Raw genomic sequence first — 103,995 nt, 5'->3', positions numbered from 1 at the left:
GGGTGGACGAAGTCCATCGCGTAGCGACGCCGAAGGCGCCCTTGACTTTGGAGGGGCGGCCCCGTACGCAAGCGCCACCCCACCACCCGAACACCTTTTCTCCGATAAACGAGCCCTCCCTATGCCCTTCTCGCATCTTCTTCAAGACTTTCGCGCCCCGCCCATCCGTCCGCTGCCTCATCGGCCAGTCGTTCACGGGCCGGGCGGGAGCCCTAGGCCCACCTCGTCCCGACGCCACAACCGCCGCCCCGTACCTCCCTCGCTTCGAGTGCAACCACCTCACGGAGTGCTGCCCTCACTTCGGGCGCCGTCTCCCGCACGCGCCCTCTCGCGCCGGGTGCTGTCTTGCCTGCGGTTTCGTCGGCTGAAGGCCGGTTGGTTGATCGTTCTCGAGCCGGGTAGCTACCCGGCCGTATGCGCGCGTCTGGGGGTGGGGTGGCGTGCGGCTGCGGCATCGGTCTCGGGGGGCGAGGGGTACGCATGGCATCGGCAACCGGGCCGCTGGGTTCGGACGACACGAACCCGCAGAGTAGCCCGCCCCCAAAGGCCAGCGCGCCTCCAAAGAACAGCACGACAAAGACCAGTGCGACCCCACCCGGCGGCGGGATGGCGCCGTTGCTGCCGGGTGGTGAGCCGATCGAGAAAGTGCTGCGCCAGGCGCAGTTCTTCGTCCCAGGGAAGCCTTCCGGTGATTATCGGCGGCTGCATCGGCACGGCGGACGGAATGCCGAAGAGTTCTATCGGGAGCGGTGTCGGCACGACCGGGAGGTCCGTTCGACTCATGGCGTGAACTGCACGGGATCGTGCTCGTGGAAGGTGTACGTCAAGGACGGCATCATCACGTGGGAGACGCAGCAGACCGACTATCCGTCGGTCGGCCCGGACTCTCCGGAGTACGAGCCGCGGGGCTGCCCGCGCGGCGCGTCGTTCTCCTGGTACACGTATTCGCCGTCGCGTGTCCGGTATCCGTACGTGCGAGGGCCGCTGTTGGAGATGTGGCGGGAGACGAGGCGGCGGCTCGGGGATCCGGTGGCGGCGTGGGCGGAGATCACGGGTGATCCGGCGCGGTCGGCGCTGTACAAGGGGGCGCGCGGCAAGGGCGGGTTCGTCCGGTCGACGTGGGCGGAGGTCACGGAGCTGATCGCGGCCGCGCACGTCCACACGGTGAAGGAGTACGGCCCGGACCGGGTGGTCGGGTTCTCGCCGATTCCGGCGATGTCGATGGTGTCGTACGCGGCGGGCACCCGTTTCCTGTCGATGATCGGCGGGACGATCCTGTCGTTCTACGACTGGTACGCGGATCTGCCGATCGCGTCGCCGCAGGTGTTCGGCGATCAGACGGACGTCCCGGAGTCGGGCGACTGGTGGAATTCGTCGTACCTGATCGTCTGGGGCACGAATCTGCCGATCACGCGGACGCCGGACGCGCATTTCATGACGGAGGCGCGGTACCGGGGCCAGAAGGTCGTGGTGGTGTCGCCGGACTTCTCCGACCACACGAAGTTCGCCGACGACTGGCTCGCGGCGGCGCCGGGCACGGACGGGGCGCTCGGAATGGCGATGGGCCATGTGGTGCTGACCGAGTTCTTCCGCGACCGGCAGGTGCCGTATTTCACGGAGTACACCAAGTCCTACACCGATCTGCCGTTCCTGGTGACGTTGGAGGAGCGCGGCGACGCGGTGGTCCCGGGACGTTTCCTCACGGCGGCCGAACTGGGCGACGAGGGGGAGGGCGCGGCGCACAAGCCGGTCCTGCTGGATTCGCGCACGGGCGAGGCGGTGGCGCCGAACGGGTCGCTGGGGTTCCGCTTCACCGAGTCGGGGATGGGCCGGTGGAATCTGGATCTCGGCGACGTCGACCCGCTGCTCACCCTGTACGGCCGGCACGAGGAGTCGCGGCCGATCGATCTGCCGCGCTTCGACGTAGGCGAGACGGAGGGCGGCGCGGTGGTCCGGCGCGGGGTGCCGGTGGCGCGGGTCGGCGGGCGGCTGGTGACGACGGTCCTCGATCTGCTGATGGCGCAGTACGCGGTGCGCCGCGACGGCCTGCCGGGGGAGTGGCCGGACGGCTACGGCGACGCGTCCCAGCCGGGCACTCCCGCCTGGCAGGAGGAGATCACCACGGTCCCCGCCGACGCGGCCGTCAGGGTGGCGCGGGAGTTCGCCCGCAACGCGGAGGTGTCGCGCGGCCGGTCGATGATCTGCATGGGCGGCGGGACGAACCACTGGTACCACTCCGACGAGATCTACCGGACGTTCCTGACGCTGGTGATGCTGTGCGGCTGCCAGGGCGTGAACGGCGGCGGCTGGGCGCACTACGTCGGGCAGGAGAAGGTGCGTCCGCTGACGGGCTGGCAGCAGACGGCGTTCGCGCTGGACTGGCAGCGCCCGACCCGGCACATGACGGGCACGTCGTTCTTCTATCTGCACACCGACCAGTGGCGGTACGAGACGTTCGGCCCGCAGGAGATGGCGACACCGCTCGGCCGCGGCCTGTTCCGGAACAGGACGTTCGCGGATTGCCTGGCGCAGGCGTCGCGGATGGGTTGGACGCCGAGCCATCCGGGGTTCGACCGCAACCCGCTCGATCTCGCCGACGAGGCCAAGGCGGCGGGACGTCCGGTGCCCGATCACGTCGTGGACGAGCTGAAGGCCGGCCGGCTGCGGTTCGCGGGCGAGGATCCGGACGCGCCGGAGAACTGGCCGCGGGTGATGACGATCTGGCGGGCGAACGTCCTGGGCTCGTCGGGCAAGGGCATGGAGTACTTCATGCGGCACCTGCTGGGGACGGACGACGCCGTCCGCGCGGAGGAGTCGCCGCCGGAGCTGCGCCCGGCGGAGGTGGTGTGGCGGGACGAGGCGCCGCGCGGCAAGCTCGACCTGCTGACCACGATCGACTTCCGGATGACGAGTTCGTGCACGTACGCGGACGTCGTGCTGCCGGCGGCGACCTGGTACGAGAAGCACGACCTGTCGAGCACGGACATGCATCCGTTCGTGCATTCGTTCAATCCGGCGATCGCGCCGCCGTGGGAGACCCGCACCGACTTCGACGCGTTCCGGCTGATCGCCGAGGACTTCTCCCGCCTCGCGGAAGACCACCTCGGTACCCGCACCGACGTGCTGCCGGTGCCGCTGATGCACGACACTCCGGACGAGCTGGCCCAGCCGGGCGGCCGGGTCCTGGACTGGAAGGCGGGCGAGTGCGCGCCCGTCCCGGGCGTGACGATGCCGAAGCTGGTGACGATCGAGCGCGACTTCACGGCGGTCGCGGCGAAGATGGCGGCGCTCGGCCCGCTGGTCGACTCGCTCGGCACGTCCGTGAAGGGCATGACGTGGGTGCCGGAGGGCGCCGTCGAGTACCTGCGGAAGTCCAACGGCACGGTCCGCGGCGGGGTGGCGGACGGCCGTCCCGCGCTGGCCCGTGACGTGCACGTGGCCGAGGCGATCCTCGCGCTGTCCGGGACGACGAACGGGCGCGTCGCCGTCCAGGCGTGGAAGGACCTGGAGAAACGCACGGGTATGCCGCTGGCGGACCTCGCCGAGGAGCGGGCCGGGGAGCACATCTCGTTCGGCGACACCGTGACGCAGCCGCGCGCCGTGATCACCAGCCCGGAGTGGAGCGGCAGCGAGTCGGGCGGCCGCAGGTACTCGCCGTTCACGGTGAACGTCGAGCGGAAACGGCCCTGGCACACGCTGACGGGCCGGATGCACTTCTTCCTCGACCACGACTGGATCCACGAGTACGGGGAGGCGCTGCCGGCGTACCGCCCGCCGCTGAACCACGTCCGCCACTTCGCCGGGGAGCTGGGGGCGCGCGAGGAGGGGCGTCCCGAGGTCACCGTCCGGTACCTCACGCCGCATTCGAAGTGGTCGATCCATTCGGAGTACGCGGACAACCTGCACATGCTGCGGCTGTTCCGCGGCGGCCCGACGATCTGGATGAGCCCGCAGGACGCCGCCCGGATCGACGTGAAGGACAACGACTGGATCGAGGCGTACAACCGCAACGGGGTGGTGGCCTGCCGCGCCGTCGTCACCCACCGGATGCCGCGCGGGACCGTCTTCATGTATCACGCGAAGGACCGGCATCTCATGACGCCGCGGTCGGAGATCTCCGGCTGGCACGGCGGCTCCGACAACTCGCTGACCCGCCTGGTGATCAAGCCGACCCACATGGTCGGCGGCTACGCGCAGCTCAGCTTCGCGTTCAACTACCACGGCCCGACCGGCAACCAGCGCGACGAGATCGCGGTGATCCGCAGGCGCGCCCAGGAGGTGCGGTTCCGATGAGGCCGATGGCGCAGGTCGCGATGGTGATGAACCTCGACAAGTGCATCGGCTGCCACACCTGCTCGGTGACGTGCAAGCAGACGTGGACGAACCGTCCGGGCACCGAGTACGTGTACTTCAACAACGTCGAGACGAAGCCGGGCGTCGGCTACCCGAGGCGGTACGAGGACCAGGACCGGTGGAACGGCGGCTGGAAGCTCGACCGCAGGGGACGCCTCCAGCTGAAGGCGGGCGGGCGCCTGCTGAAGCTGCTGTCGATCTTCTACAACCCGAACCTGCCGTCGATCGACGACTACGGCGACCCGTGGACCTACGACTACCAGACGGTGGTGAACGCGCCGCTCGGCACGCGGAACCCGAGCGTCCACTCGATCTCGGCGCTGACCGGCCGGGACATGACCCTGAGCTGGGGCAGCAACTGGGACGACGACCTGGCGGGCGCGCCCGAGACCGCGCCGTCCGACCCGAACCTCAAAGGCATCGAGGACCGGGTCAAGATGGAGTTCGAGCAGGTGTTCATGTTCTACCTGCCGCGGATCTGCGAGCACTGCCTGAACCCGTCGTGCGTCGCGTCGTGCCCGTCCGGCGCGATGTACAAGCGGTCCGAGGACGGGATCGTGCTGGTCGACCAGGACCGCTGCCGGGGCTGGCGGTTCTGCGTGTCGGGCTGCCCGTACAAGAAGGTGTACTTCAACCACCGCACCGGCAAGGCGGAGAAGTGCACGCTGTGCTTCCCGCGCATCGAGGAGGGGCAGCCGACGATCTGCTCGGAGACGTGCGTGGGTCGGCTCCGCTACCTCGGCCTGTTCCTGTACGACGCCGACAAGGTGACCGAGGCCGCCGCGACCCCCGATGAGCAGGATCTTTACGAGGCGCAGCTGTCGGTGTTCCTCGACCCGTCCGACCCGGAGGTGCAGGCGGAGGCCGCGAGGGCGGGCATCCCGGCGGACTGGGTGGACGCGGCGCGGCGGTCGCCGGTGTACGCGCTCGCCGTCCGGCACCGGGTGGCGCTGCCGCTGCATCCGGAGTACCGGACGCTGCCGATGGTCTGGTACATCCCGCCGCTGTCCCCGGTCGCGGACGTCGCGCACGCGGCCGGCTACGACCACGGCGACCCCGACCGGGTGTTCGCCACCATCGACGACCTGCGGATCCCCATCGAGTACCTGGCGAACCTGTTCACCGCCGGGAAGGCGGAGACGGTCCGGGACGTGCTGCGGAAGCTGGCCGCGGTCCGCGCCGTCATGCGGGCGGGGCAGCTCGGCCTCGACCTCGACGAGGACCTGCCCGCGTCGGTCGGCGCGACCCCCGACGACCTCGACGACCTGTACCGGCTGCTCGCCATCGGCAAGTACGAGGACCGCTACGTCGTCCCGAAGGCGCACGCGGAGGACGCGGGCCGGCTGATGGCCCAGCACGAGCAGCTGTTCTGCAGCCTGGACGGCGAGGGAGGCCCCGGCATGGGCGGGGACGGCCCGCCGAGCTTCGAGAGCTTCCATCCGGGCAGGTCCGCGAACGCCTCCGGCGGCGGGAGCACGTTCCGCGCCGGCGACGGCCGCACACACTTCAACCTGCTCGGCTGGAACGGGCGCGGCGACGCCCCGCACCTCTTCCCCGAGGCGGGCGAGCCGTGAGCCGCGCCCCGGTCGACCGCGGGGCCGACGGCAAGGTCGGCCCGTACAAGCTCGCCTCGGTGCTGCTCCAGTACCCGACCCAGGCGCTGTTCGACGGGCTCGGCCACCTCGACGCCGCCGCGGCGGCGACCGCGCCGCGCGCGACCCGGGACGGCTTCGCCCGCTTCCTGCGCTGGCTGCGCGCCACCCCGCCGACCGAGGTCGCGCAGCACTACGTCGAGACGTTCGACCTGCGCCGCCGCTGCGCGCTGTACCTCACGTACTACCGGTACGGCGACACCCGCAAGCGCGGGATGGCGATGCTCACCTTCAAGGCCGCGTACCGCGCGGCCGGGTTCGAGCCGTCGGAGGACGAGCTGCCCGACTACCTGCCGCTCGTCCTGGACTTCGCGGCGCTCACCCCGCGCGGGGAGAAGCTGCTGCGCGGGCACCGCGCCGACCTGGAACTGCTGCGCCGCGCGCTCGCCGACGCGGGGACCCCCTACGCGGACGTGGTGGCGGCCGTGTGCGCGCGGCTGCCGAAGCTGGGCCGCCGGGACCTGGCGCTGGTCGGCCGCGCATGGGAGCAGGGACCACCAGAGGAGGAGGTGGGGCTGGAGCCGTTCGCTCCGCCCGGGTACCTCGACGGCAGCGGAACGGGGGCACGGCGGTGAGCAGCTTCGAGTTGTGGTGGTGGGTGATCCTGCCCTACGCGGCGATGGTCGTGTTCGTCGTCGGGCACATCTGGCGCTGGCGCTACGACCAGTTCGGCTGGACGAGCCGGTCGACGCAGCTGCAGGAGCGGCGGCTGCTGAAGTGGGGCGCGCCGCTGTTCCACTACTCGGCGTTCGCGGCGATCGCCGGGCACGTCATCGGCATCCTGATCCCGCGGTCGTTCACCGAGTGGCTCGGCGTCCCGGAGCGGGCGTACACCCTGTTCTCCGGCATCGCCGGGTCCGTCGCGGCGATCGGGGTGCTGATCGGCGCGGGCATCCTGATCTTCCGCCGGATGGGGGTGCCGCGCGTCCGCGCCACCACCAGCGGCGTCGACTACCTCGCGCTGGTCCTGCTCGGCGTCATCAGCCTGCTCGGCATCTACCTGACGCTCGGCGTGCAGGAGTTCGGGAGCGGCTACGACTACCGGACGACCGTGTCGGTGTGGTTCCGCAGCCTGTTCGCCGGCGACCCGGACCACCGGGCGATCGGCGACGCGCCGGTGATGTACCAGGTGCACGCCACCGCCGCCTGGATGATCTTCGCGGTGTGGCCGTTCAGCCGGCTCGTCCACGCCTGGAGCTACCCGCTGTGGTACCTGTGGCGGCCCTACGTCGTCTACCGGGATCGGCGTGCGGGCCCGCCGCCCGAGCCGGGCACGGGCGGCCGGCGCTGGCGGAAGATCGGCGTGCCGTACTGACCGCTCACGCCTGGCCGGTCGCGCCTGACCGGTCACGCCCCGGTCCGCCGGTGCCAGGACGCGATGAGGGTGCGGTTGCCGACACCGAGCTTGTCGAGGATGTGCGAGATGTGGTTCTCCACGGTCCGCTCGGACAGGTGCAGGCGGCCGGCGATCTGGCGGTTGCTGAGCCCTTCGGCGATCAGCGCGGCGACCTGCAGTTCCCGCGACGACAGCGGCCCCGGCCCACCGGCGGAGGCGAGCGCGCGGGCCTTCTCCGCGAGCGGCGCCATGCCGAGGCGTTCGGCCAGGTCGCGGGCCGTCTCGCGGTGCGTCGCCGCGGCCCGGACGTCGCCGGGCCCCCGGCGCAGCGCGCACAGGCGGGCCAGCTCCAGGTGGGTCATGGCCTGGTACGGCGGCGAGCCGAGCGCCCCGCTCTCCGCCAGGGCGGCGGTGAGGTGGGCGCCGGCGGCCTCGGCGTCCTCCATGAGCAGGGCGAGCCGTCCGAGGTGCAGGCTGACGGGCCCGCCCCACGGCGTGTGCGCGGGGCCGACCGACTGGCGGCCCGCGAACGGCAGCAGCGTCGCGTAGACGGCGGGCGCCCCGGCCGTCTCGCCGAGCAGGCTCAGCAGCTCCGCGTGCCCCGCCGAGATGATCAGCCATTCGGCGGCGGGCGCGGGCACCCGGTCGAGGTGCGGGGCGACGCTCCGCCAGATCATGGCGGCCTCGTCCCGCCGCCCGAGATGGGCCAGCACGACCGCGAGCCAGGACCGGGCGAAGAACGGGCCGTGCTTGCTGAGCCGGCGGACCAGCGGCTCCACCTCGGCGAGGCCCTCGCCGGTGAGCATCGCGGCGTGCGCGGCGAAGACCAGGTCGAGGTGCTCGGCGCCGCCGTGCCGGCAGCGCCGGCCGAGCGCGAGGGCCTCCGCCGCGAGGGCGCGCCCGTCGGCGAAGCGGCCCTCGACGTGCGCGACGGCCGCCCGGAGCAGGAGCAGCCGCCACCGCCACAGCGGCTCGCCGGACCGTTCGACGTGCCCGGTGAACGCGGCGAGCTCCGCGTCGAAGTCGACGCGGCGTCCCAGCTCGGCGAACCCGTCCATCCGCCAGGTGTGCCCCCAGAGCGCGGCCTCCGGCAGCGTCCGGCCGAGGAGCGCGGCGCGCTCGCCCAGCGCCAGCCGGTCCTGGACGTGGCGCCCGTTGGCCAGCTCGGTCTGGCGGGCCTGCAGGGCCAGCAGCAGCACGTCGGGGTCGCCGGTGCCCTCCGCCGCCGCCAGCGCCCGCTCGCCGAGCGCGGGACCGGAGCCTGCGGCGGTGCTCGCCCACGGGTCCGCGGTGACCGCGAGCTGGGCGAGCAGCCGCGTCTCCCGGACCGGGTCGGCGCCGCCGAGCAGCGCCAGCGCGTCCCGGCACAGCGCGTGGACCTGCGCGGTCAGCGGGGAGAACGCGAGGTCGCGCGGCACCGTCGCGGCGTCGGCGACGACCCGCGCGTCGCCGGTCGCGCGGCCGAGGTCGGCGGCCTCGCGGCAGTGCCGCCAGCCCTCCTCCACCTCGCCGCTGCGGAACTCGCAGCGCGCCAGCTCCACCAGCAGCTCGGCGCGGACGGCGGCGGCTCCGGGCAGGGCGAGCGCCGCGCGGTACTGCGCGGCGGCGTGCTCGTGCGCGAGCCGCGAGACGGCCTGCCGGGCGGCTTCGAGGGTCGCCTCCAAAGCCCGGTCGGCGTCGCCGGCCTCGCGCAGGTGGTAGGCGAGCGCCTCGGCGGTGCCGTCCGCCCGGACGGCCTCGGCGGCCAGGGCGTGCAGCCGCTCCCGCTCCACCGTGCCGAGCCCGGAGTAGAGCGCCTCCTGGACGAGGGCGTGCGAGAACCGGGCCGTCCCGGCGGCGTCCACGCGGACGAGGCCCGCCGCGACCGCCTCGTCGAGCGCCTCGGGCGGCTCGCCGGTGACCGCGGTGAACACCGGCAGGGTGAACTCGCGGCCGAGGACGGCGGCGCGCCGCACCGCCGCCGCGGCGGCCGGGCCGAGCCGCCCGGCGCGCTGCTCGATCACGTCGCGGACACCGCTTGGCAGCCCCGCGGTGTCGCCGGTCGCCTTGCGCAGCCGCAGCAGCTCCAGCACGAACAGCGGGTTGCCGCCGGAGCGTTCGCGCAGGCCCGCGAGGTCGCGGTCGGCGAGCTCGTGGCCGAGCTCGTCCGCCGCCAGCCGCCCGGTCTCGCCCGGCGTCAGGCCGCCGAGGACCATGGGGGAGCAGGCGCGCCCGCGCAGGACGGGCCGCAGCGCCGCCGGAGCCTCCGGACCCCGGTACAGGCCGACGAGCAGCAGCCGCACGTCCGGCGCCTCGGCGGCCACGACCTGCAGCAGCGACAGCGAGGACGGGTCGGCCCAGTGCAGGTCGTCCAGGACCAGCAGCAGCCCCGGCCCGGCGGCGTCGCGGACCTGCCCGGCGACCTCGTCGAACAGCCGGGTCCTACTGCCGCCCGCCAGGTCGGGGGAAGGGAGGCCGAGGGCGCGGAAGACCTGCGTCCAGGGCCGGTAGGGCGCGGCGCCCTCGCCTTCGAGGCACGCGCCCCAGGCGGTGCGGACGCCGTCCGCGCGGGCGCGGCGCACCAGCGCGTGCGCCAGGGCGGTCTTGCCCGCGCCCGCGTCGCCTTCGACGAGCACCGCGCCGCCGTCACCGGCCAGCGCCTCGGTGAGCCGCCCGGACAGGAAGGCCATCTCGCGCTCGCGCCCGACGAACGTCGTCATTGAGTACCCCGATGAGTGGTTCCACAGATGTCCGTAGCGTGCCCGATTCCTAGCGTCGTCTCCATGGAGAACGCGGAGAAGCGGATGGCCACCGTGGGACGCTCCCCGGCCCCGGCCCCGGCCCCGGCCCCGGCCCCGGCAGCGGCTCCGGCCCCTGCTCCGCGTCCCGATCCGGCACGAAGGGAACCGTCATGAACCGCACCACCACCGGGCTCACGCTGTGCGCCCTGTCCGCGGCGTTCAACGTCGACGGCGTCATCGCGCTCGGCGAGTCGGACGCGCCGCCCGCGTTCGTCGGCATCCTGAGCGCGGTGCTCGGACTCGGCACGATCGCCGGCGTCCTGCTCGCCCTGCGCGGGCGGCGCGGCGGCGTGCCCCTCGCGATCGGCACCCGGCTCGCCTCGGCGGCCGTCCTCGACGTGCCGGCGTACTTCATCGGCGCGCCCGCCTGGGTGTACGTCACGGTCGGGGCCGGGATGGCGCTCGGCCTCAGCGGCGTCGGCGCGCTGTGGTCGGCGCGCGGGGCGAGGGCGGCGGCATGACCTCCGGCCCGGCGCCCGCGGCGTCCGGCCCGCCGCGCGCGGACTCGGGCCCGGTGCTCGCGGCGTCCGGCATCGGCAAGCGCTTCGGCCGCCGGGTCGTGCTGGACGGGGCGGACCTGTCCGCCCGGGCCGGCGAGATCGTCGCGGTCGTCGGCGAGAACGGCGCCGGCAAGACCACGCTGCTCCGCGTCTGCGCCGGGCTGCTGCGCCCGGACACCGGACGCGTCGTCCGGTCCGGGCGGGTCGGGTACTGCCCGCAGGAGCCGGTGCTGCTGGAGCGGCTGAGCGCCCGCGACCACCTCGTCCTGTTCGGCGGCGCGGCCGGCTGGGATCGGGAGCGGTCGCTGAGCACCGGGACGCGGCTGCTGGAGTCCCTCGGGTTCGCCGGGCGGTCCCGCGTCCCGGCGAGGCGGCTGTCCGGCGGGGGCCGGCAGAAGCTCAACCTCGTGCTGAGCCTGCTCGGCGATCCGGAGGTCCTGCTGCTGGACGAGCCGTACCAGGGTCTCGACCACGGCTCCTACGCGGGGTTCTGGGAGCTGGCGGGGACCTGGCGCGACGACGGGAAGGCCGTCGTCGTCGTGACGCACATGCTCGCCGAGCTGTGGCGGGCCGACCGGGTGATCGAGGTGGCGGCGTGAACCGGTGGCTGCTCCCGGCGGAGATGCAGGCGCGCGACCTCGCGGGCCGCTGGCCCGCGCTGGCGCTGCTGTTCGCGCTGCCCGCCACGTGGTACCTCGCGGAGCTGGCGTCCGGCCGGCCCTGGGCGATCGGCGCGGGGGCGCTCGCCATGGGCTGGACGAGCGGCGCCGCGGCGCTGTTCGCCGTGCTGGGCGCCCGGCGGGCCGACCCGCGCCTCGTCCAGGCCGGGTACCGGCCCGTCGACCTCGCGATCGGCCGGCTCGCCGTGCTGCTCGGCGTGGCGCTGGCGGTCGCCGCCGCGTTCGGCGTCCTCATCGTCGCCTGCTCGCGCCCGGACCGGCTCCGCGACCTGTTCCTCGGGCTCGTCCTCGGCGGCCTGGTGTCGGTGATGCTCGGCTGGGCGATCGCGGTGCTCGTCCCGCACGAGCTGGAGGCCACGCTGCTGCTGATCGGGTTCGCGGGCATCGCCCCGACCGCACCGGGCTCTCTGGGCGACTACCTGCCGTTCTACGCGCTGCTGCGGTTCACCGACGTGACGCGGCCTTCCCCGGCTCCGCTGCCGCTCGTCCTGCACGCCCTCGGCTACGCCATCGGCCTCGCCGCGGTCGCGCTGCTCGTCTGGCACCGCCGCGTGCGGCTCGTCGGGGAGCGCCGATCTCGCCGTGGCCCCGCCGGGGGCGGACGAGGACGGCCAGGGCGAGCACGAGCGCCACGAGCATGATCACCGCCATGGGCGCCGAGCTCGACTCGCCGAACAGCCCGACGAGCGGCGCGGCCGGCGCGCCGAACCCGAATCGCAGGCCGCCGAGCAGCGCGGACGCTGTGCGCGGCGGGCGCCGTCGTCGCCGCCGTGGGCGTCCGCCACCGGCTCGCGCACCGACCCGATCCGCCGGGTCCTAGGACGATCGGACCCGGCGGATTGGGTCCGGCGGCCGACGCGCGCCGGACGGCCCGCCGCCAGCATGAGATCCATGACCACGATCCACGAAGGCGGCGCCGTCCAGGCGGCGGACCGGCGGGCGGGCGGGACCCCGCCGTGGGCCGCGCTGCTCGCCGCGTCCATCGGCCAGTTCCTCGTCGTCCTCGACATCTCCGTCGTCAACGTCGCCCTGCCCGGCATGCGCGCCGGGCTCGGGCTCGGCGCCACGAGCCTGCAATGGGTCGTCAACGCCTACTCGCTGGCGTTCGCCGGTTTCCTGCTGCTGGGCGGGCGCGCCGCCGACCTGTTCGGCCGCAAGCGGGTGTTCATCACCGGCCTCGGGCTGTTCACCGCGGCCAGCCTCGCGGGCGGGCTCGCGCAGGACGCCGGGATGCTCATCGGCGCCCGCGCCGTCCAGGGCCTCGGCGCCGCGATCCTCGCGCCCGTCACGCTGTCGCTGATCACCGGGACGTTCCCGGAGGGGCCGGCGCGGACGAAGGCGATCGCGATGTGGACGGCCGTCGGCACCGCCGGCGGCGCCACCGGCGGGCTCGTCGGCGGGCTGCTCACCGACTACCTCAGCTGGCGCTGGGTGCTGCTGATCAACGTGCCGATCGGCGCCGCCGTCGCGGTGGTCGCGGCGCGGTGGCTGCGCGCGGAGGCCGCGGCCGCCGCCCGGCAGCGCCTCGACGTGCCCGGCGCGGTGCTCGTCACCGGCGGCGTCGGCCTGCTCGCCTTCGGCATCGGGCAGACCGAGCACCACGGCTGGACGTCGGCGGACTCGCTCGTCCCGCTGCTCGCCGGGCTCGTCCTGCTGGCGCTGTTCGTCGCCGTCGAGGCGCGGACGGCGCAGCCGCTCGTCCAGCTGCGGCTGTTCCGGCTGCGCAGCGTCGCGGTCGGCAACCTCGCCACCCTCGTCAGCACGATGGCGGGGTTCGCGCTCTGGTACTTCCTGTCGCTGTACATGCAGAACGTCCTGCACTACAGCGCCGTCCGGACCGGGGTGTCGTTCCTGCCGCACACCGCGGGCATCATCCTCGGCTCGAAGCTCGCGCCGACGCTGATGGCCCGGATGGACGCCCGGCTCCTCGCCGCCGGGGGCGGGCTGATGGCCGCCGCCGGGTTCGCGTGGCAGAGCGCCGTCCTCGACGCGGGCGGGACGTTCGCCGGGTCGATCCTCGGCCCCGGCATCGTGATGGCGACCGGGTTCGGCCTGCTGATGACGCCGCTGGTGGAGGCGTCGACGGCCGGGGCGGACCGGGCGGAGGCGGGCGCCGTCGCGGGCGTCGTCAACACCTCGCGGACGATCGGCGGCGCGATCGGCCTGACGATCCTCGCGACCGCGGCGGCCCGGTCGGGCGCCGACCTCGCGGACGGCTACGCCACCGCGTTCCTGATCGCCGCGGTCATCACGGCGGCGGGCACCGCGCTGGTCGCGTTCCTGCCCCGCACCCGGCGCTGACTCAGGCGGCGCTGACTCAGGCGGCGCTGACTCAGGCAGCGCTGACTCAGGCGGAGGTGCGGGAGGCCGCGGCATGGCGGACGGCCCCGACCGCGACGACCGCCCAGACGGCGAGCGCCGGCCACAGCAGCACGCGGCCGAGGACGTCCAGCCAGTGCAGGCCGGACACCGTCCCGGCCGTCATCGCGGCCGCCGCCGTCATGCCGAGGGGGAACACCGTCGACCAGCGGCGCCCGTCGTAGCCCGTCCGGGGCCGGGCGGCCTCCGCGCAGGCCAGCAGGACGTACCAGGCGAGCGCCGCGGCGAGGATCACGAGCATCAGCGCTTCCAGCGGCGGCGGCGCGGGCGTGCCGGCCGCCGCGGCGAGCTTCGCGCAGGCCAGCGCCGAGATGGACAGCGCGCCCGCGAGCACCCAATGGTCACCCGCCCCGTCCCGCACCTGGCCGAAGTCGAACCGGCTGAGCACGAACAGGTAGAGGACGAGGCCGAGGGCGAGCAGCACGCCCGCCGGCCACACCAGCCAGCGCGCCGGCGGCTGCTTCGCGAGCGTCGACGCCAGCACCACCAGCGACTGCGTCGACACCGTGACCAGGTACGCGGCGCCCGGCAGACGTCGCCGCAGGTGCCGCACCACCCGCGGCAACAGCAGCAGCCACGCGACCGCCATCAGCGCGAGCAGCGCCTCCGCCGCCACCTCGTACCGGAACAGCAGGAGGCCGACGCCGAGCACCCCGCTGCCCGCGACGGTGGTCAGGGAGACCGGCTCGCGCTCCGCCGCGCGCCGCCCCTCCTCGTCACCGCGCAGCCGCAGGAAGAACGTCACCGCCATCACGGCCCACAGCGCCGCCGTGACCGCGAGCAGCACGCGCGTCGCCCACGTGAACCCGGCGAGATCCAGCCCCACCGCGACGATGCCCGTGGCCATGACCATCGTGCCCCACGGCTGCGGACGTCTCGCACTCTCTCCACCGCGCACCGATCACTTGTACCGCCGCCCCCATCGGACGGGCGACCCGGCCCCCGGGCGAAGGGATGCGGTCCCCGTGGACGGGAGGCGGTCACCACGAGCGAGCAGCCTCGCGGACCGCGGCCGCGCGTCCGGCCGATCGCGGTCTCAGGAGGAGGTCGCCAGGACCGGGGGCTCGGCGGCCGTGGACGGGGCGCGGCGCGCGAGGCGGCGGCCGAGCCGCTGCGCGGGCGCCTCGATCCAGCGCTGCGACGCCCAGCCGGCGGCCAGCAGCACGACGACGAAGACGAGCAGGCCCGGCACGTTCACGGGCCCGGACGTGCCGAGGAACTGGGCGGCGACCATCAGCAGCAGCGGATGCAGCAGGTAGATCGAGAAGCTCGCGGTGCCGAGGCCCGTCGCCCAGCGCGGGAACCGGCGGTGCCGCAGCAGCCAGCCCGCCGCGAACGTCGCCGCCGCGGCGAGGACCGTCCCGGCCCAGACGAGCTGGGCGTGCCAGTAGCCGTGCATGTTCCAGACGCCCGCGACGAGCGAGCCGGCCGGCACCAGGACCGCGGCGGCGATGCCGGACCAGGCCGGTATCTGCCCGTGCTCGGCGCGGTACACGGCGGTCCCCGCGAACATCAGCGCCATCATCGCCAGGCCCTGCCAGGCGCCGACCCGGCCGTTCAGCAGCACCAGGACGGCCGCGAGCAGCCCGCCGAGGAGCCCGCCCGCGATCCGCGCCCCCGCGCGTCCCGACACCGCCGCCGCGATCGCCGCCACCAGCGCGGTGAAGCACGCCGCGACGACGACGCCGACGCCGGCCGTCCGGGACAGCAGCCCCGACAGCAGCCAGGTCGGCACCAGCCCGCCCACCACCAGCGCCGCCGCCGTCAGCCCGACGGAGACCGGCGCCGACCGGCGGTGCACGCCGACCACGAACAGCGCCACGACCAGCAGGTAGAAGGCCATCTCGTAGGACAGCGTCCACAGCACGTTCATCGCGTTCGGGACGGCGAGCAGGTCCTGCATCATCGTGACGTGCGCGAGGACCGCCGTCACCGGGTGGTACTGCTCCAGGCCCGCGCGCAGGCCCCGGACGCCCAGCAGGAACGGCAGGATCGCGAGCAGGCACGACACGGCGAGCAGCGGGTAGATGCGGAAGAACCGGCCGATCCAGAACCCGCGCACGCTCTCCCGCCGCTCCAGCGACGCGGGCACGATGTAGCCGCTGACCAGGAAGAACACGAGGACCCCGTAGGTGCCGGGGTCGAACCAGCCCTGCAGCGCGATCCGCACGTCGGGCAGGTACACGTAGCTCGCGTGGTGCAGGGCCACCACCAGTGCCGCCCACCCCCGCAGCACGTCCAGCCATCCGAGGCGCGCCGTTGGGGTGGAAACACCTAATGGCGGGATCATCCCGACAGGCTAGACCTAGTAGGAAGAAACGTCACCAATTTCGTCAACTTCTCCAGGAAACCCCAAGGTTCGCGCGCGGCCGAGGACGCCGAAGGTCGCGTCGCGCCAAGTTCTAGCGCTGCTAGCCGTCCCGGCCGCCGCGATGTCCCCGAATCGTCCAGATACGTTCCATATCGCCAGCAGGGGACGGCGGTTTTGCCTCCCCGGGATGACCTGCATAGATTTGGATGAGCAGCATCATTGACGTGCGCTGCGCCATACTGCTAGAAACAGGGCGCGGCAACATAGGTTACGTATCCACGGACGGGAGAGGCCTGTGAGCGAGGAGTCCCCCCGGCCTCCGGCAGCGGACCGCCAGGCCGAGGCGGCCGCCGAGAACCGCCGGCTGACCAGCCCGGACGCCCGCTACGGCGCCCGCCTGCGGCGGCAGTCCTCGGCGTCGGTGCTGCTGAACGCCGTCATCGAGGCCGACCGCGCCAACCTGGAGCGCACCATGGCCGCGCTCCAGGCCGACGGGACGCTGGAGCAGGCCGCCGGACGGGTCGTCGCGGCCCGGCGCCGGTTCGTCCTCGGCAGCGCCAAGAGCCGCGCGCACGCCACCCTCCTGCATCTGGAGCTGTCGGCCAGCCTCGCCGGCGTCACCCTGATCGACGAGGCCGCCGTCCGGGCCATCGACGTGCTCAGCGACGTGCGGCCGACCGACGTGCTCATCGCGTTCTCGTTCCGCCGGTACGCCCGCCCCACCATCGTCGTGGCGCGCGAGTTCGCCGCCGCCGGCGGGCACGTCGTGGCCATCACCGACGACGCCGGCAGCCCCCTCGCCGCCGCGGCGCACACCACCGTGGTGGTCGGCACCGGCAGCGCGTCGTTCGCCGACTCCCCGACCGCGATCTCCGCCGTCGTGCACGCGCTGGCCACGCTCACCGCGGCCAGCGCGAAGGGCGCGCGGCGGCGGCTGGCCCGGCGCGAGGGGCTCGCCCACGCGCTGGCGATCTACTCCGACGAATGAGGGGCGCGCACCGATGAGACACCCGGCGTACGAGACCGACGACGTCGTCATCACCGGCGGCCAGGTGCTGGACGGCACCGGCGCGCCGGCGCGGCGCGCCGACGTGGTGGTGCGCGAGGGCCGGATCCAGGACGTCGTCCCGCCCGGCAAGACGCACGAGGGCCCGGAGCTGGACGCCACCGGCCTGGTGGTCGCGCCCGGCTTCATCGACCTGCACTCGCACGCGGACTTCACCGTCCAGGAGCACCCGTCCGCCGACACGGCCGTCCACCAGGGCGTGACGACGCTGCTCGGCGGCAACTGCGGGTTCTCGCCGTTCCCGGTCGCCGCGGCGGAGGAGCTGCGCGGCGCCGCCGGGTTCCTGGCGTCCGGCGTCGACTTCCAGTGGACCGACCTCGACGGCTACGCCCGCGCCGTCGACGCGGACCGGCCCGCGATCAACCTGGCGACGCAGGTCGGGCACCAGGCGCTGCGCACCCTCGTGATGGGCCCGGACGAGCGGCCCGCCACCGACGACGAGCTCGCGGCGATGCGGTCGCTGCTGGCGGCCGCCGCCGAGCAGGGCGCGTTCGGCTTCTCCACCGGGCTGATCTACGCGCCCGGGTCGTACGCGCCGCCCGGCGAGGTCGCCGCGCTCGCCGCCGAGGCCGCGCGGCACGGGCTCCTCTACTCCACGCACATGCGCAACGAGAGCAACGAGCTGCTCGCGGCCGTCGACGAGGCGCTGGACGCGGCGCGCCGGTCGGGGGCGCGGCTGGAGATCTCGCACCTGAAGGCGATGGGCCCGGCCAACCACGGGACGGTCCGCGAGGCGCTCGCGAAGATCGAGGCGGCCCGCGCCGAGGGCGTCGACGTCACCGCCGACGTGTACCCCTACACCGCGTCGTCCACGACGCTGACGTCCCGGCTGCCGGGCTGGGCGATGGACGGCGGCGCCGCGCGGCTGCTCGAACGCTTGATGGAACGCTCCACCCGGACGCGCATCGCGACCGAGCTGCGCGCCCGCTTCGGCCGCGACATCGACCCCGCCGGCGTCGTCGTCGCCGAGCTGCCGGACGGCCCCTACTCCCGGTTCACCGGCCGCAGCCTCGCCGACATCGGCGCCGAGACCGGCATGGACCCGGCGGAGGCGGCGCTCGAGCTGCTGGCCGCGCACAACGCGACCGTCTCGATCGTCAACCACGCCATGTCCGCCGACGACGTGTCGGCCGTCCTCGCGCACCCGCTCGTCAGCGTGGCCAGCGACGGCTGGACCCTCGCCCCGTCCGGCGAGGGCCGCCCGCACCCGCGCAGCTTCGGCACGTTCGCCCGCGTCCTCGGCCGCTACGTGCGGGAGGACGGGCTGCTCACGCTGCCCGAGGCCGTCCGGAAGATGACCTCCCTCCCGGCCGCCCGGCTCGGGCTCGCCGACCGCGGCGAGATCCGCGCGGGCCGCGTCGCCGACATCGCGGTGTTCGACGCCGACGCGGTCACCGACACCTCCGACTTCGCAGACCCGTGGCGGCTCGCCACGGGTGTGCGGCACGTGCTCGTGCGCGGCGTTTCCGTGCTGCGCGACGGCACGGCCACCGGCGCGCGTCCCGGACGCGTGCTGCGCCGTGCCGGCTGAGCACGTCGTTTACCGGATCCCCCCGGATCCCCGTTGAACAGGAGCGCTTTTGAGCAGCGCCATCTCGCCCCCCGGACGGCTGGACCGCAGGCAGCTCACCTCGGTGGCCTGCTTCGCGGTCTGCGTCGTCGCGGGCATCGTGCTGGCCGTCGCAGGCGGCAAGGCCGGCATCTGGGGCCTCGTCCCCATCATCATGTACGCGGTGCTGGCCCTGCTCGGCGTGGACGTCGTACTGGCCACCATCGGCGCCGTCATCGTCGCCGCGATCATGACCAGGACCGCGCCCGTCCCCCTCGGCGAGCAGCTCGCCACCTCCATGGGCTCGCTGGTCGCGGTGATCGGCCTGATCATCCTGCTCGGCGCCGGCCTCGGCCACGTCGCGCAGGAGACCGGCGCCGCGCAGACCCTCGTCCGGACGGTGATGGGCCGCATCGGGCTCAGCACCCCCACCCGCGTCCAGCTCGGCGTCATGGTGTCGTCGCTGGTCATCGTGGGCGCGCTCGGCACCCTCGCGGGCGGCAACGCGATCATCGCGCCGATCGTCATCCCGATCGCGGCGCGGATGGGCTGGCGGCCCCCGGCCGTCGCGGCGATGTTCCACGCGGCGGGCGCGGCCGGGCTGATGCTCGGCCCGTTCACCCCGCCGGTCGTGACGATCACCGCCGCGGCGCGGCTGTCGTACGGCGACTACCTGCTGCACGCGGGCCTGCCGGTCGGCGCGATCACCATCGTGACCGGGTTCTTCATGGCCCGCTGGATCCAGAAGCACACCGACCAGGAGTACGCGCCCGAGGACGCCGCGAAGGACGACGACGACGCGGACGCCACGCCGAACAAGCGCGGGCAGTGGGCGGCGCTCGCCTTCATCGGCGTGCTCGTCGCGCTCGCCGTGTACGGCGTGTGGGTCAAGGCCGGATACTCGTACGCGCTGGTCGTCATGGTGGTCACCGCCGCCGCGACCGGCCTGGCCGGCGGCCTCGGCGCGAAGGGCACGGCGGAGGCCGTCTACGCGGGCGCGGCCCGGCTGATCTGGCTGTTCATGCTGTTCTGGCTGCTGGACCCGCTGCTGACCCTGGTGCAGAAGACCGGCGCGTTCGACACGATCTTCGATCACCTCAAGGGCGTCATGCCCGACGTCGGCCCGTACGTGTTCCTGCTGCTGGTGGTCCTGCTCGGGTACGTGCACGCGGTGCCCGGCGCGGCGGTCGCCCAGGTCGTCCTGATCAACAAGCTGTTCGGGCCGCTGGTGACGTCGCTCGGCGTGCCGCCCGCGGCGTGGGCGGTGTCGCTGCTCGGCACCGCGCAGATCGACCAGCTCGGCCCGTACCCGACCGCGGACATGATGGGGCAGATGGGCCTCGCCCGCTCCAGCGATCTGCGGATGATGCTGTTCAACGGCTGGGCCATCATGGTCGCGAACACGGCCGGATTCCTGGTCCTGTTCGCCATCCTGCTCTAGCTCCCGGAGGTCCGGCATGCGCGACGAACTCGACGAACTGGTGCGGCGGGCGTCCCGCCTGGGCGGGACGCTCGGCGTCGTCGCGCACGACCTCGGCTCCGGGGAGCGCGCGGAGGTGAACGCGGAGCGCCACTTCACGTCCGCGTCCGTGATCAAGATCGCGATCATGGCGACGGTGCTGGCGGAGGCCGAGGCCGGCGGCCGGTCCCTCGACAACCGGCTGCCGGCCCCGCCGGATGCCCGCGTCCCGGGCAGCGGCGTCATCAAGGATCTCGCGGACGCGGCGGAGTTCAGCGTCCGCGACCTGGTCACCCTGATGATCATCGTGAGCGACAACACCGCCACGAACCTGCTGATCGACCTGGTCGGGAGGGACGCGGTGAACGCCTGGTGCGCCCGCAAGGGGCTGCACGGCACCGTGCTGGCCCGCGTGATGATGGACGCGGCGGCCCGCGAGCGCGGCGAGGAGAACGTCACGACCCCGGCGGACGTCGCGGCCCTGCTGACCGGCCTGGTCAGGGGCGAGCTGCTGGGCGAGCGGGCCACCGCGTTCGCGCTCGACGTGCTGTCCCGCCAGCAGCTCAACGACCGCCTGCCCCGCCACCTCCCGCCGGGCGTGACGCTGGCGCACAAGACGGGCGAGCTGGCGGCCGTCTGCCACGACGCCGGGATCGTCCTCGCGAAGGGCCGCGAGCCGATCGTCCTCGTGGCCATGACGGAGGGCATCGACAGCGAATCCGAGGCCGCCACCCTGATCGCCGAAACCGGCCGAGCCGTCTACACCGCCCTCCTCTGACCCGGTCAGGTGTGGAAGGTGTCGGTCGCCTGGGCGCGGATCAGGGAGTCGTCGACGTCGTGACCCAGGCCGGGGGCGGCCGGGACGGGGACCATGCCGGCGGTCGCGCGGATGGGCGGCGCCACGATGTCGTGCGCGTAGTACTTGTCGGAGCCGGACACGTCGCTGGGCAGGTCGAAGCCCGGCAGGGACGCGATCGCGACGTTCGCGGCGCGGCCGACGCCGAACTCGTGCATGCCGCCGCACCACACCTTCCAGCCCGCCGCCACGGCGCGGTCGTGCGCGGTGCGGGCCGCCGTGAGGCCGCCCATCCGCGACACCTTGACGTTCAGGATGGACCCGGCGCCGAGCGCGATCGCCGTGTCGAGCTGGTCGAGGTCGTCCACCGACTCGTCCAGGCAGACGGGCGTGCCGATCGTGGCGGCGAGGCGGGCGTGCGCGGCGAGGGCGCCCGGCGCGAACGGCTGCTCGATGAGCAGCAGGCCGAGGTCGTCCAGCTCGCGCATGGTGGCGAGCGCTTCGAGCGTCTCGGGGTAGACGCCGTTGGCGTCGACCTGCACGGCGAGGTCCGGGTGGGCCTCCCGGACGGCCCGGGTCGGCGCGACGTCCCAGCCGGGCGCGATCTTCAGCTTGATGCGCCGGTAGCCGTCCGCGACGTGCCGCTCCACCTGCGCGAGCAGGTCGCCGACGGTCGGCTCGATGCCGAGGCTGACGCCGGCGGCGATGCGCTGCCGGGTGCCGCCGAGCGCGGCGGCGAGCGGGGTGCCGGACGCCCGCGTCCACAGGTCCCAGCAGGCGATGTCGAGCCCGGCCTTGGCGAAGTGGTGGCCGCGGATCCGCGCCCAGGCGCGGCCCGCCTCGGACGGGTGGTCCCATTCGGTGCCGACGAGCGCGGGCGCGAGGTAGCGGCGCAGCATCATCCAGCAGGTGTCGACGGTCTCCGGGCAGTAGTACGGATCGCTCGGCGAGGCGATCTCGCCCCAGCCGGACGCGCCGCCCGCATCGGTCACCCGGACGACGATGTGCTCCAGGTGCGACTTGCGGTGCGAGCTGGTCTGGAAGGTGTGGACGAGCGGCAGGCTCAGCCGGAACGCCTCGACGGCGGCGACGGCGGGCATCAGTGCTTCTCCTGCGGGTCGGGGACGAACCGGTAGACGGCGGTGTCGAGGGCGGCGGAGACCTCGCACGACACCGCGGCGTAGCCGTCGGCGACGAGGCGGCCCATGGTGCCGGCGACGCGTTCGCGGAGCGCGACGGAGGCGTCCCGGTCGGCGGCGACGTGCGCCTCCCAGTCGCTGGGCAGGCCGAACAGGACGGCGTCGCCGTCGCGGACGGTCTCGCCCCAGGCGACGGGCGGCGGCTTCGGCGCCCGGTCGCGGCCGGACGGGAGGGGGGCGGTCAGGTCCCATTCGACGATGAGCCGGTCGGTGCGCATGCCGCGGTCCCGGCCGACGTCCTCGACGCCGAGCAGGTTCGGCTCGAACCAGCGCGCGGCGGCGCCGAGGACGTCGAGGTTGAAGTGCGCGTTGCGGGTGCGGACGGGGTCGAACGACCAGCGCATCGCGGTGACGCCGGTGGCGAGCACCTGCTCGCGCTGCCCGAGCTTGAGGGCGCGGCCGACGCCGCGGCCCTGCTGGTCGTCGCGGACGGCGGCCATCTGCGAGTAGTGGTAGACGCGCCCGGCGGGGTCGACGCCGCCGAAGCCGTAGGCGAACCCGACGAGGTCGCCGCCGTCGAACGCGCCGACGACCGAGCCGCCGTTGTGCGTGAGGGAGATGAGCAGGCGGGGGCTGACCGCGGGGTCGGTCTCGCCGAGCCGGAAGACCTCGCGGTAGAGGGCGACCGCGGCGCGCATCTCCGCGGGCCCGGACAGGGGCCGCACGTGCACGGCCGGGGATCTCACAGGCATCGCATCGCTATCCGTCAGCACATGTCCTGACCTAGATATGTTGTAGATCTATGTCATCGTTGTAGCATCATGCCTTGTCAGCGTCAAATATCGCCAAGATCGTGACGGTTATACGATTCGTATGTTCGTCAACGATCTCCCGGGACCTGGAGGGACATGACCGCGCCCGACCCCGCCGTACTCGACCCCGGCGACGCCGCCCGCATCACCGAGGCCGCCGCCGCCCTGCTGGAGCCTGCCCGCGCGCGCCTGCGCGAATACGCCCTCGCCGAGTCGCCCAGCGGCGACGCGGCGGCCCTGGCCCGCTGCGCCGGCCTGGTCGAGGCCGGGCAGGCCGCCGCGGGCGGGCGGGTGCGGCGGGTGCCGTCCCCGAGCGGCGACCACCTGGTCACCTCCTGGGGGCCGGACGGCCCCGGGCACCTCCTCGTCGTCGGCCACTACGACACCGTCTGGCCGGTCGGCCGCCTCGACGGCATGCCCTACACCGACGACGGCACGACCATCGCCGGCCCCGGCGTCTTCGACATGAAGGGCGGCCTCGTCGCGCTGGAGACGGCCTTCCAGGCCCTCGACGCCGCCGGGGTCGCCGTGCCCGCGCCCGTCCGCGCGGTCGTCGTCGCCGACGAGGAGGTCGGCAGCCCCACCGGCCGCGACCTGGTCGAAGCCGAGATGGAGGGCGCTGCGGCGGTCATCGGGCTGGAGTCGCCGCATCCCGACGGCGCGCTGAAGTCCGCGCGGCGCGGCAGCACCCGGGTGGCGCTGCGCGTCCGGGGCCGCGAGGCGCACGCCGCGCTCGAGCCGGGCCGTGGCGTGTCGGCGATCGACGAGCTGCTCGACCAGCTCGCCGCCGTCCGCGCCGCCGTCCCGGACGACGGCACGACCCTGTGCAACATCGGCCGGATCGAGGGCGGCCGCCGCGCCAACGTGATCGCCGGGGACGCTTGGGCGGAGATCGGCCTCCGCTTTACCGACGCCGGAGCCGAGCGCCGGATGCTGGACGCGCTCCGCGGCGCCCGCCCGGTCCGGGACGGCGCGACGGTCGAGGCCGAGGTGCTGACGTCCCGGCCGACCTGGCAGGAGGACCCCGCGAACCCGCTGCTGGCGCACCTGGCGCAGGTGGGCGCCGCGCTCGGCCAGACCGTCCGGGGCCGTCCGGCGGCGGGCGCGGGCGACGCGAACCTGCCCGGCTCGCGCGGCCTGCCGACCCTCGACGGCCTCGGCCCGCGCGGGCGCGGCGCGCACGCCGCCGACGAGCACATCCACGCCGCCGACCTGTCCCGCTGCGCCGCGCTCCTCGCCGCCCTCTTCGCCGTCCCGTACCGGCCCTGAGCCCCGAACCACCCGAAACCGGGTCGACGGGACAAGGGCGGGGCGAGCAGAATCACCGGCGTGAAGGTTCGGCTCGCGGGCGGCGTGGTGGCGGCGGACCTGGCCGTGTGGACGGCCCGGCCGTCCGGCCCGGAGCGCGTTACCGGCGGCTCGTCCGCGCAGCCCGGCGCGGCCGTCGCGCTGGGCCCCGCCGATGCCGCCGATGAGGACGTCCGGCACGCGCTCGCGGAGCTGTCCGCGCTGGTCGAGGCGGGCGGGGTGGCCGCCGCCGGCGCGGGCGTCGACCTCGGCGCCGGGTTCCGGTCCGCCCGGCTGGACGGGGCGCGCGGCGACCAGCGCGACGCGGTCCTCGCCGCGCTGCGGGCGCTCGGCCTGGAGAACGCGGGACGGCTCGGGGACCGGGCCGGGTTCCTCGTCGCGCTGTTCGGTCCGGCGGTCACCAAGCGGGTCGGCGCGGCGGCGGCGAAGGCGGCCGCCGACGGCCGGTGGGCCGCGCTGCATCTGGCGTCCGCCGCGAGCGACGTCCTCGGACCCGAGCAGCTGGAGCGCGTCCTCGCCCTGGACGGCCCCGACAACGCCGTCCCCGGCGCGCCGTCCGTGCTCGCCGGATACCTGCGGCAGGCGTTCGACGGGGTGCCGCGCCCGCGCAGGCTCGACCTGCTCCTCGACCTGTGGGCGCTGGTCCTCGCCGGCCGCGACCGGTCCGGCCGCCGCGCCCGCCGCATGGCCACGCAGGGCCGCCGCGACCGCCTCTCCGACCTGCGCGAACGCCGCTCCCGCTGCGAGGACGAGCTGGTCGCCGGGTGGCTGAGGGGCGCGCTCGGCCGCGAGCCCACGCTCGCCGACGCGGCGCGGTGGACGCCGCCCGACGGCTACTGGCGCGACCAGCTCGCCCGGACGTTCCACGACGCGATCGCCGCCACCGCCCTGCTGCGCACGGCCGTCGCGGTCGCCGACCACGGCTACGAGGAGGGCCTGGCGCGCTCGGCCGCGCTTCTCGGCGCCGTCGTCCAGCAGTGCCCCGGGTGGGCCGGCGGGCGCGGCCGCAACGGCGGGCTGCCCGCGAGGCCCACCGTCCACGTGGGCGAGATCCACGGCAGGCTGTCCGCCGGGAAGCCGGTCGACGCCCGGCTGATCGGCTACGTGAAGCCGCGGCTGACCCGCGCCAGGGAGTTCGCCCTCCTCGTCATCGAGACCGTCGAGACGGTGATGGACCGGATGGTCGCGCACCGCGGCGACGTGCTGCGCGAGTGGGGCGCGGGCGACCTGCGCGACTGGCGCGCCGCCGCCGGGTACAGCGACGTGCGGCCGCCCGAGCGATGGGACGGCATCCCGCCGTGGACCGGCCCGCTCCTCGGCGACCGCGAACCGCTGCGCGACCGCGAGGAGCTCCTCGGCGACCTGCTCTGGTACGTCGACCTGATCGACGCGCTCGCCCAGCTGCACGGGCACGACGCGGCGCGCTCGGTGGACGGCACCGGCGCCCCCTGGTTCGACCACGACCCGCCGCCCGCGGACCCCGAACCGCTCACACCGCGGCTCGACTCGGTGACGCTCGCCGTGTCCGGCGCCGCGCAGCTCGTCGCGCTCGGCGGCGTCCCGCCGAAGGGCGCGCGCGGCTGGACCGCGTTCACCGCGGGGCTGAGCACAGGGACGGCGATCGCCGAAGCGCTGACCGGCGAGTTCGCGGTGCCGCCCCCGGTCGCCGCCGCCGACGGTGCGGCGGTGCCCGGCGCGAAGGTCCGCGTGAAGGTGGCCCGCAGCGCACGCGACCTCGCCGGATGGTCGGACTACATGGGCAACTGCATCGCCGGGCCGGTGTACATCGAGGACGCCCGCGCGGGACGCGTCGCGCTGCTCGGCCTCTACGACGACAAGGGCGTGCTCGTCGTCAACGCGGAGGTGAGCCCGCTGCGGCCGCAGTCGCGCGGCTGGCGGGTCTCGGAGATCGCGGCGCGGTTCAACGAGGCGCCCGGCGAGGAGCTGGAGCGTGCGTTCCGCGCGTGGGTGGACGCGCTTCCCGGCATCAGGCCGCCGGAGGAGCCGGTGCCGGACGAGCTCCCGCCCGCGCGGCCGGCGCGGCGGCGCGCGGCACCGCGCCTGGTCGAGGACGTGGGCCCGGCCCTCGGCGACCTCGCCCGGACGGCGTGGGACGCGTCCGGCGCCGCGGCCCTGGAGGTGTTCGCCGCGATCGCCGCGACCCCGCCGGACGGGGCGCTCACCCGGCTGCGCCGGCTCGGGTCCGCGCAGCTCACCGCGGCCGTCCGCCGCACGCTCGACACCAGGGCCGTCCCGCTCGTCCGGCTGTGGGACGCGACGGGGACGCGGCCGCTCGCCGAGGCGCTCGGCGGCCTCGACCCGGCGCTGCGCGACCGCTACGACCAGCTGCCCCTGCTGCTCGGCGAGCCGCCGCTGCCGAAGACGCTGCGCAGGCTCGTCAAGCTGCCCGCGATCGCCGACCCGTACGCGCTCGACCTCGCCGGGCGGCGGGTCCGCGCCGCCCTCGGGCGGCTCGCCGTGCAGGACGACCCGGCCGTCGCCCGCGCGGTCGCGCACCGGACGACCGCGCCGCCGCTGTGCGCGCTCGCCGTCCTGGTCACCTGCGCCGCGCCGGAGATCCCGCTCGCGACCGTCGTCCCGCCGCGCAAGATCCGCGTGCCCGGCTACCCCGCGACCACCCTCAAGGACGAGGATGGCCCGTGGCAGCGCGCGCTTCCCGACGCCGCCGAACTCGGCGCCGACACCGGGTCCTTCTGGGACGCGGCGGCCGGGCACGGGCTGCGCGTCCCCGCCTCGTGGCTCGGCGCGGGCGGCTGGACGGCCCTGTGGGCCCGCGCCCACGCGCACCACTGACGGCCGCCCCGGGAACCGCGGGCCCGCCGGTCCCCGGGACGGCCGTCCGTGACCTCCTACTTCTCGGCTTCGGCCGCCTCGATGTCGGCCTTCGCGGCGCGCGGGCTCCAGCGTCCGGCGAGCGGGAGCATCAGCGCGAAGAACAGCAGCTGCGCGGCGATGCACACCCACCACCAGTGCTGCCACTGGTGCGGGGCGTCCGCCGCCGCCTGCTTGATGTCGGCGAGCTGGTGCATCAGGCCCGCCGACGGCGCGTGCCCGGACTGCTGCGCGGCCTTCGCCTCCGCGAGCTTCTCCGGGGCGCTGACCAGGGTGTTCGCGCTGCTCACGACGTACTGCAGCGCGAACACGGACCCGGCGACCGCGATCCGGGTCGTCCAGCCCCAGACGGCGAGGCCGTGCGCCATCAGCGCCGGGTTGCGCCGCTCGATCGTCTCGGTGAACGCGGCCATCCATGGCGCGTACGCGATGGCGAGGCCGACCGCGAGGAGGCTGACGATGGTCGCGAGCGCCGCGAAGCTCGTGTGCGGATGGGTGGCGCGGGTCAGGAACACGTACGTCATGACCACCGCGAGGACGGTGCCGCCGGCCATGAACGGCTTGCGCACCCGCATCCGGTCGGACACGACGCCCACGACCACCAGCGCGATCGCGTCCATCGCCCAGTACCAGGTGTTGATGCCGTTGGCGCGGGACGTGGAGAACCCGAACGTGGTGGTCAGGTAGATGGTGAAGAATCCGACCGCCGTGTAGTAGATGATCAGGAAGATGGAGATCCCGGCGGCCGGGGCGAGGATGTCGGGCTTCAGCATCTGCGCCCACGGCCGGCCGAGGTCGGCGCTCGCCTCGGCCTGCGCCGCGCGCGCCTCCACCTTCGCGCGGTCCTCGGCGCTGACCATGACCTGGCCGCGCAGGCCGGGGTTCAGCTCCCGCAGGCCGCCGAGCGCGATGGCGAACACGACGAGCCCGAAGGCGCCCATGATGTAGTACTGGCTGGCCCAGCTGTCGTCGAGCCGCTCCAGCGTCCGGTTCGCGACGAAGCTGACGATGAGGCTCGCGACGACCGGGCCGAGCGTCCAGAAGCCCATCGCGGACGCGCGGCCGAGCTGCGGCGAGAAGTCCCGGACCAGCGCGGGCGTGGCCACCAGGATCACGCCCTCGACCATCCCGATGACGGTGAGCAGGACGACGAACGCCCACTTGTTCGGCATCGAGGGGACGAGCAGCGTCAGCACGCCCGTGACGCCGAGCCCGTAGGCGACCAGGTTGGCGCGGCCCCACTTGTCGCAGAGCCCCGCGGCGAGCGCACCGAACGCACCGACCAGGCCCCCGATGACCAGCGCGTTGACGTAGAAGAGGAACGACATCTCGAAGTGGGCGAGCACCAGCGGCGCCACGCCGCCGGTCACGTACTGCTCGCAGTACAGGACGATCGTGGCGAGGACGACCACCGCGAGGTACCACACGCGGGGTCCGGTTTCGGGGTAGTGGTCGAGGTCGCGCTTCCAGAGGCGGTCGATCGCGGCTCTGGGCTCGGGGGCGGCCGGGTGATCGAGGGTGGTCATGGCACCTCTTTCCGGTTGTCCCGGCGGGGGGCTTTCGGGCCCGGTGGTTCTTGAAGCGAACTCTAGGTTCGGGTCCTTAAATTTTCCAGAGCTAAGTTCTAGAATCTCGATCTAGAACTATTTCGAGGAGGGCGATGTCCACCGCCTCCAGGCCCGCCGCCGAGCCCGCGCCGGCCGCGCCGGCCGCACCGACCGCACCGGCCGCGCCGGCCAGGCCCGCACCGTCCAAGGCCGTCCCGCGGCCGACCCCCGACACCCGGCCGTTCTGGGACGGCGCCGCCGCCGGTGAGCTGCGCATCCAGCGCTGTGACGGCTGCGGCCGGCACTTCTTCTATCCGCGTCCCGCGTGCCCGCACTGCGGCTCCGGCGACGTCGCCTGGGTGACCGCCACCGGGCGCGCCACCCTGCACTCGTACGTGATCAACCATCGTCCGGCGCCCGGCTTCGAGGACGAGGCGCCCTACGTGATCGCCATCGTGGAACTCGAGGAGGGCGTCCGGATGATGAGCAACCTCGTCGGCGTCTCCGCCGACCCCGAGCACCTGCCCCTCGACCTGCCGCTCCGCGTCGTCTTCGAGCCGCGCGGCGACGTGCGCCTGCCGCTCTTCACCCCCGCGGAGGCCCGGTGAACATCGTCATCGCGGGCGCGGCCGAGACCGACGAGATCGGCCGGCTGCCCGGCCACTCCACCCGGCAGCTGCACCTCGAGGCCGCGCGCAACGCCCTCGCCGACGCCGGCCTCACCAAGGACGACATCGACGGCGTCGCCACCGTCGGCACCCCCGGCCCGGTCGAGATCGCGCACTCGCTCGGCATCGAGCCCGCCTGGCTGGACGGCACGCAGGTCGGGGGCTCGTCGTTCCTGTTCCACGTCCGGCACGCCGCCGCCGCGATCCGCGCCGGGATGTGCCGCACCGTCCTTATCACGCACGGCGAATCGGGCCGCTCCCGCGTCGGCGCGCCCCGCTACGCCCGCACCCCCGACTCGCTGAGCGGCCAGTTCGAGGCACCGTACGGCGTGTTCGGCCCGACGAGCGCGTTCACCCTCACCGCGCTGCGGTACATGAAGGAGACCGGCCTCACGCACGAGCAGCTCGCCGAGGTCCCGGTCGCGCAGCGCCGCTGGGCGAACCTCAACCCGCGCGCGATGTACCGCGACCTCATCACCGTCGAGGACGTCCTCGCGTCCCGGATGGTCGCCTACCCGTTCCACCTGCTGGAGTGCTGCCTCGTCACCGACGGCGGCGGCGCGCTCGTCGTCACGTCCGAGGACCGCGCCCGCGCGCTCGGCACCCGCCGCCCGCTCGTCCACCTGCTCGGGGCGGGGGAGTCCGCCGAGTCGCCGATCATCTCGCAGATGGCCGACCTGACCAGCTCGGCGGGGTTCCGGCGGGCGTCCCGCGCCGCGTTCGCGGAGGCGGGGATCGGGCACGGCGACGTCGACCACGTGATGATCTACGACGCGTTCGCGCACCTGCCGATCTACGGGCTGGAGGACATGGGCTTCGTCGGGCGCGGCGAGGCGGGCGCGTTCATCGCCGAGGGCCACACCTCGCCCGGCGGGCGGCTCCCGCTGAACACCAACGGCGGCGGCCTGTCCTACACCCACACCGGCATGTACGGGATGTTCGCGATCCAGGAGGCCGTCCGCCAGCTCCGCAAGGAGGCCGCCGCGCAGGTTCCGGACGCGGAGGTCAGCGTGGTGCTCGGCAACGGCGGCATGTTCATGTCCGCCGCCGTTCTTGTCCTGGCTTCGCATCGCTGAGCCGCGGCGTGCCGTCCCTCGGCCGGCCGTCATCGGGGCGGCACGCCGCAGATCCGCGTCTCAGGTCCAGGTGACGAGGGCGTCGAGGATCTCGACCTCGGCGCCGTCGACGCGGAGCGGGTTGATCTCCAGCGATTCGAGGCGGTCGCCGAGGGACGCGGCGAGCGCCGCGACGCGGGCGACGACGCCGGCGACGGCGTCGAGGTCGGCGGGCTTCGTGCCGCGCGCGCCGTCGAGCAGGGCGGCGCCGCGCAGCTCGCCGAGCGCCTCGCGGACGTCGCGCGCGTCCACCGGCAGCAGCCGCAGCGCCGAGTCGCGCAGCACCTCGACCCAGACGCCGCCGAGGCCGACCGCGAGCGTGAGGCCCCAGGACGGGTCGCGGACGATCCCCGCGAGCAACTCGACGCCGCCCGTCCGCTGCGGCTGGACGAGCGCGCCCGCGCCGTCGTGCCCGGCGAGCGCGGCCATGACCTCGCGGTACGCGGCGCGGACGGCGTCCGGGCCGGTCAGCCCGAGGCGGACGCCGCCGATGTCGCTCTTGTGCGCGAGGCCGTCCGCCGCCGCCTTGAGGACGACGGGGTAGCCGAACCGGTCCGCCGCCGCGACCGCCGCGTCCTCGCCGTAGACCAGCTCGGACGGCACCACGGGCAGCCCGGCGCCGGCGAGGAGCGCGGCGGCGCGGTGCTCGGCCCACACGCCGGTCGCGCCGTCCACGGCGACGCGCTCGCCGGACGCGGGACGCCGCGCGAGCGCGCGCTCCCGCCCGGCCGACCATCGGACGGCCGCGCCGACCGCCTGCATGCCGTGCTCGATCCCGCCGACGACCTGCGGGAACCCGGTCTTCTCCTGCACGGAGCGGCCGAACTCCGACACGTCGGTCAGCGTGTTGCCGACCACCACCACCGGACGCGGCGACGCGGCGATACGCCGGGCGTGCGCCTCGAAGGTCGCCATCGGCACCGACGGGTCGGGCGGCGTGAACCGGGGCAGGTCGGTCAGCAGCATCACCGCGTCGATGCCGGGATCGGCGGCGACGATGTCGAGCGCGCGGCCGAGGAGCGTCCGGTCGATGAGCACGTAGCCGGTGACGTCGAGGGGGTTCTGCACGGTCGCGAACGGCGGCAGGATCTCCGCGAGCGCCGCCGCCGTCGAGGGCGCGAACGCGGGCAGGTCGAGGCCCTCGTCCTCGGCCCGGTCCGCGATGATCTCCGACGCGCCGCCGGACGGGGTGACCACGCCGATCCGCGGCCCGGGCAGCGGCCCGGCGGACGCCAGCAGCCCGGCGGTGACGATCAGGTCCTCCAGCGACCGGACCCGGATCACCCCGAGCCGCCGGAACGCGGCGTCCACCACCGCGTTGTCGCCGACGAGCGCGCCGGTGTGCGCCCGCGCGGTGCGCGACGCCAGCCGGCTGCGCCCGATCTTCAGCGCGACGACCGGCTTGCCCGCAGCCAGGGCCCGCCGCGCCGCGCGCGCGAACGCGTCCGGGTCCCGCACCGACTCCAGGAACAGCGCGATGACCTTCGTCGCCGGGTCGTCGACCAGGTAGTCGATGACGTCGGGGACGGTGACCAGCGACTCGTTGCCCATCGACGTCAGCAGGCTGAGCCCGATGTTGCGGGCCTGCGAGAACGCCAGCACCGAACTGGCCAGCGCGCCGCTCTGCAGCACCACGCCCACCGGCCCGCGCAGCAGCGGCGGCGGGATCGGCAGGCCGTACGGGGTGATGCCGGCGGCGGCGTTGATGTAGCCGTTGCCGTTCGGGCCGAGGACCGTCAGCCCCGCCTCCCGCGCGAACGCGACGACCTCCGCCTCCAGCCGCGCGCCGTCCTCACCCGCCTCGCCGAACCCGGCCGTCAGCACGACGTAGTTCCTGATCCCCGCCGCGGCGCCGTCCCGCAGCACCGGCAGCACGGCGGAGGTCGGCACCATCACGTACGCCAGGTCGACCGGCCCGGGCAGCTCCGCCAGGCTCGGGTACGCGGCGTGCCCGTGCACGAGCCCGCCGCGCGGGTTGACCAGGTGCACCGGCCCGCCGAATCCGTGCGCCCGCAGGTTCCCGAACGTGCTCACCGACCAGCCGGACTTGTCGCTCGCCCCGACCAGCGCGATCGACCCCGGATTGAACAGCGCGCGGACACCGGCCCGCGGATCGCGAGAGCCCATCTCACTCCCCGACGAGGCCGAGGCGGACGTGGCCCTTGAGCAGGTTGCGGGCGATGGTCCGGCGCTGGATCTCGTCGGTGCCCTCGAAGATCCGCAGCAGCCGCAGCTCCCGGTACCAGCGCTCGATCGGCAGCTCCTTGGTGTACCCCATGCCGCCGTGGATCTGCAGCACCCGGTCCACCACCCGGTTCGCCATCGTCGCGCCGTTCAGCTTCGCGATGGACGAGGCGTGCCGCGCGTCCAGGCCCTCCCGCACCCGCCACGCCGCGTACAGCGTCAGCCACTTCGCCGCCTCGATCTCCACCTGCGAGTCGGCGATCATCCACTGGATGGCCTGGTAGTCGGCGATCGGGTGGCCCATGGACACCCGGACCTTGGCGTAGTCGACGGCCATCTGCAGCATCCGCTCCGCCGCGCCGATCGCCCGCGCCGGGATCATGTAGCGGCCCTGCCCGATCCACCGCATCGCCAGGTCGAAGCCCTTGCCGACCTCGCCGAGGACGTTCGCGTCCGGCACCCGGACGTCCTCGAACACCAGTGACGCCGGTCCCCACTCGCCCATGGTCGGGATCGGCTCGGACTTCCAGCCCATGTCCCGGTCGACGAGGAAGCAGGTCACGCCGCCGTCCGCGCCGAGGTCGGGGTCGGTGACGGCGAACACCATGACGAAGTCGGCCTCGTTGCCGCCGGTGATGAACGTCTTCTCGCCGTTGATGACCCAGTCGCCGCCGTCGCGGACCGCGCGGGTGCGGATGCTGCGGGCGTCCGACCCGGCGCCCGGCTCGGTGATGGCGAAGCAGGACCGCCGCTCGCCTTCGATCGTCGGGATCAGGTAGGTGCGCTTCTGCGCCTCGTCGCAGGCGTAGAGGATGTTGTCGGCGGTGCCGCCGAAGCTGAACGGGACGAACGTGCGGCCCGTCTCCATCGCGACGATCGCCGACATCAGCGGGCCGAGCGCGGCGCCGCCGTACTCCTCGGGCGTGTTGATGCCCCAGAACCCGGACCTGCGGGCCTTGTCGCGCAGGTCGCGCAGCACCTGCGGGTCGAGCCCGGGGCGCCCGGCGCGCTCGTTGCGCAGCACCTCGGGTTCGAGCGGCATGACCTCCTTCTCGACGAAGGAGCGGACGGTGTCGCGGATCTGTCGTTCCTCGGCGCTCAGCGAGAAGTCCATGGACCGGCCCTCCGATCAATCCTAGAATCTATTTCTAGGAATCGGTTCTAGGCTGCGCACGGGGCGGTCCCGGCGTCAAGACGTCCCGCGCGCTTTCTAGAATCTGTTCCACCGACGGCCGGACGGCGGCCGCCGCACCGGACGGGGGACCGATGGCCCGCAAGCCCAGCGGCAGGGGCGGATGGGAATGGAGCCGCACCGCGCAGACGCGCCGCACCATGCTCGAGGCGGCGCGCGAGGTGTTCTGCGCGCACGGGTTCGCCGACGCCGCGATCTCCGAGGTCGTCGAGCGCGCCGGCTCCAGCGTCGGCAGCCTCTACCACCACTTCGGCGGCAAGACCGAGCTGTTCCTCGCCCTGTGGGAGGAGCACGAGGGCGCGCACGAGAAGGCCGCCACCGCGAGCGTCGCCGAGGCCAAGGCCGCCGGCGTCGACGACCCGGTCGAGCTGTTCATCGCGGGCGCCCGCGCGTTCCTCGCCGGGTCCTGGGAGCGCCGCGACCTCGCCCGGCTGTTCATGGACGGCGACGGCCCGCCCGGCTTCGACCTCATGCGCCGCACCCGCCGCCGCGACTGGGTGCGGCAGAACGCCGTGCTGCTCGCGCTCGGCGGCGAGCCCATCGACCGCCTCACCGTCGCCGTCCTCACCACCGTCATCGGCGAGGCCGGACGCGAGGTCGCCACCAGCGAGGACGAGGCCGAGGCCCAGGAGGTCATCGACGCGGCGATCGAGCTGATCCGCCGCTTCGACCGCGCCGCCGCGACCACCTGACCGCCGCCGGCCGCGGTTACGGACGTCTCTTTTTCAAGAAAAGCGGAGTCGAATTTCCGGCGCCATCCCAAATGCCTTACGTGCTTTGCGGATCGTGTCGCACGCCTTTATAGTCACCGATGTTGATCGCTAATGCCGAGCGCGAATCGCTGCCGGGCCCGTGGGCTCGCGTGAAAGTGAAGGCGGGAAATTCTTGAGGGTATTTCGTGGGGCCGTCCGGCGCGTGCGGCTCGGAGCCGGAGCCGCCCTGGTCGTGGGCGTGGCCATGGCCGCGACCATGGGCGCCGCGTCGCCGGTGGACGCTCCGGCCGCCCCGGCCACCTTTCCGTCCGTCCCGGCGAAATATTACGGGAATGCGGACGATATTCCGAAATGCCGCCCCGGTCATGTGTGCGCCACCGTTGCTTATGGCGGTAAATATCGCGTCTTCGATTTCTACCGGTACGGCACCTACGGCCTGAGCGGTTGGCATGGCCGGGGAAAGGTCGTCAACGAGCAGGCGGGCGGCGCCGCCGCCAGGGTCGTCGACCGGTCCGGCGCCGAGACCGCGTGCGTCGCGGCGGGCACCGCGCTCGCCGACGTGAACTGGGACCGCGCCGGGAAGATCACGCTGACGACGGCCCGCTGCTGACCCCGGCCGACGAGCCGCGCCGGGGCGCCGCGCCGCGCCGGGGCGCCGCGCCGCGCTGGGGCGCCGCGCCGCGCTGGGGCGCCGCGCCGCGCTGGGGCGCCGTGTCGCGCTGGGCGGCGACGAGGGCCTCGCCCGCCTCCGTCCGGTAGTACAGGACCGAGCGCCCGGCGCGGCGCCGCCCGACGAGCCGCGCGTCCAGCAGGATCTTCAGGTGCCGGCCGATCGAGCCGAGCCCCCGGCCCGTCAGCGCGACCAGCTGCGTCGTGCTCTTCGGCGTGTCCAGCAGGACGAGGACGGACGCGCGGACCGGCCCCAGAAGCGCCCCCAGCGCGCCGGGCACCGGGACCGCGCCCGCACCGGCGAGCGCCCCCGAGCACGGGTAGACGATCGCGTAGCGGGACGCCTCCCGGTCCCAGGAGGACCAGCTCTGGCCGACCGTGACCGGCACGAACACCAGCGGCTTGCCCGACAGGTCGCGCGGCGGGTGGTCCCGGGTGTTGATCTGGAGCCGGTTCTCGCCGAGCCAGCGCATGCCGGGCCGCATGCCGGCGAGCGCGGCGGCCCAGCCGCCCTGGCCCAGCCGCGCGACCCGCGCCACGATCTCCGCCTCGATGATCCGGTGCCGCCGCGGCCAGTCCGGCAGGACCGTCTCCGTCCACACCCACGCGATCAGGTCGGCGGCGCGGTCCGGCAGGTCGTCGCGGTCGAGGGCGGCCGGGAGCGGGCCGTCCAGCGCCACGGCCAGGTCGGCGCGGGCGGCGTCCGGCGGCGCGGCCCGGATCCGTTCCAGCTCCCCGGCGAACGTCGCGCCGGGCTCGCCGGTCTGGGCGGGCGTGACGAAGTCGGCGTTCCACCCCGGCACGAAGGCGGACCGGACGAGCAGGGCCGTGACGGGGTCGGCGGCCATCCGGGCGCGGAACGCGGGCAGGTGGGCGTCCAGCCAGGCGCGCTCGCCCGGGTTCGCGGCCCGCCGCCAGCGCAGCGCCTTCAGGCACGCGGTGGCCTCCGCCAGCGGCGACACGGCGAACCGGCCGCTCGCGAGGGTGTCCGCGTTGATCTCCCACCAGCCCAAGGGTTTCGCCTCCCCGCGAAAGAGTAACCGGCGGGCGGCGGCCCCCCGGAGACTCCGATCATGCGCACGTACGAGGACCTGTTCCGCACGCCCGAGTTCGCGCCGCTGTTCCTGACGTCGGCGGGCAACGTCGCGGCGCAGACGGTGAGCGGGCTCGCGCTCGCCACGCTCGTCTACGCTCGGACCGGCTCGCCGCTGCTGTCGTCGCTGGCGATGTTCGGCCCGGCGCTCGCCCAGCCGGCGGGGGCGCTCGTGCTGCTGTCGGCGGCGGACCGGCTGCCGCCGCGCGCCGCGCTCGCGGGCCTGTCGCTGCTGTTCGCCGCGGGCACCGCCGCGCAGGCCGTCCCGGGCCTGCCGGTGTGGGGCGTGTTCGCGATCGTCCTCGCGCTCGGGGCCGCGAACGCCGTGGGCGGCGGGGTGCGGTACGGGCTGCTGAACGAAATTCTCGACCGCGACGGGTACGTGCTGGGCCGCTCGGTGCTCAACATGTCCGTCGGCCTCATGCAGATCCTGGGGTTCGCGGCCGGAGGCGTCATGGTCTCCGCGCTGTCGCCGCGCGGGACGCTGCTCGCCGGCGCCGCCCTGTACCTCGCGGCGGCGCTCGCCGGACGGTTCGGGCTGAGCCGCCGCGCGCCGCGGGCCACCGGCCGGGCGACCGCGGGCGAGACATGGCGCAACAACGTGCGGCTGTGGTCGTCGGCGCGGCGCCGGGCCGTCTTCCTCGCGCTGTGGGTGCCGAACGGGCTGATCGTCGGCTGCGAGTCGCTGTTCGTCCCGTACGCGCCGGGGCACGCGGGGCTGCTGTTCGCGGCGGGCGCGGCCGGGATGCTCGCCGGGGACGCCCTCGCCGGACGGTTCGTCCCGCCCGGGTGGCGCAGGCGGCTGGACGCGCCGATGCGGCTGCTGCTGGCCGTCCCGTACCTGGTCTTCGCGCTGCGCCCGCCGCTGCCCGTCGCGGTGGCCGCGATCGTCGCGGCGAGCGTCGGGTACTGCGCGACGCTGCTGCTCCAGGAGCGGCTGCTGCGGCTGACCCCGGACGAGCTGAGCGGCCACGCGCTCGGCCTGCACTCGTCCGGGATGCTCGGCATGCAGGGCGTCGGCGCCGCGCTCGCGGGCGGCGCCGCCCAGCTCACCTCGCCCGAGACCGGGATGGCGGTGATGGCGGCGGCGTCGGTCGCGGTGACCGCGGCGCTGGCGCCGTGGCTGCGGGACCGGCCCGCGGCGCCGCCCGGCGAGGCAGCCGCGCAGCGGGTTTAGCGGGCGGGACCGGAGGCAGGCTGAGGGACATGCGTGCCGTCACCTACGACTCCTATGCCTCCGACAACTCCCGCCTCACCGCCGGCGAGGCGCCCGACCCCAAGCTCGGCCCGAGCGAGGTGCTGGTCGAGGTGCGCGCGGCGGGCGTCAACCCGGTCGACTGGAAGGTGATGTCCGGCGGGCTCGACGGGATGATGGACACCGTGTTCCCGGTGATCCCCGGCTGGGACGTCGCCGGGGTCGTCCGCGCGGTCGGACCGGACACCCCGGAGTTCGCGCCCGGCGACGAGGTCATGGCCTACGCCCGCAAGAGCGTCGTGCACGGGGGGACGTTCGCGGAGCTCGTCACGGTCCCGGCCGTCCACTGCGCGCGCAAGCCCGCGGCGCTCGACTGGAACCAGGCGGGCGGGCTGCCGCTCGCCGGGATGACCGCGCAGCGCTCGCTCGACCGGCTCGAGGTCGGCAAGGGCGACGTGCTGCTGGTGCACGCGGCGTCCGGGGGAGTGGGGAGCTTCGCGGTGCAGATCGGCGTCGACCGCGGCGCCCGCGTGATCGGCACCGCGTCCGAGGCCAACCACGACTACCTGCGCGAGCTCGGCGCCGAACCGGTCTCCTACGGCGACGGGCTGGTGGAGCGGGTCCGCGACCTCGCGCCGGACGGCGTCACGGCGGTCGCCGACTTCGTGGGCGGGCAGCTGGACACGACGCTCGCCGTGCTCGCGCCGGGAGGGCGGCACGTGTCCGTCGCCGACAACAGCGTGGAGCAGCACGGCGGCCACTGGATCTGGGTCCGCCCGGACGGCGCCAAGCTCGCCGACCTCGCCGCGATGGCCGACCGCGGCGCGCTGCGCGTCGACGTCGCGAAGATGTTCGCCCTCGACGACGTCGGCGCCGCGTTCGACGAGAGCCGGAGCGGCCACACGCGCGGGAAGCTCGTCATCACACCGTGACCAGGACGAGCCGGTCCGGGCCGTCGCAGCGGACGGCGCGGACCGGCTCGTTCCGGCGGTTCAGCAGCCGGAATCGGAGATGACGTAGTAGCCCTCGGCCGTCTCCTTCAGCGTGTGCGTCACGAACACGTTGTAGAGGCCCATGTTCTGGTTCGAGCCGTTCGCGTACGTGTAGCCGCCGCTGGTGTGCGCCCGTCCGGCCGTCACCTGCGCGTAATTGGTCGCGGTGAAGCACTGGGGCGTCCAGCCGCCCGGATCGCCCGGGTCACCGGGATCGCCGGGGTCGCCGGGGTCGGTGCCGGACGAGCCGTCGAGGCCCCAGAACTTCGCCGTGTAGGACGTGGAGCAGATGGCGTCGAGGAAGTACGCGCCCGTGCTGCCGCACTGGTCGGCGCCCGATCCGGGGTCGACCGCGAGGCCGTGGCCCATTCCCGAAATGGAGCAGACCTCGACGGCGGGTTTCCCGTTCGCGTCGTTGTAGACGCTCTGCGTCGTGCCGCCGGGGAGGCTCTGCGTGCTCGACGGCGTCTGCGAAATGCCCCAGACGTTCGTCCACTGGTCGCGCAGTTCCGTGGCGTTGACCGGATAGACCGTGTAATCGGCGGTGCCCTGCCAGATGGCGACGCGCGGCCACGGGCCGGTGTAACCGGGATGGGAGTTGCGGACCTTGTCGCCCCATTGCGCGGGCGTCAGGTTCTGGTTGTTCATCTGGCATCCGCTGGCGGCAACGAGGCTGGTCGCGCATTGCGCGGGAAGGCCCGAGTCGACCGCGCCGCCGGCGAACACGTCCGGGTAGGCGGCGAGCAGATCCGCCGTCATCCCGCCGCCCGCCGAAAGGCCGGTGAGGAACACCCGGTGCGGGTCCGAACCGTGCTGCTGCTCGGCGTAGGACACCATCTGGACGATCGACGACGCCTCCGTGCCGCCGCGCGCGTCCTTCGCGGGATCGAACCACTGGAAGCACTTCTGGATGTTGTTGGACGTGGTGGTCTGCGGGAACACCACCGCGAACTTCCACAGGTCGGCGTACTTGGGCCAGCCGGAATGGCCGTAGTAGTCGTCGGCGCTCTGCGTGCAGCCGTGCAGGGCCACGACGAGCGGGGCGCCGGACGGCAGCCCGGCCGGCACGTACTCGTACATCTGCAGGTTCCCGAGATTGGACCCGAAACCGGTGACCTGCCGGTAGGTGCCCGTTTCGGCGTGCGCGGGCGCGGCGGTGGCGGCCGCGCCGGCGGCACCGGACGCGGCGGCGAGGAGGACGAGGGCGGCGGACGACGCGAGCCATTTCGCGAGGCGCCGCACAATGCGCGGGGATCGTCGATGCATGAAGGGCTCTCCCGGATCGGTCGAACGGGGGTGGAGATCGGGAAGGAGGGGCGCCCATCCGGAAGTCAAACCGATCCGGGTCCTGCGGGAAATGTGCCGGGCGGCCATGCCTGCCCGTCCCGGTTATGGCTCCGTACCCCATGCGTCACGGGATGTGAGCGGGGAAGACCGTGGGTATGCGCCGACGGTCGTGGGGCTGGTACCTCGTGGCCGTCGCGGTCATGGCCGGCGTCACGGCGGACGTGCTCGCCGACGGCCCGCTCCGGCGTCTCGACTGGACGGTCCACACGTTCTGCGACGCGCATGTCCGGGGCGGGTGGATGTCGGCCGTCCACGTGTTCACCCAGCTCGGGCAGCGCGGCGTCATCGCGGGGTACGTCCTCGTCCCTCTGGCGATCCTCGGGGCGATCCGCGCGCGCTCGGCGCGTCCCGTGCTGGTGCCGATCGTGGTGGTCGCCCTGCTGTCGCTGCTGCAGGAGGGCGTGAAGTCGGTGATCCCGCGGACGTATCCGCTCAGTAATGTCGACGTGCTGTGGAAGCACGGCGACGCCTACCCGTCCGGGCACACGCTGAACGGGTTCCTGCTCATCTGGGTCGGGATCGAGCTGCTGGTCGTCGTCGTCCCGGTCCTCGACCGGTGGCTGACGGCGCGCGGCCGGCGCGACTTCGCGCTGGTCACCGGGTTCCTGACCGGGGCGGCGCTGACCGCGGCGGACGAGCACTGGCTGACCGACGTCCTGTTCAGCCTGGCGCTCGGCCCGGTGCTGCTGGCCGGGCTGGTGGCGGCGGAACCGTTCACCCGGAAGCTGTGGCCGGGCGAGCCGGTGCGGGGCCGCTACCCGCGGATATAGCGGATCACCAGCTCCGCGAGCTCGTCGATCATCCGCTCGCGGGGGATCGGCGGCCGGTCGAGCACGTACCGGATCGACAGCGTGCCGACGGTCTCGGCGAGGATCCACAGGGCCGCGTCCACGTCCAGGTCGTCGCGGAACGCGTCCCGGTTGACCAGCAGGTACACCCGGACGAGGTCGGTCAGCCGGCGCTGCAGCGCGGCGAGCTTGTCGAACGGGCCGAGCCGCGGGATCTGCTCGACGATGACGCGCAGCAGGTCGGCGTGCTCCTCGAACAGCCGCATCTGCACGTCGAGCAGCGCGCGCCCGGCCTCCTGCCACGAGTCGTTCATGGTCGACTCGATCTGCGCGCCGAGCCGGTCGGCGAGATGGTCGGCGAACCGGTCGATGACGGTGATGACGATGGCGTCCTTGTTCGGGAAGTACTGGTAGAGCGACCCGTTGCCGACCCCGGCGGCGCGGGCGATGCGGTTGGTGGACGCGCCGTCGTACCCGCGCTCGGACAGAACGCGAGTGGCGGCGTCCAGGATCCGTTCCACCGTGTGCCGCGACCGGTCCTGGCGCGGCGTCCTGCGCGGTGAAAGGGCAGGTGGGCGGGGCATCGGCGGGGCCTCCCCGGACGCGACTTGTAAGCGACTACTTATTCGCGTTTCACTGTAGCCGAGACGCCATCGGGAGGCGAGACCATGACAGTGACCGAGAACGCGCCCGCCGCACGGGCCGTCGCGCGCCCCGAGCCCGTCCCGTTCGAGCCCGGCTCGATCCTGTGGGACACCATGGGGCTCTACACGTCGGCGATCGCCGGCAACAGCGTGTTCATCCTGCAGACCATGCACCCGGCGATCGGCACCGTCGTCGACCGGCTGTCCAGTTTCCGCCGCGACCCGCTCGGCCGCGCCGCGCGCAGCTTCGCGTCCGTGCAGACCTGGGTGTACGGCGGGCCGACCGCGATCGAGGAGGGCCGGCGGCTCCGCCAGATGCACAAGCCGCTCAGCGCCGTCGACGAGGACGGCCGCAGCCACCACGCGCTGTCGGCGGAGCCCTGGGCGTGGGTGCACCTCACCGGCTTCTACGCGGCCGTCACCGCGTCGAAGTACTTCGCTCCCGAGCCGATGGACGCGCGGGAGCAGCAACAGGTCTTCGACGAGTTCATGAACCTCGGCCGCATCCTGCAGGTGCCCGAGCGGATGATGCCCAAGACCATCGACGAGTACTGGGCGTACTTCGACGACATGGTGGAGAACACCCTCGTCCCGCACAAGGTCGCCCTCGAGGTCCTCGACCGGATGGACAAGCTCCCGCCGGGCGTGCCCGCTCCGCTGCGTCCGGTCGCGGCACCCGTGATCGGGCTCACCGGGAGGCTCGGGCGGTTCATCTCCACCGGCACCCTGCCTCCGGCCGCGCGCGAGAAGCTCGGCCTGTCCTGGAGCAAGGCCGACGAGCGGCGGCTGCGCGCCGTCGGGCAGGTCATCGGCCGCAGCACGCCGCTGCTGCCGGAACGCGTCCGCTACATGCCGATCGCCTACCGCGCCCGCCAGGCCGCCCGCGCCCAGGAGAGGCTCCGCCAGGTCCTCGACACCCGCCCCCTCTGACGCCGGCTCGCGGCGGGCCGCCGTCACGGGCCGCCTCATGACGGCGGCCGGCCGCGAGCCGGTGCGTTCACTCGGTGCGGAGGGCGGTCGCGGTGCGCGCCTTCGCGGCCCAGCCGGCCGGCAGCAGCGCGCCCAGCACCGCGATCACGATGCCGCCGAGCGCGAGCGGGACGACCAGCGGCACGCGGTAGACCCCGACCATGGGCGCGGTCAGCCGGGTGCCCGCCGCGTCCCCCATCAGCGGCAGCACCAGGTGGTGCAGGGCGACGCCCGCCGGCAGGCCCGCGAGCCCGCCGGCCGCGCCGAGGCCCGCGACGGACGCGAGCACCATCGCGACGGTCTGCCGCGGCGACATCCCGATCGCCTTGCACACGCCCAGGTCGTGGACGCGCTCCCGGGTGTCCAGGACGACCGCGTTGAGCACGCCGAGCCCCGCGACGGTGACCAGCATCAGCGTGAGCAGCCCCGCCAGCGAGTCCAGCACGACGATCGTGCTGCTGACGTCGTCGGCGGCGGCCGTCGCCTGCGCCCCGAGCGGTTTGAGCGCGCTGTTCAGCCCGCTGAGGTAGGACGCCGTCGAGACCCCCGGCTTGAGCCGGACGAGATACTCGTCGGCCGCGCCCTGCTTCTCGATTCCGGCGAACGAGGAGGCGGCGGCGTGCACGTGCATCCCGTCGTTCTCGAGGTCGAACGCCTCGCCCACGATCCGCAGCCGCACCGCGGCGCCCTGGTCCAGCACGGTGATGGTGTCCCCGATGCGGTGGCCGGTCGCGTCGAGGAAGTGCGTCGGCACCACGGCCTGGCCGGGGCCGGTGATCCAGTGCCCCGCGATGATCTCGTACGCGCCCGCCCGCAGATCGTGCTGGTAGAGCTGCAGGTCGACCCCGCCCACGACGCCCGTCACGGTCACCTGCGTCCTGCGCACTCCGTAGTAGGACGCCGTGCCGGGCTGGGCGGCGATGGCGGCCTCCACCTTCGCGCCGTCCACCGGAGACGGCCCCTGCCCAGGCCCCTGCCCAGGTCCCTGCCCCGGCCCCTGCGGGGGCGCCTGTCCCGGCCCCTGCGGGGGCGCCTGTCCCGGCCCCTGCGGGGACGCCTGCCCCGGCCCCTGCGCCGGTCCCTGTCCCTGCGGGGGCGCCTGCTCCTGTCCCTGCGGGGCGGGGCCTCCGCCCATCACGCTGACGGCGGCGCGCGCGGCGGGGTCGCGGGCGGCGCCGATCGTGTTCAGCGACGCCGCGAGGCCGATCGCGAACGTCGCGGCGGCGGTCCCGAACAGCACGGCCGCGAGCATCGACGCCGACCGGACGGGACGCGCGAACGGGGTTCCGAGCCCCAGCGTCACCGCGCGCGGCAGCGGCAGCCGCCCGGCGAACCGCTGCGCCCACCGGCCGCGTCCCGTGCCCGGCGCGCGGCCGACCGCGATCGCCTCGACGGTCCGCAGCCGTCCCGCCCGCAGCGCCGGGACGAGCGCGGCGACCGCCACGACCAGCAGCGCGCCCGCCGCGACGGCGGCGTCCACCCACCAGGCGACCGAGAGGCCGGTCGTCCCGTACACCTGCTGCACGTCGCCGAGCAGCGGGTACGCGATCAGGTTGCCGAGCACCACGCCCAGCACGGTGCCCGCGGCGGCCGGGACGAGCGCCTGCGCGACATAGGCGCGGACGACCTCGGCGGGCGTGCAGCCGATGGCCTTCAGGATCCCGATCCGGCGCAGGTTCGCCCCGACCATGCCGCCGACGACGCCGGCGACGACGATGACCGACATCCCCAGGCCGAGCGCGCCGAACGCCATCAGGAAGGGCACGAACGTGGCCGCCTCGCGGTCGGCGACGTACTTGGCGTCCAGGTACGACCGGGTGCCGGCCAGCGCGCTCTTCGGCAGGGCCGCCGCGACCTTCGCGCGGTCCGCGGCCAACCGGGACTTCGTCGGCGACCCCGAGAACCGGTACAGCATCTCGGCCGTTCCGGGCGCCTTCGCCGAGCGGAGCGCAACCACCCCGGCCGGCGTCATCCACGCGTCGGCGGAGCCGGTGACCGAGCGGGCCCGGCCGACGACCGTCAGGGTCCCTCCGCCCGGCAGGGTCAGCGTCGACCCGGTCTCCGCCACGTCCGGGGGGAGATCGGCCGGAAGCATGATCTCGTTTCCGGCGGACGGCCACCGTCCCGCCGTGACCTCCAGCCGGTCCACGGGGCCGCCGGGGGAGGAGCGCCCCGCGACGGTCAGCTCGGGCAGCGGGCCGCCGCGCTGCGCGGTCGGCGAGAGGACCGTGACCGGGAACGGCCCGGCGCTCGCCGCGACGCCCGGCAGGTGCGCGGTCGCCGCGGCCTGCGCCGCCGACGCCTTCCCCGCGTCGATCTGCGCGGTCAGGTGCGCGCCGTGTGCGCGCGCGAAGGCGTGGTCGAACGGCGCCGACGACGCGACGACCAGCGACCCCGCGACGACCGCCGACGCCACCGCCATCAGCGTGGCGAGCGCGACCACCAGCGTCTGGACGCGCCGCCGCCCGACCCCCGACCGCACCACCCGGCCCAGCACCGACCCGGCGAACCGCGCGCTCATCGGGCCGCCCCCGCCCGCTCGTCGGCCGCGATCGCGCCGTCGACCAGCGTGACCGTCCGGGTCGCGAGCGACCGCGCCAGCGCCATGTCATGGGTGACCAGCACGATCGTCTGCCCGCCCCGGTGCACCTCGGCGAGCAGCTCGCGCACCTCGTGGCCGGACGCGGTGTCCAGCGCGCCCGTCGGCTCGTCCGCCAGCAGCAGCGCCGGACGGTTCACCAGCGCGCGCGCCACCGCGACGCGCTGCCGTTCCCCGCCCGACAGCCGTCCCGGATAAGCGCCCGCATGCTGGTGGACGCCGAGGATCTCCAGCAGCTCGGCGGCGCGGTCCGCGGCCTTCCGGCGCGGCGTCCCCGCGAGCTGCGCGGGAAGCCGGACGTTGTCGGCGACGGTGAGGTCGTCGAGCAGGTTGAAGAACTGGAACACGAACCCGATCCGCTCGCGCCGGAACCGGGCGAGCGCCGCCTCGCCGAGCCGGTCGACGCGCCGCCCGTCCACCGTCACCGTCCCCGCGGACGGCCGGTCCAGCCCGGCGACCAGGTTCAGCAGCGTGGACTTCCCGCTGCCCGACGGCCCGACGACGGCGAGCGCCTCGCCCTCCGCCACGTCCAGCGACACCGGCCCGAGCGCCGGCGCGCCCGCGCCGTCGTAGGCCTTCGCCGCGGCGTCCAGCTCGATCACATGTCCCATGAGGCTCCCGCCCTCCGCGTGCGGGCGGCGTGCGGGCCGCCCGGTGTCAGCGGACGTGAAGCTATGCGCGGCGGGGCGTCCGGGTCGTCGGCCGCCGCACCGACATTCCGTACACCGCGCGGCCGACCCCGCCGCGCGTCATCCTCGCGATGTACGCCGCGCGGCCGACCGCCCCGCCCGCGAAGCCGATACCCGGTCCGGGCGGCGAGGGACAGAATGGGGAAATGCACGTGGAAACGGCGCGCGAGGCGCGCGGGCGGCTGCGCGGCCTGCTCCGGCCGGAGCCGGCGGGGAAGCCGCCGTCGCGCCGCGCCCTCGCCGCGGACGCGCTGTTCGCCCTCGCCGTGACCGCCGTGGCGCTGCTCGTGGCGGCGCAGACGGGGAACGGGGACCAGCCCGACAAGGTGGACTTCGGCGGGCCCCTCGCGCCCGACGCCCCCGTCCCGCCCGGGTTCGGCGAGCACCCCGACCCCGTCCACCCGTCCTGGACCCTGACCGTGCTGACGACCCTGCCGCTGGCGTTCCGGCGCCGGTACCCGCTCGCCGCGTTCTGGGCGGTGCTGACGGCGGCGTGGGCGCTGCGCCACGGCATGACCTGGGTGACGGTGCTGGCCTGCCTGATCGCCGGGTTCGGCGCGATCGCCTACAGCCGCTACCGCGTGCAGGCCATCGCGAGCCTCGGCGTCGCGGCCGTCCTCGCCGGCCTCGCCTACCGGGGCACCGCCGCCTCCCTGCCGGACTGGTCGGCGCCGTTCTTCGTGCTGCTCGCCGCCGGCGTGCTCGCGATGGCGGTGCGGTTCTGGCGGGGCCGGCTCGCCCAGATCGAGCGGGCGCAGCAGGAGGCGACGCGCCGCGCGGTCGAGGTGGAGCGCGCCCGGATCGCGGCGGAGCTGCACGACGTCGTGACCCACAACGTGAGCGTCATGGTGATCCAGACGGGCGCCGCCCGCAAGGTGGTGGACGCCGACCCCGAGCTGTCGAAGAAGGCGATGCTGGACGTCGAGGCGAGCGGCCGGGCCGCGATGGCGGAGCTGCGGCACGTCATGGGCCTGCTGGCGCCGTCCGGCGAGGGCGACGGCGACGGCGACGGCGACGGGGAGGCGGGCGGCGGCGTGCCGGTGCCGCAGCCGGGCCTGGACCGGCTCGCCCCGCTCATCGACCGGGTCCGCGCCACCGGCCTGCGCGTCACCGCCGACATCGACCCGCCGCCGGGGACGCTGCCGCCGGGCGTCGACCTCACCGCGTACCGGGTGGTGCAGGAGGCGCTGACCAACGCGATGAAGCACGCGTCGGGCGCGTCCGCCGCGGTGGCGGTCCGCTGCGACGGCGACGACCTGCGGATCGAGATCACCGACACGGGCGGCGCGCCCGGCGCCGGGACGGGCGCGCGGATGGGCAACGGCCGCGGCCTGATCAACCTGCGCGAGCGGCTCGCGGTCTACGGCGGGACGCTGGAGTCCGGCCGCACCCTCGCCGGCGGGTTCCGCGTCGCCGCAACGATCCCCTGGCGGACGCCGTGACCGCCGCGGACACCGGCGGCGGGGCGGACACCGAAAGCGGGGCGGGCGGCGGGGCCCTGCGGGTGGTGATCGCCGACGACCAGGCGCTGGTCCGCACCGGCTTCCGGATGATCCTCGCCGCGGACGGCATCGACGTGGTCGCCGAGGCCGCGGACGGCTTCGAGGCGGTCGCCGCCGTCCGCCGCACCCGTCCCGACGTCGTGCTGATGGACGTCCGGATGCCGGAGATGAACGGCATCGAGGCGACCCGGGAGATCACCGCGGCCGGCGGCGGCGCCCGCGTGCTGATCCTCACCACCTACGACCTGGACCACTACGTCTACGCGGCGCTCACCGCGGGCGCGAGCGGCTTCCTGCTCAAGGACGTGACGCCGGAGCGGCTGACCGCGTCGGTCCGGCTCGTCCGGGCCGGGGACGCGCTGCTCGCGCCGGCCATCACCCGCCGCCTCATCGAGCGCTTCGCGCCCCGGGAGGACGACCTCCGGACGCGTCCGGCCGTGCACCGCGACCTGTCCCGGCTGACGCCCCGCGAGCTTGAGGTGCTCGGGCTGCTCGCGACCGGGCTGTCGAACGCCGAGCTGGCCGACCGCCTCACGCTCAGCGCGGCGACGGTCAAGACGCACGTGGCGCGCATCCTCGCAAAGCTGGACCTGCGCGACCGGGTGCAGGCCGTGGTGCTCGCCTACGAGACGGGACTGGTGTCCGCGGGCCGCGGCCCATCAGGGAACGGCCCATCGGGGAGCGGCCCGTCGGGAAGCGGCGATTCCGGGCGCTGAACCGCGCGTTCCGGAGATCGTTTTTTCCGGTGCGGCGAATTCAGCAGGCCCCGGCGTTCTCCCTGCATTTCGGAAAGCGCGGTCCGGGCCGATCATCCGCACGGCCCGAGCGCCAGTTCGCTCGCCATCTGCGCCCACGCGTCGAGCGCGTCGTAGGAGGTGTCGTAGCAGTGCGCGAGGTTGAATCCGGACGCCGAGCGGACGGCGAGGTGCGCGCGGCCGTCCGGCGGGCCCTCCAGCACGACGGCGGCCCGGGTGCTGTTGACGCGCATGTCCGCGAGGTGGTCGCCGGCGTCCTGGATGGCCAGCGTGACCACGTCCCAGAACACCCGCTCGGCGGCGGCGCAGTCGACGAAGCTGCCGAGCCGCAGGATGCCGTTCGCGCTGACGCACAGCAGGGCCGGCGCGGCGGCGCTGGTGAGCATGTACCGCCAGGTCCGCCATGTGTATTCCAGGTGGACGGCGTGATCGGTGAAGTCGTCCTCGTCAATGTCGGTCATCGCGCGCTCTTCTGGACGATGCTCTCGGCATGGCGGCCTCGCGTGCCGACGGGCACGGAGATGGTGTGGTACGGGACGGTACCACGGTGCCGTACGCGCGCCTACCGTGCCGGAGAAGGGAAATTCGGCGGCACCGCGAGCGGCGGCCGAAAGGTCAGTTCCGGGGATCCGGAAAACCGCCGGAGCGGCTCGCGGACGGCGCGCCGCCGCGGTTTTCCGGCACCGGCCGGAAGAGCGCGATCGTCGCCTCGACGGCGACCTCGGTGATGTCGCGGACGTCCGCGCCGTCCTCCACTAGGGTGGCGGTGAGCTCGCGGAGCCCGCCGATCAGCATCAGCGCGAACGGGCGGGTGATCGGGTGCGCCCCGGCCCGGACCATCTCCGGGTTCCCGGTCACGTCGCGCAGCAGCCGGAACAGCGTGTCGACCGCCTCGCGCTGCATCCGCCGGGCGGTGCCGGCGCCGAGCGCCTGCAGCTCGCGGATCCAGCTCAGCGTGATCTCGGGTTCGGAGGCGACCATGTCGACGTACGCCTCGACGCCCTGCCGGATCTGGGTCTCCCACGGCGCGGCGGGGTCGATCGCCTCGGCGACGCGCCGGCGCAGCATCCGGTTCGTCACCTGGAGCAGCTCGACGAAGCAGGCGTCCTTGGTGGGGAACTCCTCGTAGAAGGTGCGCCGGGACGTGCGGGCGTGGCGGACGATGTCGGAGATGGTGGTCTCGCGGTAGCCGCGCTCGCGGATCGATTCGGCGAGGCCGGCCAGCAGGCGCCCGCGGAAGGACGCCGCGCCGCCGGCGCCCTCGGGGCCCCCGGCGTCCGTGCCGTCGTCCCGGCCGGGCCCCCGCGCCCCGCCGATGGACACTCCAGCGTTTTCCACCGTTGGAAAGCTATCTCATCGGCCTTCGTGGTGCCGGTGTCCCGTTCATCCTGATCCGGGCCGCGGGCGCGTGACCGTACCCCATTGACATCGAGGGGTTCCCGTCGCATCGTTTTTGAAAGCTAATTCTAGAAATGGCTTCTAGTGCGTGGCGGCGCCGGGCGTCCGGCCCGCCCGGGACGGAGGGAGCGACCATGACCGCGATCGCCGACGGACGGGTGGTCATCGTGACCGGGGCGGCCCGGGGCATCGGCCGCGAGCACGCGCTGGAGTTCGCCCGGCACGGCGCCCGCGTGGTCGTCAACGACCTCGGCGCGCAGGTGGACGGCACCGGCTCGTCCACCGGCCCGGCGGGCGAGGTCGTGGACGAGATCCGCGCGATGGGCGGCGAGGCCGTCGCCGACGGCACGGACGTGTCCGACTTCGAGGGCGCCCGCCGGCTCGTCGCCTCGACCGTCGAGCGGTTCGGCGACCTGCACGTCCTGGTGAACAACGCCGGCATCCTGCGCGACCGGATGCTGGTCAACATGTCCGCGGAGGAGTGGGACGCGGTGATCGCCGTCCACCTGCGCGGGACGTTCGGGCCGCTGCGGCACGCCGCCGCGTACTGGCGGGAGCGGCACAAGGCCGGGCACGAGGTCGACGCGCGCGTGATCAACACCAGTTCGTCGTCGGGCATCTACGGCAACGCCGGGCAGGGCAACTACGGCGCGGCCAAGGCGGGCATCGCCGCGCTGACCGTGATCGCGGCCCGCGAACTGCGGCGCTACGGCGTGACCGTGAACGCGGTGGCGCCCGCCGCGCTGACCCGGATGACCGAGAACCTGGTGCCGGGACGCGAGCGTCCGGCCGAGGGCTTCGACCCGGCGGACCCGTCCAACATCGCGCCGCTGGTGGTGTGGCTGGCGAGCCCGGGGGCGCGCGGGATCACCGGCCGGGTGTTCAACGTGCGCGGCGGCCGGATCAGCGTCGCGGAGGGCTGGCGCGCCGGGCCGGTCGTCGACAAGGGCGCGCGCTGGGACCCGCACGAGCTGGACGACGTGATCCCCGCCCTGGTGGAGAAGGCGCGCCCGAACGTCCTGCCCGACGGCGTCACCCCCGAGGACGGGGCCTGACCGGCGAGAGGTTCACAGAGCCGGGTCGCGGTGGGTGATGCGCCCGTCCAGGACGGTGAGCAGCACCGGCAGCGCGGCGAGGTCGGCGTCGGCGACGGAGAGCGGGTCGTCGGCGAGGACGGTGAGGTCGGCGCGGTACCCGAGCGCGATCCGTCCGGCGGCCGCCTCCTCGCCCGCGGCCCGCGCCGGGTTGACCGTGCAGCCCTGCAACGCCTGCAGCGGGGTGAGGGCCTGCCCCGGGCCGTGCGGGGGCTCGGTCAGGTCGCGGCTCGGCCGGCGGTGCCGCGCCCCGGCCATGACGGCGAGTGGCGGGAACGGCGCGATCGGCCAGTCCGAGCCGAGCACGACCGTGGCGCCCGCGTCCCACAGGTCCCGGCAGCGGAACGCGCGGGACGCCCGCTCCTCGCCGAGCCGGCGCGACCAGTTGTCGGTGTGGTCGGCGCGGGTGTACTCGCAGCAGTGCGTCGGCTGCATGGACGCGGTGACGCCGAGCGCGGCGAAGCGCCGGACGGTGTCGTCGGGCACGGTCTCGATGTGCTCGACGCGGTGCCGGACCGGCGCGCCCTCCCCGCCCGCCGCCTTCTCGACGGAGTCGAGGACGTGCCGGACGGCCGCGTCGCCGATGGCGTGGGTGGCGGTGGGGACGCCGGCGCGGTGCAGCTCGCCGATCACGCGGGTGTAGGCGTCGGGGTCGGGCCAGAAGGCGTGCGTGGACTCGCCGTGGCAGTCGGGGCGCTCCAGCCAGGCGGTGCCGTTGTCGATGGTGCCGTCCATGAACAGCTTCACGCCGGCGACCGTCCACAGCCGCCCGCCGGTGCCCTGCTCGGCGATGAGCCGCGCGAGGTCGCCGGCGTCGCCGCCCGGCTGGCACCAGGGCGCGACGCGCAGGCGCAGCGGCAGCGCGCCGTGCGCTTCGAGGTCGGCGAGGACGGCCAGGCCGTGGCCGTCCATGACATGACCGCCGGTGAGGCCCGCGGCGGCCATGCCGCGCAGCACCGCGGCGGTGCGTTCGCGCTGCTCGGCGGGCGTCGGGCGGGGCGCGACGTCCTCCACCAGCGCGCAGGCGGCGTCCTCCAGCAGCAGGCCGGTGGGGCGGCCGTCGCCGTCGACGACGATCTCGGCGCCCTGCTCGAACCGGCGCGGCCCGTCGATCCCGGCGAGCTCCAGCGCGCGCGGGCCGGCCAGCATGGAGTGCGCGTCGAACAGGTCGACGGCGGCGGGGACGTCCTGGAAGGCGGGGCCGAGCGCGGCGGCGGTGATGGGCTCTTCGCCGAACACGTTGGGGTCGAGGCCCCAGCCGCGCAGCCATCCGCCGGGCGGCAGCTCGCGCGCCGCGCGGGCGAGCGCGTCCCGCACGGCCGGCAGGTCGCGGCAGCCGGACAGGTCGACGCCCATCGTCCGCTCGGCGCCCGCGACCGGGTGCATGTGCCCGTCCACCAGCCCGGGCGTGACGACGGCGCCGCGCAGGTCGAGCACCGCCGTCCCCGGCCCGGCGAGCGCGCGGATCTCGCGGTCGTCGCCGAGGGCGGTGATCCGGCCGCCGGCGGCGGCCAGCGCGGTGTGCGGCGACGGCCGCCCGTCCACGGGATCGAGCAGCCGGGCGGACAGCAGCACCAGGTCAGCGGGCACAGGGGGCTCCTTCGTCGCGGGCCGGGCGGGGCACGTGCGCCGCGGTCACCCGGGCGACGAGGCTCCCCTCCGGCAGGTCGAGCTCCCGCTCGGCGATGACGACGGCGAGGTGCGTCACCTCGGGCGGGCGGTCCGATCGGTCGGTGTTGGCATGGGAGCCGAGCCCGTCGAGGACGACCAGGATCCGCCGGGCGGTCACGTCGGGGTCGCGGGCCTGGAAGGCGCCGGCCTCCACGCCGTCCCGGACGAGCCCGGCCAGCCGCTCGCGCCACAGCGTCTCCTGCCGGTCGACGCGCTCGCGCAGCGCCGGGCGGTAGCGGCTGAGGTGCCAGGCGTTCAGCCACAGCCGGCTGACCCCGTCGTACCCGGCGCCGGTCGTGAGCACGAAGAAGCGGGCGAGGTGCTCCAGCGGGCTCCCGGCGGGCCGGTCGGCGGGGATCAGGTCGTCCAGCTCGGCGGTCGCCGCGGCGCCGAACGCCTCGGCGACCAGGTCCTCCACCGCGGGGAAGTAGTGGCTGATCAGGCCCGGGCGGACGGCGAGCTCGTCGGCGACCCGGCGCAGCGTGATGCACTCCAGGCCCTCGGTCAGGGCGAGCGCGGACGCCGCCGCGACGATCTCGGCGCGGCGGGCCTCCGGCGTCTTGCGGACCCGTTTCGGTGCGGCTCTTGACAACATCGCCTCCACGTTATTGGTTATGCGACCAATAGACAAGGTTCCGGTGCTCCACCCTCCGGAGGACACGCATGGCGTCCACGATTCCAGACCCCCAGGGGCAGGCCCCCGCGCCCCCGCACGCCGCCGACCGGGCCGGCCGCGTCGAGGCGCGCGGCATCGACTTCATCCCCGAGACCGAACGGCACGGCCGGCCGCGCGAGCTGTTCGCCGTCTGGGCGGCGCCGAACGTCAGCTACCTCGCCCTCGTCATCGGCGGCGCCCTCGTCCTCATGGGCCTGGACCTCGTGCAGGCGCTCGTCCTCACCGTGCTCGGGAACCTGTTCTGGATCCTCGTCGGGCTGCTCGCGGTCAGCGGCCCCGCGGCCGGCGCGCCCAGCGAAGTGATCATGAGGGCGATGTACGGGATCCGCGGGAACCGGGTGAACATCGCGGTGAACGGCTGGTTCGTCTCCGTCTGCTACCTCGCGCTCAACTGGGCGGCGGCCTCGCTCGCCGCGTTCGGGCTGCTGGAGGAGATCGGCGTCCATCCGGGCACGCCCGTCAAGGTCGTCACGATCGTCGCGATCGCCGCCGCGACGCTCGCCATCAGCGTCTACGGGCACGCCACCATCGTGAAGCTGTACGGGCCGCTGACCTGCGTGCTCACCGTGGCGTTCGTCGTCCTGTCCGGGTACGTCGCCACGCACGCGCAGTGGGACTACCGGCCGCAGCACGCTCTGCACGGGGCCGCGCTCTGGGCCGCCCTGTCCGCGGGCCTCGCCCTCGTCGCGTCCGGCCCGCTCTCCTACACCAACAGCGCCGACTTCTCCCGCTACCTGCCGTCCGGCGCCTCGCCGAAGGCCATCGCCGGATGGACCGCGCTCGGCGCGTTCATCCCCAGCGTCGTGTTCACCGCGCTCGGCGCCCTCGCCGGGACCGTCCTCGACATGTCCGACCCGCAGACCGCGCTCGCGACGATCCTGCCGTCCTGGTTCACGCCGGTGTTCCTGCTGTCGGTGGTGCTCGGCACCATCGCCAACAACGCCATGACCGCCTACAGCTCCGGCCTCGCCCTCCAGGCCGTCGGCGTCCGCCTCCGCCGCTCGCGCAGCGTCGCCCTCGACGGCACCCTCGGCGTCGCGCTCACCCTGTACGCGCTGCTCGTCTCCAACTTCCTCGACACCGTCAACAACATGCTCCAGCTGATGGTCGCGCTGCTCGGCCCCGCCATGGCCATCTACGCGGCCGACATCCTGCTGCGCCGCAACCGCTACGACGGCCGGGCCCTGAGCGACGAGTCCCGCGACGCGCCGTTCTGGTACCGCGGCGGCGTCAACCGGGCCGGGGCGGTAGCGCTGCTCGCCGGCGCCGCCGTCGCCTCCCAGTGCCTGAACACGACCCTCTACACCGGCGAGCTCGCCAAGGCGGCCGACGGTGTCGACCTCTCCCTGCCCTCGGGCATCCTGATCTCGGCGGCCGTCTACGCCGCGCTGATGCGCGGCCGCCGCGCCGCCGCCTGACACCCCACGAAACCGGAGGACGCCGAATGACCACGTCGCAGCGGTACGGACCGCAGTACGGCCCCGACATCACCTTCCTCGGAGTGCCGCGCTGCACCTGGTCGGACCCCGCGACCTACGCCGACGCCGACGTGGTCATCCTCGGCGCCCCGTTCGACGGCGGGACGTCCCACCGGCCCGGCACCCGGTTCGGCCCGCAGTACATCCGGCAGACCTGCTACCTGCCGCAGGACGGGTCGCGGCCGTCGCTGGCGCTGCGCGTGGACGGGCTCCAGGGCGACCTGACCGTGCACGACGCCGGCGACGTCGAGATGTACTCCGGAGACGCCGAGCGCTCCGTCCGCGACCTCCAGGAAGCGGTGCACGCGATCGCGAGCAACGGCGCGATCCCGCTGATCCTCGGCGGCGACCACACCATCGCGTGGCCCGACGCGGCCGGGGTGGCCCAGCACCTCGGCCAGGGCCGCGTCTCGATGATCCACTTCGACGCGCACGCCGACACCGGCGACATCGAGTTCGGCTCGCTCGTCGGGCACGGCACCCCGATGCGCCGGCTGCTGGAGTCCGGGGCCGTCCGCGGCGACCGGTTCCTGCAGCTCGGCCTGCGCGGCTACTGGCCGGGCCCCGAGACGCTCGCCTGGATGGCCGAGCAGGGCATGCGCTCCTACGAGATGACCGAGATCGTCGCGCGCGGGCTGGAGGAGTGCCTGACCGAGGCGTTCGCGATCGCCACCGACGAGTGCGACGGGGTGTTCCTGTCCGTCGACATCGACGTGTGCGACCCCGGCCACGCCCCCGGCACCGGCACCCCCGAGCCGGGCGGCCTCACCGCCCGCCAGCTGCTCGACGCGGTGCGCCGGATCGCCTACGAGCTGCCGGTCGCCGGCGTCGACGTGGTCGAGGTGTCACCGCCCTACGACCACGCCGAGATCACCTCGGCGCTGGCGAACCGCGTCGTCCTGGAGGTCCTGTCGGGCATCGCACGGCGCCGCCGCGACGACCGCGACGGCACCACGTGGGACCCGCGCCAACCGCTCCTCGACGGCCGCTAGGGGATCACGGCTTGCGGGCGACGCCGCAGAGGGTGGACGTCTTCGGCGCGTCGTTGAACGGGTTGGGCTCGGGACGCCAGTCCTCGCACGCCACCACGCCCGGCTCGACCAGCTCCAGTCCGTCGAAGTAGCCGATGATCTGCCCGGGCGGGCGGAGCCGGTAGGGGACGGCGCCGGTGTCGTCGTACTGCTGCTGCGCCTCGTTGTGCGCCTCGTCGGTGTCGGTGTCGTCGTAGAGGGCGAGGTAGCTGCCAGGGCAGAGGCCGCCGGTCAGCGTGCGGATGATGGTCAGGACGTCGTCGTAGGAGTCGACATGGCCGAGCACGCCCATGAGCATCACCGCGATGGGCCGGTCGAAGTCGAGCTTCTCGCGCGCCGCGCTCAGCACCTGCTCCGGCTGGAGCATGTCGGCCTGGATGTAGCTCGTCTCGCCCTCCGGGCGGCTGGTGAGCAGGGCGTGCGCGTGCGACAGGACCAGCGGGTCGTTGTCGACGTAGACGATGTGCGACTCCGGCGCGACCCGCTGCGCCACCTCGTGGGTGTTGTCGACGGTCGGCAGCCCCGTGCCGACGTCGAGGAACTGCCGGATCCCCTGCTCGCCCGCCAGGTAGCGGACGGCGCGGGCGAGGAAGTTGCGGCCCGCCCGGGCGATGTCCACGATTCCCGGGTACACCTGCAGATACTGGTCGCCGGCCGCGCGGTCGACGGGATAGTTGTCCTTGCCTCCGAGCCAGTAGTTCCAGATACGCGCGGAATGCGGTACGGACGTGTCGATGATGCTGCCCGGCTCCTCGGTCACGGCATACTCCCCAATTCGCGGTTCGCCCCTTCAGGGACAAAGTAGCAGCCCGATCTTCGGCCGCACGGGCGCGCAGTTGTCACGCGCCGCCGGGCGGCCCCGCCCGCAGGCCCGCCCGCGCGCCTGCCGCATTGGTCCGGGGAATTGTCCCCGCAGAACAGGCGCGCGGGCGGTGCGAATTAGGGACGCCGGCCGGACAGTTCCGCGGCCCCGATCGGCCCCATAAAGGGCGAACCTCGGGTCCCGGTTTCGGATGACCGCTTGAACGCGGACCGTCCCGGGAAGGGGAACTCGCCGTATTCGGCTTGGCTCATGACGAAATGGCGCCCGACTTGCGGGTCAGCCAGGTCTGCGACGGGCGGCAGACGAGCCGCGTTCCGTCCGCCGTGCACCACGTCTGGTAATCGCCGGAGTAGAGGCGCTCGCCGAGCCAGTGGTACCCGGTGCTCGGCTCGTGGCGGGGCGTGCTCGCGGTGAAGTTCGACGCGTCGTCGATGCTGCCCGTGCCGTCGTAGCGGGCGACCTGCGGGTACGGGTAGACGGGCCGGGTGCGGGCGACCGTCCCGTCCGCGATCTTCGACGCGACGATCGTGCCGGGCCGCCGGCCGCTCTCCGTCCACGCCATCACCGGGGTGAGGACGTCGAAGGTGTCGGGGCCCTCGCCGCCGCCGCAGTGCGCGACGCCCGGGAACAGGTAGAGCCTCGCGAAATCGTCGACCGCCTTGCGGCCCATGCTCTTCTGCATGGCGTCGTAGTAGGCGAGCGTGCTCTGCGGCGAGATGTGCTGGTCGCTCCAGCCGTGCCAGAGCAGCAGCTTGCCGCCGCCGCGCTGGAACCGGCCGAGGTCGGGGTCCATCGCGGAGAGGTACGACGACGACTGCACCGTCTTCCAGAACGATTCGACCGTGAACTTCAGATCCGACAGCTTCCAATCGGGCCTCACCTGGTTGGTGTAGCCGAGGTAGCGGGCGAACGACTCCACGAAGTTCTGGCTGCCGACCGTCTGCCCCTGCTTGGCCGGGACGAACAGCGTCCATTCGAGCTCGGAGCCCCACTCGTGGGAGATCGCCGGCTCCAGCCGGCGGCCCTGGTCGTCGACCGCGCCGTCGTGCAGCCGCCGCACCACGCCGGCCTCCGCGCTGGTCAGGCACGTCGACGGGTCCTGGCCGGACGCGCACACGATCGTCGCCGGGTCGAAGCCGCAGCTCCGCGGGTCGCCGATCAGACCGTCCTTCAGCCCGTCGAGCCCGTCGCAGGCCTTCAGCACCGCCTGATGGATCAGCGGGAGCTTGCCGGCGAGCAGGATGTAGCGGCCGTCGGAGTCCAGGTTCGTCAGGACGTTCCAGGCGTGGTGGAAGGTGTTCTGCACGACCATGTCGTTCGCGGGCGCGCCGGCGGCGATGCCGTCGAAGTCGCCCGGGTACCGCTGGGCCTCCATCAGGCCCTCGCGGCCCCCGTCCGAGCAGCCGTCGAAGTAGGAGTAGGCGGGGGAGCGGCCGTAGAACCGCTTGATGAGCGCCTTGGCCGCCTGCGACGTCACGTGGACGCCCCGGTAGGCGAAGTCGATCTGCGCCTGCGGATCGTCCGCCGCCCACGACCCGTCCGGCGAGCCCTGGTGGCCCATGTCGGTCGTCGCGCTGGCGATGGTGCCGTCCTGCACGGGCGCGCACGTCGACGCCTGCGTGTAGTTGATGGTGGAGCTGCCGCACTCACCGCCGCAGCCGGTCTGCAGGTACCGCTGCGTCCAGCCGTTGACGGGCAGCCGCATCACGATGGTGTCGGCTGGGGCGATGGTGCCCCGCACGTCGCAGTACGGCGCGGGCGCGCCGGCCGTCGAGACGGTCGCGGACGTGATGGTGACCGGTGCGTCGGTCGCGCCGTCGAGGCGGAGGCCCGCCAGGTCGGCGCAGTCCATCACCGGCTGGAGCGCGGGGAGGTCCGCGAGCCCGTCCGCCGTGATCCGCGGGGTCCGGGGCTGCGCCGACGCGTCGCCGGTCCCCGCCGCCGATACCAGGGCCGCGACGAGCAGCGCCGCGACGAGCGCGCCGGCGAACGTCCCGATCCGGCCGCGCGCGCGTCTCAGGACGCCCGCTCCGACCACCGTGCCCCGAGTGAAGAACCCATGCATGGAGTACCGCCTCCTCGGCTGGGCGGGCCCGCTGCCGCCGGGCCGCCGACCGCGGCCGGGTGAACCGCATGCGGATGCTACAAAAATGGCGACAATCCAACAAGCAATCTGGCACACAGGATCTGGACATCCCGCTGCAGGGAGCGCATCCTCCGAGTAGTCCACCCCTGAGAGGCAAGCTCGGGCCCTGTTGCCTGCGCCTGGATCGTCCAACTTTGGTTTCCAAATCGTTGACAATCTTGTCCATGGATCCTTAGCATCGCCGTCACGCCAGAGGGACCCCACCCGACCGACGCCCAGGAGAAGCACCGTGAAACGAATCCGGGCGGCTCTGGCCGCCACCTCCGTACTCCTCCTCGCAGCGTGCGGCGGGGGCGGCGGTTCCTCCAACGCCTCCGACAAGGGCCCCGCCACGGTGAAGGTGAGCGTGATCCCGATCGTCGACGTGGCGCCCATCTACCTCGGCGATCAGCAGGGCTTCTTCGCCGAGCAGAAGCTGAAGCTCCAGTTCGAGACGGCCCAGGGCGGCGCGGCGATCGTGCCCGCCGTCGTCAGCGGCCAGGTCGACTTCGGGTTCAGCAACTACACCTCGCTGGTGCTCGCCCGCTCCAAGGGGCTGCCGCTCAAGGTCGTCGCGCCCGGCAACGCCTCGACCGGCGTCGACAAGAAGGACTTCGGCGGCGTCGTCGTCAAGTCCGGCAGCCCGATCAGGACGGCCAAGGACCTCGCCGGCAAGCGCGTCGCGGTCAACACGCTGAACAACATCAACGACACGACCGTGCGGGCCTCGATCCGCAAGGCCGGCGGCGACGCGAAGAACGTCAAGTTCACCGAGCTGGCCTTCCCCGACATGCTCGCCGCCCTCGACAAGGGCAACGTCGACGCCGTCCAGGTCGTCGAGCCGTTCCTCACGACCGCGCTGAAGAACGGCGGGCGGCTCGTCGCGTCCAACTACGTCGACACCGCCCCGGACCTCACCATCGCCGCGTACTTCACCTCGCAGAAGACCGCCGCGTCCAAGCCCGACCTGGTGAAGCGGTTCGCCGCCGCGATGCAGAAGTCGCTGCAGTACGCCGACCAGCACCCCGACGCGGTGCGCAAGGTCCTCGGCACCTACACCAAGATCGACCCGTCGGTGGCGGCCGCGCTGACGCTGCCGAAGTTCCCGACGCAGGTCAACGGCGCGGGCCTGCAGACGCTGGAGAGCCTCGCCGTCCAGGACGGGCTGATCAAGAAGGCCCCGGACGCCAAGGAGCTCCTGCCGTGACGGCCGCGGTGACGGCGGACGCCGTGGGGGACGGCCGGGGCGGACGCCGTCACCGCACCGCGCCCGGCTGGCTCCTCGGCCTGGCCGGCCTCGCCGGGCTGATGGCGCTGGCCGAGGCCGTGCCCCGTGCGGGCCTGGTGAAGGAGCGGTTCCTGCCGCCGTTCAGCGACATGGTGTCCGCGCTGGCCGACGAGGCCGGGACGGGCGCGTTCTGGCGGGCCCTGCTGGAGACGCTGCGCGGCTGGGCGATCGGCCTCGCCGTCGCGACCGCCGCCGGCGTCGTGCTCGGCGTCGTGATCGGCGGCCTGCCGCCGGTGCGGGCGGCGATGGCCTCGACGATCGAGTTCCTGCGCCCGATCCCGTCGGTGGCGCTGATCCCGCTGGCCGTCCTGCTGTACGGGACGACGATGCGCGCCACGCTGCTGCTGGTCGTCTACGCCTCCTTCTGGCAGGTGCTGGTGCAGGTCCTGTACGGGGTGCGGGACGTGGACCCGGTCGCTCGCGAGACGGCCCGCTCCTACCGCTTCCGCGCGCTGACGCAGGTGCGGACGGTCCTGTGGCCGACCGCGCTGCCGTACGTGATGACGGGGTTCCGGCTGGCCGCGGCGGTCGCGCTGATCCTGGAGATCACCGGCGAGCTGGTCATCGGGTCGCCGGGCCTCGGCAAGCGGATCGCGGTGGCGCAGAGCTCCGGCGCCGTCGCGTCCATGTACGCCCTGGTGATCGTGGTCGGCCTGATCGGGGTCGTCGTCAACGTGATCGTGCGGGCGGTCGAGCGGCGCGTGCTGCGCTGGCATCCGTCCGTCCGGCGGGAGGTGGTCTCGTGACGGTCCTCGCCGCGCTGCGGCGGGCGCTGCTGCTGCTCGGGATGCCGGTCGTGCTCGTCGCGGCCTGGTGGATCGCGACGGCGGGCAGCACCGACTTCTTCTGGCCGCCGCTCAGCACGATCCTCGGCACGTTCGACGACACGTGGTTCCACGGCCGGATCGCCAGCGACGTCCTGCCGAGCCTCGGCCGGCTGGCCGCGGGCTACCTGCTCGCGCTGGCGCTCGGCGCCGGCCTCGGCGTCGCGATCGGCTCGGCCCGGGTGCTGCGCGCCCTGCTGGAACCCGTCCTGGAGTTCTTCCGGGCGATCCCGTCGCCGGTGCTCGTGCCGATCCTGATGCTGTTCGCCGGCATCGGGAACGGGATGAAGATCCTCGTCATCGTCTCCGGGTGCGTGTGGCCCGTCCTGCTGAACACGGTCGAGGGCGTGCGCGCGCTCGACGAGGTACTGCGCGACACCGCGCGCTGCTACCGGATGCGCTCGCACTCGCGGCTCGTCCACCTGGTGCTGCGCGGGGCGAGCCCGCAGATCACCGCCGGGGCGCGGCAGGCGCTGTCCATCGGGATCATCCTGATGGTGATCAGCGAGATGTTCGCCGCGAGCAACGGGGTCGGCTTCACCATCATCCAGTTCCAGCGCGGCTTCTCGATCCCGCAGATGTGGAGCGGGATCATCCTGCTCGGCCTGATCGGCATCGCCCTGTCGGCCGCCTTCCACGTCGTGGAGACCCGGGTGCTGCGCTGGTACACCGGCCTGCGCCGGGCACAGCGAGAGGGCTGAGATGACCACTGCACCGACCGGCGCCGGAACCGCCGGGACGTCGACCGCGCTGCTGGACGTCCGCGGGCTGAGGAAGGTCTACCAGGGCCGGGGCCGCTCCGTCGAAGCCGTCCGGGACCTGACCTTCGCCGTCGAGGCGGGCGAGCTCGTCTGCATCGTCGGGCCGTCGGGCGCGGGCAAGACGACCCTGCTGCGCTGCGTCGCGGGCCTGCTGGGCTGCACGTCCGGAGAGGTGGTGCTCGAAGGGGAGAAGGTGACGGGCCCGCCCCGCGGCATGGCCGTGGTCTTCCAGGAGTACGGCCGCAGCCTGTTCCCCTGGATGACCGTGCGGCAGAACGTCGAGCGGCCGCTGAAGGAGAAGCGGGTCCCGAAGGCGGAGCGGCGGCGGCTCGTGGACGAGGCGCTGGAGGCCGTCGGCCTGGCGAAGGTCCACGACGCGCACCCGTGGCAGCTGTCGGGCGGCATGCAGCAGCGGGTCGCGATCGCCCGCGCGGTCGCCTACGAGCCGCACATCCTGCTGATGGACGAGCCGTTCGCCGCCGTGGACGCGCAGACCCGCGCCGACCTGGAGGACCTCGTCCGCTCGCTGTGGAAGCGGCTCGGCGTCACCGTCCTGTTCGTCACCCACGACATCGACGAGTCGGTGTACCTGGGGCAGCGGGTCATCGTGCTGTCGAACTCGCCGACGGTCGTCCTGGAGGAGGTCCCGATCGACCTGCCGGACGAGCGCGACCAGCTGACCACCCGCGCCGAGCCCCGCTTCGCCGAGCTGCGGACCCGCATCTACAAGCTCGTCCAGCGGGCGAAGGACGGCCACCGGCCCGCCGGGTGAGGCCCGGAGGGACGAGAGGCCGGGCGCCCTAGAATCGATCAGCGGATCCCTCGGCGATCCACGCGGCGCCGCGATGGTCGCGTGCCCGGTGAAGGCCCGCGAGTGAGGAAGCATGCCAGCGCACGAGCAGACCACGGACGCCCCCGGGGCGGGCCGCCCGGACGTCGCCGCCGCGATCCGCGAGGCGATCGTCCGGGGCGACTTCGCGCCCAACCAGCGCCTGGTCGAGTCGGATCTGTCGGACATGTTCGGCGTGGGGCGCAGCAGCGTGCGCGCCGCGCTGTTCGAGCTCACCACCGAGGGCCTCGTCGAGCGCGTGCAGAACCGCGGCGCCCGCGTCCGCGCCGTGACCGTGGCCGAGGCGATCGAGATCTCCGAGATCCGCATGGTGGTCGAGGGGCTGTGCGCCGCCAAGGCCGCCGAGCGCGTCACCGACGCCGAGATCGCCGAGCTGCGCGCGCTCGGCGACGCCATGCGCACCGCGGTCGCCCAGGGGCACGTGCTGGAGTACTCCGAGCTGAACAAGGCGCTGCACTCGCGGATCGTCGAGATCAGCGGCCAGCGCACTGCCGCCGGTGTGCTGCGGCGGCTGCGGGCGCAGAACGTCCGGCACCAGTTCCAGCTGGCGCTCGTCCCGGGCCGGCCGAACGTGTCCGTCGCCGAGCACCTGGCGATCATCGACGAGATCTGCGCCCGCGCCCCCGACGCCGCGGAGCGGGCCGCCCGCCGCCACCTCCGCAGCGTCATCGACGCCCTCAAGGCGATCTGACGCCGCCCGCCCCGCCCCGGGCCGGTTTCAGAACACCGTGCCCACGTCCTCGGCGACGAGCTGGTCGGCGGCCCGCTCCGCCACCGCCGCGATCGTCATCGACGGGTTGCACGCGGCGGCGGTGCCGGGCAGCAGCGCGCCGTCCAGCACGTACAGGCCGCGGTGGCCCTGCACCCGCCCGGCGAGGTCGCAGACCGTCCCCATCGAGGCGCCGCCCAGCGGATGCCAGGTGGACGGGTAGACGGCGGTCGTGTCGGTGAGCACCGACCCCTGGCCGGCGATCTTGGTGGCGCGCTCGTTGATGCGCTTGTAGAGGGTGTCGTCGGCGCCCTTGGGCCACTGCAGGACGGCGTCGTCCTTCGCGGAGTCGTAGACGAACCGGCCCCGGCCCTTGCTCACCCCGTAGCCGACCATCATCGTGGACCGGATGTCGCCGCCGATCGGCGGCAGCGACGCCTGGATGATCGTGTTGGCCAGGGCCGGGTCGTCCCACTCGAAGCTGCCGTAGACGACCGGCCCGCCCTGCGGCGCGCCGAAGTCGTCGGCGAGGTCCGTCCAGAGGTAGATGCGGTCGCCGTTGGAGCCCCAGCCGGCGCCGAGGCCGTCGGGCATGTCCGGGATCTGGCCCTTCGCCGCCGCGCGCATCAGCAGCTTCGTGGTGCCCGCGGTGCCGGCCGCCATGACGAGCGCCTTCGTGGTGATGATCTTCTTCTCCAGCACGGTCCCGTCGGTGGCGATGCGGTCCACGGAGACCTGCCAGCGGCCGTCCGCGGCGAGCGCGACGTCGGTGACGTTGTGCTGCGTCGCGACGGTCACCCGCCCGGTGGCCTGGGCGGACGCGATGTAGGTGACGTCGACCGAGTGCTTCCCGCCGTTGTTCACCCCGAGCGCGCAGTCGCCGTTGGTGTAGGACGGCTTCATCTCGCCCTTCAGCTCGCGCAGCGCGTACGTCCAGTCGATCGGCATCGGGATCTTGGTGACGTCGTAGCCGGCCTTCCGGACGTTCGCGGCGAAGACCCGCGCGGGCTTGTACGTCGAGCTGTCGATCAGCTCGTCCGGCGCGGTCTCGATCTGCAGCATCCGCGCGACGCGCGGGTAGTACACCGAGGCCATCCGCGCGTAGTCGAGCCGCTCGGGCAGGTTCGCGTTGAACACGCTCTCGCTGGGCTGGAGCGTCATGCCCTGGTAGACCAGCGACCCGCCGCCGACGCCCGCGGCGACGATCATGTCCATGCCGTTGCCGGGCACCTGCTCCAGGAGCCCGGTGTAGTGCTCGAACGGGTCCGCCGGGATGCCGAAGATCGTCGGCGTGGAGCCCAGCCAGAACATCCGCTTGTCCGGGGACGCGGCGTGCGGGAACGTCTCGGCGTCCGGGCCGGTGGGCCACCAGACGCCGCGCTCCAGGACGAGGCATTGCACGCCCGCCTGGGCGAACCGCAGGGCCGCGACGCCCCCGCCGAAGCCGGACCCGATGATGACGGCGCGCTCCTCCGAACGCGTGACCGGCACCCGCGCCGGCACGCGGGCGGGCGCGCGCGCGGGCGTGGCGGCCCGGGCCCGCGGCGCGGTGCCGGCGACGGCCAGCCCCGCGGCGGCCGCGGCGCCGGCGAGCAGGGATCGGCGGCTGATCTCGGACATGGCTCCTCCATCGGGGTGGTCTGCGCGCGCCCCGGCGCGGGCGGCTTCGCCCGCGGGCCGCCGTGACGTACGCTCACTCGCGGCCAGGGCACCGGGCGGCGCGACGCACGCCTCGTCACGGCGCCGGGAGGGGGAGCGGTCACGCCATCCTTAGCGAAACGGCGGCGTTTCTTTAAGGTGGGCCCACTGTAGGGACACGGCGGCGCCGCGGTCACTCACCGAACTGAGCGATTCCCGGGAGGAAATGTGGGTTCGGAGACAAGACCCGCGGCCCGCAGGCGCAGCCGCATCTCGCCCGACCGCGCCGCCGAGCTGTACGCGCTCGTCCTCGACCGGCTCCGCGAGGTCGGCTACGACGCCCTGAGCGTGGAGGACGTCGCCGCGCGCGCCCGCATGAGCAAGGCCACCATCTACCGGCAGTGGGGCGGCAAGCCCGAACTCGTCATCGCGGCCCTGCGCTCCCTCGGCCCGCCGGAGATCGGCGCCGCCGACACCGGGACCCTGCTCGGCGACCTGAAGGCCTACATCGAGCGGTACCACCAGATGGCCGCCCTCGACCGCGGCATGAACCGGGCGGTCGCCCACGCCATCCACCGCGACCCCCGGCTGATGGACGCCGTCCGGCAGGCCATCGTCGAACCCGGGCTCGCCGCGCTCGACACCGTCCTGTCCCGCGGCGTCGCCCGCGGCGAGGTCCCCGCCGGCTGCAAGGCCCTCCCGTACGTCAAGTACATGCTGCTGGGCACTCTCGGCGGCGAGGCCGTCCTCGACGAGGACGTCGACATCGGCTTCCTGCACGGCTACATCGACCACGTGATCGCGCCCGCCCTCGGCCTGCGCGCCCCCGGGGACGCGGACCGACCGCCCCCGGCGGGCCCGCGCCGCTGGTGAGGACGGGGCCCGATGTATGTTGAGGTGAAGAGGAGCCGATAGCGACCCGGGCGGCGACTGGGGGAGACGCCATGGTCGATGACCGGCAGGACGGGGACGGCGGGCTCGCGCCCGAGGCGTTCGACGCCGCGCCCGTCACCATCGCCGTCATCCGCGGGCCGGAGCAGCGCCTTGCGTACACCAACCACGCCTTCCGCGCGACCTTCGGCGAGCGCCCGCTCGGCGAGCCCGTCCGGCACGCGTTCCGCGACCTCGTGCAGCGCGGCTACTTCGACCTCCTCGACCGCGTCCTCGCCGGCGGTGAGCCGGTCACCCTCACCGAGGCCCCGGTCAGCCTGTTCTTCCCCGACACCGGCTACGAGCAGCGCTTCTTCTCCTTCAGCCTGACCCGCGTGCCCGGGAACGAGCCCGCCGTGCTGTCGGTCGGCGTGGACGTCACCGGGCTGGTCGAGGCGGCCCGCCGCGACGGCGGCCCCGACGACGAGCAGCGCCGCCTCCTGCGCAGGTTCCAGAGCCTCATCCGGGTGAGCGCCGAGATCGTCTGGGTGACGAACCCGGCGGGCGAGCCCGTCGAGCCGAGCCCCGGCTGGGAGCGGGTGACCGGCCAGGACTGGGAGGGCTTCCGCGGCAAGGGCTGGCAGCAGGCGCTGCACCCCGAGGACCGCGAGGACGCCGCGCGGTCGTGGGAGCGGGCGCTCGCGCTGGCCCGCCCCTGGCGGTACGTGTACCGGCTCCAGATGGCCGCCGGAGGCTACCGGCACTTCCAGGTGAACGCCGCGCCGGTGTACGAGAACGGCGTGGTGGTGGAGTGGGTGGGCACCTGCACCGACATCGAGCAGCAGTGGCGGCGCGAGCGCCGCAGGCGGCTGCTGGACCGCGCCGCCGCCGCGACCGCCGAGCGCACCGGCCTGCGGGAGATGCTCGGCGCGCTCGCGGACGTGCTCGTCCCGGCGCTCGCCGACGGCTGCGGCGTCCACCTGCTGCCCGACTTCGTCGACCGGCCGGACGGCGCGCCGCTGCTCGCCGAGCGCGTCGCGACGGCCGCGCGGCCGGGCCTGCCCCGGCAGCCGCCGTTCGGCCGCGAGTGGTACCCGGCCGACAGCGGGTTCACCCGGACCGTGCAGCGCGGCCGCCCGCTGCACCACACCTTCCCGCCGGGCGCGCCGCCCGCGGACATGCTGCCCGAGGGCACGACCCAGTGGCTGGCCGCGTCGGACGCCAACAGCGTCGTGGTGATGCCGGTGACCGTGGACGGGACCGTGGCGGCCGTGGTGACCGCCGCCGTCTGCGGGGAGCGCGAGCCGCTGGGCCGCGACGACGTCGACCTGATGCGGCAGATGTTCGACCACGCGCACGACGCGCTGAGCAGCGCGATCGAGTACCACCGCACGCAGCGGGTGGCGCTGGCGCTGCAGCACAGCCTGCTCGCCGAGCCGCCCGGGGTGCCCGGCCTGGAGATCGTCGCACGGTACCGGGCCAGCCCCGCGACCGCCGAGGTGGGCGGCGACTGGTACGACTCGTTCGTGCTGCCGGACGGCGCCGCCGTGCTGGCCATCGGCGACGCCACCGGGCACGACCTCGCCGCCACGGTGGCGATGAGCCAGCTGCGGAACATCCTGCGGAGCCTGATCGTCGACCGGCAGGAGAGCCCCGGGCACATCCTGCGCCGGCTGAACATCGCGATGGAGACGCTGATCCCGGACGGCTCGGCCACCTGCGCCCTGGCCCGCGTCGCCGAGGACGGTACGGGCGGGCCGCGGCTCGACTACGCGGTGGCGGGGCATCCGCCGCCGGTGCTGGTCGGCGCGGACGGTACCGCCCGCCTGCTGGAGGACGCCGCGAACCCGCTCCTCGGCCTCGGGATGCTGTTCGACGAGCCGTACCACAGCGCGCAGGTCGCCCTGCCGCCCGGCTGCACGCTCCTGCTCTACACCGACGGCCTGGTCGAGCAGCCCGGCGAGCACCTGGACAAGGGGCTGGAGCGGCTGTGCGAGCAGGCCGGGCGGTTCGCCCGCCGGCCCCTCTCGGCGTTCTGCGACGGGCTGCTCACGCACCTCCCGACCGCCGGCATCGACGACCTCGCCATGATCGCCCTGCGCGTCCCGCCCGCCTGACCCCGCTCCGCCGCAGCCTGACCGCGCTGTACCGCAGCCTGACCGCGCTCCGGCGCAGCCTGACCGCGCTCCGCCGACCTGGCCGGACGGGCTCCGGGGGGCGGGTGCCCGGATCGCCGTGCGTGCCGGATCGATACCGCTCTGTCGTACCAGGTCGCTATCGTGCCTCGCGATGACAGGGGAACGATCATGGGGGAGCCGCCCGCCGGGCGGGCCCGGCCTCGCGGACCTGCGCCGCCTGCTCGCCGAGGAGCACGCCGACCCGGAGGCGGTCGAGGAGGCCCGGCGGCGCAAGGAGTCCGCGCTGCTGGACTTCGGGGTCGGCGAGAGCGCGGTGGCGTCCTGGCTGTACGCCAAGTGCCACCACCACGTACCGACCAGCGCGATCGCCACGGCCGCCGTCATGGCGACCGGCGACGGCGGCTGCGCCCTGCTCTACAACCCGTCCTTCTTCCTCGACTTGGACCCGGACGGCGTCAAGTTCGTGCTCTTCCACGAGGCCCGGCACCTCATGCACCGGCACCTCCACGTGGAGGAGGAACTGCGCACCGATCCGGTGTTCGCGCTGGCCGCCGAGGTGGCCATCAACCACGTCGCCCTGCGCCGGCTGAACCGGACGTCCCTCCCCACGGTCCCGGTACGGCCGCCGGACGGCGGCGAGCCCGTCCGGGGGCTGCGGGAACCGGTCGGCATCGACCCGGACCAGGTCTACCAGCGGTACCGCGACGACCTGGAGCGGCAGGGCTTGGCTCCGCTGCCGTACGACGAGTTCATCCGCACGGACCTCACCGTCTACGGCGAGCTGCGCCGCATGAGGTCCCCGCTCGACGAGCCCGTCACGGCGTACTGCGTGCACCTGCGCGAGGGCCCGGCGGGCGACGGCTCCGGCGGCGTCCCGCTCGATCCGGAGACCGTGGAGCGGCTCGGCGGCGAGGTGCTCGGCGAGGTGATGCGGGCCGCGCTGCGGGGCGCGCCGCGCGCCCGGTCGGAGCTGCTCGACCTGGCCGACCGCACGCTCGACGGCGGGGAGCGGCTGGAGCGGATGTGGGGCCTGCTCGGCCTGGACAAGCTGCGCGGCGCCACGCCGAGGACCCGCCGCGTCGACTGGTGGCAGCGGTGGCTGACCGACGTGCTCGCCTCGAAGCTCGACGAGAGCGAGCGGCTGGTCTACCCGAAGAAGCACGGGGCGGTGCTGCTGGCGCTCGGCCACGACCCGATGCTGGCGCGGCGCGGACCCGAGCGGAAGAAGGTCGTGCTCATCGCGTTCGACACGTCCGGGTCGATGCCCGACTCGGTGGTGGAGTGGCTGACGACGCTGGTCGGGCAGACCGACGGCGTCGAGAGCCACTGGCTCGCCTTCGACGGCGTCGTCACCCCGTTCGTGCCCGGCGAACGGGTCCGCGGGGGCGGCGGCACCGACTTCCAGAACGTCGTCGACTACGCCGAGGGGCGCCTCGAGATCGACGGCAAGGCGCTCGACGCGGAACCCGACGCGATCATCATGGTGACGGACGGGTACGCGCCGCCCGTCACGCCCGCCGACCCCGGCCGGTGGATCTGGCTGATCACCGACGGCGGCGACGAATGGCCGGACCGGCACCACCCCCCGATGGCGTGCCACCGCGTCGCGCCCGGACGATGACCGAGGAGAGGGAACCGACCGTGCCCGTCGCGCAGACCCCCGGAGCGCACCGGAGATGGAAGCCCACCGCGACCTACCCCGACCCGCCCGGGGACGGCCCCGCCGCGGGGCTGGAGACGTTCATCGACGCGATGATCGAGACCGGCCAGACCGGGCAGATCTTCGGCGAGCACGGCATCGGCAAGACCTCGACGTTCGTGTCGTACGTCCCGGAGCGGTTCCCCGGCACCACGCTGGTGGTCCTGCCCGCCGCCAACCTCGCCCCGGACGACCTGCTGGTGAACGCGCCGGTGCGCGACGAGCGGGCCGGTGAGCTGGTGCTGCGCCAGCTCATCATGCGGCAGCTCGTCCCGGGCGGGCGGTTCGTCCTGCTCATCGACGACTCGCTGCAGGCGGGGAGCACGGTCCAGTCGCAGCTCATGCAGATCGCCTGCAACTGGACGCTCGGCGAGCACGACCTGCGCGCGCTCGGCTGCGTCGGGGTGTTCCTCACCGACAACGAGTCGCTCGCCGAGACGAGCGTCCGCCGGTCCGACCCGGCGATCCTCGACCGGATGGTCACCATCCGGCTCACCGCGAACGACACCGCGTGGCGGCGGGCGCTGGCCGAGCGGTTCCCCGACTGGGACCTGCGCGGCGTCTTCCGGCGGTGGGCCGCGCTCGGCCCGCACCTGCGGCGGCTGCTCTCGCCGCGCACGCTGCAGCACGTCCTCGACTGCGCCCGCGCCGGGTTCCCGCTGGCCTGGGGCCTGCCGTTGCAGAACGGCCGCCGGCTGGCGCTGGCCGAGGAGGGCAAGGACGGCGGGCCGGGACGCGACCGCACCGAGGAGATCCTCGCCGGCATCGCGGCGGACGTCGGCGCCGCGAACCCGGCGACGGTCGCCGATCCCGTCCGCCGGATCCTGCGCGCCGCGATGGCGCACCGCTGGGCCGTCCTGCTGCAGGGCCCGCCCGGCTGCGGCAAGACGGAGATCACCAAGCAGATCGCCCGGGAGGAGACGGGCCGCGACCCCGTCTACTTCTCCCTGCCGGTGACCAGCGTCGAGGACCTGTGCGTCCCCGTGCCGACCCCGGACGGGGCGCTGGAGGCGATGCTCGCCCGCTCGCTGCTCGACCCGGAGCCGAAGGTGCTGGTGTGGGACGAGTACAACCGGCCGAAGGACAAGGCGGCGTTCGCCCGGCTGATGGAGATCACCCAGGAGTGGACGCTCGCCGGGCGGCCGATCCCGAACCTGCGGGCGCAGGTGGCGCTGCAGAACCCGCCCTACCACCTCGGCCGCAAGATGCTGGTCGCCGCGAACAACGTGGCGCAGGCCAGCCGTTTCACGATCAGCTACGAGGTGCGCCCCGAGGACATCCCGGCCAACGAGTGGCTGATCTCGACGTACGGCGCGACCGCCGAGACCGTCCTGGAGTGGTGGAAGAACGACATCGACGACGAGGGCCGGGACTGGGTCACGAAGCGCACCCTGGAGCGGCTGATCAAGCTGCACGAGGTCGGGATGCCGCTGCAGCCGGCCCTGATGTACCTCGGCGACGGCGAGTACGCGCCGGTGCCGCTGTCGGCGCTGGAGGCGCGCCTCGCCGACCGGCCGCTCATCGGGCTCGCCGAGATCGCCGCGAACCTCGCCGGGTGGGAGGCGCGGCTGGCGGCCGCGGCGGAGGAGTCCGAGGAGGGCACCAACGACACCGACCTGGTCCACCAGGTGTTCTCCAACGCGGAGGTGTCTCAGCTGGAGCGGCATCTCGACGTGGTGGCGCGGCTGCTGCCGCACCTGCCGCCGAAGCTCCGCGCCACCTACCTGGTGGGGCAGACCCCGGAGCGGCAGGGGTTCTGGATGAGCGCCCTCGCCCGGATGGCCGAGCTGTCCACGGCCGGCTGACCGGTCGGCTGACCGGGCGGCCGCCCGGGCGGCCGACCGGGCGGGGGCGCCGGGCGCCGCACGCCTAGGCGGGCACGGCCTCCTCCTCCTCCTCCTTTTCCTCCTCGTCGTCCCAGTCCTCGTCTTCCTCGTCGTCGTAGTCGTCCTCCCAGTCCTCGGGGAGGTCCTCCTCGTCGAACGGGCGGATCATCGGGACGGACACGGTCGCCTGCTCGTGGCCGACCGTCCAGGTGTTGCGGAAGAAGTCGAACTTGAGGTGGTAGCAGTCACCGTCCTCCGCGAAGAGGATCGGCGGGACGAGGACGTGCACGGCCTCCAGGGTGGCCGCGGTGGCGACGTAGGTGTCGGCCGACGGCATGGGAGGGCCGCCGAAGCAGGAGGCGAACGCCACCGGCGTCAGCGCGTCCTTCCCGAGCACGTGGATCCGGTCGCCCTCGACGACGAACAGGTCCGGGTCGAGGAGGACGTCCTCGCCGAGCAGCAGGATCGGCGCAGGCCCGATGTCCTCCTTCGCCTGCTCCTGCGCCCGCGCGTACCGCTTGATGATCTCGGCGTTGCGCGAGGTGTCGAAGGTGGCGCCGAGGTCGCCGGCGCAGAGCGGGCAGGCGCAGTCGGGCAGGTCGTCGGTCTCGGGCTCCTCCGGCTCGGGGAACAGCGCGGACTTGTCGAACGGCACGACCGGCGACTCGCCGCGTTCCCCGCGCCCGCGGGCGAGGAGAGCCGGGATCCAGTCCGTGTCGTCGGCCTCGATGACCTCCGTCTCGCACAGCGTGCGGTACGCGGAGCCGCCGACCTTGCAGTTGAAGTAGTCCAGGAGCGTGATCGCGGTGCACTCGGCCGGGGAGAGCCCGTCCTTGGGGAACCAGTAGTCGTAGCCGTTCGCGACGTACTCCACGCCGCGGAACCGCTTGTGGACGAACGGCTCGGGCCCGGACGCCGAGGCGGACGCTGAGGGGGACAGGCCGTTCCAGTGCGCGGCGGCGACCCGGTTGTAGTAGTCGTCGGCGTGCCGGGCGAGCTCGGGGGCGAAGACGCTCTCGCCCGTCCAGTAGGTGGCCTTGCCGAACAGCGCGCCGATCTCCGGGTCGTGGTCGAGGCCCGCGCCGCTGAAGATCAGCTCGGTGCGCAGGAAGACCTTCCGGCCGTCGCGGTAGGGCCGGCCCTCGTGCTCGTACCGCTGGTCGAAGATCACGCAGGTGAACGGCTCGATCGCGGTGAGCGCGCCGCCGCCCGCGAGGTCGAGGGCCGGGTCGCCCTCGCCGCCGGTGAGGTACAGCAGGACGGTGTAGCGGGAGACGTGGTTCCGCGCGGCGTCGTAGTACGGCGTGTCGAGGTGGGAGTGGAAGTTCGCGTCGCCGGGCTCGAAGCGGTTGCCGCGGAAGACGGGGTTCACGTGCGCGAAGCCGTCGAGCACCGCGTCCGGCAGCGCCTCGCGGACGGCGGCGCCCAGCGCGTCGGCGAGCAGGGCCGAGTGGAAGATGAAGCGGTCGCCGCCGCGCGACGAGGCGTTGAGCGGGGGGACGTAGAGCTCCAGCGCGTCGAGGCCTTCGAGGGCGGACCGGGCGGCGGCGGGGAGCCGGAGCGAGAACGCGTGGGCGCCTTCGGCGAACTCCTCGCGGCCGGTGAGCTCCAGGTCGAGCGGGACGTCCGCGAAGAGGCGGTCGAGCGGGAGGATGTTCTCGAACGTCCGGTACGACAGCTCCCGGGGGTCGGCGAAGACGGCGGCGAGGTCGGGCATGGCCGCGACGGGCCGGGCGAACAGGTCGCGCACCCCGGCGTCGAGGCGTTCGGCGTCGACGAAGCGGACCTGCTTGAACCGGGCCGTCGGGTGCCAGCAGACCGCGAGCCCGTCGACGGTCGCGGCGGGATCGGCGGCGGTCGCGTCGACCTCCGCGCGGTAGGCGTCGATCTCCTCGGCGGGGGCGCGGCCGGCCGACAGGGCGAAGAACCGGTCGCGGAGTTCGAGGCTCATGCGTTCCTCCACAGGATGCGCAGGGCGGGCGGGAGCTGGGGGGCGCGTGCGAGCGCGGCCGCGCCGTCGTCGCCGACGTCGTCGCGGTGCAGGGACAGCCGGGTGAGGGAGCCGATGAAGGGCGCCGCGAGCAGGGCCCGCGCCCCCTCCGCGCCGATCTCGTTGTACCGCAGGTCGAGCTCGGTCAGGTTCTCGAACCGGTGCAGGGCGTGCACGCCCTTCGCGCCGATCAGGTTCTTCTGGAGGCGGACGCGGCGCACGCCCCGGAAGGCGGGGGAGTCGGCGAGCGCCGCCAGGCCGTCGTCACCGATGCGGCAGTACCGCAGGTCGAGCGACTCCAGCCGGCCGCCGGCCCCGGCGGTCCGGACGCCGGCGGCGCCGGCGTGCAGGTACGCCGACACGGCGACGGCCCTGGCCCCGAGCGCGCCGATGCGCAGGTACGCCAGGTCGAGCTCGGTGAGCCGGGCGAGGTCGAGGGTCGCGAGCGCGCCGGTGTCGATGGAGTCGGACGGCTCGTCGGTCTCCTCCTCCCAGTAGTCGTCGTCCTGGCCGCTCGCCGGCCGGATCCGCAGCCCGGTGACGAACGGTTCCCGCAGCGCCTGCCCGATCAGCGCGGGCGCGGCGTCGGACCACTGGACGGCGACCTTCGTCGGGAACCCGTACCGGCGTGCCAGGACGGTCACGCCCGGCGGGAGCGAGGCGTCCCAGCTCCGCCGGTGCCGCCGCGTGAGGTTGACGATCGTGCGCCGCACGGCGTCGCGGTCGGCGGCGCGCAGGTGCGGGCGGCGCATCTCCAGGCGGATGATCCGGCCGCGGGCGTCGCCCTGCTCCTGGAGCCGGTCGCTGTAGGCCGCCCACAGGGCGAGGTCGCCGGGCTCCTCGCGGAGCCGCTGCTCGAGTTCCGCCGTCTTCATCGCGTCGGGCCGCCGCGCCGCGGCCGGTCGGCTGCTGAAGTGATCATGCCGCCCCACCCTAGGGGAGCCCGCCGACACTCGGCGGCGGTCCGGGTTTTTGCAGGTTTCCCACAACTCGGGCCGCGCAGCCTGCGATGTCAGCGACATGGAGCTACCGGCGGGTAACCGGAAGGGTGGGCACAGCCGAGAGCCGTCGTTCCCGGCGGACATCGTGGTCTACAGGAGGGCTCGGTCGGGTGTTCAGTCGTGTCGCCATCGTCAATCGTGGTGAGGCCGCCATGCGGCTCATCCACGCCGTACGGGACATCGCCGCGGAGACCGGGACACGGATCGAGACCGTCGCCCTGTACACCGACGTCGACCGGACCGCCGCCTTCGTGCGCGAGGCGGACCTGTCCTACGACCTCGGCCCCGCGTCCGCGCGCCCGTACCTCGACCTGAAGGCGCTCGAGCGCGCGCTGGTCGAGACCGGCGCCGACGCCGCCTGGGTCGGCTGGGGCTTCGTCGCCGAGGACCCGGCGTTCGCCGAGGTGTGCGAGAAGGCCGGCGTCGCGTTCGTCGGGCCGAGCCCGGACGCGATGCGCCGGCTCGGCGACAAGATCGGCGCGAAGCTGATCGCCGAGGAGGTCGGGGTCCCGGTCGCGCCGTGGAGCCGCGGCGCCGTCGAGACCCTCGACGCCGCCCGCGCCGCGGCGGCCGAGATCGGCTACCCGCTGATGCTGAAGGCGACCGCCGGCGGCGGCGGGCGCGGCATCCGCGTGATCACCAGCGAGGCCGAACTCGACGACGCCTACGAGCGCACCAGCCAGGAGGCCGCGCGCGCGTTCGGCAGCGGCGTCGTCTTCCTGGAGCGCCTCGTCACCGGCGCCCGGCACGTCGAGGTCCAGGTGATCGCCGACGGCGAGACCGCGTGGGCGCTCGGCGTGCGCGACTGCTCGGTGCAGCGCCGCAACCAGAAGATCATCGAGGAGTCGGCGTCGCCGGTGCTGCCGCCCGCGCGGGCCGCCGAGCTGAAGGCCTCCGCCGAGCGGCTCGCGGTCGCGGTCGGCTACCGCGGCGCCGCCACCGTCGAGTTCCTCTACCACCCCGGCGAGGACCTGCTCGCGTTCCTGGAGGTCAACACCCGCCTCCAGGTCGAGCACCCGATCACCGAGTCCACCACCGGGTTCGACCTGGTCAAGGCGCAGCTGCACGTGGCGTCCGGCGGACGGCTGGAGGGCGCGCCGCCGGTGGAGCGCGGGCACGCCGTCGAGGCCCGGCTGAACGCCGAGGACCCCGACCGCGACTTCGCGCCGTCCCCCGGCCGCATCGCCCGGCTGGACCTGCCCGCCGGGCCCGGCGTCCGGGTGGACACCGGCGTCGCCGAGGGCGACACCATCCCCGCCGACTTCGACTCGATGATCGCCAAGATCATCGCCTACGGCCGGGACCGCGAGGAGGCGCTCGGCCGGCTGCGCCGGGCGATGGCGCAGACCACCGTGATCATCGAGGGCGGCGCGACCAACAAGAGCTTCGTGCTCGACCTGCTCGACCGGCCCGAGGTGATCTCCGGCAGCGCCGACACCGGCTGGATCGACCGCGTCCGCGCCGAGGGCGACCTCGTCTCGCACCGGCACTCCGCGGTCGCGCTGGCGGCCGCCGCCATCGAGGCCTACGAGGCGGAGGAGGCCGCCGAGCGGCACCGGCTGCTGTCCACGGCGTCCGGCGGGCGCCCGCAGGTCCGGCACGAGAGCGGCCGGCCCCTCGACCTCAAGCTGCGCGGCGCCGGCTACCGGGTGCGCGTCGCGCGGATCGGCGCGCAGCGGTTCCGCGTCGGCGTCGAGGCCGGCGACGGCGTCCGCACCGCCACCGTCGAGCTCGACCGCTTCGACCGGCACACCGGCCAGATCGTCGTCAACGGCGCCCGGTACCGCCTCGTCACCGGCACGCACGGGCCGATCCACCTGGTCGAGGTGGACGGCGTCACGCACCGGGTCAGCCGGGACGAGGGCGGCGTCGTCCGCTCGCCCGCGCCCGCGCTGGTGGTCGCGACGCCGCTGGAGGTCGGCGCCGAGGTCGAGGCGGGCGCGCCGGTGCTGGTGCTGGAGAGCATGAAGATGGAGACGGTGCTGCGCGCGCCGTTCCGGGCGCGGCTGAAGGAGTGCGTCGTCTCCGTCGGCGGCCAGGTGGAGACCGGCGCGCCGCTGCTGCGGCTGGAGCCGCTCTCCGACGGCACCGAGACCGAGGACGCCGGCGCGGCCGGCGCCGTCGAGCTCGACCTGCCCGCCGAGCCCGCCGAGGTCCCGGCGCGCGAGCGCGCCGCCCGCGGCCTGGAGGAGCTGCGCAGCCTGCTGCTGGGCTTCGACGCCGACCCGCACGACGACCGCCGGGCGCTCGACGGCTACCTCGCCGCGCGCGGGGCGGCCGCCGCGGACGGCCACCGGACCGTGGAGGAGGAGCTCGCGCTCGTCGACGTGTTCGCCGACCTCGCCGAGCTGACCCGCGACACCCCGGCGCCCGGCGCCGACGGCGACGGGGCCGGCACCGGCCACGTCCACAGCGCCCGCGAGTACTTCCACACCTACCTGCAGAGCCTCGACGTCGAGCGGGCCGGACTGCCGGAGGAGTACCGGGCCAGGCTCGCCAAGGCGCTCGCCCACTACGGCGTCACCGACCTGGAGCGCTCGCCGGAGCTCGAGGCCGCGGTGTTCCGGATCTTCCTGGCCCAGCAGCGCGCCGCCACCGACGCCGCGGTCGTCACGGCGCTGCTGCGCGCGTGGCTGCAGGAGCCGCCGCCGGACGAGGTGCTGCGCGAGCCCGTCGGCCTCGCGCTGGAGCGGCTCGTCGCCGCGACGCAGATGCGCTTCCCCGTCGTCTACGACCTCGCGTGCGGCGTGGTGTTCGCCTGGTTCGCGCAGCCGCTGCTGCGCCGCAACCGCGCCCGCGTCTACGCCGCCGTCCGCCGGCACCTGCGCCACCTGGACGCCCACCCCGACGCCCCGGACCGCGCCGAGCGCATCGCCGAGATGGTGCGCAGCACCGAGCCGCTGGTGCGGCTGCTCGGGCAGCGGCTCGTCCGCCACGACCGCGACAACTCGGTCATGCTGGAGGTGCTGACCCGCCGCTACTACGGCAACAAGGGCCTCACCGGCGTCCGCACCGTGCATACTCCGGGCCACGACGGCGGCGCGGCCTGCGCGTTCGTGGTCGCCGAGCGCGCCGGGTCGTGCGTGGCGTCCGCCGCTGTCCGGTTCGAGGAGCTCGGCGGTGCGCTGCGCGGGCTCGCCGAGCTGGCCGGCGGCGCGGACGCCATCGACGCCGACATCTACCTGGCCTGGGAGAACCAGCCCGAGGACTTCGACGCCATGGCGGCCGCGCTGCAGGAGGTCATCGCCGCGCACCCGCTGCCGCCGCGGGTCCGCCGGCTCACCGCCACCGTCGCGGGCAGCGCCGGCGCCGTGATGCACCACCACTTCACGTTCCGCCCGTCCGCCACCGGGATGGCGGAGGAGCGGCTGATCCGCGGCCTGCACCCCTACATCGCGCAGCGGATGCAGCTGGAGCGGCTGAACAGGTTCGACCTCACCCGGCTGCCGTCGGCGGACGAGGAGGTCTACCTGTTCCGGTGCGTCGCGCGGGAGAACCCGTCCGACGACCGGCTCGTCGCGTTCGCGCAGGTCCGCGACCTCACCGAGCTGCGCGACCACGAGGGCCGGCTCGCGACGCTGCCGATGGCGGAGTACTCCATCGCGACCTGCGTCGACTCGATCCGCCGCGCCCGGTCGCGGCGGCCGTCGAAGAACCGGTTCGACACCAACCGGATCGTGCTGTACGTGTGGCCGCCGATCGACCTCACCCGCGCGGAGCTGGAGATGATCATCAGCCGGGTGCTGCCGACGACCGCGGGCGCCGGGCTGGAGGAGATCCTGCTCATCGGCCGGCAGCGGGACCGGAGCACCGGCGAGCTGACCAAGATCGCGGTGCGGCTGGCGTTCGACGCCGCGGGCGGCGTCGAGCTGACCGTCGGCGAGCCGTCCGACGAGCCGATCGAGCCCGTCGACGGCTACCGGCAGAAGGTGCTGCGCGCGAGCGCCCGCAACACCGTCTACCCGTACGAGCTGACCGCGATGCTCGGCGACTTCACCGAGCACGACCTCGACGACGCGAACGCCCTGGTGCCGGTCGACCGGCCGAAGGGACGCAACACCGCGGCGATGGTCGCGGGCGTCGTCACCACGCCGACCGCCCGGCACCCCGAGGGCGTCACCCGCGTCGTCCTGCTCGGCGACCCGACGAAGGCGCTCGGCGCGCTGTCGGAGCCGGAGTGCCGCCGCGTGATCGCCGCGCTGGACCTGGCCGAGCGGATGCGGGTGCCGCTCGAGTGGTACGCGCTGTCCGCCGGCGCCCGGATCTCCATGGAGTCCGGCACCGAGAACATGGACTGGGTGGCCGCCGCGCTCAAGCGGATCGTCGAGTTCACCCAGGACGGCGGCGAGATCAACATCGTGGTCGCGGGCATCAACGTCGGCGCCCAGCCGTACTGGAACGCCGAGGCGACGATGCTGATGCACACCAAGGGCGTCCTCGTGATGACCCCGGACTCGGCGATGGTGCTGACCGGCAAGCAGTCGCTCGACTTCTCCGGCGGCGTGTCGGCCGAGGACAACTTCGGCATCGGCGGCTACGACCGGGTGATGGGCCCGAACGGGCAGGCGCAGTACTGGGCGCCGAACCTGACCGCCGCGCGGGACATCCTCATGGCGCACTACGACCACGCCTACGTCGTGCCGGGGGAGCGGGGGCCGCGCCGGGCCCCGACGTCCGACCCGGCCGACCGCGACGTCTCCGCCTTCCCGCACGTCGTGGAGGGCAGCGACTTCGCCACCGTCGGCGAGATCTTCTCCGCCGAGGCCAACCCGGACCGCAAGAAGCCGTTCGACATCCGCACCGTGATGCGGGCGCTGTCCGACCAGGACCACCCGGTGCTGGAGCGCTGGGCGGGCATGGCCGACGCGGACACCGCGGTCGTCCAGGACGTGCATCTCGGCGGCGTCCCGGTGTGCCTGCTCGGCATCGAGTCGCAGGCGGTGCCGCGGCGCGGTTTCCCGCCCACCGACGGCCCGGACTCCTACACCGCGGGCACGCTGTTCCCGCGCTCGTCGAAGAAGGCCGCGCGGGCGATCAACGCGGCCAGCGGCAACCGCCCGCTGGTGGTCCTCGCGAACCTGTCGGGCTTCGACGGCTCGCCGGAGTCGATGCGCAAGCTCCAGCTGGAGTACGGCGCGGAGATCGGCCGCGCGATCGTCAACTTCCGCGGACCCATCGTGTTCTGCGTGATCTCGCGGTACCACGGCGGCGCGTTCGTGGTGTTCTCCAAGGCGCTCAACCCGAACATGACGGTGTTCGCGCTGGAGGGCTCGTTCGCCTCGGTGCTCGGCGGGGCCCCCGCCGCCGCCGTGGTGTTCGCCCGCGACGTCGACGCCCGCACGGCCGCCGACCCGCGCGTCCGGGAGCTGGAGGCCCGCGTCGCGGCCGCCACCGGCCCGGGCCGCGCCACGGTGACCGCGGAGCTCGACGAGCTGCGGTCGTCGGTCCGCGCCGAGAAGCTCGGCGAGGTCGCGGCGGAGTTCGACCGCGTGCACGACATCCGGCGCGCGGTCGAGGTCGGCTCCGTCGACGCCGTCATCGGCGCCGCGGAGCTGCGTCCCCGGATCATCGAGGCGATCGAGTCCGGGCTCGCCCGCGGCTGAGGCGGGCCCGGCGGGGACGTCCCGCCGAGGCTTGCTCCCAGGTCAGCGGGGTACCAGCTGGAATGTGCCCGGCGCGCGTGCCGGTGGGCGGGAGCCCGCGGCGCGCGCCGGCACGGCCTGGACGGACGCCGGCTACGGGGGAGCGCGCAATGGGCAAGGGTTCCGGCAGGAAGGACGCCGAGGCGGACGTGGCGCGCCGCGTCAAGCGCGTCGGCACCGGCGCGAGCGCCGAGCGGGGAACGCTCGGCAACGGCACGCGGACCGGCGGCGCCCGCAAGGACGTCGAGCGGCGCGTCAAGCACATGGGGACCGGCGGGCGCGAGGACGCCGGCGACGTCGCGCCGGACGCGGGCCCGCGCACCAAGGACGCCCAGGCGGACGTGCGGCGCCGCGTCAAGCAGGTCGGGACGGGCTCGACCGCGGACGCCGGGACCCTCCGGACGGGCGCGGCGCCCGGCACCGACGGGGCCCGCAAGGACGTCGAGCGGCGCGTCCGCCGGATCGGGACCGGCGCGTCCGGCACCGCCGGCGAGGCCGTGAAGGCCTAGCCCGCCGCTCAGGCCCGCCGCTCAGGCCCGCCGCTCGGGCCAGGCCTAGCCTGCCGCTCAGGCCCGCCGGATCGCGGCGAGCCAGGCGGCGACGCCCACGCCGTCGAAGCTCGTCACCAGCCGCTCCGGGGCGATCGACTCGACCTCCCAGCCGTGCGTCCGGTCGAAGGACTGCCGGAGCTCGTCCTGGGTGACGCGCCGCGGACCCCAGTCGCCGGGCTCGGCGTCGCTGAAGCAGAGCAGGAAGAGGCGGCCGCCGGACGCGGTCACGGCGGCGAGGCTCTCGACGTACTCGCCCCGCTCGCCGTCGTCGAAGGTGTGGAACAGGCCGCAGTCGAGGACCGTCTCGAACGTCCGGCCGAGGCGGGCGAGCTGGAACGCGTCGGCGAGCGCGAACTCCGCGTCGAGGCCGCGGTCCCGCGCCTTCTCCCGGGCCATCGCCAGCGCCGTCCCGGCGACGTCGACCCCGAGGACCCGCGCTCCCGCGGCGGCGATCCGGAGCGCGTTCTCGCCGGTGCCGCAGCCCGCGTCGAGGACCGGGCCGGTGAAGGCGCCCTCGTCGGCGAGGCGCTCCACCGCCGGTTGCGGCCGGCCCGCGTCCCACGGCGCCGGCTCCTCGCCCTGGTAGGACTCGTCCCACTGCAGCCCGGTCATCCGCTCGTGGCTGGTCGCCCGGCGCCCGCCGTACCCGTCGCCCGTCCGCTCGGACATTCCGCGCCTCCCTGCACCGATGCCGGCACGCCTTCCCGCATCGTCGCACGCGCACCCCGCGGATCCGCCGCGAACGGGGACGCCCCGCCCCGCGGCCGCCGGGTTTTCCCGGTTCGTAGCGGAGGAGTTACGCCGCCTTTGCGGCGTGCCGACCAAGGGCCGCGCGACGGTGCCGCCTAATAGGGGAAGGGGAAGGGCAGGCGGCGACCGGGGGGTGACGGCAGGGTGCGTCCGCGTCTCGCGCCGTCCTCGATCCGGGCGCGCTTCACCCTGGCCATGACGGGCGTGTCGCTGCTGGTCTACGCGGTCATCGGCGTCGGCGTGGACACCGCCGTCCACAACCGCATCGAGCGGGACGCCTTCCGGGACACCCAGCGGGCCGCGACCGAGTGGATCGGCTCGATGCGCTCGCCGACCCCGCCGCAGCCGATCACCAGCGCGCGCGTCCCCTACCTGCAGCTCGTCGACGCCAACGGCAGCGTGGTGTCGGCCAGCCGGGCGGCGAGCGGGCTGCCCGCGCTGAGCACGCTCCGGCCGCCCGACGACGACCGGATCCAGAGCGTCGTCCAGTGCGCGAACGGGCGGTGCCTGATGCTCACCGCCAGCCGGGTCTCCCCGCAGGAGGCGGCCCAGCTGTGGGGCGGGCAGACGCACATCGTGTACGCGGCGATGCCGCGGCCCGTGCTGCTCGCCACCCACCGGCTGGAGGCCCTCGTCGCCGTCTGCGTGCTGGTGGCCGCCCTGCTCACGGCCTGGGTCACCTGGTCGCTGGTCGGCCGCACGCTGCGTCCCGTCGAGGCGATGCGGGCGCAGATCGCCGAGATCACCATCAGCGACCTCAGCCTGCGCGTGCCGCAGCCGTCCGGCGACGACGAGATCGCCCGGCTGGCGCGCACCGCCAACCAGACCCTCGCCCGGCTCCAGGACGCGATGGAGCGCCAGCGCCGGTTCGGCTCGATGGTCTCCCACGAGCTGCGCCGCCCGCTCACGGGCCTGCGGACGCAGCTGGAGGAGGTGCTGCTGTTCCCCGAGGCCGACGCGCGCCGCGGCGTCCGGGACGCGCTCGCCACCGCCGAGCGGCTCCAGGCGATCATCGAGGAGATGCTGATGCTCGCCCGGATCAGCACCGGGCCCCGGGCGGTGGAGCCGGTCGGGCTGGCCGCCCTCGCGCGCGAGGAGGCGGCCAGGCGCGGCGGCGGGCCGCCCGTCCAGGTCAGCGCGGACGAGGAGCTCACCGTCACCGGCAACCGGGTGCAGCTCGCCGGGGTGCTGGCCAACCTGCTGGTCAACGCCCAGCGCCACACCCGCACCGGCGTGCAGGTCACGGTGCGGCGCGCGGACGGCGACGCGACGGTCGCCGTCCAGGACGACGGCGACGGGATCGCGCCGGGCGACCGGGAACGGATCTTCGAGCCGTTCACCCGGCTGACCGAGGGCCGCCGCCGCGAGCCCGGTGGCAGCGGCCTCGGCCTCGCGATCTGCCGCGCCGTCGCCGAGACCCACAACGGCACGCTGTACGTCGAGGACTCCCCGCGCGGGGCCCGGTTCGTCCTGCGCCTCCCGCTCGCGGCGCCGCACGGCTGACCGCGGCGGGCGGGCGGCGTCCGGCGGGCGGGCGGCGCCCGGCGGGCGTCATCGGCAGTGGAAGCCGAAGAGCTCGCGGACGTACGCGCCGGACGGGTCGTTGGGCAGGTCGGGGTCCGGCCTGCAGGTGACCGTCACGGGCTTCGCCTTCTCCGGGACGAAGCCGTGGATGGTGAAGGTGCCGTGGATGTCGCCGGAGGCGCGGGCGCCGGCCTTCTCCGGCCGGCAGCCGCGCACCCCGCGCGCGAGCCCGCTGGTGGACAGGACCAGCTTCGAGCAGCTGAAGTCGGCGGCGGGCCGGCCCGGCCGCTCGGCGGCGGACGCGGCGGTCGCGGCGGTGACCGGCCCGGCCGCCACGGCGGCCAGCGAGGCGGCCGTGAGGATGCGCAGGCAGGAGAGCATGGAAGACGTCCTTACTGCCGGGGCCGGCGGGTCCGGGCCGCGCCGGCCTGACCTTGAGACTTCTCGTTCATGCCGTCAGCCGGGCGCCCTACCCCGCTTCCGGCGGCTCTCACCCTTTTCGGCGGGAACTTAAGAACTATGTGAAACGCCCATATCGGGCGGCGGTCCGCCGGTGCCGTCCCGCCATTCGGTGCGGAGGATCGAGTAGTAGACGCTGTCGCGCCAGGTCCCGTCGGGGCGCGGCCAGTCGCGCCGCACCAGGCCGTCGCGGTGCGCGCCGAGCCTCTCCAGCGCCCGCCGCGACCGGGCGTTGGCGGCGTCGGTGCGGAACGCGACCTTGGCGAAGCCGAGGACGCCGAAGGCGTGGGCGAGCATGAGGCGCTTGGCCTCGGCGTTGGCGCCGGTGCCCCACCAGCGGCGCCCGAGCCACGTGGAGCCGATCTCGATCTGCCCGCGCACCGGGTCGGGGTACCAGTACGAGCTGGTCCCCGCGACGCCCTGGCCGGTGACGATCGCGTACGGCCGGCGCAGCGGCTCCCCGCGCGCCGCCTCGATCCAGGCGCGCATCTCCTGGATCGAGGCGGGTCTCGGATAGGGCAGGTGGGCGAAGACCTCGTCGTCGGCGGCGGCGAGCAGCCCGGCCGCGTGCCCGGCGGCGAGCGGCTCCAGCCGCAGCCCCGGCCCGGCGAGCACCTGTTGGAAGCCCGTTTCCCTTTCCATGACCGCCCAGTTTCCTCCGGCCCGCCGCATGCGGCACGGCGGGTTGGGGCCCGCACTCCGGGGAATGTCGGCGCAGGTGGGGGAGGGAGAGCCGGTGAGCGTGGCGGCGGGGGTCGACCACGCGGCGCTGTTCGCCGCGATGCCCAGCCCGTCGCTGGTGACGGGCCCCGACCTGGTGATCGCGGACGTCAACCGCGCCTTCGAGGACGCCACCGGCCGGGCCCGCGAGGACCTCGTCGGCCTCCACGTGTTCGAGGCGTTCCCCGACGCGGCGGACGCCGAGGGGACGCGGAACCTGGAGGCCTCGCTGAACCGGGCGCTGGCCACGGGCGAGCCCGACACGATGCCGCTGCAGAGGCATCGCATCCCCGGGCCGGACGGGACCGAGGAGCGCTGGTGGGCGCTGGTGAACGTCCCGGTGCCCGGCGCGGACGGGCGGATCGCGTGGATCGTCCACCAGGCCGAGGACGTCACCCCGTACGTGACGTCCGGCCGGGAGGCCGCGCGCGGCGAGCGTCCCGGCGTCTGGAGGGGCGCGCATCTGGAGACGGCGCAGACGCTGGAGGCCAAGCTGTACGCGCGGGCGCGCGAGCTGCAGCGGCTGAACGCGGAGCTGCGCCGGGCGCACGCGCGCGAGCGGCAGGTCGCGCTGACGCTGCAGAGGGCCATGCTGACGACGCCCGACCTGGACGTGCGCGGCGAGGTGGCGGTCCGGTACCTGCCCGCCACCCGGGGGCTGAGCGTCGGCGGCGACTGGTACGACGTCGTGGACCTGCCGCCCGACCGGTTCGCGCTGGCGGTCGGCGACGTGGTCGGGCACGGGCTCGAGGCGGCCGCGGCGATGGGGATGCTCCGCAGCGCGCTGAGCGCCGCGATGCGCGCGGTCGAGCGTCCCGCGCCGGCGCTGGAGGTCCTCGGCCTGTACGCGGGGTCGCTGGAGGCGGCGCTGAACACCACGGTCGTCGAGGTGGTCGTCGACACCCGGAACCGGATGGTGACCTACAGCAGCGCGGGGCATCCGCCGCCGGTGCTCGCGCACGCCGACGGCCGCCACGACCTGCTCGACCTGGCGACGGACCCGCCGCTCGGCGTGCAGCCGGTGCCGCGCCCGCAGGCCAACGCCTCCTACGAGCCCGGCGACACGCTGGTGCTGTACACCGACGGGCTCATCGAACGCCACGACGAGGACATCGACGCGGGTCTCGACCGGCTCACGGGCGCGCTCGCCGACGCCGCCCGGTACGAGGCCGCGGAGCTGGCCGACGTCGTGCTGGCCCGGCTCGGCGTCGAGGGCGGCGGCCCCGACGACATCGCCCTCGTCATCGCCCGGCTCTGACCCTCGCGCCGCAGGCGGCGGGATCAGAGCTGGACGCGGCCGGTGAGCCAGGCCTTGACGAAGTGCTCCAGGGACGGTGCGACGCAGCGCCGGTTGTCGGTCCGGTGGTCCCAGACGAAGATGTCGGGCCGGCCCTCGGGGACGAGGGCGTAGGCGAACAGGTTGCCGTCGCCGGGCGCGTCGGAGAAGAACAGCAGCTGGTCGAAGGCCATGTAGAGCCGTTTCAGGGCGGGGTAGGTGCGCATCTCCAGGTTGCCCTGCAGCACCTGGTCGGCGGAGAAGACCAGGTTGTAGCCGTTGGCGTCGACCACGCCGTCGGTCTCGCCGAGCAGCCCGGCCAGGTCGTCGGGGAGCAGGTGCCCCAGGCTCTCCTCGACGCGCTGCAGCTCCCGCTCCGTGGCGGGCGGGGCGAAGCGGGCCTCGCGGGTGTGTTCGTCGATCAGCTCACGCCACATTCGCGAATCATGACGAAAGGGAACCCGCGCCGTCCAGCCGACGGGCCCGGGGCCCTTGACGCGCCGTCCCGGCAATCATACATTCACTCATCATCTGTATGAATGGAGGGCGGGGCGGATGGGACGCGGAACGGCCGTGGTGCTCGGCGGGAGCGTGGCGGGGCTGTGCGCCGCGGGCGTGCTCGCCCGCCGCTTCGACGAGGTGATCGTGCTGGAGCGGGACGAGCTGCCGCCGGACGCGGAGCACCGGCGGGGCGTGCCGCAGAGCAAGCACCCGCACTTCCTCCTCAACTCCGGCCGCCGCGCGATCGGCGCGATCTTCCCCGGCTTCGAGGAGGCGCTGATCGCCGCGGGCGGGATGCACCTGATGCCGTCCATGGACGCGGCGTACTGCGAGAACGACGGCTGGGCGCCGCGCAAGACCGGGTCGATGACGATGGTGTACAGCTCGCGGGTGCTGATCGAGCGGGTGCTGCGCGACAAGGTCCGCGAGCTGCCCGCGATCGAGATCCGCGAGGGCGCGACCGTCACCGGGCTCCGGTCCACCGGGGGCGGCACCGCGCGCGGGCGCGTCGAGGGCGTGGAGTACCGCACCGCCGGCGGCGACGACGTCCACCTGGCCGCGGACCTGGTCGTCGACGCGCTGGGCCGCGGCTCCTCGGTCGCCGACTGGCTGAGCGCGGCCGGCTGGGCCGCGCCGCCGGAGCGGACTCTCGACGCCAAGGTCACCTACACCTCGCGGTGGTACGACCTGCCGCCCGCCGACCGGCGCCCGGAGACGTGGTGGTGGAAGCACCTCGTCGTCACCCCGACGCAGGACACCGGCGACCACCCCGCCGAGCACGAGTTCCTCAGCAACTTCTTCCCGATCGAGGGCGACCGCGCCATCGTGTGCATGGGGTCGTGGGGGATCGAGATGCCCCGCAAGGCGGAGGCGTTCGAGGCCGCCGCGGACCGGGTGCGGGCCACGCTCTTCGGCCGCGCGACCCGCGCGTGCACCCCGACCTCCGAGGTCCACCTGACCCGCTCCACCGGCAACAAGTGGCGGCGCTTCGACCTGCTGGACGTGCCGCCCGCGGGGCTGGTGTGCGTCGGCGACTCGATCTGCGCGTTCAACCCGTTCTACGCGCAGGGGATGAGCTCGGCGGCCCGGTCCGCGCTCATCCTCGGCGAGATGCTGCGCGGCCGCGACGCCCTGGACCTCGCCTTCTTCCGCGCGTTCCTCGCCCGGCAGAAGGAGTCCCTCGACGTGCCGTGGATGCTCGCGATGGCCCGCGACCAGGCGTACGACTTCGCGACCGGGACGGAGGTCGCCCCGCGCTGGCGGCGCCGGCTGGCCGCGCGCTTCAGCTGGCCGGTCTTCAACGCGATCAACGCCGCGAGCCGCGAGGACGGCTACGTCGAGCGGACGTTCGCCGAGGTGTTCAACCTCGACCGGTCGCTCCGCGACATGGCCCGGGACCCGCGGTTCTGGTTCGGCATCGCGCGCTACAAGCTGCGGCAGCGGCTCGGCCGGACGGTCGTGCCCGGCGGGTTCGACGAACGGCAGGACCCGCCCGGCATCGACTTCACCGGCTACACCGGCGGCGCGCCGTCCGGGACGGCCCGGCGCGGCGACGACCTCGTCGGCGCCTGACGAGCGGAGGAGCGACATGGGCTACACCTGCGACCCGGTGGCCGAGCGCGTCGCGGAGAAGCTGGGCTTCTCCTGCCACCACACCGATCCCCTGGTGACGTTCCGCAACCCGTTCGACCTGGCGAACGGCACCATGCCCGTCCTGGAGGCGCTCGTCGTCGGCGGGGCGGTGTTCGCGCTCGTCCACGCGTGGCGGCGGTGGCGGCGCGACGGCGACCCGGTCAACATCTCGCTGTGGTTCGCCTCGGTCGTCTACCTGGCGGTGATCGAGCCGCCGCTGTACTTCCCGGGCTGGTTCGGCCTGGAGAAGCAGGTCGGGTTCATCTTCTCGCACAACGTGTTCACGGTGCAGTTCATGTACGACCGGCTGCCGCTCTACATCGTGGCGTTCTATCCGGCGATCTCGCAGCTCGCCTACGAGCTGGTCCGGTCGCTGGGCGTGTTCGCCCGGCGCGGCCCGCTGGCCGGCGCGGTCGCGGTCGCGTTCGCCTGCCAGGTCTTCTACGAGATCTTCGACCAGCTCGGCCCGCAGCTGAAGTGGTGGGCGTGGAACCCGGCGAACACGATGATCAACCGGCCGGCGCTCGCGTCGGTGCCGATGAACAGCATGCTGCTGTTCGCCTCGGTGTCGTTCGGCGCGATGACCTACCTCGTCGTCCGGCTGACCGGCGCGAGGCCGGGCCGGAGCGCGCTGCCGGGCTGGAGCGTCGCGTGGCGCACCGTCGTCGCCGGCGCGGTGACACCGCTCGCGATGATCGTCGTGAGCGCGCCGAGCGGCGCGTTCCGCGGCGACGACCAGGTCGGCGTCCAGCGGGGCATCCTCTCGGCCGAGCTGGCCGTGGTCTGGATCGCCGGGCTCTACCTGCTCGCGGACGCCTACCGGGCGGCCCGCGCGGGCGGCGCCCCGCGGGTGGCGTCGCCGCTGTTCGCGCGGGTCTACCCGGCGGTGTACCTGGCCGTCCTCGTCGTGCTGTGGCTGGTCGCGCTGCCGGCGTACTTCGGTGCGACGGGCGGCGTCACCGAGCAGGGCACGCCGATCGGCAGCCTCTGGTACGCCGCGCTGTGCGCCGTCGCCGCGGCGGGCTTCATCGTGGCCGTACTGCGGGTCAACGCGCCGGAACCGGCCGTGGAGCCTGTGCGATCCTAGGGCCATGGCGCACCACGGCTGGGGAGGCCGGCCCCCCGCGACGGATGCCGAGGCCCGGCAGCGCATCGTCGACGCGACCGCCCGCTGCATCGACCGGCACGGCGTCGCGAAGACGACCCTCTCCGACGTCGCGACCGAGCTCGGCGTCACGCGCCAGACCGTCTACCGCCACTTCGCCCGGATCAGCGACATCGTCGGCGAGGTCGCCGCACAGGGCGCCGCGTCGTTCGTGGACCGGATGGTCGCCCACCTGCGGGGCAGCGGCGTCCGCGACCCGGCCGAGGCCGTCGTCGAGGGCATGATGTTCTGCGTCCGGACCATCCCGACCGAGCCGCGCCTCAGCCTGCTGCTGCAGCTGAAGGACTCCAGCGCCTTCGGCCGCGGCGCCACCACCGCGGACGCCATCGGCTACGGCGCCCTGATGCTGCGCCGCTTCCCCGTCGACTGGGACGCCGCCGGGATCGGCGAGGACGACCTCACCGGCCTCGCCGAGATCATCATGCGGCTGCTGACGTCGCTGCTGCAGAACCCCGGCGAGCCGCCCCGCGACGACGAACGGCTCCGCGCCCTGCTGGAGCGCTGGCTGGCCCCCGCGCTGCGGCAGCCGTCCCTGCACCGCGTCCCCTGACCTCTGCTACTCCGCCGCCGCGCGCGTCGTGAACGGCAGCACCAGCCGTGACGGGTGGGCGGCGTCGCGGTAGATCTTGTGCGTGACGGGGCGGCCCACCGGCAGGTGGAACGCGTCCGGCGGGAGCAGCGCGTTGTGCTCGTCGGCGAGCGGCTCGTCGTTGGACAGCTCCACGACCAGCCTGTGGCCGGGCAGGAACGTCGCCGCGAACGGGTAGACGCGCAGCACGTACTCCTCGATCCTCCCCGGCTCGACCGGCACCGCGCGGGTGTGCGGGTGGTAGGGGTTCCCCTCGGTGGTGCGCTCCTCGTCGAGTTCGCGGTGCGAGGCCTTGAGGTAGGCGGTCGTGATGAGCTGCCGCTTGCCGTCCGGTGCCTCGTCCCACAGGCGCAGGATGAAGTTCGTGTCGGGCTGGTCGATCTCCGCGAACAGGTGCGCGGCGCCCTGGCCGATCATCTCCGCCGGCGCGTCGAACGGGGCGGTGCTCCAGCTGAGGATCTCCACCTTGTCGGTCACCGTCAGCGGCGCCTGGTAGAAGCCGTCGGGCGTGGCGTGCTCGGCGCCCATCAGCTCGGGCTCGAACGAGAGCTTCCGGCGCGGACGCAGGTAGAGCGCCCTGTACTCGACGTCCTTCGGCGGCCACTGCGCGCCGGTGACGGTCTCGCGGGAGCCCTCGACGTGGACGGTCACGGCGGGCTCGTCCATGATCCCGTTGTCGACGCCCTTGATCCAGTACTCGTACCAGCGGAACATCTTGTCGTGCTCCTCGATGAAGGGGCGCGACTGCATCGGCGGGTACGGGCCGATGTCGAGCTTCTTCGGGCCCTTCAGGGCGTTGAAGACCTCGATGGTGCCGTCCATCGTCCAGCCGCGGCCCTGGTCGATCTGGAGCCAGACCGGGATGTCGATGTTCGGCGCGAGCGTGACGGGGTTGCGCTCCTCGTACCATTCACCGTCGACCTCGTTCAGCACGATGTCGAACCAGGCCTCGTGGTTCTTCGGGTAGTGCAGCACGTGGACGAGGTTGGGCCAGGCGGCGACGTCCGGGTCCTGGAGCCGCGCGGCGACGCGCTCCCGGATCTCCTCCGGGGAGTAGGTCTCCAGCATCCGGGACTTGACCCGGTCGGTGAACGCCCAGCCGGAGTCGCCGCCGCGGCCCTCGCGGGCGGCGCGCGGCATGAACCACATGACGCCGCCGTGGTAGGTGGTCTCGTAGAAGTCGTAGTGGCCGCCGCTGACGAAGATCGCCTTCAGGCTCGGCGGGCGCTCGGCCGCCGCGAGGACCTGCATCGAGCCGAAGTAGGAGATGCCGATCATGCCGACGTTGCCGTCGCACCACGGCTGCGCCGCGACCCACTCGATGAAGTCGTAGGCGTCCTGGCCCAGCGGGACGCCGCCGGCGTTGTAGTTGCCGATGTGCTCGCCCTCGGACGCGCCCGATCCGCGCAGGTCGCCGATGACGTGGACGTAGCCCTCCTTGACGACGCGCGCGATGTCGCCAGCCTCGATGCAGCCGTCCCACATCGGGCTGGGGCGCCGCTGCGGCGGCGTCGTGAGCGCGAGCGCCTGCAGTTCCTTGCCGTACGGGCTGAGCGCGACGAGCGCGGGGCGCGGCTCGTCGCCGGCGCCCTGGTAGGCGTCGGCCGCGAGGGTGACGCCGTCGCGCATCGGCACGCGGAGGTCCCTGCGGACGGTGATCTTCTCCAGGCCCGCCTGGATGATCCGGAAGTCGGCCATGGGCGCGAAGCCCTCCTCTGTCACGAGTTCTGGGTGAAGTGCGTGCGGTAGCCGTGCATCGAGGTGAAGAACGGCGACGGCTCCAGCGTCGGGTCGGCGGTGTAGCCGACCTCCTGCGCGACGGGCGCGAACGGGGAGTACGGCGAGCCGGTCTCCTGGAGGCCCGCGCACAGGCAGGCGTGGGCGGCCCTGCCGACCCGGCCCTCGATGTCGAGGCTCTCGCGCAGGGCCTCCTCGGCCTGCGCCGCGTCGAGCTCGACGCCGTACGGCCTGCCGTCGGCGCGGCGGTAGGGGTGGCCGAGATAGAGGTGGCGCGGACGGACCTCGTCGCGCAGGTACTCCAGGCCGGCGCGGTACGCGGCCGGGTCCTCGAACCCCGGGAAGCCGTTGGCCGCCCCGTGCACCTGGACGGCGTCGCCGACGAAGACGGCGCCCTGGCCGTCGACGACGTAGGCGACCGACCCGGGCGTGTGCCCGGGGATCGCGTGGACGGAGACCGTGACACCGCCGCCGAGGGGGATCGTCTCGCCGCCCTTGACGAGCACGTCCGGTTCCATCTCGCCGGAGATGACGGCGTCGGCCGCGCCGGTCACCTTCGCCTCGCCCTCGGGGTCGTTCAGGTACCGGCCGCGCCCGGCGAGGTACTCGTCCACGTGCGCGCGGCGCGAGCGTAGCAGCGGCGCGTCGGCCTCGTGGATGACGACCCGCGCGCGCCGTCCGGTCAGCTCCCACAGGGCGCGGGCGCCGCCGACGTGGTCGATGTGGCCGTGGGTCAGCAGGATCCAGCGGACGTCCTCGATCCGGCGGCCGATGGCCTCCAGCGCCGGGGCCATGCCCTCGGCGGGGGAGGAGGCGATGCCGGTGTCGACGATCGCGGGCTCCGGCGCGTCGATGAAGAAGCTGTAGAGACCGAACCGGCCCCACGGCGAGACCAGGGGGTGGATCCTCACGTCGGGCATGGCTCTCCTAGCGGCGGGGGCGGCGGGGTGGGCGGGCGAGGAAGTCGCGGGTCTCCGCGTAGGCCCGGTGGTACTCGGGGATCCACGAGAAGTGCTGCACGAAGCCGTGCCCCGCGCCGGCGTACCGGCTGACGGTCGCGTCCACGCCGGCGTCGTCCAGCCTCCGGCCGTACAGCTCGCCCTCGTCGCGCAGCGGGTCGAGCTCGCCGGTGATGATCAGCGCGGGCGGCAGCCCGGAGAGGTCCGCCCGCTTGATCGGTGAGACGCGGGGGTCCGCCGGGTCGGCGCCGCTGCCGATGTAGAAGGCGTTGAACGGCTTGAGCCCGGCCGTCTCCAGCCCGTAGCCGACGGCGTTGTCGCGCAGCGACGCGTAGCGGTCGACGTCGAAGTCCAGGTCGAGCGACGGGTAGAACAGCACCTGGTGGGTGATCCGGTCGAAGCCGTCGTCGTGCGCCATGGCGGCGACCGCGGCGGCGAACGTGCCGCCGGAGCTGTCGCCCGCGAGGGCCAGCGTGGTGCCGTCCCAGCCCAGGGCCTCGCCGTTCTCGGCGGTCCACCGGACGGCGGCGTAGCAGTCGTCGAGCCCCGCCGGGAAGGCGTGCTCGGGTGCCCGCCGGTAGCCGACGGACACGACCGTGAGCCCGGTCTCCTTGGCCAGGTTCCGCGCGACGTGGTCGTGCGTCTCCAGGCTGCCGAGGAAGAACGCGCCGCCGTGGAAGTAGACCAGCAGGCCGTGCGCGCCGGCGTCGTCCGGCGTGTAGACCCGGACCGGGACCTCGCCGGCCGCGGTCCGCGCGGTGACGTCCTCGACGGAGTGCAGCGGCAGGCGGTCGGCGACGGCCGGGACCTCCGCCTCCTCGCCGGCGCGCATCGCCTCCGGGTCCAGCGGACCGGGCGGCGGCGCGGGCATGGCGGCGAGGGCCTTGGCGATCTCGGGGTGCAGCGGCATGGCGTCAGACCCCCGCTCCGCGCGAGGCGGGCCGCTGGGACGCGGGCTTCTGGCTCGGGAAGACCTCGTCGACCTCGTCCTCGGTCCAGCCCTGCCGCGAGACGCGCTGCAGCTCGTCGGTCACCGGCTTGCGGGTCGCCTGGTAGAGCGCGAGCGCCTCGCTCACCGAGCCCGCGTCCCGGAGGGAGTCGGCGAGGACGCCCGCGTCCAGGATCGCGGAGTTCGCGCCCTGGCCGTGGTGGTGCAGCATCGAGTGCGCCGCGTCGCCGAGCAGGACCACCGAGTCCGAGTGCCAGCGGTCGATCGGGTCGATGTCGTAGACCGCGCGGCAGTTGACCGTCGCCATGTCGAGGTCGCGGACGATGTTCACGATCCGCTCGTCGAAGCCCTCGACGGTCCTGAGCAGGTCGTCCTTGGTGACGTCCGGTGCCCAGGTGCCGTCCGGGCACAGCGCGGTGATGTCGAAGGAGACCTGGCCGCGGTGGCGCAGCGGCAGCAGGTAGACCTTCGTGCCCCGGCCGATGTACATCCGCAGGTTGTCGTCGACGACCAGGCCGTAGGCGTCCTCGGCGTCGATGACGGCGCGGTAGGCGTGCTCGCCGGAGAACACCGGCTCCGCGGCGGAGAACAGCTGCTCGCGGACCACCGACTTGATGCCGTCGGCCCCGACGACCAGGTCCGCCTCGGCGGTGGCGCCGTTGGCGAACGTCAGGACGCCCCCGTCGCCCTTGTCGTCGATCCGCTCCAGCCTGTGGCCGAGGCGGACCATGCCGTCGGGCAGCACCGAGAGCAGCGCCTCGATGAAGTCGCCGCGGTGGATCAGGTGGGTGGTCAGGCCGAAGGCGTCGATCTCCGGCCAGGCCTCCCGCATGATCGGCTCGCCGGTGCCGGTGAGGATCTCGAAGTAGTCGCTCGGGGAGCTGACCCGCTGGATCGCCTCGATGACGCCCCACCGGCGGAACCGGTCCATGGTGGAGGGGCGCAGGCCGATGCCGGCCCCGACCTCGCGGATCCGGCTCGCCTGCTCGTAGACGGTGACGGTGGCGCCGAGGAGGCTCAGCGCCTTGGCCGCGGCGGCGCCGCCGTACCCTGCGCCGACGACGGCGACGTTCAGTTTCTTCAGGTCCGAGGACTGCATGGGTGGGGTCCTTGTCAGTGCGTGAGGGAGAGGAAGTCGGCGGGGTTGTCGACGAAGATCGTCTTGATGGCGGCGTCGTCGAGCCCGGCGGCGCGCAGGTCCGGGACGAGGTCCTCGAAGATGTAGTTCACGGTGTGGCCCTTGACGCCCGGCCAGCCGAGCGGGCTGCAGTTGGCGTCCGCCGAGGCGAGCACCTGCTTCAGGCGCCCCTCGCCGCCGATGAACCGGAGGAAGTGGTCGAGGCGCTCCCGGCGCGGACGGGCCCAGAACGGCGGGTCGGGGAGCTCGGTCTCGTAGCCGAAGGTGTCGAACCCGATCCGGCCGCCCTGGTCGGCGATCCAGGTGTCGCGGGTCTTGTCGGCGTTGACGCCGTCGTCGACGTGGCCGAACAGCACGCGGTCGAGGGGGAGCCCCTCCTCGTTGAAGATCGCGATGGCGTTCTCGGCGTCGATGGCCAGGTGCGTCAGGATGCCGGCGCCGGTGGCGAGGGAGGCGCGGGCGGCGGCGCGGTAGATGCGCTTGTCCAGCTCCGTCATGCGGCCGCCGCGGCTCACCCCGACCTTGATGACGCCGGCGCGCGCGCCGGTGCCGCCGATGCCCACGGTGATCTCGTGGACGAAGTGCCGCGCCAGGTAGTCGACGCTCGCCCGCGCGAAGAACGGCAGCGCGGTGTCGCCGCCGACGAAGCCCGTGCAGGCGACGATGTGGACGCCGGTCTTCGCCGACAGCGACCGGTAGTAGTCGACGTCGCGTCCGTTGCAGATGCCGGTGACGTCGACGAACGTCCCGCCGCCGTACTCGTGGAACCTCCGCAGCTTGGGGACGGTCTCGGCGTACCGCTCCTCCGGCGACTTCCACCACGTGGTGTCCAGCTCCGAGCCGGGCATGCCGTACCCGATGTGCTCGTGGACGGCGACGACTCCCAGCTCCTCGGCGGGAATCGTCCCCAGGACGGTGTTCACCCTCGACATTCGTCTCGCTCCAAACCTCAGGAAGATCAGCGCACGGTCAGCAGGTCGCGCGGGTTGCCGGCGAGGATGCGGTGCGCGTCCTCGCCGCCGAGCCCCAGCGACGCCGCCAGCGGGACGAACACCGCGGCGGCGTGGCTGTACGGCAGGTCGTAGGCGTCCTGGCCCTTCGCGACGCCGATCGCATTGCCCGACAGCAGGATCCGGTCGCCGTGGCCGGCCTCGACGAGGTCGAGCACCAGGGCGGCGCGTTCGCGGTCGGTGACGTGCGCGGCGTCGTCGTTCAGGCCGACATGGTCGATCGCGACGTAGGCGCCCCGGCGCGCGATCGCGAGAGGGGCGCCGGCCTCGACCGCGTCCCTGCGGTCGAGGCCGCCGACGACCACCCGGTCGGCGGGGAGGCCCTCGTCCAGGACGACGTCGAGATCGTGCACGGCGTCGCTCCCGTACCGGACGGAGAGCGGGACGCCGGTGGCGAGGGCGGTGCGGGCCGCGCCGCGGAACAGGCTCTCGTCGGTCGCGGTCATGCCCGCGCGGGTCGCGGCGGTCGCCACGAGCCCGGCGGCGCCCCGCCGCTCCACGCGCGGGATCACCATGCCCTCGGTGATCTCCTTGGTGAACAGGTCGGCGAACCTCTCCGCGGGCCACGGCGTCGGCGGGTTCGTCTGCGGCGTGAGGAAGTAGCCGCCGAGCATCTCCTCGGGGCCCATGCCGGTGGACGCGACGATGTGCACCCCGGTCGACCGCGACAGCGCCTCGTACAGCCGCACGTCGCGGCCGTGGAACATGCCCGTGGCGTCGACGATCGTCCCGCCGCCGTGCGCGCGGAAGTCCGCCAGCCTCCGCGCCAGGACCTCGAAGACCTCGGCGCGGTCGATGGTCACGTCGAAGGCGTGCTCGGCGCCCGGGACCACGGACAGCAGCGCCTCGTGGACGGCGACGATCCCCAGGTCGTCCGCCGGAACGGGGCCGAGGACGGTGTTGACGGTGCCGCTCCCGGCGGTGCCGTTCTCCGCGGGGCTTCTCTCGGCGGTCGGTGCGCCGGTCATGGCCACTTCCTTTCGTCGGCGTCGGGTCACCGCGGCGTGGGCGCGCGCGGATGGAGGGCGGCCGCCACGCGATCGCTGTGAAGGGTGTCACTTCACTTTACGTCATGTCAAATGAGCTTCCTTCATGTAAGGAACTTGATCGCACCGGCAGGCGATCAGGCCGCGACCAGGTCGGGTGACTCGGTGCCGTCCGTCTCGGGCGCGCTCTCGCGGTGCCCGAACAGGCCGACGAGCGTCAGCACGCCGGCCGCCGCCGCGCACAGGCCCGCCACGAGGAAGGCGGTGTTGTAGGCGCTGCCGAGCGACTCGAAGGCGAGCTGGTGCAGCTGCTGCGGCATCGGCACCGGCCGCGCGCCCGGGCCGGCGCCCGGCACGACCGGCATCGAGTTGATCGCCATGGCGCCGCCCTCGTGCGCGATGCCGCCCGCGACCCCGGAGTACGGCGCCTGCAGGCCGGACGCCCCGATCGCCCGGCCGAGGCCGGACAGCAGCGCGTCGTTGGCCTTGTTGATCGCGAGCGCGGCGATGAGCACCGGGCCGAGCGCGAACCCGAAGTCGCGCAGCAGGTTGGTCGTCGCGCTGGCCATCCCGGCGAGCCGGACCGGGACCGTGTTGATCGCGACGGCGGTGATGGACCCGACCGTCAGCGCGAAGCCGCAGCCGAGCAGCGTCAGCGGGGCGATGAACCGCGTCCAGCCCATGTCGGCGACGTCGAACGTCGAGCACCAGATGCCCGCCGCGGCCATGAGCGCGAAGCCGCCGGACAGCACCCAGCGCGGCGAGACCCTGCGGATGAGCCGCGAGACGACCGGCACGAACAGGAAGGCCGGACCCTGGATGAACAGGAACAGCACGCCGATCCGGAGCGCGCTCTGGTGCTGGACGGCGCCGAGCCAGATGCTCATCGAGTAGCAGGTGGCGAGGAACGCGAACATGCCGACGACCGTGGCGATCGCGACGATCGCGTAGGCGCGGTTGGCGAACAGCCGCAGGTTCAGCAGCGGCACCGCGGCCCGCAGTTCGATCGCGGCGAACGCGGCCAGCAGGACGACGCCGGCGGCGAACGCGCCGAGGATCTCCGGCCGGGTGAAGCCGCTCTCCGACCCCTGCGTGGCGGCGAACAGCAGGGCGATGAGGCCGAGCGCCAGCGTGATCTGCCCGGGCAGGTCGAGCCTGCGGCCCTCGGGCGCGGACGAGTCGGCCGCCGCGAAGGTGATCAGGAAGGACAGCACGGCGGCGCCGATGACGACGGCGTACGCGCCGCGCCAGCCGCCGTGCTCGGCGAAGGCGCCGCCGAGCAGCGGGGAGATCGCCGCGCCGATGGACAGGAAGCCGGCCCACAGGGCGATCGCTTTGGTGCGCTCCTCCTGGTTGGGCGCGACGGCCGCGATCATCGCGAGCGAGATCGGGTAGAGGATCGCGGCGCCGAGGCCGGCGACGACCTGGCCGGTCCACATCACCTGGACGGTCCCGGCCAGGCAGCAGACCAGCGAGCCGATCACGGTGAGGACCGCGCCGAGCTGGAGCAGCCGCTTGCGGCCGAACAGGTCGCCGATCACGCCGGTGGTCAGTTCCAGGACGACCATCGGGATGGCGAACGCGGCGGTGATCCAGGTGAGCTGCGACCCCGTGGTCGCGAACTCCTGCTGGAAGGTGCCGTTGAGGGCGCCGGGCAGCGAGTACGCCACCTGCGCCAGCAGGACCGCGAAGCAGCCGGCGACCACCGTCGGGATGGGGCCCGGCGTGCGCGCGCCGGACGACGGCCTCCGTGTCATGGGGACTCCTTGTGAGTTGGATCACTCGTCGATGCGTGCACAGTGTCATATCGATTTACATCGCGTCAAGTCAATGACCTGCACGTATGCAGAGGTGGCTAGATGCTAGGAGTGCTGACGCGTGCGCTAGGGTTGCCGGGTGGCGAGCCTGCGCGAAGCACAGAAGGAAATGACCCGGCGGATGATCCTGGACGCCGGGCTCGAGCTGTTCTCGGCCAAGGGCTACCTCGCCACGACCGTCGAGGACATCGCCGGCGCGGTCGGCACCACCCGGGTCACCTTCTACGCGCACTTCCCGTCGAAGAGCGAGCTGATGAAGGCGCTCATCGCCGAGCGCCTCAACGAGGTCCTGCTGCGCAGCCGGTCGCCCGAGCACGGGTCGACGGCCCTGGCCCTGGTCGAGGCCGTGAAGGACGGCGGCCGCGAGGCGCTCGCGGCGTGGCTCGCGCAGACCTCCGAGCGGTGGCCGGTCATCCACCCCATCATCCGGATCGGCCGCGACGCCGCCGCCGCGGAGCCGGAGCTGCGCAACCTCGTGGAGCGCTGGCTGGAGGAGGCGATCAGCGACGTCGAGGACGGCCTCACCGCCGCCGGCCGCTTCGAGCCGTACCAGCGGCACTTCCGCGGCGTCCTCGCGATGGCGCAGCTCGACTACGTGGCGCAGAACTGGGCCGGGGCCGACTGGAAGCTGAACCGCGAGCAGATGCTCGAAGAGCTGACCGACAGCTGGTTCGGGCTGCTCGGCGCCCGCTGACGTTCCGCGGGCGCGGTCAGCGGGTCAGGTCGCGCTCCAGCGCGTCGGCCACGGTGCGCAGCGTGCCGGCGAGCGCGGGCAGCCGCTCCTTCTCGTACCGCGCGCTCGGCATCGACACCGAGAGCCCGGCCACGACCTCGCCGTCCGGCGCGCGCACCGGGACGCCGACCGCGACGACGCCCCGCTCCGACCGGCCCTGGTTGAGCGCGAAGCCGTTGCGCCGCACCCGCGCCAGGTCCGCGCGCAGGGCGTCCAGGTCGGGCCGGTCGCCGGGACGTTCGTCGTAGCGGTCGGCCGCGTACAGCGCCTCCAGCCGGTCCGGCGGCAGCTCGGCAAGGAGCAGCAGCCCGGCGGTGGTGCGGTGGGCGGGGAACACCATCCCCTCGCGCGAGCCGACCCGCAGCGCCTGCCGCGACTCGACGCTGGCGATGAAGCGCACCGTGTCGCCGGTGCGGACGGTCAGGTTGGCGGACTCGTCGAGCATCTCGGCCAGCCGGTGCAGGTGCGGCAGCGCGGCGGCCCGCAGCCGGGCCGCCGCCGACTGCGAGTGCGCGGCGAGCTCCAGGACGGGCCCGACGCGGTAGGTGCGGTCGGCCTCGCGCACCGCGAAGTCGCGGTAGACGAGCATGGCGAGCAGCCGGTGCGCGGTCGAGTTCGCGACCCCGAGCCGCCGCGCGACCTCGCTGACCGTCAGCGGGCCTTCGAGCTGCAGCATCGTCGCGATGCGCAGCGCGTTGTCGACGCTCGCGATCGCGTACGGCGGCGGCGCCTTGAAGGGCTTGTCCACGCGGGCTCGATTCTGGAGAACAGAATTTCCTATTCTTCACAGCGTACCGGCACCACGATGGCGGGTATGACCAGCACTCCTGCCGACCCCCTCGCGGCCTCCCCGGCGGACGCGCCCGCGCCCGCGGACGCGCCCGCGCCCGCGGACGCGCCCGCGCCCGCGGACTCGCCGGTGCGGCTGCGGGCCGTCGACGCGCCCGGGCAGCCCGAGGTCACCCCGGAGCTCGAGGACCTCTACCGCGGCTTCGAGGCCGAACTGCTCGTCCCGCTGTGGACGGAGATCGGCGGCCTGATGCCGCCGCATCCGCGCTCCAGCGCCGTCCCGCACGTGTGGAAGTGGGACCGGCTCGTCCGCCTCGCCGACCGGGCGGGGCGGATCGTCCCGGTCGGGCGCGGCGGCGAGCGCCGCGCGATCGCGCTCGCCAACCCGGGGCTGGGCGGCCGCCCGTTCGCGTCCCCGACGCTGTGGGCGGCGATCCAGTACCTGATGCCGGGCGAGGACGCGCCCGAGCACCGCCACACCCAGCACGCCTTCCGCTTCGTCGTCGAGGGCTCCGGGGTGTGGACGGTCGTCGGCGGCGACCCCGTGCCGATGAACCGCGGCGACTTCCTGCCGCAGGCCGGCTGGAACTGGCACGCCCACCACAACGCCACCGACCGGCCGATGGCCTGGATCGACGGCCTCGACATCCCGTTCCAGTACCTGACCGAGGCGCAGTTCTTCGAGTTCGGGCGCGACGAGATCTCCGACGCCGAGCGCATCACGCCCGAGCGGTCCCGCTCCGAGCGGCTCTGGGGTCACCCCGGGCTCCGCCCGGTCGGCGTCGCGCACACCACGCCCGGGTCGCCGCTGCTGTCGTACAAGTGGGAGCACACCGACCGCGCGCTCGCCGACCAGCTCGCGCTGGAGAAGGAAGGGCACGCCGCCACGGTCGAGCCCGGCCACGCCGCCGTCCGCTACAGCAACCCCGCCGACGGCACCGACGTGCTCCCGACCCTGCGGGCCGAGTTCCACCGGGTGGCGCGGGGCGCGGAGACGGCCCCGGTCCGCGAGACCGGCTCCAGCGTCTACCAGGTCTTCGACGGGTCCGGCACGGTCTCGGTCGGCGACCGGACCTGGTCGGTGACCCGCGGGGACCTTTTCGTCGTGCCGTCGTGGGAACCGTTCTCGGTGCGGTCCGAGGCCGGGCCGTCCGACTCCGACTCCGGGGCCCTGGACCTGTTCCGCTTCGGCGACGCGCCCGTCTTCGAGGCCCTCAAGCTCCACCGAACCGCCAAGGACGCCATCTGATGAAGCTCTCCACCATCCGCACCGCCGCCGGGACCCGCGCCGTCCGCCTCGACGGCGACCGGCTCGTCGACCTCGGGTATCCCGACCTCGGCGCCCTGCTCGCCGAGCCGGACTGGCGGGCGAGGGCGGCCGGGGCCTCCGGCGCGGTCCACGACCTCGACGGCGCCGACTTCGCACCCGTCGTGCCGAACCCGTCGAAGGTGATCTGCGTCGGTCACAACTACTCCAACCACATCAAGGAGATGGGGCGGGAGCTTCCGGCGTACCCGACGCTGTTCCCCAAGTTCGCCGACTCCCTGATCGGCGCGCACGACGACATCGTTAAGCCGGCCGAGACCGACGCCCTCGACTGGGAGGTGGAGCTCGCCGTCGTCATCGGCGCGGAGGTCCGCCGCGCCGACGACGCGCAGGCCGAGGCGGCGATCGCCGGGTTCACCGTCATGAACGACGTGTCCGTGCGCGACTGGCAGTTCCGCACCATCGAGTGGACGCAGGGCAAGATCTGGGACTCCTCCACCCCCCTCGGCCCGTACCTGGTCACGCCCGACGAGGTCGGCGGCGTGCGCCCGGCGCTGCGGGTGCGGACGGTGGTCGACGGCGCGGAGATGCAGTCCGACGACACCGGCACGCTGCTGTTCGACCCGGTCTTCCTGGTCAAGTACATCTCCACGATCATCACGCTGCGCCCCGGCGACCTGATCGCCACCGGCACCCCCGCCGGCGTCGGCCACGCCCGCGACCCGAAGGTGTACCTCACCGGTGGCGAGACGGTCGTGACCGAGGTCGACGGCGTCGGCGCGTGCGTCAACCGCGTCGTCAAGGACGCCTGATGGCCCGCACGTTCGCCGACGCCGTCCGCTGGGCGCGGGAGGGCACGCGGCTGTTCCTCGACGCCGCCGGAGGCCTGACCGAGCCGGAGTTCGAGGCCCCGAGCCTGCTGCCCGGCTGGTCCCGCAAGCACCTCGTCGCGCACGTCGCGGCGAACGGCGACGCGCTCGGCAACCTGGTGCACTGGGCGGCCACCGGCGAGGAGACCCCGATGTACGCGTCGGCGGAGGAGCGGGCCGCCGGGATCGAGCGCGGCCCCCGGATGAGCGGCGCCGAGCTGACCGGCTGGCTGGCCCGGTCCTGCACCGAGTTGCGGACGGCGATGGACGCGCTCACCGAGGCTCAGTGGCAGGCCGAGGTCGTCACCGCCCAGGGACGCACCGTCCCCGCGACCGAGGTGCCCTGGATGCGGTCGCGCGAGACGTTCGTCCACGCCGTCGACCTGGACCGCGGCGTCTCCTTCACCGACCTGCCGGGCGGCTTCCTGGACGCCCTCGTCACCGACATCGCCGCCAAGCGGGGGCTGGACGCGCTCCCGGATGGGCCGCTCCCCGAGGTCGCCGCCTGGCTGGCCGGACGGCCGCACGCCCTCGCCGGCGCCCCGGACCTGGGCCCCTGGCTCTGAGGCGCCCGAGAAGGAAGAGACCATGACCAACCCTGATGTGATCGTCGTCGGCGGCGGGATCGGCGGGCTGGGCGCCGCCTACGCGCTGACCCGCCGCGGCCTCGCCGTCCGCGTGCTCGAACGGGCCGCCGCCTTCGGCGAGGTCGGCGCCGGCATCCAGCTCGCCCCGAACTGCACGCGCATCCTCGACGACTACGGCCTGCTCGACGAGGCCAAGAGCCTCGGCGTCCTGCCCGACGCGATGATCATGCGCGACGCCGTCGACGGCACCGAGCTGACCCGCCTCGACCTGCGCGACCTGGAGCGCCGCTACGGCTTCCCGTACCTGGTCATCCACCGCAGCGACCTGCACGCCATGCTGCTGCGCGCCTGCGAGCGCGCCGGCGTCGACCTGCGGACGTCCCAGCAGGTCACCGCCTGCGCGAACACCCCCGGCGGCGCGAGCGTGACGCTCGCCGGCGGCCGCGTCGAGGAGGCGCGGGTCGTCATCGCGGCCGACGGGCTGCACTCGGTGGCGCGCAAGCTGCTCGTGGACGACGAGCCGGTGTCGTCGGCGTACGTCGCGTACCGCGGCACCACCCCGACCGCGAGCGGCCGGGCCGCGGAGGTCGACCTGTCCGAGGTCGTCGTGTACGTCGGCCCGCGCTGCCACTTCGTCCACTACGGGCTGCGCGGCGGCGAGCTGCTCAACCAGGTCGCCGTGTTCGAGTCGCCCAAGGCGCGCGCCGGCGAGGAGGACTGGGGCACGCCCGACGAGCTGGACGCGGCGTTCGCGGGGACCTGCGACTTCGTCCGCGGCGGCCTGCCCGACATGTGGCGCGACCGGTGGTGGCGGATGTACGACCGCGACCCGATCATGACCTGGGTGGACGGGAGCATCGCGCTGCTCGGCGACGCCGCGCACCCCCCGCTGCAGTACATCGCCCAGGGCGCGATCATGGCGATCGAGGACGGGTGGGTGCTCGGCGAGCAGGTCGCCCGCCACCTCGCCGGCGGCGGCTGGGAGGCCGTCCTCGCCGCCTACCAGGCCGTCCGGCCCGAGCACTGCCGCCGCGTCGTCACCACGTCGCGCGCCTGGGGCGAGCTATGGCACCTCGACGGGCTCGCACGGCGGCAGCGGAACGTCCTGCTGCGGGAGCGCGACACCTACGACTACGCGTTCGTGGACTGGCTCTACGGCCCGACCGCGCTCGACCCCGCCGACGAGCCGCCGATGTTCACCCCGATCCCCTTGTCGTCCGCGGACACCCTCACCCCTTCCGTTCCCTGACGAACCCGTCGACCTGCGGCGAGCCGCCGTCATGAGCGGTCCCATGACGACGGCTCGCCGCACCTCAGCGGTCAGGCGTGCTTGAGGGGGACCGGCACCCGGTCGCGGAGCTCGTCGATCGTGATGCCGAAGGTCTCGCGGACCGACGCGCCGTCCGGGCCGACGTCGATGACGGCGACGTCGGTGTAGACCCGGCTGACGCAGCCGACGCCCGTCAGCGGGTAGCCGCATTCGGGCACGAGCTTCGACCGGCCCTTCTTGTCGAACAGCGTCATCATCACGAAGACCTGCTTGGCGCCGATCGCCAGGTCCATCGCGCCGCCGACGGCCGGGATGGCGTCGGGGGCGCCGGTGCTCCAGTTCGCGAGGTCGCCGGTGGCCGACACCTGGAACGCGCCGAGCACGCACACGTCGAGGTGGCCGCCGCGCATCATCGCGAACGAGTCCGCGTGGTGGAAGTACGACGCGCCGGGCAGCTCCGTCACCGGGACCTTGCCGGCGTTGGTGAGGTCCGGGTCGATCCCGTCGCCGGTCGCGGCGGGGCCCATGTTGAGCATGCCGTTCTCGGTGTGCAGCACGACGCCCGAGCCGTCCGGGAGATGGTCGGCGACCTTGGTCGGGCGGCCGATGCCGAGGTTGACGTAGGAGCCCGCCGGGATGTCGCGGGCGACGACCGCGGCGAGCTCGTCCGGGGTGAGGGGCCCCGTGGTGGGGGACATGTCAGCGCGCTCCTTGGACGGTGTAGTGGCGGTCCTCGACGCGCACCACGCGGTCGACGTAGATGCCGGGCGTGACGACCGCCTCCGGGTCGAGCTCCCCGGCGGCGACGACGCCGCCGACCTGCACGATCGTGGTGGCCGCGGCCGTCGCCATGACGGGCCCGAAGTTGCGGGCGGTCTTGCGGTAGACGAGGTTGCCCATCGTGTCGGCGCGGTGGGCGCTGATCAGCGCCACGTCGCCCTTGATCGGGTACTCCAGGAGGTGGACGCGCCCGTCGATGGTCCGGGTCTCCTTGCCCTCGGCGAGGGGGGTCCCGGCGGCGGTCGGGCAGTAGAAGGCGCCGATGCCCGCGCCCGCCGCCCGCATCCGCTCCGCGAGGTTGCCCTGCGGGACGATCTCCAGCTCGATCTTCCCGGCCCGGTACAGCTCGTCGAAGACGTAGGAGTCGCTCTGCCGGGGGAACGAGCAGATCACCTTGCGGACGCGGCCGGCCTTGAGCAGCGCGGCCAGCCCGACGTCCCCGTTGCCGGCGTTGTTGGACACGATGGTGAGGTCCTTCGCGCCCTGCCGGATCAGCCCGTCGATGAGGTCGAACGGCATGCCCGCGAAGCCGAAGCCGCCGACCAGGACGGTGCTGCCGTCCGCGATGCCGCGGACCGCCTCGTCGACGCTCTCGACGATCTCCGCGCGGCTCACGCTCCCGCCCCCTTGCTCTCCGGGCTCGTGTTCTCCAGGACGACGGCGAGGCCCTGCCCGACGCCGATGCAGATGGCGGCGACGCCCCAGCGCTCGCCGCGCTCGCGGAGCACCTTCGCGAGCGTGCCGAGGACGCGGGCGCCGCTGGCCCCGAGC

At 74.0% G+C, this 103,995-nt stretch carries 85 protein-coding genes (1 of these 85 running past the window's edge); 48 read left to right on the top strand and 37 right to left on the bottom strand.

The window, feature by feature from the left end; genetic code table 11:
• Positions 1-606: 606 nt before the first annotated feature.
• Genes AB0C78_RS13280 through narI form a run of 4 tightly spaced genes read left to right on the top strand, consistent with a single transcriptional unit; the run spans position 607 to position 7,320 of the window.
• The gene (locus AB0C78_RS13280) at positions 607-4,293 is read left to right on the top strand and encodes a nitrate reductase subunit alpha (protein WP_360746365.1); all 3,687 of its coding nucleotides are present in this window, start codon (positions 607-609) and stop codon (positions 4,291-4,293) included.
• Positions 4,290-5,927 (top strand): nitrate reductase subunit beta, encoded by a 1,638-nt coding sequence (gene narH, locus AB0C78_RS13275; protein WP_360746363.1) that lies wholly within the window; start codon positions 4,290-4,292, stop codon positions 5,925-5,927. The genes AB0C78_RS13280 and narH overlap by 4 nt, the downstream gene beginning before the upstream one ends.
• Complete coding sequence (gene narJ / locus AB0C78_RS13270) at positions 5,924-6,580, top strand: nitrate reductase molybdenum cofactor assembly chaperone (RefSeq protein WP_360746360.1); 657 nt, start codon at positions 5,924-5,926, stop codon at positions 6,578-6,580. The genes narH and narJ overlap by 4 nt, the downstream gene beginning before the upstream one ends.
• Positions 6,577-7,320, top strand: coding sequence for a respiratory nitrate reductase subunit gamma (gene narI / locus AB0C78_RS13265; protein WP_360746357.1), 744 nt, complete (start codon positions 6,577-6,579; stop codon positions 7,318-7,320). Before narJ ends, narI begins: the two co-directional genes overlap by 4 nt.
• A 32-nt stretch (positions 7,321-7,352) precedes the next feature.
• Here the strand turns inward: narI and AB0C78_RS13260 are convergent, their stop codons facing one another.
• On the bottom strand, positions 7,353-10,040 hold the full coding sequence (locus tag AB0C78_RS13260; protein ID WP_360746354.1) for an AAA family ATPase: 2,688 nt from the start codon (positions 10,038-10,040) through the stop codon (positions 7,353-7,355).
• A gap of 191 nt (positions 10,041-10,231) precedes the next feature.
• Here AB0C78_RS13260 and AB0C78_RS13255 point away from each other — a divergent pair, with 191 nt between their 5' ends.
• The 4 genes from AB0C78_RS13255 (at position 10,232) to AB0C78_RS13240 (ending at position 13,602) form a co-directional block, all read left to right on the top strand.
• On the top strand, positions 10,232-10,582 hold the full coding sequence (locus tag AB0C78_RS13255) for a hypothetical protein (protein ID WP_360746351.1): 351 nt from the start codon (positions 10,232-10,234) through the stop codon (positions 10,580-10,582).
• Positions 10,579-11,220, top strand: a complete 642-nt coding sequence (locus AB0C78_RS13250) for an ABC transporter ATP-binding protein (protein WP_360746348.1) — start codon at positions 10,579-10,581, stop codon at positions 11,218-11,220. Before AB0C78_RS13255 ends, AB0C78_RS13250 begins: the two co-directional genes overlap by 4 nt.
• Positions 11,217-11,942, top strand: a complete 726-nt coding sequence (locus tag AB0C78_RS13245) for a hypothetical protein (RefSeq protein WP_360746345.1) — start codon at positions 11,217-11,219, stop codon at positions 11,940-11,942. The genes AB0C78_RS13250 and AB0C78_RS13245 overlap by 4 nt, the downstream gene beginning before the upstream one ends.
• A gap of 250 nt (positions 11,943-12,192) precedes the next feature.
• Positions 12,193-13,602 (top strand): MFS transporter, encoded by a 1,410-nt coding sequence (locus AB0C78_RS13240; RefSeq protein WP_360746342.1) that lies wholly within the window; start codon positions 12,193-12,195, stop codon positions 13,600-13,602.
• Between the two features lie 46 nt (positions 13,603-13,648).
• Here AB0C78_RS13240 and AB0C78_RS13235 read toward each other — a convergent pair whose 3' ends face one another.
• Positions 13,649-14,533 carry a hypothetical protein gene (locus tag AB0C78_RS13235; RefSeq protein ID WP_360746340.1) on the bottom strand — a complete coding sequence of 295 codons (885 nt, stop codon included), beginning with the start codon at positions 14,531-14,533 and terminating at the stop codon, positions 13,649-13,651.
• Between the two features lie 183 nt (positions 14,534-14,716).
• On the bottom strand, positions 14,717-15,970 hold the full coding sequence (locus AB0C78_RS13230; RefSeq protein ID WP_360746337.1) for an acyltransferase: 1,254 nt from the start codon (positions 15,968-15,970) through the stop codon (positions 14,717-14,719).
• 316 nt (positions 15,971-16,286) lie between these two features.
• Between AB0C78_RS13230 and AB0C78_RS13225 the strand changes: the two genes are divergently transcribed.
• The 4 genes from AB0C78_RS13225 to AB0C78_RS13210 are packed head-to-tail and all read left to right on the top strand — an operon-like array spanning position 16,287 to position 20,843.
• Positions 16,287-16,979 carry an SIS domain-containing protein gene (locus AB0C78_RS13225; protein ID WP_360746334.1) on the top strand — a complete coding sequence of 231 codons (693 nt, stop codon included), beginning with the start codon at positions 16,287-16,289 and terminating at the stop codon, positions 16,977-16,979.
• A gap of 13 nt (positions 16,980-16,992) precedes the next feature.
• A complete protein-coding gene (locus AB0C78_RS13220) occupies positions 16,993-18,588 on the top strand; it encodes a D-aminoacylase (RefSeq protein ID WP_360746331.1) in 1,596 nt (531 codons plus the stop codon).
• Between the two features lie 49 nt (positions 18,589-18,637).
• Positions 18,638-20,047 carry an SLC13 family permease gene (locus AB0C78_RS13215; protein WP_360746328.1) on the top strand — a complete coding sequence of 470 codons (1,410 nt, stop codon included), beginning with the start codon at positions 18,638-18,640 and terminating at the stop codon, positions 20,045-20,047.
• A 16-nt stretch (positions 20,048-20,063) separates the two neighbouring features.
• Positions 20,064-20,843, top strand: coding sequence for a serine hydrolase (locus AB0C78_RS13210; RefSeq protein ID WP_360746325.1), 780 nt, complete (start codon positions 20,064-20,066; stop codon positions 20,841-20,843).
• Positions 20,844-20,848: 5 nt separating this feature from the next.
• On the opposite strand, the gene menC is transcribed toward AB0C78_RS13210, so the two are convergent.
• The gene (gene menC, locus AB0C78_RS13205; RefSeq protein WP_360746322.1) at positions 20,849-21,961 is read right to left on the bottom strand and encodes an o-succinylbenzoate synthase; all 1,113 of its coding nucleotides are present in this window, start codon (positions 21,959-21,961) and stop codon (positions 20,849-20,851) included.
• A complete protein-coding gene (locus AB0C78_RS13200) occupies positions 21,961-22,752 on the bottom strand; it encodes a hypothetical protein (RefSeq protein WP_360746319.1) in 792 nt (263 codons plus the stop codon). Before AB0C78_RS13200 ends, menC begins: the two co-directional genes overlap by 1 nt.
• 156 nt (positions 22,753-22,908) lie before the next feature.
• Here AB0C78_RS13200 and AB0C78_RS13195 point away from each other — a divergent pair, with 156 nt between their 5' ends.
• Both AB0C78_RS13195 and AB0C78_RS13190 read left to right on the top strand, forming a co-directional pair.
• Positions 22,909-24,081, top strand: coding sequence for a M20/M25/M40 family metallo-hydrolase (locus AB0C78_RS13195; protein WP_360746316.1), 1,173 nt, complete (start codon positions 22,909-22,911; stop codon positions 24,079-24,081).
• 60 nt (positions 24,082-24,141) lie between these two features.
• On the top strand, positions 24,142-26,934 hold the full coding sequence (locus AB0C78_RS13190; protein WP_360746313.1) for a hypothetical protein: 2,793 nt from the start codon (positions 24,142-24,144) through the stop codon (positions 26,932-26,934).
• Between the two features lie 56 nt (positions 26,935-26,990).
• Here the strand turns inward: AB0C78_RS13190 and AB0C78_RS13185 are convergent, their stop codons facing one another.
• Complete coding sequence (locus AB0C78_RS13185) at positions 26,991-28,499, bottom strand: MFS transporter (RefSeq protein WP_360746310.1); 1,509 nt, start codon at positions 28,497-28,499, stop codon at positions 26,991-26,993.
• Positions 28,500-28,633: 134 nt separating this feature from the next.
• Between AB0C78_RS13185 and AB0C78_RS13180 the strand changes: the two genes are divergently transcribed.
• The gene (locus AB0C78_RS13180) at positions 28,634-29,128 is read left to right on the top strand and encodes a Zn-ribbon domain-containing OB-fold protein (protein ID WP_360746307.1); all 495 of its coding nucleotides are present in this window, start codon (positions 28,634-28,636) and stop codon (positions 29,126-29,128) included.
• Positions 29,125-30,264, top strand: coding sequence for a thiolase (locus tag AB0C78_RS13175; protein ID WP_360746304.1), 1,140 nt, complete (start codon positions 29,125-29,127; stop codon positions 30,262-30,264). The genes AB0C78_RS13180 and AB0C78_RS13175 overlap by 4 nt, the downstream gene beginning before the upstream one ends.
• Before the next feature lie 60 nt (positions 30,265-30,324).
• Here AB0C78_RS13175 and AB0C78_RS13170 read toward each other — a convergent pair whose 3' ends face one another.
• Together AB0C78_RS13170 and AB0C78_RS13165 are read right to left on the bottom strand one after the other, a co-directional pair.
• On the bottom strand, positions 30,325-32,430 hold the full coding sequence (locus tag AB0C78_RS13170) for an acetate--CoA ligase family protein (RefSeq protein ID WP_360746301.1): 2,106 nt from the start codon (positions 32,428-32,430) through the stop codon (positions 30,325-30,327).
• Position 32,431: 1 nt separating this feature from the next.
• Complete coding sequence (locus AB0C78_RS13165; protein WP_360746298.1) at positions 32,432-33,601, bottom strand: acyl-CoA dehydrogenase family protein; 1,170 nt, start codon at positions 33,599-33,601, stop codon at positions 32,432-32,434.
• Positions 33,602-33,753: 152 nt separating this feature from the next.
• On the opposite strand from AB0C78_RS13165, the gene AB0C78_RS13160 reads away from it, so the two are divergent.
• Together AB0C78_RS13160 and AB0C78_RS13155 are read left to right on the top strand one after the other, a co-directional pair.
• Positions 33,754-34,371, top strand: coding sequence for a TetR/AcrR family transcriptional regulator (locus tag AB0C78_RS13160; protein WP_360746295.1), 618 nt, complete (start codon positions 33,754-33,756; stop codon positions 34,369-34,371).
• A gap of 265 nt (positions 34,372-34,636) precedes the next feature.
• Positions 34,637-35,002: a hypothetical protein gene (locus AB0C78_RS13155; RefSeq protein WP_360746292.1), complete on the top strand. Its 366-nt coding sequence runs from the start codon at positions 34,637-34,639 to the stop codon at positions 35,000-35,002.
• On the opposite strand, the gene AB0C78_RS13150 is transcribed toward AB0C78_RS13155, so the two are convergent.
• Complete coding sequence (locus AB0C78_RS13150) at positions 34,977-36,074, bottom strand: transcriptional regulator (protein WP_360746289.1); 1,098 nt, start codon at positions 36,072-36,074, stop codon at positions 34,977-34,979. The genes AB0C78_RS13155 and AB0C78_RS13150 overlap by 26 nt on opposite strands.
• A gap of 60 nt (positions 36,075-36,134) precedes the next feature.
• Here AB0C78_RS13150 and AB0C78_RS13145 point away from each other — a divergent pair, with 60 nt between their 5' ends.
• Together AB0C78_RS13145 and AB0C78_RS13140 are read left to right on the top strand one after the other, a co-directional pair.
• Positions 36,135-37,331 (top strand): MFS transporter, encoded by a 1,197-nt coding sequence (locus AB0C78_RS13145; RefSeq protein ID WP_360746286.1) that lies wholly within the window; start codon positions 36,135-36,137, stop codon positions 37,329-37,331.
• Positions 37,332-37,360: 29 nt separating this feature from the next.
• Positions 37,361-38,281 carry an NADP-dependent oxidoreductase gene (locus AB0C78_RS13140; RefSeq protein ID WP_360746284.1) on the top strand — a complete coding sequence of 307 codons (921 nt, stop codon included), beginning with the start codon at positions 37,361-37,363 and terminating at the stop codon, positions 38,279-38,281.
• Positions 38,282-38,341: 60 nt separating this feature from the next.
• Here AB0C78_RS13140 and AB0C78_RS13135 read toward each other — a convergent pair whose 3' ends face one another.
• Positions 38,342-39,607, bottom strand: coding sequence for a PHB depolymerase family esterase (locus tag AB0C78_RS13135; protein ID WP_360746281.1), 1,266 nt, complete (start codon positions 39,605-39,607; stop codon positions 38,342-38,344).
• A 176-nt stretch (positions 39,608-39,783) separates the two neighbouring features.
• On the opposite strand from AB0C78_RS13135, the gene AB0C78_RS13130 reads away from it, so the two are divergent.
• On the top strand, positions 39,784-40,458 hold the full coding sequence (locus tag AB0C78_RS13130; protein ID WP_360746278.1) for a phosphatase PAP2 family protein: 675 nt from the start codon (positions 39,784-39,786) through the stop codon (positions 40,456-40,458).
• Here the strand turns inward: AB0C78_RS13130 and AB0C78_RS13125 are convergent.
• Positions 40,443-41,060, bottom strand: a complete 618-nt coding sequence (locus AB0C78_RS13125) for a TetR/AcrR family transcriptional regulator (protein ID WP_360746276.1) — start codon at positions 41,058-41,060, stop codon at positions 40,443-40,445. The genes AB0C78_RS13130 and AB0C78_RS13125 overlap by 16 nt on opposite strands.
• 84 nt (positions 41,061-41,144) lie before the next feature.
• Here AB0C78_RS13125 and AB0C78_RS13120 point away from each other — a divergent pair, with 84 nt between their 5' ends.
• A complete protein-coding gene (locus tag AB0C78_RS13120) occupies positions 41,145-42,050 on the top strand; it encodes an oxygenase MpaB family protein (RefSeq protein ID WP_360746273.1) in 906 nt (301 codons plus the stop codon).
• A gap of 67 nt (positions 42,051-42,117) precedes the next feature.
• Here the strand turns inward: AB0C78_RS13120 and AB0C78_RS13115 are convergent, their stop codons facing one another.
• Together AB0C78_RS13115 and AB0C78_RS13110 are read right to left on the bottom strand one after the other, a co-directional pair.
• Positions 42,118-44,610: an FtsX-like permease family protein gene (locus AB0C78_RS13115; RefSeq protein ID WP_360746270.1), complete on the bottom strand. Its 2,493-nt coding sequence runs from the start codon at positions 44,608-44,610 to the stop codon at positions 42,118-42,120.
• Positions 44,607-45,299: an ABC transporter ATP-binding protein gene (locus AB0C78_RS13110; protein ID WP_360746267.1), complete on the bottom strand. Its 693-nt coding sequence runs from the start codon at positions 45,297-45,299 to the stop codon at positions 44,607-44,609. Before AB0C78_RS13110 ends, AB0C78_RS13115 begins: the two co-directional genes overlap by 4 nt.
• Before the next feature lie 224 nt (positions 45,300-45,523).
• On the opposite strand from AB0C78_RS13110, the gene AB0C78_RS13105 reads away from it, so the two are divergent.
• Both AB0C78_RS13105 and AB0C78_RS13100 read left to right on the top strand, forming a co-directional pair.
• On the top strand, positions 45,524-46,819 hold the full coding sequence (locus AB0C78_RS13105) for a histidine kinase (RefSeq protein ID WP_360746264.1): 1,296 nt from the start codon (positions 45,524-45,526) through the stop codon (positions 46,817-46,819).
• The gene (locus tag AB0C78_RS13100; protein WP_360746261.1) at positions 46,816-47,595 is read left to right on the top strand and encodes a response regulator transcription factor; all 780 of its coding nucleotides are present in this window, start codon (positions 46,816-46,818) and stop codon (positions 47,593-47,595) included. Before AB0C78_RS13105 ends, AB0C78_RS13100 begins: the two co-directional genes overlap by 4 nt.
• Before the next feature lie 92 nt (positions 47,596-47,687).
• Here the strand turns inward: AB0C78_RS13100 and AB0C78_RS13095 are convergent, their stop codons facing one another.
• Both AB0C78_RS13095 and AB0C78_RS13090 read right to left on the bottom strand, forming a co-directional pair.
• On the bottom strand, positions 47,688-48,095 hold the full coding sequence (locus AB0C78_RS13095) for a hypothetical protein (RefSeq protein ID WP_151538464.1): 408 nt from the start codon (positions 48,093-48,095) through the stop codon (positions 47,688-47,690).
• Between the two features lie 154 nt (positions 48,096-48,249).
• Positions 48,250-48,972 (bottom strand): TetR/AcrR family transcriptional regulator, encoded by a 723-nt coding sequence (locus tag AB0C78_RS13090; RefSeq protein WP_360746258.1) that lies wholly within the window; start codon positions 48,970-48,972, stop codon positions 48,250-48,252.
• Between the two features lie 194 nt (positions 48,973-49,166).
• Here AB0C78_RS13090 and AB0C78_RS13085 point away from each other — a divergent pair, with 194 nt between their 5' ends.
• The gene (locus tag AB0C78_RS13085; protein ID WP_360746255.1) at positions 49,167-50,087 is read left to right on the top strand and encodes an SDR family oxidoreductase; all 921 of its coding nucleotides are present in this window, start codon (positions 49,167-49,169) and stop codon (positions 50,085-50,087) included.
• Between the two features lie 12 nt (positions 50,088-50,099).
• Here AB0C78_RS13085 and AB0C78_RS13080 read toward each other — a convergent pair whose 3' ends face one another.
• Positions 50,100-51,716, bottom strand: coding sequence for an amidohydrolase (locus AB0C78_RS13080; RefSeq protein ID WP_360746252.1), 1,617 nt, complete (start codon positions 51,714-51,716; stop codon positions 50,100-50,102).
• Positions 51,706-52,392, bottom strand: coding sequence for a TetR family transcriptional regulator C-terminal domain-containing protein (locus AB0C78_RS13075; protein WP_360746250.1), 687 nt, complete (start codon positions 52,390-52,392; stop codon positions 51,706-51,708). The genes AB0C78_RS13080 and AB0C78_RS13075 overlap by 11 nt, the downstream gene beginning before the upstream one ends.
• Before the next feature lie 68 nt (positions 52,393-52,460).
• Between AB0C78_RS13075 and AB0C78_RS13070 the strand changes: the two genes are divergently transcribed.
• Positions 52,461-53,891 carry a cytosine permease gene (locus tag AB0C78_RS13070; RefSeq protein ID WP_360746247.1) on the top strand — a complete coding sequence of 477 codons (1,431 nt, stop codon included), beginning with the start codon at positions 52,461-52,463 and terminating at the stop codon, positions 53,889-53,891.
• 26 nt (positions 53,892-53,917) lie between these two features.
• On the top strand, positions 53,918-54,943 hold the full coding sequence (gene speB / locus AB0C78_RS13065) for an agmatinase (RefSeq protein ID WP_360746244.1): 1,026 nt from the start codon (positions 53,918-53,920) through the stop codon (positions 54,941-54,943).
• A 4-nt stretch (positions 54,944-54,947) separates the two neighbouring features.
• Here the strand turns inward: speB and AB0C78_RS13060 are convergent, their stop codons facing one another.
• Both AB0C78_RS13060 and AB0C78_RS13055 read right to left on the bottom strand, forming a co-directional pair.
• Positions 54,948-55,742: an SAM-dependent methyltransferase gene (locus AB0C78_RS13060; protein ID WP_360746241.1), complete on the bottom strand. Its 795-nt coding sequence runs from the start codon at positions 55,740-55,742 to the stop codon at positions 54,948-54,950.
• A gap of 310 nt (positions 55,743-56,052) precedes the next feature.
• Entirely contained in the window at positions 56,053-57,870 is a 1,818-nt protein-coding gene (locus AB0C78_RS13055) for a tannase/feruloyl esterase family alpha/beta hydrolase (RefSeq protein WP_360746238.1), read from the bottom strand.
• A gap of 310 nt (positions 57,871-58,180) precedes the next feature.
• Between AB0C78_RS13055 and AB0C78_RS13050 the strand changes: the two genes are divergently transcribed.
• The 5 genes from AB0C78_RS13050 to AB0C78_RS13030 all read left to right on the top strand — a co-directional run bounded on the left by AB0C78_RS13050 (position 58,181) and on the right by AB0C78_RS13030 (position 62,344).
• The gene (locus AB0C78_RS13050) at positions 58,181-59,137 is read left to right on the top strand and encodes an ABC transporter substrate-binding protein (protein WP_360746235.1); all 957 of its coding nucleotides are present in this window, start codon (positions 58,181-58,183) and stop codon (positions 59,135-59,137) included.
• Positions 59,134-59,964, top strand: coding sequence for an ABC transporter permease subunit (locus AB0C78_RS13045; protein WP_360746232.1), 831 nt, complete (start codon positions 59,134-59,136; stop codon positions 59,962-59,964). Before AB0C78_RS13050 ends, AB0C78_RS13045 begins: the two co-directional genes overlap by 4 nt.
• Positions 59,961-60,743 carry an ABC transporter permease subunit gene (locus AB0C78_RS13040; RefSeq protein ID WP_360746229.1) on the top strand — a complete coding sequence of 261 codons (783 nt, stop codon included), beginning with the start codon at positions 59,961-59,963 and terminating at the stop codon, positions 60,741-60,743. Before AB0C78_RS13045 ends, AB0C78_RS13040 begins: the two co-directional genes overlap by 4 nt.
• Before the next feature lies 1 nt (position 60,744).
• Complete coding sequence (locus AB0C78_RS13035; RefSeq protein ID WP_360746226.1) at positions 60,745-61,575, top strand: ABC transporter ATP-binding protein; 831 nt, start codon at positions 60,745-60,747, stop codon at positions 61,573-61,575.
• A 112-nt stretch (positions 61,576-61,687) separates the two neighbouring features.
• On the top strand, positions 61,688-62,344 hold the full coding sequence (locus AB0C78_RS13030; protein ID WP_360746223.1) for a GntR family transcriptional regulator: 657 nt from the start codon (positions 61,688-61,690) through the stop codon (positions 62,342-62,344).
• A gap of 27 nt (positions 62,345-62,371) precedes the next feature.
• On the opposite strand, the gene AB0C78_RS13025 is transcribed toward AB0C78_RS13030, so the two are convergent.
• Entirely contained in the window at positions 62,372-63,982 is a 1,611-nt protein-coding gene (locus tag AB0C78_RS13025) for a GMC oxidoreductase (protein ID WP_360746220.1), read from the bottom strand.
• Positions 63,983-64,228: 246 nt separating this feature from the next.
• Between AB0C78_RS13025 and AB0C78_RS13020 the strand changes: the two genes are divergently transcribed.
• The 4 genes from AB0C78_RS13020 (at position 64,229) to AB0C78_RS13005 (ending at position 70,512) form a co-directional block, all read left to right on the top strand.
• Complete coding sequence (locus AB0C78_RS13020; RefSeq protein WP_360746217.1) at positions 64,229-64,873, top strand: TetR/AcrR family transcriptional regulator; 645 nt, start codon at positions 64,229-64,231, stop codon at positions 64,871-64,873.
• A gap of 71 nt (positions 64,874-64,944) precedes the next feature.
• Positions 64,945-66,987 (top strand): SpoIIE family protein phosphatase, encoded by a 2,043-nt coding sequence (locus AB0C78_RS13015; protein WP_360746214.1) that lies wholly within the window; start codon positions 64,945-64,947, stop codon positions 66,985-66,987.
• A 172-nt stretch (positions 66,988-67,159) separates the two neighbouring features.
• Entirely contained in the window at positions 67,160-68,629 is a 1,470-nt protein-coding gene (locus tag AB0C78_RS13010) for a hypothetical protein (RefSeq protein WP_360746211.1), read from the top strand.
• On the top strand, positions 68,626-70,512 hold the full coding sequence (locus AB0C78_RS13005) for an ATP-binding protein (protein WP_360746208.1): 1,887 nt from the start codon (positions 68,626-68,628) through the stop codon (positions 70,510-70,512). Before AB0C78_RS13010 ends, AB0C78_RS13005 begins: the two co-directional genes overlap by 4 nt.
• 64 nt (positions 70,513-70,576) lie before the next feature.
• On the opposite strand, the gene AB0C78_RS13000 is transcribed toward AB0C78_RS13005, so the two are convergent.
• Positions 70,577-72,484, bottom strand: coding sequence for a hypothetical protein (locus AB0C78_RS13000; RefSeq protein WP_360746205.1), 1,908 nt, complete (start codon positions 72,482-72,484; stop codon positions 70,577-70,579).
• Positions 72,481-73,398 (bottom strand): TIGR02996 domain-containing protein, encoded by a 918-nt coding sequence (locus tag AB0C78_RS12995; RefSeq protein WP_360746202.1) that lies wholly within the window; start codon positions 73,396-73,398, stop codon positions 72,481-72,483. Before AB0C78_RS12995 ends, AB0C78_RS13000 begins: the two co-directional genes overlap by 4 nt.
• 236 nt (positions 73,399-73,634) lie before the next feature.
• On the opposite strand from AB0C78_RS12995, the gene AB0C78_RS12990 reads away from it, so the two are divergent.
• Positions 73,635-79,127, top strand: coding sequence for a carboxyl transferase domain-containing protein (locus AB0C78_RS12990; protein WP_360746199.1), 5,493 nt, complete (start codon positions 73,635-73,637; stop codon positions 79,125-79,127).
• Positions 79,128-79,276: 149 nt separating this feature from the next.
• The gene (locus AB0C78_RS12985) at positions 79,277-79,675 is read left to right on the top strand and encodes a hypothetical protein (RefSeq protein ID WP_360746196.1); all 399 of its coding nucleotides are present in this window, start codon (positions 79,277-79,279) and stop codon (positions 79,673-79,675) included.
• 57 nt (positions 79,676-79,732) lie between these two features.
• Here the strand turns inward: AB0C78_RS12985 and AB0C78_RS12980 are convergent, their stop codons facing one another.
• The gene (locus AB0C78_RS12980) at positions 79,733-80,386 is read right to left on the bottom strand and encodes a class I SAM-dependent methyltransferase (protein ID WP_360746193.1); all 654 of its coding nucleotides are present in this window, start codon (positions 80,384-80,386) and stop codon (positions 79,733-79,735) included.
• Positions 80,387-80,611: 225 nt separating this feature from the next.
• Between AB0C78_RS12980 and AB0C78_RS12975 the strand changes: the two genes are divergently transcribed.
• Positions 80,612-81,970 carry a HAMP domain-containing sensor histidine kinase gene (locus AB0C78_RS12975; RefSeq protein ID WP_360746190.1) on the top strand — a complete coding sequence of 453 codons (1,359 nt, stop codon included), beginning with the start codon at positions 80,612-80,614 and terminating at the stop codon, positions 81,968-81,970.
• Positions 81,971-82,018: 48 nt separating this feature from the next.
• Here the strand turns inward: AB0C78_RS12975 and AB0C78_RS12970 are convergent, their stop codons facing one another.
• Entirely contained in the window at positions 82,019-82,372 is a 354-nt protein-coding gene (locus AB0C78_RS12970) for a hypothetical protein (protein ID WP_151538485.1), read from the bottom strand.
• A gap of 129 nt (positions 82,373-82,501) precedes the next feature.
• Positions 82,502-83,092 carry a GNAT family protein gene (locus AB0C78_RS12965; RefSeq protein ID WP_360746187.1) on the bottom strand — a complete coding sequence of 197 codons (591 nt, stop codon included), beginning with the start codon at positions 83,090-83,092 and terminating at the stop codon, positions 82,502-82,504.
• Positions 83,093-83,186: 94 nt separating this feature from the next.
• Here AB0C78_RS12965 and AB0C78_RS12960 point away from each other — a divergent pair, with 94 nt between their 5' ends.
• Complete coding sequence (locus tag AB0C78_RS12960; protein WP_360746184.1) at positions 83,187-84,428, top strand: SpoIIE family protein phosphatase; 1,242 nt, start codon at positions 83,187-83,189, stop codon at positions 84,426-84,428.
• Between the two features lie 23 nt (positions 84,429-84,451).
• Here AB0C78_RS12960 and AB0C78_RS12955 read toward each other — a convergent pair whose 3' ends face one another.
• Complete coding sequence (locus tag AB0C78_RS12955) at positions 84,452-84,883, bottom strand: SMI1/KNR4 family protein (protein ID WP_151538486.1); 432 nt, start codon at positions 84,881-84,883, stop codon at positions 84,452-84,454.
• 118 nt (positions 84,884-85,001) lie between these two features.
• On the opposite strand from AB0C78_RS12955, the gene AB0C78_RS12950 reads away from it, so the two are divergent.
• From AB0C78_RS12950 to AB0C78_RS12940, 3 genes are read left to right on the top strand one after another with little or no spacing between them, the layout of a single operon-like run.
• Positions 85,002-86,519 (top strand): hypothetical protein, encoded by a 1,518-nt coding sequence (locus AB0C78_RS12950; protein WP_360746181.1) that lies wholly within the window; start codon positions 85,002-85,004, stop codon positions 86,517-86,519.
• 16 nt (positions 86,520-86,535) lie between these two features.
• Positions 86,536-87,666 (top strand): hypothetical protein, encoded by a 1,131-nt coding sequence (locus AB0C78_RS12945; protein WP_360746178.1) that lies wholly within the window; start codon positions 86,536-86,538, stop codon positions 87,664-87,666.
• 4 nt (positions 87,667-87,670) lie between these two features.
• Positions 87,671-88,294 carry a TetR/AcrR family transcriptional regulator gene (locus AB0C78_RS12940; protein WP_360746175.1) on the top strand — a complete coding sequence of 208 codons (624 nt, stop codon included), beginning with the start codon at positions 87,671-87,673 and terminating at the stop codon, positions 88,292-88,294.
• 6 nt (positions 88,295-88,300) lie between these two features.
• Here AB0C78_RS12940 and AB0C78_RS12935 read toward each other — a convergent pair whose 3' ends face one another.
• The 7 genes from AB0C78_RS12935 to AB0C78_RS12905 all read right to left on the bottom strand — a co-directional run bounded on the left by AB0C78_RS12935 (position 88,301) and on the right by AB0C78_RS12905 (position 96,869).
• Entirely contained in the window at positions 88,301-90,031 is a 1,731-nt protein-coding gene (locus tag AB0C78_RS12935; RefSeq protein ID WP_360746172.1) for a CocE/NonD family hydrolase, read from the bottom strand.
• A gap of 20 nt (positions 90,032-90,051) precedes the next feature.
• Positions 90,052-90,990, bottom strand: a complete 939-nt coding sequence (locus AB0C78_RS12930; RefSeq protein ID WP_360746169.1) for an MBL fold metallo-hydrolase — start codon at positions 90,988-90,990, stop codon at positions 90,052-90,054.
• A gap of 7 nt (positions 90,991-90,997) precedes the next feature.
• Complete coding sequence (locus AB0C78_RS12925; RefSeq protein ID WP_360746166.1) at positions 90,998-91,939, bottom strand: alpha/beta hydrolase; 942 nt, start codon at positions 91,937-91,939, stop codon at positions 90,998-91,000.
• Positions 91,940-91,943: 4 nt separating this feature from the next.
• Positions 91,944-93,077 carry an FAD-dependent monooxygenase gene (locus tag AB0C78_RS12920; protein WP_360746163.1) on the bottom strand — a complete coding sequence of 378 codons (1,134 nt, stop codon included), beginning with the start codon at positions 93,075-93,077 and terminating at the stop codon, positions 91,944-91,946.
• Positions 93,078-93,091: 14 nt separating this feature from the next.
• Positions 93,092-94,048, bottom strand: coding sequence for a phosphotriesterase (locus tag AB0C78_RS12915; RefSeq protein ID WP_360746160.1), 957 nt, complete (start codon positions 94,046-94,048; stop codon positions 93,092-93,094).
• 26 nt (positions 94,049-94,074) lie between these two features.
• A complete protein-coding gene (locus tag AB0C78_RS12910; protein ID WP_360746157.1) occupies positions 94,075-95,094 on the bottom strand; it encodes a phosphotriesterase in 1,020 nt (339 codons plus the stop codon).
• A 155-nt stretch (positions 95,095-95,249) separates the two neighbouring features.
• Positions 95,250-96,869: an MFS transporter gene (locus tag AB0C78_RS12905; RefSeq protein WP_360746154.1), complete on the bottom strand. Its 1,620-nt coding sequence runs from the start codon at positions 96,867-96,869 to the stop codon at positions 95,250-95,252.
• Positions 96,870-97,008: 139 nt separating this feature from the next.
• Between AB0C78_RS12905 and AB0C78_RS12900 the strand changes: the two genes are divergently transcribed.
• Positions 97,009-97,623, top strand: a complete 615-nt coding sequence (locus AB0C78_RS12900) for a helix-turn-helix domain-containing protein (RefSeq protein WP_360746151.1) — start codon at positions 97,009-97,011, stop codon at positions 97,621-97,623.
• 16 nt (positions 97,624-97,639) lie between these two features.
• Here the strand turns inward: AB0C78_RS12900 and AB0C78_RS12895 are convergent, their stop codons facing one another.
• On the bottom strand, positions 97,640-98,410 hold the full coding sequence (locus AB0C78_RS12895; protein WP_360746148.1) for an IclR family transcriptional regulator: 771 nt from the start codon (positions 98,408-98,410) through the stop codon (positions 97,640-97,642).
• Positions 98,411-98,476: 66 nt separating this feature from the next.
• On the opposite strand from AB0C78_RS12895, the gene AB0C78_RS12890 reads away from it, so the two are divergent.
• From AB0C78_RS12890 to AB0C78_RS12875, 4 genes are read left to right on the top strand one after another with little or no spacing between them, the layout of a single operon-like run.
• Positions 98,477-99,700, top strand: coding sequence for a cupin domain-containing protein (locus AB0C78_RS12890; RefSeq protein WP_360746145.1), 1,224 nt, complete (start codon positions 98,477-98,479; stop codon positions 99,698-99,700).
• Positions 99,700-100,530, top strand: coding sequence for a fumarylacetoacetate hydrolase family protein (locus tag AB0C78_RS12885; RefSeq protein ID WP_360746142.1), 831 nt, complete (start codon positions 99,700-99,702; stop codon positions 100,528-100,530). The genes AB0C78_RS12890 and AB0C78_RS12885 overlap by 1 nt, the downstream gene beginning before the upstream one ends.
• On the top strand, positions 100,530-101,153 hold the full coding sequence (locus tag AB0C78_RS12880; RefSeq protein ID WP_360746139.1) for a maleylpyruvate isomerase family mycothiol-dependent enzyme: 624 nt from the start codon (positions 100,530-100,532) through the stop codon (positions 101,151-101,153). Before AB0C78_RS12885 ends, AB0C78_RS12880 begins: the two co-directional genes overlap by 1 nt.
• Positions 101,154-101,175: 22 nt before the next feature.
• Positions 101,176-102,423, top strand: coding sequence for an FAD-dependent oxidoreductase (locus AB0C78_RS12875; protein WP_360746136.1), 1,248 nt, complete (start codon positions 101,176-101,178; stop codon positions 102,421-102,423).
• Positions 102,424-102,494: 71 nt separating this feature from the next.
• Here the strand turns inward: AB0C78_RS12875 and AB0C78_RS12870 are convergent, their stop codons facing one another.
• The 3 genes in view from AB0C78_RS12870 to AB0C78_RS12860 are tightly spaced (at most 1 nt apart) and all read right to left on the bottom strand, a layout consistent with a single transcriptional unit that may run on beyond the window.
• Positions 102,495-103,142, bottom strand: a complete 648-nt coding sequence (locus AB0C78_RS12870; protein WP_360746133.1) for a 3-oxoacid CoA-transferase subunit B — start codon at positions 103,140-103,142, stop codon at positions 102,495-102,497.
• Between the two features lies 1 nt (position 103,143).
• Positions 103,144-103,839 carry a 3-oxoacid CoA-transferase subunit A gene (locus tag AB0C78_RS12865; RefSeq protein ID WP_151538503.1) on the bottom strand — a complete coding sequence of 232 codons (696 nt, stop codon included), beginning with the start codon at positions 103,837-103,839 and terminating at the stop codon, positions 103,144-103,146.
• On the bottom strand, positions 103,836-103,995 hold the 3' portion of the coding sequence (locus AB0C78_RS12860; protein WP_360746128.1) for a thiolase family protein. The gene runs 1,037 nt beyond the window's last position; 160 of the gene's 1,197 nt are visible here — the last part of the coding sequence; its start codon lies off the right edge, out of view; its stop codon occupies positions 103,836-103,838. The genes AB0C78_RS12865 and AB0C78_RS12860 overlap by 4 nt, the downstream gene beginning before the upstream one ends.

The organism is Actinomadura sp. NPDC048394, assembly GCF_040651755.1.
Taxonomy (GTDB): Bacteria; Actinomycetota; Actinomycetes; order Streptosporangiales; family Streptosporangiaceae; genus Spirillospora; species Spirillospora montaniterrae.
The sequence above is the reverse complement of the archived record's forward strand: the minus strand, read 5'-3'. Positions and strand labels throughout refer to the sequence as shown.

Coding starts and splice junctions, on each gene's coding strand:
- AB0C78_RS13185 (WP_360746310.1), bottom strand. CDS start 28,499: ATGACCACCCTCGATCACCCGGCCGCCCCCGAGCCCAGAGCCGCGATC.
- AB0C78_RS13115 (WP_360746270.1), bottom strand. CDS start 44,610: ATGAGCGCGCGGTTCGCCGGGTCGGTGCTGGGCCGGGTGGTGCGGTCG.
- AB0C78_RS12995 (WP_360746202.1), bottom strand. CDS start 73,398: ATGAAGACGGCGGAACTCGAGCAGCGGCTCCGCGAGGAGCCCGGCGAC.
- AB0C78_RS13070 (WP_360746247.1), top strand. CDS start 52,461: ATGGCGTCCACGATTCCAGACCCCCAGGGGCAGGCCCCCGCGCCCCCG.
- AB0C78_RS13130 (WP_360746278.1), top strand. CDS start 39,784: ATGCGCCGACGGTCGTGGGGCTGGTACCTCGTGGCCGTCGCGGTCATG.
- AB0C78_RS12885 (WP_360746142.1), top strand. CDS start 99,700: ATGAAGCTCTCCACCATCCGCACCGCCGCCGGGACCCGCGCCGTCCGC.
- AB0C78_RS13165 (WP_360746298.1), bottom strand. CDS start 33,601: ATGGACTTCTCGCTGAGCGCCGAGGAACGACAGATCCGCGACACCGTC.
- AB0C78_RS12980 (WP_360746193.1), bottom strand. CDS start 80,386: ATGTCCGAGCGGACGGGCGACGGGTACGGCGGGCGCCGGGCGACCAGC.
- AB0C78_RS12935 (WP_360746172.1), bottom strand. CDS start 90,031: ATGGCCGACTTCCGGATCATCCAGGCGGGCCTGGAGAAGATCACCGTC.
- AB0C78_RS13180 (WP_360746307.1), top strand. CDS start 28,634: ATGTCCACCGCCTCCAGGCCCGCCGCCGAGCCCGCGCCGGCCGCGCCG.
- AB0C78_RS13135 (WP_360746281.1), bottom strand. CDS start 39,607: ATGCATCGACGATCCCCGCGCATTGTGCGGCGCCTCGCGAAATGGCTC.
- AB0C78_RS13160 (WP_360746295.1), top strand. CDS start 33,754: ATGGCCCGCAAGCCCAGCGGCAGGGGCGGATGGGAATGGAGCCGCACC.
- AB0C78_RS12950 (WP_360746181.1), top strand. CDS start 85,002: ATGGGACGCGGAACGGCCGTGGTGCTCGGCGGGAGCGTGGCGGGGCTG.
- speB (WP_360746244.1), top strand. CDS start 53,918: ATGACCACGTCGCAGCGGTACGGACCGCAGTACGGCCCCGACATCACC.
- AB0C78_RS12915 (WP_360746160.1), bottom strand. CDS start 94,048: ATGTCGAGGGTGAACACCGTCCTGGGGACGATTCCCGCCGAGGAGCTG.
- AB0C78_RS13035 (WP_360746226.1), top strand. CDS start 60,745: ATGACCACTGCACCGACCGGCGCCGGAACCGCCGGGACGTCGACCGCG.
- AB0C78_RS13220 (WP_360746331.1), top strand. CDS start 16,993: ATGAGACACCCGGCGTACGAGACCGACGACGTCGTCATCACCGGCGGC.
- AB0C78_RS13005 (WP_360746208.1), top strand. CDS start 68,626: ATGACCGAGGAGAGGGAACCGACCGTGCCCGTCGCGCAGACCCCCGGA.
- AB0C78_RS12985 (WP_360746196.1), top strand. CDS start 79,277: ATGGGCAAGGGTTCCGGCAGGAAGGACGCCGAGGCGGACGTGGCGCGC.
- AB0C78_RS13055 (WP_360746238.1), bottom strand. CDS start 57,870: ATGCATGGGTTCTTCACTCGGGGCACGGTGGTCGGAGCGGGCGTCCTG.
- AB0C78_RS13075 (WP_360746250.1), bottom strand. CDS start 52,392: ATGTTGTCAAGAGCCGCACCGAAACGGGTCCGCAAGACGCCGGAGGCC.
- AB0C78_RS13230 (WP_360746337.1), bottom strand. CDS start 15,970: ATGATCCCGCCATTAGGTGTTTCCACCCCAACGGCGCGCCTCGGATGG.
- AB0C78_RS12875 (WP_360746136.1), top strand. CDS start 101,176: ATGACCAACCCTGATGTGATCGTCGTCGGCGGCGGGATCGGCGGGCTG.
- AB0C78_RS12955 (WP_151538486.1), bottom strand. CDS start 84,883: ATGTGGCGTGAGCTGATCGACGAACACACCCGCGAGGCCCGCTTCGCC.
- AB0C78_RS13030 (WP_360746223.1), top strand. CDS start 61,688: ATGCCAGCGCACGAGCAGACCACGGACGCCCCCGGGGCGGGCCGCCCG.
- AB0C78_RS12890 (WP_360746145.1), top strand. CDS start 98,477: ATGACCAGCACTCCTGCCGACCCCCTCGCGGCCTCCCCGGCGGACGCG.
- AB0C78_RS13280 (WP_360746365.1), top strand. CDS start 607: ATGGCGCCGTTGCTGCCGGGTGGTGAGCCGATCGAGAAAGTGCTGCGC.
- AB0C78_RS13120 (WP_360746273.1), top strand. CDS start 41,145: ATGACAGTGACCGAGAACGCGCCCGCCGCACGGGCCGTCGCGCGCCCC.
- AB0C78_RS13255 (WP_360746351.1), top strand. CDS start 10,232: ATGAACCGCACCACCACCGGGCTCACGCTGTGCGCCCTGTCCGCGGCG.
- AB0C78_RS13140 (WP_360746284.1), top strand. CDS start 37,361: ATGCGTGCCGTCACCTACGACTCCTATGCCTCCGACAACTCCCGCCTC.
- AB0C78_RS12965 (WP_360746187.1), bottom strand. CDS start 83,092: ATGGAAAGGGAAACGGGCTTCCAACAGGTGCTCGCCGGGCCGGGGCTG.
- AB0C78_RS13260 (WP_360746354.1), bottom strand. CDS start 10,040: ATGACGACGTTCGTCGGGCGCGAGCGCGAGATGGCCTTCCTGTCCGGG.
- AB0C78_RS12870 (WP_360746133.1), bottom strand. CDS start 103,142: ATGTCCCCCACCACGGGGCCCCTCACCCCGGACGAGCTCGCCGCGGTC.
- AB0C78_RS12970 (WP_151538485.1), bottom strand. CDS start 82,372: ATGCTCTCCTGCCTGCGCATCCTCACGGCCGCCTCGCTGGCCGCCGTG.
- AB0C78_RS12880 (WP_360746139.1), top strand. CDS start 100,530: ATGGCCCGCACGTTCGCCGACGCCGTCCGCTGGGCGCGGGAGGGCACG.
- AB0C78_RS12905 (WP_360746154.1), bottom strand. CDS start 96,869: ATGACACGGAGGCCGTCGTCCGGCGCGCGCACGCCGGGCCCCATCCCG.
- AB0C78_RS13210 (WP_360746325.1), top strand. CDS start 20,064: ATGCGCGACGAACTCGACGAACTGGTGCGGCGGGCGTCCCGCCTGGGC.
- AB0C78_RS13145 (WP_360746286.1), top strand. CDS start 36,135: ATGCGCACGTACGAGGACCTGTTCCGCACGCCCGAGTTCGCGCCGCTG.
- AB0C78_RS12925 (WP_360746166.1), bottom strand. CDS start 91,939: ATGCCGCTGCACCCCGAGATCGCCAAGGCCCTCGCCGCCATGCCCGCG.
- narH (WP_360746363.1), top strand. CDS start 4,290: ATGAGGCCGATGGCGCAGGTCGCGATGGTGATGAACCTCGACAAGTGC.
- AB0C78_RS13250 (WP_360746348.1), top strand. CDS start 10,579: ATGACCTCCGGCCCGGCGCCCGCGGCGTCCGGCCCGCCGCGCGCGGAC.
- AB0C78_RS13095 (WP_151538464.1), bottom strand. CDS start 48,095: ATGACCGACATTGACGAGGACGACTTCACCGATCACGCCGTCCACCTG.
- AB0C78_RS13000 (WP_360746205.1), bottom strand. CDS start 72,484: ATGAGCCTCGAACTCCGCGACCGGTTCTTCGCCCTGTCGGCCGGCCGC.
- AB0C78_RS13170 (WP_360746301.1), bottom strand. CDS start 32,430: ATGGGCTCTCGCGATCCGCGGGCCGGTGTCCGCGCGCTGTTCAATCCG.
- AB0C78_RS12940 (WP_360746175.1), top strand. CDS start 87,671: ATGGCGCACCACGGCTGGGGAGGCCGGCCCCCCGCGACGGATGCCGAG.
- AB0C78_RS13195 (WP_360746316.1), top strand. CDS start 22,909: ATGACCGCGCCCGACCCCGCCGTACTCGACCCCGGCGACGCCGCCCGC.
- AB0C78_RS13200 (WP_360746319.1), bottom strand. CDS start 22,752: ATGCCTGTGAGATCCCCGGCCGTGCACGTGCGGCCCCTGTCCGGGCCC.
- AB0C78_RS13240 (WP_360746342.1), top strand. CDS start 12,193: ATGACCACGATCCACGAAGGCGGCGCCGTCCAGGCGGCGGACCGGCGG.
- AB0C78_RS12945 (WP_360746178.1), top strand. CDS start 86,536: ATGGGCTACACCTGCGACCCGGTGGCCGAGCGCGTCGCGGAGAAGCTG.
- AB0C78_RS13105 (WP_360746264.1), top strand. CDS start 45,524: ATGCACGTGGAAACGGCGCGCGAGGCGCGCGGGCGGCTGCGCGGCCTG.
- AB0C78_RS13010 (WP_360746211.1), top strand. CDS start 67,160: ATGACAGGGGAACGATCATGGGGGAGCCGCCCGCCGGGCGGGCCCGGC.
- AB0C78_RS12920 (WP_360746163.1), bottom strand. CDS start 93,077: ATGCAGTCCTCGGACCTGAAGAAACTGAACGTCGCCGTCGTCGGCGCA.
- AB0C78_RS13235 (WP_360746340.1), bottom strand. CDS start 14,533: ATGGTCATGGCCACGGGCATCGTCGCGGTGGGGCTGGATCTCGCCGGG.
- AB0C78_RS13155 (WP_360746292.1), top strand. CDS start 34,637: ATGGCCGCGACCATGGGCGCCGCGTCGCCGGTGGACGCTCCGGCCGCC.
- AB0C78_RS13015 (WP_360746214.1), top strand. CDS start 64,945: ATGGTCGATGACCGGCAGGACGGGGACGGCGGGCTCGCGCCCGAGGCG.
- AB0C78_RS13125 (WP_360746276.1), bottom strand. CDS start 41,060: ATGCCCCGCCCACCTGCCCTTTCACCGCGCAGGACGCCGCGCCAGGAC.
- AB0C78_RS13085 (WP_360746255.1), top strand. CDS start 49,167: ATGACCGCGATCGCCGACGGACGGGTGGTCATCGTGACCGGGGCGGCC.
- menC (WP_360746322.1), bottom strand. CDS start 21,961: ATGCCCGCCGTCGCCGCCGTCGAGGCGTTCCGGCTGAGCCTGCCGCTC.
- AB0C78_RS13025 (WP_360746220.1), bottom strand. CDS start 63,982: ATGTCCGAGATCAGCCGCCGATCCCTGCTCGCCGGCGCCGCGGCCGCC.
- AB0C78_RS12930 (WP_360746169.1), bottom strand. CDS start 90,990: ATGCCCGACGTGAGGATCCACCCCCTGGTCTCGCCGTGGGGCCGGTTC.
- AB0C78_RS12910 (WP_360746157.1), bottom strand. CDS start 95,094: ATGACCGGCGCACCGACCGCCGAGAGAAGCCCCGCGGAGAACGGCACC.
- AB0C78_RS13110 (WP_360746267.1), bottom strand. CDS start 45,299: ATGGGACATGTGATCGAGCTGGACGCCGCGGCGAAGGCCTACGACGGC.